Source organism: Mastigocladopsis repens PCC 10914 (assembly GCF_000315565.1).
Taxonomy (GTDB): Bacteria; Cyanobacteriota; Cyanobacteriia; order Cyanobacteriales; family Nostocaceae; genus Mastigocladopsis; species Mastigocladopsis repens.
Genome location: NZ_JH992901.1, coordinates 4,154,279 through 4,269,621, shown reverse-complemented (window position 1 = coordinate 4,269,621; position 115,343 = coordinate 4,154,279). Strand labels below are relative to the sequence as shown.

General features: G+C 43.2%; 98 protein-coding genes, 1 tRNA gene and 4 pseudogenes (1 of these 103 cut by a window edge). 52 read left to right on the top strand and 51 right to left on the bottom strand.

All coding sequences use genetic code 11. The annotated features are described in order from the left end of the window. Positions 1 to 353 precede the first annotated feature (353 nt). The 7 genes from MAS10914_RS0121030 to MAS10914_RS0120995 all read left to right on the top strand — a co-directional run bounded on the left by MAS10914_RS0121030 (position 354) and on the right by MAS10914_RS0120995 (position 8,243). The gene (locus MAS10914_RS0121030; protein ID WP_017317920.1) at positions 354 to 635 is read left to right on the top strand and encodes a 4a-hydroxytetrahydrobiopterin dehydratase; all 282 of its coding nucleotides are present in this window, start codon (positions 354 to 356) and stop codon (positions 633 to 635) included. Positions 636 to 1,031: 396 nt separating this feature from the next. Next, positions 1,032 to 2,837 (top strand): iron uptake porin, encoded by a 1,806-nt coding sequence (locus MAS10914_RS0121020; RefSeq protein WP_017317918.1) that lies wholly within the window; start codon positions 1,032 to 1,034, stop codon positions 2,835 to 2,837. A gap of 424 nt (positions 2,838 to 3,261) precedes the next feature. Further along, on the top strand, positions 3,262 to 3,699 hold the full coding sequence (locus MAS10914_RS0121015) for an RrF2 family transcriptional regulator (protein WP_017317917.1): 438 nt from the start codon (positions 3,262 to 3,264) through the stop codon (positions 3,697 to 3,699). Between the two features lie 40 nt (positions 3,700 to 3,739). Further along, complete coding sequence (gene cysK / locus MAS10914_RS0121010) at positions 3,740 to 4,702, top strand: cysteine synthase A (RefSeq protein WP_017317916.1); 963 nt, start codon at positions 3,740 to 3,742, stop codon at positions 4,700 to 4,702. A 15-nt stretch (positions 4,703 to 4,717) separates the two neighbouring features. Continuing rightward, a complete protein-coding gene (locus MAS10914_RS0121005) occupies positions 4,718 to 5,419 on the top strand; it encodes a J domain-containing protein (RefSeq protein ID WP_017317915.1) in 702 nt (233 codons plus the stop codon). A 125-nt stretch (positions 5,420 to 5,544) separates the two neighbouring features. After that, a complete protein-coding gene (locus MAS10914_RS0121000) occupies positions 5,545 to 6,417 on the top strand; it encodes a 6-pyruvoyl trahydropterin synthase family protein (RefSeq protein ID WP_017317914.1) in 873 nt (290 codons plus the stop codon). 839 nt (positions 6,418 to 7,256) lie between these two features. Further along, positions 7,257 to 8,243: a glycosyltransferase family 2 protein gene (locus MAS10914_RS0120995; protein WP_026082706.1), complete on the top strand. Its 987-nt coding sequence runs from the start codon at positions 7,257 to 7,259 to the stop codon at positions 8,241 to 8,243. Here MAS10914_RS0120995 and MAS10914_RS0120990 read toward each other — a convergent pair. From MAS10914_RS0120990 to MAS10914_RS0120975, 4 genes are all read right to left on the bottom strand, one after another. Next, complete coding sequence (locus MAS10914_RS0120990) at positions 8,240 to 9,211, bottom strand: PrsW family intramembrane metalloprotease (RefSeq protein WP_017317912.1); 972 nt, start codon at positions 9,209 to 9,211, stop codon at positions 8,240 to 8,242. The genes MAS10914_RS0120995 and MAS10914_RS0120990 overlap by 4 nt on opposite strands. A 25-nt stretch (positions 9,212 to 9,236) precedes the next feature. Further along, a complete protein-coding gene (locus MAS10914_RS0120985; protein WP_017317911.1) occupies positions 9,237 to 10,157 on the bottom strand; it encodes a class I SAM-dependent methyltransferase in 921 nt (306 codons plus the stop codon). A gap of 159 nt (positions 10,158 to 10,316) precedes the next feature. Further along, positions 10,317 to 10,772 (bottom strand): large conductance mechanosensitive channel protein MscL, encoded by a 456-nt coding sequence (gene mscL / locus MAS10914_RS0120980; protein ID WP_017317910.1) that lies wholly within the window; start codon positions 10,770 to 10,772, stop codon positions 10,317 to 10,319. Between the two features lie 359 nt (positions 10,773 to 11,131). Continuing rightward, positions 11,132 to 12,802 carry a DUF3352 domain-containing protein gene (locus MAS10914_RS0120975; RefSeq protein ID WP_017317909.1) on the bottom strand — a complete coding sequence of 557 codons (1,671 nt, stop codon included), beginning with the start codon at positions 12,800 to 12,802 and terminating at the stop codon, positions 11,132 to 11,134. Between the two features lie 437 nt (positions 12,803 to 13,239). On the opposite strand from MAS10914_RS0120975, the gene MAS10914_RS0120970 reads away from it, so the two are divergent. The 15 genes and pseudogenes from MAS10914_RS0120970 to glf all read left to right on the top strand — a co-directional run bounded on the left by MAS10914_RS0120970 (position 13,240) and on the right by glf (position 34,294). Next, on the top strand, positions 13,240 to 15,843 hold the full coding sequence (locus tag MAS10914_RS0120970) for a M1 family metallopeptidase (RefSeq protein WP_017317908.1): 2,604 nt from the start codon (positions 13,240 to 13,242) through the stop codon (positions 15,841 to 15,843). Between the two features lie 578 nt (positions 15,844 to 16,421). Next, positions 16,422 to 17,639: a glycosyltransferase gene (locus tag MAS10914_RS0120965; RefSeq protein WP_017317907.1), complete on the top strand. Its 1,218-nt coding sequence runs from the start codon at positions 16,422 to 16,424 to the stop codon at positions 17,637 to 17,639. A gap of 232 nt (positions 17,640 to 17,871) precedes the next feature. Beyond that, positions 17,872 to 19,062, top strand: a complete 1,191-nt coding sequence (locus MAS10914_RS0120960) for a glycosyltransferase family 4 protein (RefSeq protein ID WP_017317906.1) — start codon at positions 17,872 to 17,874, stop codon at positions 19,060 to 19,062. A gap of 85 nt (positions 19,063 to 19,147) precedes the next feature. Further along, a complete protein-coding gene (locus tag MAS10914_RS0120955; protein ID WP_017317905.1) occupies positions 19,148 to 21,328 on the top strand; it encodes a GumC family protein in 2,181 nt (726 codons plus the stop codon). Positions 21,329 to 21,336: 8 nt separating this feature from the next. Then, positions 21,337 to 22,806: an O-antigen ligase family protein gene (locus tag MAS10914_RS0120950; RefSeq protein ID WP_017317904.1), complete on the top strand. Its 1,470-nt coding sequence runs from the start codon at positions 21,337 to 21,339 to the stop codon at positions 22,804 to 22,806. A 112-nt stretch (positions 22,807 to 22,918) separates the two neighbouring features. Then, positions 22,919 to 23,479, top strand: coding sequence for a serine acetyltransferase (locus MAS10914_RS0120945; RefSeq protein WP_017317903.1), 561 nt, complete (start codon positions 22,919 to 22,921; stop codon positions 23,477 to 23,479). 108 nt (positions 23,480 to 23,587) lie between these two features. After that, positions 23,588 to 24,547, top strand: coding sequence for a glycosyltransferase family 2 protein (locus tag MAS10914_RS0120940; RefSeq protein WP_017317902.1), 960 nt, complete (start codon positions 23,588 to 23,590; stop codon positions 24,545 to 24,547). A 56-nt stretch (positions 24,548 to 24,603) separates the two neighbouring features. Beyond that, positions 24,604 to 24,807, top strand: a pseudogene (locus tag MAS10914_RS0120935) (glycosyltransferase family 2 protein); the annotation flags it as partial. Positions 24,808 to 24,937: 130 nt separating this feature from the next. Beyond that, positions 24,938 to 26,410 carry a glycosyltransferase family 4 protein gene (locus MAS10914_RS0120930; protein ID WP_017317900.1) on the top strand — a complete coding sequence of 491 codons (1,473 nt, stop codon included), beginning with the start codon at positions 24,938 to 24,940 and terminating at the stop codon, positions 26,408 to 26,410. A 51-nt stretch (positions 26,411 to 26,461) separates the two neighbouring features. Then, positions 26,462 to 27,418, top strand: a complete 957-nt coding sequence (locus MAS10914_RS0120925; protein WP_017317899.1) for a glycosyltransferase family 2 protein — start codon at positions 26,462 to 26,464, stop codon at positions 27,416 to 27,418. Between the two features lie 460 nt (positions 27,419 to 27,878). Then, positions 27,879 to 28,706 (top strand): ABC transporter permease, encoded by an 828-nt coding sequence (locus tag MAS10914_RS0120920; RefSeq protein WP_017317898.1) that lies wholly within the window; start codon positions 27,879 to 27,881, stop codon positions 28,704 to 28,706. 27 nt (positions 28,707 to 28,733) lie between these two features. Further along, the gene (locus tag MAS10914_RS0120915) at positions 28,734 to 30,026 is read left to right on the top strand and encodes an ABC transporter ATP-binding protein (RefSeq protein WP_017317897.1); all 1,293 of its coding nucleotides are present in this window, start codon (positions 28,734 to 28,736) and stop codon (positions 30,024 to 30,026) included. A gap of 92 nt (positions 30,027 to 30,118) precedes the next feature. Continuing rightward, complete coding sequence (locus MAS10914_RS0120910) at positions 30,119 to 31,060, top strand: glycosyltransferase family 2 protein (protein WP_017317896.1); 942 nt, start codon at positions 30,119 to 30,121, stop codon at positions 31,058 to 31,060. Positions 31,061 to 31,204: 144 nt separating this feature from the next. Next, positions 31,205 to 33,034 (top strand): glycosyltransferase, encoded by a 1,830-nt coding sequence (locus MAS10914_RS0120905; RefSeq protein WP_017317895.1) that lies wholly within the window; start codon positions 31,205 to 31,207, stop codon positions 33,032 to 33,034. A gap of 132 nt (positions 33,035 to 33,166) precedes the next feature. Then, positions 33,167 to 34,294, top strand: a complete 1,128-nt coding sequence (glf, locus tag MAS10914_RS0120900; RefSeq protein ID WP_017317894.1) for a UDP-galactopyranose mutase — start codon at positions 33,167 to 33,169, stop codon at positions 34,292 to 34,294. 168 nt (positions 34,295 to 34,462) lie between these two features. Here the strand turns inward: glf and MAS10914_RS36285 are convergent, their stop codons facing one another. After that, positions 34,463 to 34,585 (bottom strand): hypothetical protein, encoded by a 123-nt coding sequence (locus tag MAS10914_RS36285; protein ID WP_269635070.1) that lies wholly within the window; start codon positions 34,583 to 34,585, stop codon positions 34,463 to 34,465. Continuing rightward, entirely contained in the window at positions 34,575 to 35,681 is a 1,107-nt protein-coding gene (locus MAS10914_RS0120895) for a hypothetical protein (RefSeq protein ID WP_017317893.1), read from the bottom strand. Before MAS10914_RS0120895 ends, MAS10914_RS36285 begins: the two co-directional genes overlap by 11 nt. A 542-nt stretch (positions 35,682 to 36,223) precedes the next feature. On the opposite strand from MAS10914_RS0120895, the gene MAS10914_RS34490 reads away from it, so the two are divergent. Next, positions 36,224 to 36,388, top strand: coding sequence for a hypothetical protein (locus MAS10914_RS34490; RefSeq protein WP_017317892.1), 165 nt, complete (start codon positions 36,224 to 36,226; stop codon positions 36,386 to 36,388). 163 nt (positions 36,389 to 36,551) lie between these two features. Continuing rightward, a complete protein-coding gene (locus MAS10914_RS0120885; protein WP_017317891.1) occupies positions 36,552 to 37,358 on the top strand; it encodes a YdcF family protein in 807 nt (268 codons plus the stop codon). Positions 37,359 to 37,494: 136 nt separating this feature from the next. On the opposite strand, the gene MAS10914_RS35775 is transcribed toward MAS10914_RS0120885, so the two are convergent. Beyond that, positions 37,495 to 38,193: an SDR family NAD(P)-dependent oxidoreductase gene (locus tag MAS10914_RS35775; protein WP_017317890.1), complete on the bottom strand. Its 699-nt coding sequence runs from the start codon at positions 38,191 to 38,193 to the stop codon at positions 37,495 to 37,497. Between the two features lie 586 nt (positions 38,194 to 38,779). Between MAS10914_RS35775 and MAS10914_RS35770 the strand changes: the two genes are divergently transcribed. After that, the gene (locus MAS10914_RS35770; protein ID WP_071599843.1) at positions 38,780 to 39,025 is read left to right on the top strand and encodes a hypothetical protein; all 246 of its coding nucleotides are present in this window, start codon (positions 38,780 to 38,782) and stop codon (positions 39,023 to 39,025) included. Between the two features lie 11 nt (positions 39,026 to 39,036). Beyond that, positions 39,037 to 40,134, top strand: a complete 1,098-nt coding sequence (locus MAS10914_RS0120875) for a hypothetical protein (RefSeq protein WP_017317889.1) — start codon at positions 39,037 to 39,039, stop codon at positions 40,132 to 40,134. A gap of 294 nt (positions 40,135 to 40,428) precedes the next feature. Here the strand turns inward: MAS10914_RS0120875 and tnpC are convergent. The 4 genes and pseudogenes from tnpC to MAS10914_RS0120850 all read right to left on the bottom strand — a co-directional run. Continuing rightward, positions 40,429 to 41,548, bottom strand: a pseudogene (tnpC, locus tag MAS10914_RS31695) (IS66 family transposase); the annotation flags it as partial. A gap of 642 nt (positions 41,549 to 42,190) precedes the next feature. After that, entirely contained in the window at positions 42,191 to 42,529 is a 339-nt protein-coding gene (locus MAS10914_RS0120860; RefSeq protein WP_017317887.1) for a hypothetical protein, read from the bottom strand. 9 nt (positions 42,530 to 42,538) lie between these two features. Further along, positions 42,539 to 42,958, bottom strand: a complete 420-nt coding sequence (locus MAS10914_RS0120855; RefSeq protein WP_017317886.1) for a DUF6220 domain-containing protein — start codon at positions 42,956 to 42,958, stop codon at positions 42,539 to 42,541. A gap of 129 nt (positions 42,959 to 43,087) precedes the next feature. After that, positions 43,088 to 43,780 (bottom strand): DJ-1/PfpI family protein, encoded by a 693-nt coding sequence (locus tag MAS10914_RS0120850; RefSeq protein WP_017317885.1) that lies wholly within the window; start codon positions 43,778 to 43,780, stop codon positions 43,088 to 43,090. 99 nt (positions 43,781 to 43,879) lie between these two features. Between MAS10914_RS0120850 and MAS10914_RS0120845 the strand changes: the two genes are divergently transcribed. From MAS10914_RS0120845 to MAS10914_RS0120825, 4 genes are all read left to right on the top strand, one after another. Then, positions 43,880 to 44,698 (top strand): LuxR C-terminal-related transcriptional regulator, encoded by an 819-nt coding sequence (locus MAS10914_RS0120845; RefSeq protein WP_033366323.1) that lies wholly within the window; start codon positions 43,880 to 43,882, stop codon positions 44,696 to 44,698. A 185-nt stretch (positions 44,699 to 44,883) separates the two neighbouring features. Further along, a complete protein-coding gene (locus MAS10914_RS30715; protein ID WP_017317883.1) occupies positions 44,884 to 45,258 on the top strand; it encodes a response regulator transcription factor in 375 nt (124 codons plus the stop codon). A gap of 6 nt (positions 45,259 to 45,264) precedes the next feature. Then, positions 45,265 to 46,677: a sensor histidine kinase gene (locus tag MAS10914_RS0120835; protein ID WP_017317882.1), complete on the top strand. Its 1,413-nt coding sequence runs from the start codon at positions 45,265 to 45,267 to the stop codon at positions 46,675 to 46,677. A 361-nt stretch (positions 46,678 to 47,038) separates the two neighbouring features. Then, on the top strand, positions 47,039 to 48,148 hold the full coding sequence (locus MAS10914_RS0120825; protein WP_017317880.1) for an AI-2E family transporter: 1,110 nt from the start codon (positions 47,039 to 47,041) through the stop codon (positions 48,146 to 48,148). Between the two features lie 10 nt (positions 48,149 to 48,158). Here MAS10914_RS0120825 and MAS10914_RS0120820 read toward each other — a convergent pair whose 3' ends face one another. Beyond that, the gene (locus MAS10914_RS0120820) at positions 48,159 to 49,445 is read right to left on the bottom strand and encodes an HhoA/HhoB/HtrA family serine endopeptidase (protein ID WP_017317879.1); all 1,287 of its coding nucleotides are present in this window, start codon (positions 49,443 to 49,445) and stop codon (positions 48,159 to 48,161) included. A gap of 511 nt (positions 49,446 to 49,956) precedes the next feature. Here MAS10914_RS0120820 and MAS10914_RS30710 point away from each other — a divergent pair. Then, positions 49,957 to 50,883: pseudogene (locus tag MAS10914_RS30710) on the top strand (ABC transporter transmembrane domain-containing protein); the annotation flags it as partial. A gap of 137 nt (positions 50,884 to 51,020) precedes the next feature. On the opposite strand, the gene MAS10914_RS33055 reads toward MAS10914_RS30710, so the two are convergent. Both MAS10914_RS33055 and MAS10914_RS0120810 read right to left on the bottom strand, forming a co-directional pair. Further along, positions 51,021 to 51,545 (bottom strand): IS630 family transposase, encoded by a 525-nt coding sequence (locus MAS10914_RS33055; RefSeq protein WP_033364715.1) that lies wholly within the window; start codon positions 51,543 to 51,545, stop codon positions 51,021 to 51,023. Between the two features lie 47 nt (positions 51,546 to 51,592). Next, positions 51,593 to 52,093, bottom strand: coding sequence for a helix-turn-helix domain-containing protein (locus MAS10914_RS0120810; protein ID WP_017314015.1), 501 nt, complete (start codon positions 52,091 to 52,093; stop codon positions 51,593 to 51,595). A 110-nt stretch (positions 52,094 to 52,203) separates the two neighbouring features. On the opposite strand from MAS10914_RS0120810, the gene MAS10914_RS0120805 reads away from it, so the two are divergent. Continuing rightward, on the top strand, positions 52,204 to 52,443 hold the full coding sequence (locus tag MAS10914_RS0120805; RefSeq protein ID WP_017317877.1) for an aldo/keto reductase: 240 nt from the start codon (positions 52,204 to 52,206) through the stop codon (positions 52,441 to 52,443). A 107-nt stretch (positions 52,444 to 52,550) separates the two neighbouring features. Then, positions 52,551 to 54,101: a TonB family protein gene (locus MAS10914_RS0120795; RefSeq protein WP_017317875.1), complete on the top strand. Its 1,551-nt coding sequence runs from the start codon at positions 52,551 to 52,553 to the stop codon at positions 54,099 to 54,101. Here MAS10914_RS0120795 and MAS10914_RS0120790 read toward each other — a convergent pair. From MAS10914_RS0120790 to MAS10914_RS0120730, 13 genes are all read right to left on the bottom strand, one after another. Further along, positions 54,095 to 54,364, bottom strand: coding sequence for a hypothetical protein (locus MAS10914_RS0120790; RefSeq protein WP_026082704.1), 270 nt, complete (start codon positions 54,362 to 54,364; stop codon positions 54,095 to 54,097). The two genes, MAS10914_RS0120795 and MAS10914_RS0120790, sit on opposite strands and share 7 nt — an antisense overlap. Positions 54,365 to 54,448: 84 nt before the next feature. Beyond that, complete coding sequence (locus MAS10914_RS0120785) at positions 54,449 to 54,904, bottom strand: hypothetical protein (protein WP_017317874.1); 456 nt, start codon at positions 54,902 to 54,904, stop codon at positions 54,449 to 54,451. Between the two features lie 116 nt (positions 54,905 to 55,020). Further along, positions 55,021 to 55,680, bottom strand: a complete 660-nt coding sequence (locus MAS10914_RS0120780; protein WP_017317873.1) for a hypothetical protein — start codon at positions 55,678 to 55,680, stop codon at positions 55,021 to 55,023. Beyond that, complete coding sequence (locus MAS10914_RS0120775; protein WP_017317872.1) at positions 55,677 to 56,003, bottom strand: hypothetical protein; 327 nt, start codon at positions 56,001 to 56,003, stop codon at positions 55,677 to 55,679. Before MAS10914_RS0120775 ends, MAS10914_RS0120780 begins: the two co-directional genes overlap by 4 nt. A gap of 14 nt (positions 56,004 to 56,017) precedes the next feature. Then, a complete protein-coding gene (locus MAS10914_RS0120770; RefSeq protein WP_017317871.1) occupies positions 56,018 to 56,767 on the bottom strand; it encodes a hypothetical protein in 750 nt (249 codons plus the stop codon). Further along, entirely contained in the window at positions 56,764 to 57,186 is a 423-nt protein-coding gene (locus tag MAS10914_RS0120765) for a hypothetical protein (protein WP_017317870.1), read from the bottom strand. Before MAS10914_RS0120765 ends, MAS10914_RS0120770 begins: the two co-directional genes overlap by 4 nt. A gap of 25 nt (positions 57,187 to 57,211) precedes the next feature. Continuing rightward, a complete protein-coding gene (locus MAS10914_RS34485; protein WP_017317869.1) occupies positions 57,212 to 57,355 on the bottom strand; it encodes a hypothetical protein in 144 nt (47 codons plus the stop codon). After that, positions 57,352 to 58,026 (bottom strand): hypothetical protein, encoded by a 675-nt coding sequence (locus MAS10914_RS0120755; RefSeq protein WP_017317868.1) that lies wholly within the window; start codon positions 58,024 to 58,026, stop codon positions 57,352 to 57,354. Before MAS10914_RS0120755 ends, MAS10914_RS34485 begins: the two co-directional genes overlap by 4 nt. A gap of 30 nt (positions 58,027 to 58,056) precedes the next feature. Beyond that, entirely contained in the window at positions 58,057 to 58,386 is a 330-nt protein-coding gene (locus MAS10914_RS0120750; RefSeq protein WP_017317867.1) for a hypothetical protein, read from the bottom strand. A 96-nt stretch (positions 58,387 to 58,482) separates the two neighbouring features. Then, complete coding sequence (locus MAS10914_RS0120745; protein WP_017317866.1) at positions 58,483 to 59,361, bottom strand: hypothetical protein; 879 nt, start codon at positions 59,359 to 59,361, stop codon at positions 58,483 to 58,485. Positions 59,362 to 59,374: 13 nt separating this feature from the next. Continuing rightward, positions 59,375 to 60,043 carry a hypothetical protein gene (locus tag MAS10914_RS0120740; protein ID WP_156818205.1) on the bottom strand — a complete coding sequence of 223 codons (669 nt, stop codon included), beginning with the start codon at positions 60,041 to 60,043 and terminating at the stop codon, positions 59,375 to 59,377. Beyond that, positions 60,030 to 60,260: a hypothetical protein gene (locus MAS10914_RS0120735; protein WP_017317864.1), complete on the bottom strand. Its 231-nt coding sequence runs from the start codon at positions 60,258 to 60,260 to the stop codon at positions 60,030 to 60,032. The genes MAS10914_RS0120740 and MAS10914_RS0120735 overlap by 14 nt, the downstream gene beginning before the upstream one ends. 97 nt (positions 60,261 to 60,357) lie before the next feature. Then, positions 60,358 to 60,894 carry a lipase family protein gene (locus MAS10914_RS0120730; RefSeq protein ID WP_017317863.1) on the bottom strand — a complete coding sequence of 179 codons (537 nt, stop codon included), beginning with the start codon at positions 60,892 to 60,894 and terminating at the stop codon, positions 60,358 to 60,360. A 51-nt stretch (positions 60,895 to 60,945) separates the two neighbouring features. On the opposite strand from MAS10914_RS0120730, the gene MAS10914_RS0120725 reads away from it, so the two are divergent. Continuing rightward, the gene (locus MAS10914_RS0120725; protein WP_017317862.1) at positions 60,946 to 61,215 is read left to right on the top strand and encodes an FHA domain-containing protein; all 270 of its coding nucleotides are present in this window, start codon (positions 60,946 to 60,948) and stop codon (positions 61,213 to 61,215) included. Positions 61,216 to 61,288: 73 nt separating this feature from the next. Further along, positions 61,289 to 61,636, top strand: a complete 348-nt coding sequence (locus tag MAS10914_RS0120720; protein ID WP_017317861.1) for a hypothetical protein — start codon at positions 61,289 to 61,291, stop codon at positions 61,634 to 61,636. Between the two features lie 406 nt (positions 61,637 to 62,042). Here the strand turns inward: MAS10914_RS0120720 and MAS10914_RS30705 are convergent, their stop codons facing one another. From MAS10914_RS30705 to MAS10914_RS34480, 3 genes are all read right to left on the bottom strand, one after another. Then, complete coding sequence (locus tag MAS10914_RS30705; protein ID WP_017317860.1) at positions 62,043 to 62,246, bottom strand: hypothetical protein; 204 nt, start codon at positions 62,244 to 62,246, stop codon at positions 62,043 to 62,045. A gap of 555 nt (positions 62,247 to 62,801) precedes the next feature. Beyond that, complete coding sequence (locus MAS10914_RS0120710; RefSeq protein ID WP_017317859.1) at positions 62,802 to 63,026, bottom strand: hypothetical protein; 225 nt, start codon at positions 63,024 to 63,026, stop codon at positions 62,802 to 62,804. A gap of 84 nt (positions 63,027 to 63,110) precedes the next feature. Then, complete coding sequence (locus tag MAS10914_RS34480) at positions 63,111 to 63,266, bottom strand: hypothetical protein (protein WP_017317858.1); 156 nt, start codon at positions 63,264 to 63,266, stop codon at positions 63,111 to 63,113. A 9-nt stretch (positions 63,267 to 63,275) separates the two neighbouring features. Between MAS10914_RS34480 and MAS10914_RS0120700 the strand changes: the two genes are divergently transcribed. Beyond that, entirely contained in the window at positions 63,276 to 63,530 is a 255-nt protein-coding gene (locus MAS10914_RS0120700) for a hypothetical protein (RefSeq protein ID WP_017317857.1), read from the top strand. A 54-nt stretch (positions 63,531 to 63,584) separates the two neighbouring features. Here MAS10914_RS0120700 and MAS10914_RS35040 read toward each other — a convergent pair whose 3' ends face one another. Then, positions 63,585 to 63,983, bottom strand: a complete 399-nt coding sequence (locus MAS10914_RS35040; protein WP_017317856.1) for a dsRNA-binding motif domain-containing protein — start codon at positions 63,981 to 63,983, stop codon at positions 63,585 to 63,587. A gap of 290 nt (positions 63,984 to 64,273) precedes the next feature. Here MAS10914_RS35040 and MAS10914_RS0120685 point away from each other — a divergent pair, with 290 nt between their 5' ends. Continuing rightward, a complete protein-coding gene (locus MAS10914_RS0120685) occupies positions 64,274 to 65,341 on the top strand; it encodes a hypothetical protein (RefSeq protein WP_017317854.1) in 1,068 nt (355 codons plus the stop codon). 440 nt (positions 65,342 to 65,781) lie between these two features. Further along, positions 65,782 to 66,300, top strand: coding sequence for a DNA cytosine methyltransferase (locus MAS10914_RS36680; protein WP_071599842.1), 519 nt, complete (start codon positions 65,782 to 65,784; stop codon positions 66,298 to 66,300). 90 nt (positions 66,301 to 66,390) lie between these two features. Here MAS10914_RS36680 and MAS10914_RS0120675 read toward each other — a convergent pair. Then, positions 66,391 to 66,462: transfer RNA gene (locus MAS10914_RS0120675), tRNA-Cys, on the bottom strand. 551 nt (positions 66,463 to 67,013) lie between these two features. Here MAS10914_RS0120675 and cpdA point away from each other — a divergent pair. After that, positions 67,014 to 67,811, top strand: coding sequence for a 3',5'-cyclic-AMP phosphodiesterase (cpdA, locus tag MAS10914_RS0120670; RefSeq protein ID WP_017317852.1), 798 nt, complete (start codon positions 67,014 to 67,016; stop codon positions 67,809 to 67,811). A gap of 59 nt (positions 67,812 to 67,870) precedes the next feature. Here the strand turns inward: cpdA and MAS10914_RS0120665 are convergent, their stop codons facing one another. Continuing rightward, positions 67,871 to 68,461, bottom strand: coding sequence for a chromophore lyase CpcT/CpeT (locus tag MAS10914_RS0120665; RefSeq protein ID WP_017317851.1), 591 nt, complete (start codon positions 68,459 to 68,461; stop codon positions 67,871 to 67,873). Between the two features lie 225 nt (positions 68,462 to 68,686). On the opposite strand from MAS10914_RS0120665, the gene MAS10914_RS0120660 reads away from it, so the two are divergent. Then, a complete protein-coding gene (locus MAS10914_RS0120660; protein WP_026082702.1) occupies positions 68,687 to 69,907 on the top strand; it encodes a tetratricopeptide repeat protein in 1,221 nt (406 codons plus the stop codon). A 218-nt stretch (positions 69,908 to 70,125) separates the two neighbouring features. On the opposite strand, the gene MAS10914_RS0120655 is transcribed toward MAS10914_RS0120660, so the two are convergent. Beyond that, a complete protein-coding gene (locus tag MAS10914_RS0120655) occupies positions 70,126 to 71,394 on the bottom strand; it encodes a glycosyltransferase (RefSeq protein ID WP_017317849.1) in 1,269 nt (422 codons plus the stop codon). A 576-nt stretch (positions 71,395 to 71,970) separates the two neighbouring features. Here MAS10914_RS0120655 and MAS10914_RS0120650 point away from each other — a divergent pair. The 3 genes from MAS10914_RS0120650 to MAS10914_RS34470 all read left to right on the top strand — a co-directional run bounded on the left by MAS10914_RS0120650 (position 71,971) and on the right by MAS10914_RS34470 (position 74,701). Further along, positions 71,971 to 72,804, top strand: coding sequence for an SDR family NAD(P)-dependent oxidoreductase (locus tag MAS10914_RS0120650; protein WP_017317848.1), 834 nt, complete (start codon positions 71,971 to 71,973; stop codon positions 72,802 to 72,804). Positions 72,805 to 72,899: 95 nt separating this feature from the next. Further along, positions 72,900 to 74,459, top strand: a complete 1,560-nt coding sequence (locus MAS10914_RS0120645; RefSeq protein ID WP_017317847.1) for a GMC oxidoreductase — start codon at positions 72,900 to 72,902, stop codon at positions 74,457 to 74,459. Beyond that, a complete protein-coding gene (locus MAS10914_RS34470) occupies positions 74,438 to 74,701 on the top strand; it encodes a hypothetical protein (RefSeq protein WP_156818204.1) in 264 nt (87 codons plus the stop codon). The genes MAS10914_RS0120645 and MAS10914_RS34470 overlap by 22 nt, the downstream gene beginning before the upstream one ends. Here MAS10914_RS34470 and MAS10914_RS0120640 read toward each other — a convergent pair. The 5 genes from MAS10914_RS0120640 to MAS10914_RS0120620 form a co-directional block, all read right to left on the bottom strand. Continuing rightward, positions 74,694 to 75,953: a glycosyltransferase gene (locus tag MAS10914_RS0120640; protein ID WP_017317846.1), complete on the bottom strand. Its 1,260-nt coding sequence runs from the start codon at positions 75,951 to 75,953 to the stop codon at positions 74,694 to 74,696. The genes MAS10914_RS34470 and MAS10914_RS0120640 overlap by 8 nt on opposite strands. Before the next feature lie 350 nt (positions 75,954 to 76,303). Beyond that, a complete protein-coding gene (locus tag MAS10914_RS0120635; RefSeq protein WP_017317845.1) occupies positions 76,304 to 76,771 on the bottom strand; it encodes a DUF2141 domain-containing protein in 468 nt (155 codons plus the stop codon). Positions 76,772 to 76,886: 115 nt separating this feature from the next. Next, positions 76,887 to 77,891 (bottom strand): NAD-dependent epimerase/dehydratase family protein, encoded by a 1,005-nt coding sequence (locus MAS10914_RS0120630; protein ID WP_017317844.1) that lies wholly within the window; start codon positions 77,889 to 77,891, stop codon positions 76,887 to 76,889. A 100-nt stretch (positions 77,892 to 77,991) separates the two neighbouring features. Then, complete coding sequence (gene devC, locus MAS10914_RS0120625) at positions 77,992 to 79,170, bottom strand: ABC transporter permease DevC (RefSeq protein ID WP_017317843.1); 1,179 nt, start codon at positions 79,168 to 79,170, stop codon at positions 77,992 to 77,994. Positions 79,171 to 79,251: 81 nt separating this feature from the next. Beyond that, the gene (locus tag MAS10914_RS0120620) at positions 79,252 to 80,445 is read right to left on the bottom strand and encodes an ABC exporter membrane fusion protein (protein ID WP_017317842.1); all 1,194 of its coding nucleotides are present in this window, start codon (positions 80,443 to 80,445) and stop codon (positions 79,252 to 79,254) included. Positions 80,446 to 81,604: 1,159 nt separating this feature from the next. On the opposite strand from MAS10914_RS0120620, the gene MAS10914_RS0120610 reads away from it, so the two are divergent. The 9 genes from MAS10914_RS0120610 to MAS10914_RS35760 all read left to right on the top strand — a co-directional run bounded on the left by MAS10914_RS0120610 (position 81,605) and on the right by MAS10914_RS35760 (position 100,902). Next, positions 81,605 to 82,966, top strand: coding sequence for a ParB/RepB/Spo0J family partition protein (locus tag MAS10914_RS0120610; protein WP_017317840.1), 1,362 nt, complete (start codon positions 81,605 to 81,607; stop codon positions 82,964 to 82,966). Between the two features lie 943 nt (positions 82,967 to 83,909). Continuing rightward, positions 83,910 to 84,197 carry a hypothetical protein gene (locus tag MAS10914_RS0120600; protein WP_017317838.1) on the top strand — a complete coding sequence of 96 codons (288 nt, stop codon included), beginning with the start codon at positions 83,910 to 83,912 and terminating at the stop codon, positions 84,195 to 84,197. Between the two features lie 222 nt (positions 84,198 to 84,419). After that, on the top strand, positions 84,420 to 89,927 hold the full coding sequence (locus tag MAS10914_RS0120595) for a type I polyketide synthase (protein WP_017317837.1): 5,508 nt from the start codon (positions 84,420 to 84,422) through the stop codon (positions 89,925 to 89,927). 128 nt (positions 89,928 to 90,055) lie between these two features. Further along, entirely contained in the window at positions 90,056 to 90,580 is a 525-nt protein-coding gene (locus MAS10914_RS0120590) for a peptidase associated/transthyretin-like domain-containing protein (protein ID WP_017317836.1), read from the top strand. A 67-nt stretch (positions 90,581 to 90,647) separates the two neighbouring features. Then, positions 90,648 to 92,396 (top strand): SDR family NAD(P)-dependent oxidoreductase, encoded by a 1,749-nt coding sequence (locus MAS10914_RS0120585; protein ID WP_017317835.1) that lies wholly within the window; start codon positions 90,648 to 90,650, stop codon positions 92,394 to 92,396. 42 nt (positions 92,397 to 92,438) lie between these two features. Then, a complete protein-coding gene (locus tag MAS10914_RS0120580; RefSeq protein WP_017317834.1) occupies positions 92,439 to 97,277 on the top strand; it encodes a type I polyketide synthase in 4,839 nt (1,612 codons plus the stop codon). A 106-nt stretch (positions 97,278 to 97,383) separates the two neighbouring features. Further along, entirely contained in the window at positions 97,384 to 99,048 is a 1,665-nt protein-coding gene (locus tag MAS10914_RS0120575; RefSeq protein WP_017317833.1) for a PfaD family polyunsaturated fatty acid/polyketide biosynthesis protein, read from the top strand. 93 nt (positions 99,049 to 99,141) lie between these two features. Then, positions 99,142 to 100,665, top strand: a complete 1,524-nt coding sequence (locus MAS10914_RS0120570; protein WP_017317832.1) for a thioester reductase domain-containing protein — start codon at positions 99,142 to 99,144, stop codon at positions 100,663 to 100,665. 66 nt (positions 100,666 to 100,731) lie between these two features. Beyond that, positions 100,732 to 100,902, top strand: a complete 171-nt coding sequence (locus MAS10914_RS35760; RefSeq protein ID WP_232224205.1) for a hypothetical protein — start codon at positions 100,732 to 100,734, stop codon at positions 100,900 to 100,902. Between the two features lie 277 nt (positions 100,903 to 101,179). On the opposite strand, the gene hetI is transcribed toward MAS10914_RS35760, so the two are convergent. The 12 genes and pseudogenes from hetI to MAS10914_RS0120510 form a co-directional block, all read right to left on the bottom strand. Continuing rightward, positions 101,180 to 101,899, bottom strand: a complete 720-nt coding sequence (gene hetI, locus MAS10914_RS0120565) for a 4'-phosphopantetheinyl transferase HetI (RefSeq protein WP_017317831.1) — start codon at positions 101,897 to 101,899, stop codon at positions 101,180 to 101,182. An 808-nt stretch (positions 101,900 to 102,707) separates the two neighbouring features. Then, positions 102,708 to 103,475, bottom strand: a complete 768-nt coding sequence (locus MAS10914_RS0120560) for a phycobilisome rod-core linker polypeptide (protein ID WP_017317830.1) — start codon at positions 103,473 to 103,475, stop codon at positions 102,708 to 102,710. Between the two features lie 153 nt (positions 103,476 to 103,628). Further along, positions 103,629 to 104,372, bottom strand: a complete 744-nt coding sequence (locus MAS10914_RS0120555) for a phycobilisome rod-core linker polypeptide (RefSeq protein ID WP_026082700.1) — start codon at positions 104,370 to 104,372, stop codon at positions 103,629 to 103,631. Positions 104,373 to 104,498: 126 nt separating this feature from the next. Continuing rightward, positions 104,499 to 105,335, bottom strand: coding sequence for a phycobilisome rod-core linker polypeptide (locus MAS10914_RS0120550; protein ID WP_017317828.1), 837 nt, complete (start codon positions 105,333 to 105,335; stop codon positions 104,499 to 104,501). A gap of 102 nt (positions 105,336 to 105,437) precedes the next feature. Continuing rightward, complete coding sequence (locus tag MAS10914_RS0120545; RefSeq protein ID WP_017317827.1) at positions 105,438 to 106,043, bottom strand: HEAT repeat domain-containing protein; 606 nt, start codon at positions 106,041 to 106,043, stop codon at positions 105,438 to 105,440. A gap of 96 nt (positions 106,044 to 106,139) precedes the next feature. Further along, entirely contained in the window at positions 106,140 to 106,970 is an 831-nt protein-coding gene (locus MAS10914_RS0120540) for a HEAT repeat domain-containing protein (RefSeq protein ID WP_017317826.1), read from the bottom strand. An 11-nt stretch (positions 106,971 to 106,981) separates the two neighbouring features. Next, positions 106,982 to 107,257: a phycobilisome linker polypeptide gene (locus MAS10914_RS0120535; RefSeq protein ID WP_017317825.1), complete on the bottom strand. Its 276-nt coding sequence runs from the start codon at positions 107,255 to 107,257 to the stop codon at positions 106,982 to 106,984. A gap of 111 nt (positions 107,258 to 107,368) precedes the next feature. After that, positions 107,369 to 108,229, bottom strand: coding sequence for a phycobilisome linker polypeptide (locus MAS10914_RS0120530; RefSeq protein WP_017317824.1), 861 nt, complete (start codon positions 108,227 to 108,229; stop codon positions 107,369 to 107,371). A 157-nt stretch (positions 108,230 to 108,386) separates the two neighbouring features. After that, the gene (gene cpcA / locus MAS10914_RS0120525) at positions 108,387 to 108,875 is read right to left on the bottom strand and encodes a phycocyanin subunit alpha (RefSeq protein ID WP_017317823.1); all 489 of its coding nucleotides are present in this window, start codon (positions 108,873 to 108,875) and stop codon (positions 108,387 to 108,389) included. 77 nt (positions 108,876 to 108,952) lie between these two features. After that, a complete protein-coding gene (locus MAS10914_RS0120520) occupies positions 108,953 to 109,471 on the bottom strand; it encodes a phycocyanin subunit beta (protein ID WP_017317822.1) in 519 nt (172 codons plus the stop codon). A 711-nt stretch (positions 109,472 to 110,182) separates the two neighbouring features. Beyond that, a complete protein-coding gene (locus MAS10914_RS0120515) occupies positions 110,183 to 111,130 on the bottom strand; it encodes an RluA family pseudouridine synthase (RefSeq protein WP_026082699.1) in 948 nt (315 codons plus the stop codon). Positions 111,131 to 111,418: 288 nt separating this feature from the next. Continuing rightward, a pseudogene (locus tag MAS10914_RS0120510) lies at positions 111,419 to 115,343 on the bottom strand (non-ribosomal peptide synthetase) (its annotated part continues 191 nt past the right edge of the window); the annotation flags it as partial.

Sequence of the window (115,343 nt, the reverse complement as noted above, 5' to 3'; positions counted from 1 at the left end):
CTTTATGCTGATTCTAAATGTAGGAGTAGTTACTTAAAATCATTTGACAATTTCTTTACAACAGTAACAGTTAAAAATCTCCTAAAGACGAAGTAGTATCAGGCATTTATCCATTCGTTATGGAACACGCATATCATATGTGTGTCACTGGTCAAACTACCTTAAACAATTGAAAAAGTGAATTAATCCTGTTTACAAGTCAGGGGATTTCAAGAACTCTCAGGTGGGAATAGCAGCAGTTAGCCTTTGTCTTTCATAATGAAACGGGCACTGTGTAAGTGACTGGAGTCACAGGACTTTCTTAGTAAAGAAGGTGACAAACCAACAAAGAAATTCAGTTTTTGGGTGTTGATATGGCGCAACTACTTACTGAGGCAGAAATTCAAGAAAGGGCAAGCCTTTTGCCTGCTTGGACAGTGGAGGGGTCAAAGTTGCAATGTACCCGCAAGTGTAAAGACTTTGTCCAGGCTATTGAGTTTGTGAACAAGCTTGTTGAGCCTGCTGAGTCAGCAGGACATCATCCAGATATCGAAATTTCTTACAACAAAGTCAAAATTTCACTGACAACGCATGATGCAGGTGGTTTGACAAACAAAGACTTTGAGTTGGCAGGTGTCATTTCCCAAATCCACTAAGCCATTCTATCGCGTGGCTCTTTGTATAAAGAACTTGCATATTTTGTGCATGAGATTGTGAGTGGAGAACTGCCTTTGCAGAGGTTTTTGACCTCATGTTATCTTTGAGTTCATTTTTGCATACTGAGGTAACAGGTGTGACAGTTTATAAGGTGATTGCTCAAGTCTTGTCACCCAATTTTGATCAATTATAATTACGAATAAATACAGCTATGTTTTTGCATAAGTTAATTAGATGATTTCTTTACCTTAGCTTAACTCTTTGTTAGCTTGGCAAAAACTAAAATAGTGTAGAGGGCTAGTATGCCTAATCCACAAGTATCCATACAAACTGGCAAATTCGCGAATAGTTGTAGCAAAAAGTTATTTACATAAGGTGTGAGGAGAACAGGAAAGATGTCTAATCTCTTGTGGAAGACTTTGGTGGTAAGTCCAGCGGTTTTAGGAGCAACGTTGTTAGTTTCTACAACAGCGATGGCTGCTCAACAGACCACTACCCATGAAGTGGTGACGACGGAAGTCTCACAAATAAACAATAATCAACAAGCTTCTGCATCAGTATCAGCAACTTCAACTGCAACTGAAGTGACCTCCAAGCCAGAAATGTTGGCTCAAGTACAACAAACTGAAGTCAACGTTTTGCAGCAAGTGGACAGCTACGGCAACGAGGGGAAAAACAATTCTCAAGGCCAAGTGACGTCGGTTTCCCAGTTCTCCGATGTGCAGCCAACCGACTGGGCATTCCAAGCGTTGCAGTCCTTGGTTGAGCGCTACGGTTGTATTGCTGGTTATCCCAATGGTACTTACCGTGGTAACCGTGCTTTGACCCGTTATGAATTTGCTGCTGGTTTGAATGCGTGTTTAGATCGGGTTAATGAACTGATTGCTACAGCAACAGCTGACTTGGTCAGGAAAGAAGACCTGGCTACCTTGCAGCGCTTGCAAGAGGAATTTTCCGCAGAACTGGCAACCCTACGGGGTCGTGTGGATACATTGGAAGCACGGACAGCAGAATTAGAAGCTAACCAGTTCTCGACGACGACCAAACTCGTTGGTGAAGCAATCTTCGCCTTGAGTGATGCTTTTGGCGATACAGTAGGCGATGACAATAACACTGTCTTCCAAAACAGAGTACGTTTAGACTTGCAAACGAGCTTCACAGGTAGAGACGTTCTGCATACCCGTCTAGCGAGTGGTAACGCAAGAAGATTGAACACAGGTAGTGATGTAGATGTTGACGGCAACGGAACTATAGATACCTCAGAACAAAGTGCTGAAGGTTTTCAAACCTTTAACCTTTCAGGGGATACCAGCAATAGTAACGATATTGTTCTAGATTGGTTGGCTTACTACGTCCCCGTAGGACCCGCACAACTTTACGTTTCAGCATATGGCGGTATTCACAGCGATTATGCTGCCACTAATAATCCTTATTTTGAAGACTATGATGGTGGTAACGGTGCTTTATCCACCTTTGCTTCTGAAAACCCCATCTATCGTATCGGTGGTGGCGCAGGTGCAGCACTTAGCATTCCCTTTGGTCAAGGTGGCGGTCTCCTCAGACCCAGTTCGTTAACTGTGGGTTACTTGGCGTCTGAAGCGAATAATCCTAATTCAGGTTCAGGTATTTTCGATGGTAACTATGCTGCGTTAGGACAGTTGAACTTTAATCTTGGTCAACGGTTCGCATTAGCAGCTACCTACGTTCACGGATATCACGGTGCTGGTAGTGCTTTATTTGATGCCGGCGGATTCCAAGGCGCAAACACTGCTGTAGTAGGAACTTCACTGGCAAACTCTCTGAGCACCACAAATGCATCTTCTAGTAACTCCTACGGTATATCAGCAGCGTTGAGACCGAGTGACAAATTCTCCATTAGTGGCTTCGTTTCATATCATGACGTTACGGGCTTCGGTTCCAATGATGATTATGAAGCTTGGAGCTACGGACTTGGAGTTGCCTTACCTGACTTTGGAAAGAAAGGTAACGTCTTAGGTATTTTTGCAGGTGCTGAACCCTATGCTCGTGGTAGACAAGCGGGTTCTAACGAAACACCTTACCATTTTGAAGGCTTCTACAAGTATCAAGTGAGCGATAACATCTCCATTACCCCTGGTGTTATCTGGCTGACAGCTCCTGGTCAGAATAGCGACAACGATGATGCGTTTATTGGAACCCTAAGAACAACTTTCACCTTCTAGAGAGTTGACAATCCCTAGAAAATTTGCCTTTTAACAAATTGTTCCCCGCTATGTAGCGGGGAGCAATTTGTATTTTTGAGGTGTGCCGTCAAGCGGGGCGAGGTTTTCGTGCAGTCATTATCTGAACTTGATATAAGTCTAATTTAGATTTAAAAAACAAAAATGACAAACCCCAGTGGAGAACCGGAGCATAATAGAAAAGAGGACAAGAAAAGTAAAAATTAAGAAGAACGCGCTCCTGGCAGAATGTAGAACACAGAATATCCCCATGGATGAAAACTGAAAACAGTTAACAGTTCACTGTCTTTTATTATTCTGACTACTGAGTTCTGCGTTCTTTACTTTGGTCAAAAATTCTTTTGACTTTTTACTTTCTCCCTATGCCCTCTTTCCTAAACCTCTTACCTATGATTGAAAGCTGCCTGTGGAACTATCGTGTAAATCAGAATACGCAATTCTTGCTCTCTTAGAGCTAGCAATTCATTACCAAAGCGGGGAACCGCTGCAAATTCGACAGATTGCGGCACAACAAAATATACCCGACCGTTATCTGGAACAGCTGCTAGCTACCTTGAGGCGTGGCGGTATAGTCAAAAGCCTGCGTGGGTCAAAGGGTGGTTATTTGTTGGCACGAGAACCCTGGAAAATAAGCCTATTTGAGATTTTTAGTTGTTTAGAAGGCTTAGATGTGCGGATATGTGAGGAAGACATCAATCCTAAAACTGTAGACAGTGCTGTTGTGGAAGAAATCTGGCAAGAGGCAAGGCTGGCGGCAAATTCAGTTTTGCAAAAACACACTCTTGCGGATCTATGTGAAAAACGAGATTCTCGACGACAGTTGGACATAATGTACTACATTTAGTCTTTAGTTATTGGAAAAGACAAAGAACAAAGGACAAAGTATGCGTATAGCTCGTGATATTACAGAACTTGTTGGTCGTACACCTCTTGTGCAACTTAACCGCATCCCCCAAGCGGAGGGTTGTGTTGCACAAATTGTGGTGAAACTGGAAAGTATGAACCCGGCTGCATCAGTAAAAGACCGGATTGGTGTAAGCATGATTAACTCCGCCCACAAGGAAGGATTGATTGCTCCCGGTAAAACGATATTAGTGGAACCGACCTCTGGAAATACAGGAATTGCCCTAGCAATGGTAGCAGCAGCAAAGGGCTATCGATTAATTTTGACAATGCCTGAGACTATGAGCGCCGAAAGAAGGGCGATGTTGCGGGCGTATGGAGCAGAATTAGAACTCACGCCAGGAATTGAAGGCATGAGTGGGGCAATTCGGCGGGCGCAGGAAATCGTTGATACGACGCCAGATGCGTATATGTTACAACAGTTCCGCAACCCAGCTAATGCAAAAATCCACCGGGAGACCACAGCTGAAGAAATCTGGGAGGATACTGACGGACAGGTAGATATGATTGTTGCTGGGATCGGAACGGGTGGTACGATTACAGGTGTTGCTGAGGTCATGAAAGCACGCAAACCAAGTTTTAAGGCGATCGCAGTTGAACCAGCCAATAGCCCAGTTTTATCTGGAGGAAAACCCGGATCTCACAAAATTCAGGGAATTGGGGCAGGGTTCATTCCCCAAGTGCTGAATGTAAACTATATAGATGAAGTCATTAGTGTCAGCGATGAAGAAGCGATCGCCTACGGTCGGCGTTTAGCACGAGAAGAAGGGCTACTATCTGGCATTTCCAGTGGAGCTGCTTTGTGTGCTGCCGTTCGTGTCGCTCAACGCCCAGAAAACGAGGGGCGCTTGATAGTGATGATTCAGCCTAGTTTTGGAGAAAGGTATTTGAGTACACCGTTATTCCAAGACCTGGAGCCAAAGGTAGCAGTTAGCATCAGCTAACGATAAATTGGAATAATGGCGAATACTACTAACCACTACGAAACACTAAAAGTCAGTCCGAACGCCAGCCAAGCGGAGATTAAGCAAGCTTATCGTCGCTTGGTTAAAATCTTTCATCCTGATAGCAATCAGGACTCCTCACAGCCTGAGCAGATTATCCGCATTAATGCAGCATATGAGGTCTTGGGGGACGTTCAAAACCGTCGCAATTACGACCAAAAACTGCGTCAGCAATCTCAAAAAACGACCAGCGATAGGCAACAGCGGACAGCAGCAGCTCAACAGCGATACCAGGCGACACGACAAACACGAAGGTATGCAGATGAACAAATTGAGGAATGGCTGCACCAAGTTTATCAACCAGTGAATCGCCTGCTATTTAGCATTCTCACTTCCCTACAGGAGCAAATTGAGAAACTAGCTGCTGACCCCTTTGATGATGTCCTGTTAGAAGAATTTCAGGATTACTTAAACGCCTGTCGCGACGACCTCAAGCAAGCGCAAATGACTTTTCGTTCCCTACCAAATCCCCCTAGTTTAGCAAGAGTAGCAGCTCACCTCTACTATTGCCTCAATCAAATTGGCGATGGGTTAGATGAGTTGGAATATTTCCCCCTAAACTACGACGAGAGTTACTTGCACACTGGACAAGAAATGTTCCGCATTGCCACTCGTTTGCATTATGAGGCACAAGATTCTGTAGGCGCGTATGTGTAGTGGGTAGTGGGTAGTAGGTAGTTTTTCACAACTAACAACTAACAACTAACCACTAACACCAGAATTAGTTTATCCTGAAAGGAGTGAAAGTTTAAGAAATTTTAAGTATTGCTCCTAATTTACTCATGCAATGTATTGTTAATCGCCGCGCTCAGTTTTCAGCAAGTCATCGCTATTGGTTGCCAGAACTGAGTGAAGCAGAAAATATTGAAAAATTTGGTGCTTGCTCAAAATTTCCCGGACATGGACACAATTATGTCTTGTTCGTCTCCTTAATTGGGGAATTGGATGAATATGGCATGGTCTTGAACTTGTCCGACGTAAAACACGTCATCAAGCGCGAAGTGACCAGCCAGCTGGACTTTTCCTATCTCAACGATGTGTGGGCAGAGTTTCAACAAACTCTACCTACCACTGAGAACATTACACGGCTGATTTGGCAGCGGCTTGCACCCCAATTACCTTTAGTCCGTGTACAACTTTTTGAACATCCTGAACTTTGGGCTGATTATTTAGGAAACGGCATGGAAGCATACCTCACTGTCAGCACGCATTTTAGCGCCGCCCATCGGCTAGCTCATCCTCTTCTGGGTAGCGAAGAAAACTTCAAGATTTACGGTAAGTGCGCTCGTCCCAATGGTCACGGACACAACTATCATTTGGAAGTAACTGTGAAAGGGGAAATTGACCCGCGTACAGGGATGATTGTTGATTTAGGCGCTTTGAATCAAGTGATAGAAGATTATGTTGTCGAGCCATTCGACCATACTTTCTTAAACAAAGATATCCCGCACTTTGAACAAGTCGTTCCCACTGCTGAGAATATTGCACTTCACATTAGTAACTTACTGCGATCGCCCATCCAGGAATTGGGAGCCAAGCTATACAAAGTGAAATTAATCGAAAGTCCTAATAACTCTTGCGAAATCTACTGTACAGAGTCAGAGTCCAACTCAGTCAATCCAGCGCAGAATGAACCTATGTTAGTACGCGTGTAGCGCAATTGAATTGCAAACAGCTATCAATACTCGTTTAAAAAACTTTGAATGGGGCGGTCTAGTTTCACTGGTCGCCCCTTTTGGTATTTTCTAAAATAGAGTTTGATAAGATCAGCATTATGGTTTCAATCTCATACTCTTACCTACCAACACCCTTCATGAAGTAGTGATAATTCTTTTCAGAGACTATCCTATTTACGAGAAAACAAGACAGAAGAAAACAAGACAGAAATAAACATCAAATATAGCAAAAAAATTATTCTAGTAAGAATTTTTATAATTCTATAAAATATTCGCAAAAATTCAGGGCTTATCAACCTGGGTCTCATACTCCCAAAGTTTACAGATCTTTTCAGGGAAATAGACCACAGTATAAGGGCGTAAGCGCAAAGCGCACGCTTCGCTTACGCCCCTAAGTTCGATTATGGTTCAAATACATGAAAACTGCTGTAATGTCTGCATAGCTTACCGAGTTGCTTTCTCTATTATCAAAATGGTAGAAACAAAGATTGTTTTCTAAAGTAGAAAGACTGGCGAAACTTCCACCTGCCTTCCTATGTAGGTTATTTTTTTTTAAATTAATTAATGAAACTATCTTAACAATCTCTTCCTTAAGAGAGATAAAATCAAAGTATATTGAAATACAATAGAATTCAGAGTTTTAATAATTTCCCTAACATTGTAAAGTGCAGATTCTGGTTTTTATAGTTTTTCTGAACCCCTACAATACTATTAGTTAACATCGGAATTTGATTGACTTTAGTTTCATATTTAAGAATAATAATTGCGTCTACTAGCTCAATATAAGAATGACGGAAAAAAGTGAAGGAGTTGAGGGTATGCAATTGAAAAACGATCCAAATCAACCTCTCGTTAGCGTGATTATTCCCACTTATAATCGCTCTAACTATCTTAAAGAAGCCATAACAAGTGCTGTTAACCAAACTTATAAGAATATTGAGATTATTGTATCGGATGACGCTAGCTCCGATAATCCACAAGAAATCGTTGAATCTTTTCAAGATCCACGAATCCGGTTTCGACGCAATCCAAAAAACGTAGGAATATCCCTGAATGTTATAAGTGCATTTCAGCAAGCACGAGGTAAATATGTTGCGAGCCTGAACGATGATGACATTTGGAACAAAGACTTGTTAGAAAAGCTCGTTCCACAGCTTGATGCTAATCCAAATTTAGTTATAGCTTTTAGCGACCACTATATTATGGATTCCGATGGCAAGATTGATGATGCAGCTACTGAGGAAAATACACAGCGTTGGAAGCGAGACCAATTAACGCAAAGAGTTTACCAACCTTTTTATGAAATTGGCATAGTTCATCAAGCTGTCCCTTCTGCTGTGGCTACTGTTATCCGTAAGGATGCTATTGAATGGAATGATTTTCCGCCTCAAATGGGACCTTTTTGGGATCTTTACCTCACGTACCTAGCTTGTCGAAACGGAGGAGGAGCTTATTATTGTCCAGAAAGATTAGCTAGATACCGCGTACATTCACAATCAGAATCAATGATTAGTGGTAATGTAAACGACCAGGCAAAGATCCGGGCTGGGAAAGCAGGGATTTTTTGCTACCGCAAGTTTATGGAAGATGAGCGCCTGCAAGAGTTTAAGGGCTATTTCCAAGAGAAATGGTTACAGGCACATACCACTTTAGCTATTGGCTTAATGCGATCTGAACAAGTCAAAGAAGCGCGACCATACCTTTTGCATGTTTTAAGACAGCAAAAGTTCAACTTCAGAACAGTAGCAGCATTTGTACTCTCGTTGGCTCCCCGACCCTTGGCTCGTAAATTGCTCGCCAGTTAAAAATATCGACGCTGTGCTGAACGCCGCAATGAGCAATAGATAACCCATGCCAAAAGTCCAAAGCTCAGATTTAGCAATAAGCGGCTCAGTGTAAATGACATGACATCAGGGTAAAAAAACTGAGTTGGATTTAGGAAGCTCAGACTTGTGGCTAACACAAACAGTCCAAACATCGCATTTCCAGCAAGCAACAAGGCTAACAGCACCAAAGCACGTTGTCGAAAACGTTGCTTGGGTGTACTACCAGAGATGAGAGTCACCGGGAGTTTGCCTTGCAACCTTCGCAATAATTGCTCTAGTCGCCAAAGCATCCACAACAGAAACGGAAACAAAGCGTAACTGAGGAAACGCAGTGGTACTGGATAGCGTCCACTCATTGATAGAACATTCACTAGGGCATGACAAATGACAGCATTGAGCCAAGCCTTGGGAACAAGCTGCCGACATCGGTGTGAGTAAATGCTAAACCCAACGGATACTCCCAGGGCATACCCCCAAGGAGCAGAAAACATGGCGTGGACTGGCGTGCTGATGACTCGCTCAAAAGTTGATGCCGTGCCATGAAGAAGATAAATCCAATTTTCTTCGGCAGTGAATCCAAGAGCAACAGCTATACTGAAGAGAAAAATAGAAGTGGGGCGAAATCGATATCGGCGTTGGAGAAAGTAAAGTGGGCCAATGACTGCTACAAACTTGCAGCCTTCTTCGATTGGACCGACTTCTACAAGTTGCCGCAGAGCGACACCTGCAATAACACGCTGTATTCTCTGCCAGTCAACAAAATAATTGGCTACTGTTTCAAAAACCCATTCCAAGCTCAAAGCAAGAAAACCGGATATTGCTCCCAATATAAAGAAAAACAGTAGCCGCATCAAAGACGGGGTAGATGAGACGCGGTAATAGTAATAGACCAAAAGCAGCAGCGGTGGTATCGCTGCCCAAAATAATTCCGTGTAGGGAGGTAGCATGCTATCTATGTAGAGACGTAGTATACTACGTCTTTACATAAGCAATGACAGTGCGGTGACGGGGGCTATTAGGGGTGATGGTGGGAGTGTTGAAACCCGCCCCAAGGAGTGCTTGCTCAATATCCAAAGCGAAATATTCATCTAAATACGGTTCAGTACTTTTCAGCAGCGTTAAAATGTAAGGCGGCATTTTCTTATACATTTCAGATTTGGGATTCATGTCCATGATTGCCAAATGCCCACCCGGACGCAGCAGACGCCGCGCCTCTGCAAAAATCCGCCAAGTTGCCGATTGAGGCAGTTCGTGGCACATCAAGAAAATGGAGATTAAATCAAACGAGGCATTTGGTAGCCCTGTGGATTCAGCTGTGGCATGAATCCAGTTGATATTAGCATGGCGCTGCTGACTACGGTAGTGGGCAACAGCTAAGAAGTAGGGAGATAAGTCTAAGCCCGTGATTTTGGCATGGGGATAAACTTTTTGCAGGGCAAAGCTACTCATCCCCACACTGCACCCCAAGTCTAGGATGTCTTGCGGTTCGGTGGGAATTTGCTTTTTCAGGATGTCGTGGTAACTCTGGCGCAGTTTGGCATCGCCCTGTGCGCCAGCATTAGACCAAATGCTAGCATGAACCGTGTAGGCGGCTACTTCTGCTTCTAGAGCAGCTTCCCAGCAAAGATCACCTTTTTCGTAACCGTGGAATGAACGCAGGTAGTATTCTGGGTAGGAAAGCTTGGGATTTTGTACTTTAGCCAAGTCGCTTTGCCAATCACGCGCTTGTAGCGTCTGTACTTCTTGGAGCCAATTGACTCCAATTTTCTCAGCACGTTTAATCATCATTTGCCTAGCTTGATGCTTGGCTATATTGGCTAAAGGCTTGATTGCTAGTACCCTATTTACGAAACGTGAAGCTAATCTCGGAGCCTGTTTTACAGATGTGTTCATCAGCGAAGTTACCCAAACAAATCATCTAGCTTTGAAAGCAGGAAAAAGCCTGTTTATAAGAATCATAATCCCGCAGGTGAGCCGCGCTTTATCTTACGTTCTAAGTAAACAGTTTTTAATATTTTGTTTAAACAAAAAATGAGTATTTAATGTTACTACCTAAAGTTTATCGACTGTGGGTAATAACTGCGAAGTACAGGCACGGCAACGAGTTGCAGCAAGAGGTATTTTCTCAAAGCAGTAAGGACACTCTTTTTCTGTGGGTGCAGGTGGAGCCGTTTCTTCTTTGCGTTTGAATCTGGCGATCGCTCGAATAGCTAGATACAGAACAAAAGCAACAATCAGAAAATCAACTATGTTGCCAAAAAATGCACCAATGGCAATTTTACCCTTACCAAGAGGAATACCAAACCCCCGCCAATCTGTCCCAGCCAACGCTAACAAAGGATTCAGCAGAGGCATGATGACATCATTAGTAAATGAGGTGACAATTTTGCCGAAAGCAGCGCCAATAATCACGCCAATCGCTAAATCCATCACATTTCCCTTAAGAGCAAATTCCTGAAAATCCCGTAGAAATCCGGTTGCTCTCCTTGCGTGTCGTTCTACAGCCATAGTATTTAGTATTTCTTCTGTTGACGATTAAGGGTATCTTATTAGGAGCTTATACGTCCAATAAGTGTTGACAAAATTTGATTTTATAATTATTGGTAACAGCAAATTTTTTTTATACGTCGCTAAAAGCTTGAGGAACCCGGTTTCTTTAAAAAACTAGGTTCCTCAGGGTGATAACGGTCTTGTATTTACAGCAGGACTCAGAACTCAGGACTCAGGACTCAGGAGTAAAATTGGCTCTGTGTCTGGTTTTTAGACAAAGCGCGTTGTACTTCACCTACTTGCAATGTGCTGTAATAAAGTTCTTGAAGGGCGCAATTGAGGCTAGTTATCATTTGCCATTCCCCATGCCTTATCCCCTAATTTCCGTTTTTCGGCTTAAGTGCGAGCAACATCTCGACTTGGGTAGTCGTTTTGTCAGGGCTAGTAGCAGTTATACCCAAACCGCGAATGGAACTCATAATAGCACTTGCTTCAGGAGTAATAGACTGTTGTTGTGCGGAGGCAAGACGAGTGAACAGAGGTACGGATTTGTCCATATCTAAGTAAAAGTAGCCACCGTTGGGTCTTTGCAAGGTGCTAGTAACGGTTTTGAAACTATCGCTACCTTCTAAAGACTGACCTTTGCGGTCTGCAAGCGTTTCAGCTATGGAACCACCAATGGTGACAAATACAGAATCATTATCAAGCCAACCGTGTGCTAATAAAGCTCCTTGTTGAGGAATTTGCCATTCAGTGACTTCTTTACCACCGATATTTCTTTTGGCTACATTTACAGATTGTGCTTTAACCAGCTCATCGAGTTTGTTGAGGGTGGCTTCAGCGGTTTTGCGATCGCTTGTGTGGAAAACCAACGCTCCCCCAAAACCAACCGGCGCCAACACGCCTTGATTTGATGGAATGGCTGCAACACCGAATTCGCCATCCATCCACCCGAAAATCTCTTTATCCAGGTCAAGATTGACTAATTTCAGTTGCGATCGAGCTTGCTCAAGTGTGACCTTCAATTCGGGAAGATCTTTTGATTGTTCCACAAGCGCTGACCACCAACGACTGATCCCTTGTCCACTCATGAGGGCGATCGTATCAGCAGGGAATTGAGATACTACCTTAGCAGGCGTATTTTGATACTGGTATTTGATCAATTCCGGATCTAACTTGGCGACGGCTTTCATCCGCACACCCGCATCATCAACACCTACACCCGCTACCATAGATTTCATCTGCTTCAACTGCTTGAGGGTTTCTGGGGGGATCGGGGTTGAGCGTGGATTTGCAGCTATTAATTGCTGTACCATGCCCCCATAGTCAGGCACATAAATTTGTGCCAAGGTGTTGTCTACATTGACAGATGTTTTCAGTATGCTGTTTGCACCTTCTTTCACCGCAAAGGAAGGCTCTCCTTTATAAGTGTCAATTGCTTGTTCTACAGCTTGTTTTTCCGGAGCAACAACAACATAAGTATTATTCAAAACCGCAGTATAATTGGGTTCACTTTTACTTGTAGTTTCTATAATCTTTTCGCCTTTGTAGTTAGTTTCCTGTACCTTGACACCTTTTTGTGCCTTCAATTTGTTAGCAAAATTCAAGGCACTTATTTTGTCCTTGATACCTACTACCATCAAAATATTAGGTTCCTGTGCTGCAAGAGGTCTATTCTGTGCAGTATGTTGGGCTGGACTTGAAGGTAGCATGGCAATCATCACACCACCTACCCAAGGTTTTAAATCTTTTTCATAAGAAATATTGCTATCAGTTGACAGGCTTTTATTGAAGTCCTCTAAACCTTTGGCGACTATGTTTTGCACTTGGGGAGTGCCAAACTGCTCCAACTTTGCCCAAACTTTCGGATCAGTAGAAATATAAGTAGCTAATATTGCCTCATCTGGCACGACTTTAGCAGCACCCAAAGCGCTGGAGATATCTCCCGAAGGACCACCCTTAAAATACATATAAGCTGCTATACCTCCTGCCACAACTATGGCAGTGCCAACAGCTGGAATTAAAAATTTTGATTTACTTTCCGGCATTGTAAATATCCTCTTTCCCTCAACAAATTGTCCTAGAGGTTAGTAAAAATGTCATTGTGGAGTTTTCGGATGTACATTAATTTTTCGTTTTTTACTGATAAAATTATTATTTCCATACACTAGGGGTATGATAGCGCTCCAAATATAATTTCAAAGACGCCAAGAGCAAATCCGCAAATGATTGATATGTTCTTTAATCTGAAAAATATATTCCTTTTGATAGTAGCAAGTTATTCTAATTTAATAAAAAAATCTCAGGAGTATTATTACCAGATGTAGAACGCTCAAGGCGCAAGATGCCCTGTGTCACATGACAACAGTGTGCAAAATATTCAGGGTGTATTGTAGGTTGATGTGGGAAGTACACGCGATGAAGCTGTTTTTCCCTATGATATTCATGAAGAATTTTCAGGGTTACCAAGGTTAAGTAAACATCAATGTTGCAGTCTTACTTTGATACAGAAAATAATCGGTATAAAACTTTTGAGTTACCAGGGGCAAAACCGCACTACAATCCTGATCGTCCTGGACAAGTAGAGCATATTTTTCTAGGCCTCAGTCTGGATATACCTAACAAAAAATACCACGGTAGTTGTAGCATAACACTCACACCAATCCGCAACGGTATTGAGCGTTTGAATTTGGATGCTGTCAACCTAGACATTCAATCGGTGCAGATGGATGGAAAAGAGCAAACGTTTGACTACGACGGAGAACAGTTATCTATCCAACTTGATTCACCAACAGAAGTTGACAAGCGTATTGTCATTACAATTGCTTACTCGGTAGACAAACCACAACGCGGTATTTATTTTATCCAACCAGATAAACACTACCCTAATAAACCCTCCCAAGTCTGGACTCAGGGAGAAGACGAAGATTCTCGCTTCTGGTTCCCTTGCTTTGACTACCCAGGACAACTTTCTACTTCTGAAATTCGCATCCGAGTCCCTAAACACCTGATTGCAATTTCCAACGGCGAACTCATTGCTACAGAAGAACAAGGTAGCGACAAAATCTACCACTGGTCACAGAAGCAAGTTCATCCTACCTACTTGATGACCATAGCAGTAGGCGATTTTGCCGAAATTCGCGACGAATGGAACGGTATACCCGTCACATACTACGTTGAAAAAAGTCGCGAGAAAGATGCCAAACGCAGTATGGGCAAAACTCCTCGGATGATACAGTTTTTGAGTGAAAAATACGGCTTTTCATACCCTTACCCCAAATATGCACAAGTCTGTGTTGACGACTTCATCTTTGGAGGGATGGAAAACACCTCTGCTACACTGTTAACTGATAGATGTTTGCTGGATGAGAAAGCCGCATTAGATAACCGCAACACGGAAAGCTTAGTCGTCCACGAACTGGCGCACCAGTGGTTTGGGGATTTGGTGGTGATTAAGCACTGGTCTCATGCTTGGATTAAGGAAGGGATGGCTTCTTACTCTGAAGTCATGTGGACAGAACATGAATATGGTACACAAGAAGCGGCATACTATCTTTTACTGCAAGCTCGTAGTTATCAGACTGAAGATAGCGATCGCTACCGTCGTCCAATGGTCACGCACGTTTACCGGGAAGCCATTGAACTTTATGACCACCACATTTACGAGAAAGGGTCTTGTGTTTATCACATGATTCGCGCTCAATTGGGAGAAGACTTATTCTGGAAGGCAATTCAGACATTTGTGCAGGATAATGCCCATAAAACTGTGGAAACAGTCGATTTACTGCGGGCGATTGAAAAAGCAACTGGGCGCAATCTCTTGTTCCTCTTTGACCAATATGTCTATCGTGGTGGTCATCCAGATTTTAAAGTGGCTTACTCTTGGGACGGGGAGAGCAAGCTGGCTAAGGTAACAGTGACTCAAACCCAAGCAAGTGCAGTGAGTCCTAATAGCAGTGATTTATTTGACTTGAAAATTCCCATCGGTTTTGGGTACAAGCAGGGGGACGAACCAGTAAAACTCAAAACTTTCGCGGTGAGGGTACATGAACCCGAACAAAGCTTCTACTTCCCTGTTGATGAAAAACCTCAATTTATCAGCTTTGATGTGGGAAATCATTTCCTAAAAACGGTGTCTTTGGAATACCCACTACCAGAGTTGAAAGCGCAGTTGGAATTTGATCCCAACCCCATCTCCCGTATCTTTGCAGTGGAAGCTTTGGCGAAAAAAGGGAGTTTGGAGGCGATAAAAGTGCTGTCTGCTGCACTCAAGAATGATCCCTTCTGGGGTGTACGTGTTGAGGTGGCTAAACAACTAGCAGAAATCCATCTAGATCAAGTCTTTGATGAGTTAGTTGTTGGGTTAAAAGATAACAGTTCTTACGTGCGGCGTGCTGCGGTGGAAGCACTTGCAAAAATCAAGCAAAATGAAAGCTATAAGGCTTTGAAAAAACTGCTGGAGGTGGGCGATCCCAGCTATTATGTAGAAACCGCAGCGACTCGCGCCTTAGGTGCAATTGCTGCTGCAACAACAGATGAGAAACCTAAAGAAGAAAAGGTCATCAAGCTCCTAAAATCGGTATTGGAAGAAAAAGCAGGTTGGAATGAGGTGGTGCGGAGTGGTGCGATCGCAGGTTTAGCCGAACTGAAAACTTCAGAAGCCGCTCTCAATCTCGTGATGGAATACACCAAACTCGGTGTACCGCAACTCTTGCGTTTAGCAGCGATTCGCGCTCTGGGGAAGATTTCTATTGGTCAAACGAGTGCCAATGTGGAACGGGTTTTAGACCTTTTGACAGAAATTTCCAAGGACACGTTCTTTTTAACCCAATTGGCGGTAGTAACAGCTCTCGGACAAATGGAAACTCCCCGAGCAATTGGGATTTTGCAAGCCTTGGCAGACCAAACACCAGATGGACGCATACGCCGCTATGCCGAGGAAGAGATTTCCAAAGTGCAAAAAAACATTGGCTCTGAAGGTGCTATTCGTCAGTTACGCTCTGAACTTGACCAGATTAGACAACAAAACCAAGAACTCAGAAGCCGCTTAGAATATTTGGAAGCAAGATCCAATCCAAGTAGTACATAGATAACAAATACAACAGCGTTTTTATTTGCATACTCCCCTCGTTAGGGAGCATTGCTATGCTCTTGTGGCATCTTCACCTAAGTTGGACGTAGACATTATTGTTTACGTCCCATTTTTATTTTTTCAAAAATTAAGATATTGTAAAGTCTCTTTAGATTTTCTCTGTGTAAAAATGCAAATATATCATAGCTTGACTACTGAGAAGATAAAAAGTATACACAGAAATATAAAGTTAATGTAAAGATTATATTTGCTCAGTGAAAATTTGCTTCAGAGATACTAGGATTTGATATGTGTAATTAAACCTCTGTGTAGAAATCCCATAGAAGCTGTGTGCCTTTTTAAAAGGTGGAAATCCTTCTCCGTGTTTGTACAAAAGTTGTCAGAGGTTTCAACAGACATAAACCAATGCTGGCGATTTTTCAGCAGTTTATTCTCGGGAATATTTCTAACGGAGGAATGCATACACTCATAAAAATCTTTAATCTGTAGGAGGGCATTTTTAAAGTTTTTTTGAGTGTTTTTGCAAATTGAAAAACATTTGAGCGTTTGCACTTAAGTTGTGCAGGGTAGTCGCCATGCGTAAACCTGTTCTCACGATTTTTTACCAGTTCAATCCTTGGAATGCCACAATTGGAGGTATACAAACACTCATCAACACCTTTATCAAATACGCGCCAAGCGAGTTTCAGGTAAAACTCGTAGGAACAGGAGACGATCCAAAAAAGCCTGTTGGTGAATGGCAACAAGCAGAATTTGCAGGTAGAGAAATTAGTTTTCTACCTTTGTTTACCTTGCAAAATGACAATGTCAGAAGCTTGATACCAACAACACTCAAATATACAACTGCCCTTTTAGGGCGTTGCTTTGCTTCTGACTTTATGCACTTTCACAGAATAGAGCCAACAATAGCAGCCATGAATTGGCAGGGAGAAAAAACTCTATTTATTCACAATGATATAAGGACGCAAATACAAGCTGCGGGTAATAAAAAAGCGATTCTTTGGCGAAGATTTCCCGCTGCATATTTTGCAATGGAAAGTTTGTTAGTCCGCCAGTTTAGCCAAATTCTTTCTTGTAATACTGATGCAACACAGTTATATAAGCAGCGTTATCCTAGCTTGCAAGACCGTGTAGCATACATTAAAAATTCGTTTGATAACGAAATCTTTTACCCATTACGTGAAGAGGAACGAGAAGTCAAAAGAAAGGAACTGGCATCTCGGCTAGGACTGAATGAGGAAACACGTTTCGTTTTATTTGCTGGTCGGCTACATCCTCAAAAAGACCCTATCTTGCTGGTACGTGGGTTTGCTACTTTCAACGAGCCTAATATTCACCTAATTATAGCGGGTGATGGCGAGTTAGGAGCAGAAGTTAGTGCAGAAATTGCTAGCTTGGGGATTTCTCATAAAGTCACAATGCTTGGAGCCGTTCCTCAAGGGGAGCTTGCACAGATACATCGTGTCTGCAATGCTTTTGTTCTAAGCAGTGTCTATGAAGGTCTACCTTTGGTCGTTCTTGAGGCGCTGGCGAGTGGGACTCCTGTAGTTACAACTCAATGTGGTGAAACCCCAAAGTTACTGACTGCGGACAGTGGGGTTGTTTGTTCTGAACGAACGCCCGCGTGCATAGCAGATGCTTTACGCAAAGTGCTGCTGCATCCAGGAGATTATCCGAGTGAGTCTTGCGTGCGGACTGCAAAACCTTATGCAGCTCACACTGTGGTTCAACAAGTTTACAGCGAAATGTTGAATCGCTGGGAACAACGAACCAGCCTGGCTGACCGGGTGTGAGCGGAACTTGTGGTCAAACTAGATACAAAAAACCAAAACAAAAATAGACAAAACGAAAAACATAGTCATTGGAGAGAGGCAATGCTTTTTTAGACTCATAAAAATTGAAACAAAGAGAGGGAGCTTTTTTTGTTTCCACCTCCTGTCTCGATGTTTCAGTCTCTAAGTACAATACAGTTGGGTATACATCTATACATTTTTTCCAGGGCAAAACTAGCACAACTAAATTAGTATGAAAATTGCTGTAATTGGTGCAAAAGGTCTACCTCCCAAACAGGGTGGCATCGAGCATTACTGTGCAGAAGTGTATCCTCGCATGGTGAAACAAGGACATTGTGTTGATTTATTTGCCCGCTCCTCTTACACCGACTGTTCTTGGCACGACCGTTATGACTATGAGGGCGTCCAAGTTATTTCCCTACCCGGTTTGACTTTGAGAGGAGTGGATGCTTTTATTACCTCGGCACTAGGAGCAGTTGCAGCCAGTGCGACAAAATACGATATTATTCATTTCCACGCTCTTGGTCCGTCCTTATTTACCTGCTTACCAAGACTTGTCAACAGTGCAAAGATTGTCGTGACCTGTCAGGGGTTAGATTGGCAACGTGCCAAGTGGGGCAGTTTTTCAACTCGCGTCATTCAATTGGGGGAGAAAGCTGCAGTACGTTTCGCCCACGGACTTGTTGTTGTATCAGATGCGCTCCAAAGCTACTTTGGGCAAACTTATGGTAGGAACACGGTCTATATCCCCAATGCTCCAGCAAGCTATGGTGAGTCTGACCCCAGTTTTGGTTACGGGACTCAACTAGGTCTTCAGCAAGGGCGCTATATGTTGTTTCTGGGCAGACTGGTACCAGAAAAGCGTCCCGACTTGCTGGTTGACGCCTTTAGTGCAATGAGCGCACCTGGATGGAAACTCGTTTTGGCTGGCGGTGTGAGCGATACAAAATTATTCACCTCACAGCTATTAGAAAAGGTGGCAAATAATCGAAATATCGTATTTGCAGGCGAACTACGAGGACAACGTCTTTGGGAAATTGTCCGGGGAGCAGGGTTATTTGTCCTGCCTTCTGATGTAGAGGGACTACCTCTGGCAATGTTAGAGGCGATGCGGGAAGGTATACCAGTCATAGCAAGTGATATCCCACCTCACAAGCAATTAATTAGTGGAGGTCGGGGAAAGCTATTTGAAGCAGGAAACCTCACCTGTTGTATTCGCTCCCTAGAGTGGGCAATACATCACCCACAAGAACTAGTAGGTATGGCTGTGAATGCACAAAGGCACGTACAGTTGAACTATAGCTGGGATCACATCACTTCTGAAACCCTGAAACTGTATACAACACTTTTAACCTCGCCCGAGACAGTAGATATTTACGAACAAAGCCAGACTGGACTGGCTGAGGTTGTGGGCAAAAAATAGGTAGTCCTTTGTCATTAGTCATTTGTCATTCGTTCAAATTTAATGACAATGACTAATGACTAATGAAACAAGAGGGGTATATGTGATGGAAAAAGGAATATCAACTGTACTAGCAGTGCTAAAGCGGCGAAGTCTTCCCGCGTTCGCTGCGTTTGTTGGCGTCATTGGTGGAGCGATCGCATTCCTTGCAGTCACTCCAAGTAAGTATGAAGCATATGCGCGACTGATGCAGGACGACAAAAGGGTGAGCGTTTCAGAATTAGGTCGTGACCTCACTCAAGTGTCTTCCAACGCACCAGGAATTAGTCCCTTGGCTGATCAAGCAGAACTTGTCAAGTCGCAACGTGTTCTCGAACGAGCCGTTGCAATTGCATTTCCTCAGATCAAAGGGAATTTATCTCAAAGTCCCGTAACAACTACGGAACTCAGTCATAATTTGAAAGTCAAAATTGTCCCAGCCACTAATATTCTTGAGTTGAGTTATCAATCTCAAAATCCGCAACTCGCTGCCAAACTACTCAATGCCATTTCTCAGGCGATGGTTGAGGACAATATTGAAGCCATTAATTCTGAGGCTACCAAGGTAAAGAAATTTTTAGAGGAAAAACAGGTACCTGAGGCAGATAAACAACTCAGACAAGCCGAAGCCAGAGAAAACAGATACAGACAACTCAGCGGAATTGTCTCTCTTGAAGACCAAACAAAAAGCTTAGTGCAGAGTATAGCAACAGTAGAAGACCAAGAGCGGACTCTGTCTGCTCAACTTCAAGAGATAAAAGCGCGGGATGCATCCTTACGGCAAATCACTGACACACAGAACCTCAACAAAGCCTATTCATCCGTTCGCAGCGGACAAGATGACGAAATCAAGAAGTTGCGAGCCAAGTTATCAGAAGTAGAAAATGAGTTAATCGAAGCTCGTTTACGCTTTACAAATGAGCATCCCAATGTTGCCAACTTGACTGGAGAACGGAATGCCTTACGTGCTCTGTACTCAGAACAAGTTGCTCGCGTGTCCCCTAACAATCAAACCATCTCCGCCAACAATTTTGCAGGCGATCAGCTTAGTCAAGAACTGACGTCCAAATTTATCCTCAATAGAATTGAAGACTCCGCAGTTCAAAATAAGCTCAAACTTTTGCTGGCTAGGAAAGCTAACCTCCAAGCTCGCCTTGGACAATTGCCTATTACACAGCAAAATCTCACTGTATTGACCCGCAAAAGAGAAGAAGCCGCAGCGTCTCTGAAGTTCCTACAAAGCAAACTTGAGGAAGCGCGTTTGACAGAGGCACAAAAGGTCAGCAACATTCGCGTGATAGAAAATGCTGTACCACCATCATCACCTTCTGAGCCGAGACAGAAAGTCGTATTAGCACTTGCTTCTGTCTTTGGAACTATGTTAGCAGTCGGTGTTGTGTTGCTGCTGGAGGTGATGGATAATACACTACGCGATGCTTCCGAAGCTGAGGAACTGTTGCAGTTACCATTGCTAGGAGTCTTACCACGTCTACCTGCTAAGACACTTGTTCTTGAGCCAGCCAATCGATTTCTAGATAATATTAGCTTGGTTGAACCTTACCGTACCCTCTTCAAAACCTTGGAGTTTCGCAGCCTTGAACAATTGCGGCTCATTGTTGTGAGCAGTCCTATTTCTGGGGAGGGTAAATCCGTAGTTGCATCACACCTTGCCGCTGTTGCAGCGATGCTGTCTTGGCGGACGTTGATTATAGATGCAGATTTACGAAGACCCGTACAGCACACACTGTTTAACCTAGATCCCAGACCAGGGATTACCGATGTGCTAGAAGGAAATATATCCCTACTGGATGCCGTCCAGCCAACAGATATTGAGAACCTGGATGTCTTGACTTGTGGCGAACTGCACGGACGTCCCTCGCAATTGCTAGAGTCAATAGCTATGAAGTCTTTAATAGCAGAAGCTTCGGAAAATTATGATTTAGTCATCATAGATACAGCCCCATTAAGTGCTTGTGCTGATGCCTCAACATTAGCTCGCCAGAGCGACGGAGTGATGCTAGTGACACGTCCTGGCTTCACAGAGAAGGAAGTCCTCTCAAGAAGTGTATGGGAGTTAACACAAAATCGGATACCTATCCTGGGAGTTGTGGTGAATGGAATAACAAATCTAACGGAAAAGTATTACCGATATCCTGTTCATGGTTATCAGCCTCGGCTACCCAAGTCTCAAAAGCATTTGATTGGTGTAGGAGATAATGCCAAAAATTCTGTGAAGGGTTTGAGGTAGAGGTAACAATGTTGACCAAACAACGCTCAAGTCGTTCTTCTCGTTTGGGACTTTTGATTGGGTTAGCAGGTGTGGGGGTTGGTCTAGCAACAGGGTTTCTGATAGGAGGAACTAATCCCCTTTACTTGGGTTTAGCTTTGGGTGCAATACCATTTCTTTTCTACTTCTTTACCAAGTTTGAACAAGCAGTGATGGGGCTATTGATTCTGCGTGGCTCTCTTGATGCTTTTTCTGGTCAGCAAATACCAGCTGCGTTTGCGATCGCCTTAGATTTTCTAACTTTACTATATGTGACGGTGAAGTTACTAACGGGTCAACCTGTACGGGTGGATAACTTTTGGTGGTTCTTTGCTGGCTGGGTAATCTTACAGGGTTTATGGGTAATACTTCTACCGTTAGGAGGTGTAGGGCTAGATGCTTCGTTTTTGCCTGAGAGTATCCGCGAGTGGGTACGTTTATTTTCTTGGGCTATGGTCTACTTGCTGGTGATGCAGCTTAAGGATAAACTCTCTCCTGAGAAGGTCATCTCTGGACTGTTCTTGTCTTTGGTCATACCAATTACAGTAGCGTTGATGCAGATGTTTCTGCCTTCGCTGTTACCTCCCATGCTTTCGGTTGGTGGAGGTGATTTAGGTTCAATGGTCTCTGATGCTGGATCTCGCATCAGAGGAACTTTTGGTGTGGCAAATACCTTTGCAACCTTTGTGTTATTGTTTATCGGTCTCACTTGGTGGAAGGTCAAGTGGGTGCAGCATCGCTTGAGCTGGCTTGTGTTGCTAGGCTTACTCGCTTTTTTCTTTGTCAGTACTAAGTCCCTGTTTAGCTTGATCATGCTTGCCGTCTTTGTCGTGGTTTTGATTGCCCCTAAATTGAGCTTTCTCAATTTGATTGGTGGAATCTTTTTATTTATGCTGGTTATTGCCTTATTTGCCAGTACAGAATTTGGGCAACAACGCCTCTCTTCGATCGCTAACACACCGCTACTTAATCCAGATATTGACATATCACGGGCAATTCTTCTGTCATACGGAGACCACAATAGCTTTAACTGGCGACTTTCTCAATGGAATTTACTACTCAACCGCTGGCAACAATTCCCTGTTTTGGGTTACGGTCTGGGTTTGAGTATTCAAGCGGGTGGTAATGGATTTCTTCCTCATAATGACTACATTAGGGCTTTGATAGAAGGAGGAATTGTCGGTTTTGTGACTTATATCGCCTTTTTCGTAGCTCAGGCTGTGCATCTTGTTCAGTTAATGCGATCAGCACCCCGTAAGAGTCGCCAACGTGACTTGTGTTTGACTTTGTTAGCTATTCTAGCGTCTATTCCTGTAGGAATGATTACCGAAAACATCTGGAGTCACACGACTCTTTTCTTCTACTGGTGGACTTTATTTGCAGTAGTTGGTTGGAATTGGAACGAACAGCAAACTGAGGAAAAATTTGCCATGAAACAGCCACAATTCAAATCTGGATAAGCTTGTGATGCACTCTTTTGGTAATAAAGAATTTGCCCATTTTAAGGTTGATTTTGGCAAAGCAATTTGGTGGAATGAGTAAACATTTAATTTAGTTGAAACTACTACAAAAATGAATTATATCAATTACATATTCCAAGATTGGCAAATAAATCAAGACACAAGCTTGAAGTGTCGGCTCATATTATTAATGTTTAGAACAGCACAAATGCTTGAGCGTCTACCAACTCCCTTTTCTTTATTTTCTACTTTTTATCGTGTTGTTTATCAAATACTCGTAGATTGGATATTAGGTGTAGAATTGCCTGTGGATACACAAGTAGGAGCAAATCTTAAGCTACATCATGCTCGGACATTGGTGATCAACCATGAAACTGTAATTGGTAATAATTGTATTCTCAGGCACTCTACAACAATTGGTAATAAAAAACGACTAGATGGTTCAATCAGTGGCTCACCCAAAATTGGCAATAATGTAGACATTGGTGCCAATGTTGTGATTATTGGTGCAGTCACAATTGGTGATCATGCAATCATTGGAGCCGGTTCTGTTGTTATCAAAGATGTTCCTGAGTATTCTGTAGTTGCTGGTAACCCAGCAAGAGTGATTCGCCTATTAAATGCGCCTGATGTTAGCGAAAAAATAAATGATTCAAAAATGGCATCTGTATAAATTTACGTTAAAAAGGTTTATGCATACCTATTATAAGATAACTTTTCTAAAATCTCCTAATTTGTCTTGAGAATTTATAGTTACCAAAATCATCTAAAGGTTGAAAATATGCCTAAGGTTTCTGTTGTTATTCCAGCGTACAATTCAATGAAATATCTTCCAGAAACTCTGGAGAGCGTTTTGCTGCAAATCTTTACTGACTTTGAAGTATTAATTATTAATGATGGTAGTTCTGACAATATAGTGCAATGGGCTTCTGAGATAGTAGATCCGCGAGTGAAATTAATTTCTCAAAAGAACCAAGGCTTACCAAGTGCACGCAACACAGGTATTACCAAGGCTCAAGGTGAGTACATAGCATTCTTAGATGCTGACGACTTGTGGGAACCAACTAAATTATCCAAACAAGTACGTTGTTTGGATAATAATCCAGCAGTAGGATTGGTGCATACTTGGATGCTTTTAATAAATGAGCAGGGCAAATCGACAGGCAGAGTGATGGAATCTAATGCAGAAGGAGACGTATGGCAGCAACTGGTAGAGAAAAATGTCATAGCTTGTCCTTCAGTTATGGTTCGGCGTTGCTGTTTTGAAACTGTGGGAGTATTTGATCGAAATTTACGCTCTGTTGAAGATTGGGATATGTGGATTCGTATTGCTGCTCGTTATCCATTTGCAGTAATTAAAGAACCTTTGGCTTACTATCGGCAACTGTCAAGTAGTATGTCTAAAAATTGCCAAGTGATGGAACAAGCGTTTCATGTGGTTATTGAGAAAGCATTCCAGTCTGTACCTCAAGAGTTACTGTACTTGAAAAGCCGCAGCTATGGTTGTGCAAACCTTTGCTTAGCCTGGAAAGCTTTGCAAAGTATGAATAGAGATTATAAACTAGCACTTCATTATCGGCAGCAAGCCATTATCAATTATCCTAAACTACGTTACTCAATCGAGTACATTCGCCTGAGTTTGGCGACAAGAGCATTGCAATTGTTTGGCACTCATGGCTACAGCAAATTTTTAGAGCTAGCTTACGCTTTACGTCGGCGCATATTAAGTTTTGCCAAATGAATTTTATCTTTATCATCTTTTGAATAATAAAGGTAGCACTTGCCAGGATTACAAATATGCCAAAAGTTTCTGTTATTATTCCAGCCTACAACGCTATGTCTTATCTGCCAGAAACTATAGAAAGTGTTTTAAGGCAGGCTTTCACTGACTTTGAATTACTAATTATTAACGATGGTAGCTCAGATAATATTGTGCAATGGGTTTCTCAAGTCACAGACCCGCGAGTGAAATTAATTTCGCAAGAAAACCAGGGTACAGCTGTGGAGTGCGAACAATGTCTCGTTATTTAAAGCAACTCATATTAGCTTGTAAAAGCTAACATGAGTTGCTCTTGCGTGTCCATATCTTAACGGTAAAACTCCAGTTAATTAATGAAGTAGAGGTTAACCCATGCTGGACTACAAAAGCATCGAGCAGCGTGACGTAAATGAACAGGAGTTGCGAGTAGCAACTCACCAAGCACAGCCAGCGATCGCATTACTGCATTGCATGGATCTGATTGACGATTTTTTAGATCACATCAATATTTCCTTTGAGACTTATTGTCATGACTTTGTAGGTAGCTGGATGTTCGGCTACATCAAAGCCTTGAAACAGGTTGGTGTCAGGACGGTGCTGTTTTGTATTTCCGCCCGTTTTACGGAAGTTTCACGCTTTACCCATGTGCCTAGTGGTGCTACCATCTGCGTGTTGCCTGCTTCCAAAACCTATCTTGCTTACCGAGGCGTTCGACGTAAGGCACTCAGTCTTTACGGCGCAAGCGAGGGACAGACGTTCAAAGACATCCAAGACTCGAATGTCAGCCGTCGTTCCCTACTGACAAAATTTAAGAATCTCGCCCAGAGTGTAGGTGCTTACCTATCTACCCCACTGGGATTACTTGCCCAGGAAATACGGCGTGAGGGCTGTGAGGCTATTTTATGCCAAGAGTATGAGTACGCCCGCTTTGATGCTTGCGTGCTTTTAGGGCAGTTGATGCGTTTGCCCGTGTTCGCTACTTTTCAAGGGGGTGACAAGACGCACAGTTTTCTGGAATACCCCTTGCGACAACTAGCATTTCGGGGATGTACAGGTGCAATTATCTCTACGCAAAAAGAAATTGAGCGGGTTCGCGATCGCTACAAAGTTCCATCTGCTAAAATAGCCCAGATTTTCGATCCAATGGATACGAGGTCATGGTATCCTGTAGACCGTAATGAAGCACGGGCTGCACTTGGCATTCCAGTTGATGCTCGGGTGGTTGTGTGTCATGGACGCATAGATTTTCATCGTAAAGGCTTAGATATTTTGGTAGCGGCTTGGGATCAAATCTGCCGCGACAGACCAAACCAAGACCTGCGGCTACTACTTGTAGGAACAGGTCCCGACTCAGACAAACTCCGCGAGTGTATTGCAAAGATGCAGTTGCGGGGCGTGATGTGGCGAGACGAATTTGTGAACGATCGCGACGTGCTTCGACAGTACCTGTCGGCGGCTGACGTTTATACCCTTTCATCCCGACAAGAAGGCTTTCCCATCGCACCGCTTGAGGCAATGGCTTGCGGTTTGCCCGTTGTAGCTAGCGATGCTCCGGGTGTACCAGATATTCTAGAAGGAGGCGAGGTTTCTGGTGGGCTAGTTGTGCCACGGGAGGATGTAAACGCACTGACGCAAGCACTCGGTCGTGTTTTAGATGATGAAGCTTGGGGGCGTGAATTGGGCAAGCGTGCGCGTTGTCGGATAGAAGAGTACTTTGCGCCGGAGGTTATCGGCAAGCAACTGCGTAATTTTCTCTTAAGGAAGGTGCCGTTCAGCGAGAGTGAAACACCTGAAATGTTGCACGATACCATTTCATTTTCAGATGCTATGAAACGCAATTTTTGATAACAGTAAATTGTAAATTCTATAACCTGTTCACTTTTAGGGAGTTCAAATATGCCAAAAGTTTCAGTTGTTATTCCTGCCTACAATGCTATGGCTTTCTTGCCAGAAACTGTGGAAAATGTTCTCAAGCAAACTTTCACTGACTTTGAAGTGTTGATTGTTAACGATGGCAGTACGGATAACGTTGTAGAATGGGCTTCTCAGGTAACAGACCCGCGAGTGAAACTGATTACGCAAGAAAACCAGCGTGTGTCGGCTGCACGCAACACAGGCATTGCCAACGCTCAAGGGGAGTATGTAGCATTCCTGGATGCTGACGATTTGTGGGAACCAACTAAGCTAGAAAAGCAGGTACGTTGCCTAGATGAAAATCCAGAAGTCGGTTTGGTATATACTTGGACGCTTTTAGTTGATAAAGATAATAATTCCATAGGAAGAATATATGCTTCCGATGTTGAAGGCAAGGCATGGGATAAAATTCTGGAAAATGATCCAATTTCTAGTGGAAGCTCACCGATGGTGCGTCGTTCTTGCTTTGACACTGTCGGACTATTTGATCGCAATTTAGCTTATGCACCCGATCTAGATATGTGGGTTCGCATTGCTTTTCATTATCCGATTGCAGTCGTCAAAGAACCTCTACTCCTCTATCGGCAACTTCCTAACAGTTTCTCTAAAAACCGTCAAAAGATGATTGAGGAGCTTCGCCAGGTCATCGAAAAAACATTTCAGTGTGTTCCCCTAGAAATGCTGTATTTGAGAAATCGTTGTTATGCTAGCATTTTCCTTGGTTTAGCATGGCTATCCATAGATGACAGAGACTACAAAAAAGCGGCTGACTTCCGCGACCAAGCTATCCTACACCATGGGCAAGTACGCTTTTCTGAGAAATGTCTGCGGTTAAATTTAGCGATCGCAGCGATCCGTTGGTTTGGTCCTCAAGGCTACGATGGAGTGCGAAGCTTCAGCCGTTCCTTGCGCCTACGTATGTTAGGTCTCTCAACTTAACAAGCACAAACGGACAGTTTGATAGATTTTTCTTTTTTCTGTCCTCAAAGTAGCAAGATACTTTTTTTTAGTCATACTTTAGCTTGAGTCAAAAATATTCTGATTGTTTGTTAAGCTGTTCCGCATATAACCTTGCTGACTTTTAAAGGTCATCCTTTATCATTAGTCATGAATCATGTATTAATACAAAAAATAAATGACAGTTATTACTAAAAAATATGCAAGTTCTACGCGCCACTGTCTATCACAATAAAGTCCTACAACAGTGGTTCAGGAATCAATTTGCCCATCCATTTTTTGAAAAAAAATCACAATATCCTCCTAAAAGTTGATGTGTTTCTATGACAAAAGAAGTAAATAAATGAATAGCAACATCATGGTTTCTTCAGAGATTTCAGTTTGGCTGATTTTCAAAAAATAGCACTGTGTCTAATCAATAAAAATAAAAAATACAGGGAAGATGAACAGCGAAGAACTCGTCATTGCGGCAGGTCGAACTGAAAGCCAGTACTGGAAAGACCTATGGAGATACAGAGAGCTATTCTACTTTTTGGCATGGCGCGATATCTTGGTGCGCTATAAGCAAACTGTCATTGGAATGGCATGGGCATTGATTCGCCCCTTCTTAACGATGATCGTGTTCACCGTTGTATTTAGAGATGTCGCGGGGCTACCTTCAGAGGGTGATGCGCCTTACCCCATTATGGTTTTTGCCGGTCTGCTACCCTGGCAGTTTTTCTCTGGTGCGCTAACCGAATGCAGCAACAGTTTAGTTGTCAACGCCAACCTGCTTTCTAAGGTCTACTTTCCGCGTCTGATTGTGCCATCGAGTGCTGTCATTGTCAGCTTTGTAGACTTCATGATTTCTGGGATGATTTTGCTCGGGCTGATGGCATGGTACAACTTTATACCCGATTGGCGCATTTTGACATTGCCACTATTTATCCTGATTGCCTTTGCAGCGTCGATGGGTGTAGGATTGTGGCTAGCGTCTTTGACTGTCGAGTACCGGGATTTCCGCTACATCGTGACGTTTTTAGTGCAGTTTGGTCTGTACATTTCTCCCGTAGGTTTTAGCAGCAGTAAAATACCCGAACAGTGGCGGCTACTTTATTCACTCAACCCAATGGTAGGGGTCATCGACGGTTTCCGCTGGGCGATTTTGGGCGGCGAGTCGCAAATATATTTACCTGGGTTTGCACTGTCTCTAGTGACTGTGGTTCTACTCCTTGTGAGTGGTATTTGGTACTTCCGCAAAATGGAGCGTACTTTTGCTGACGTGATTTAAGCGTGGTTTAAGTAGGAGTTAGTGTAGATGTCAGATAGTGTCATTCGGGTTGAAAACTTAAGTAAGAAGTACGTTCTTGGACATCAGGAACAGAGCGCTCATAGTTACAAGACATTTCGTGGGGCAATGACAAATGTGGCAAAATCCCTTGCTACTGCCCTCAACCCCCGTACCAAAAAGGAAGCAGCTCTAAGCCGAGAGTTTTGGGCGCTTAATGATCTGTCGTTTGAGATTAAGCGAGGCGAAAGGGTTGGCATTGTTGGTCGCAATGGAGCTGGGAAATCAACACTGTTGAAAATTCTTAGTAGAATTACGGAACCAACAAAAGGAACTATCCGAATTAAGGGGCGAGTTGCCAGTTTATTGGAAGTTGGAACCGGTTTTCACCCAGAGTTAACAGGAAGAGAAAATATTTTTCTCAATGGTGCAATTCTGGGAATGAGCAAAATAGAGATTCAAAGCAAGTTTGATGAGATTGTTGCATTTGCGGAAATTGAAAAGTTTTTAGATACGCCTGTCAAGCGCTACTCTTCAGGGATGTATGTGCGGTTGGCGTTTGCAGTAGCTGCTCATCTAGAACCAGAAATTTTGATTGTGGATGAAGTGCTAGCAGTGGGAGATGCTCAGTTCCAAAAAAAATGCCTTGGCAAGATGCAAGAAGTCTCTAAAGACCAAGGTCGAACTGTTCTATTTGTGAGTCATAACATGGATGCGATCCAACGCTTATGCTCTCAATGTGTCATGCTGGAACGAGGTAGATTAATCGCCCAAAGTGATACAGACAGCATTGTTGTACGCTATCTGTCTAATAATTCGTTCAAAGCCCTGCCCAATCAATGGATTGATGTGTCACAAGCCAGCCGAATTGGTTCGAGAGAAGCTCGGTTTGTGAAGGTTCAATACAGCAGCCTTAACGAAGCTGCTGAGTTTCAACCCTATTCAAATGGACCACTCGAATTTGTAGTGGCTATTGAATCAGAATCAACCAGAAATGTTGGAAGCCTTGGTATTACACTTTGTGACCAATTTGGTAACAAGTTGGTTAATGCTGATTCTCTAGAACTTGGAGAAATTATCAAGCTCCAAAAGGGGCAAAATATAGTCACAGTCAGGATTGAAAAACTATATCTTAAACCTGGAAATTATACTATTGCATTATGGCTTGCAGACCCTTTAATCAATCATGTTTTTGATTATGTTGAAGCTGCATTTGAACTTGAAGTCATTAATTGGAAATCTGAAAGTCTTGGTATGAGACCGCAAGGTGATGGTGTGGTTTTATGTGATTTTCAGGTTTTACAAATGACAACGATTCATTGATGAAGCCTGAAGCAAGGTTGTTATAGACCAAAAATGTTCTGTTAAACACATTTTTTCTAGCTACTAGAAATCCTGGTAACCAAGAGAAATTTATGAAGCCTAGGGTATCTATCATTATTCCTGCTTATAACACCAGCAGGTATATCAAAAGAGCAATAGAATCTGCGTTAAGTCAAACCGAGCAGAATATTGAAGTGATTGTCGTGGATGATGCTTCCACTGACAATACAGTAGAAGTTGTTAATAGTTTTACCGACCCTCGCATTAAACTTTTGGTTAATGAAGTTAACAAAGGACCAAGCTATTCACGTAACCGTGCATTCAAAGAGGCGAAGGGTGAATGGCTTGCTTTATTAGACTCAGATGATTGGTATGCACCAAAAAGATTAGAAATGCTTTTGCAGGTAGCTGATAGGGAAAACGCCGATCTCATTGCTGACGATATGTATTTCATCGAAGAAGGCGCAGACTCTCCTTGGAGCATAACAGTATTTATAAAACATGGCATGCAATTAGACAAGCCCAAACAAATTGATCCTGTTTACTTTGTGGATCGCTACCTTAGTATAACAAAGCCCCTGATCAAGCTAAACTTTCTGGTTGAGCATAATCTTGAGTTTAATGAATCTTTGAGGTACGAAGAAGACTTTATTCTCTTCTTATTATGTCTAATAAATGGAGCAAGGTTTATTATCGTGCCAGAATCGTTTTATTTCTACCAAATCCGTCGTTCTTCTCTGATGAAGGAGTATCTTTTTTATGAGCAAGCCTGCAAAACAAATCTATATCTTTTACAGCAAGAGTTTACGCAAAAAAATCCTCAACTCAAGCAGACTCTATTTCAACGCCTCATAAAGATGAAGCAAAGTAGAGCCTACTATCGAGTCAGACAGTCACTGAAAGAAAGAGGATTTTTAACTGCATTGATTAAAATTGTCTTTAACCCTAATTTCTTTCCTGCTCTATGGGAAAGGCTACCTGGAATTTTAAAGTATAACCTTTTATATCGTTTTAATATCAATTTATCTAAATAAAGGAATTGCATCTAAAAAAAATATCAACTATTTCTACGTTTTTGTAAAATTTGTCAATCAATCTCAAATTTCAAGCATGAATAAACGACAGTCATAAAACTCCAAGATACTTACAAGAAAACACTTATAAAAGGAAGTAAACATATGCAAGTCGTCAGCCGAGTACAATTTCCTAAGACAGTTGAAGCTTCAGACTTATACTTCAAATTTGATGCAGGTACGTCCATAGATTCTCGTGTTAGTGACAGCCAAATTATTGTGTCTCAAGGTAGTACGATATCTTTAAACACCTACTTCAACTCAATTTACGAACAATTCTATACGAAATACACAAGTCTTAGCTCACTGTACTATCTACTTAAGCTTGAGGGCAATTTTGAAATTTTTGCTTATCGAGAAACAGAGGCGAATACAAAAGAACTGATCTTTAATCAGAAGCTTGAGCAATGCCAACCCTCAGATTACGTAAAAATATTATTGCCAGAACTCAAGCAAAGCCAAGAAGCTGGTCGAATTTATCTGGAAATAACTTGCCTGAGTGAAAAAGGTTTGTTTGCAGAAGGGTTAGTTGTCACCGAACAAGAAAAGCCTAGAGATGTGTCATTAGGTATCATCACTTGTACATTCAAAAAAGAAGCTTATGTAAAAAAGACAGTTAATACTATTTTGCAAGACAAGTTTTTGCAGGATAAAAAGTTTAAAGTTTTTGTAGTAGACAATGGGAAAACTCTAAATAATAGTGAATTTGAAGACTTTAGGGTTAGGCTAATTTCTAACCGAAATGTCGGTGGAAGTGGTGGTTTTACTAAAGGACTGATTGAGGCGTTGCAGGAAGGGGTTTATACGCACTTCTTGTTTATGGATGACGATATAGAGTTAGACAGTGAAGCTATTTACAGACTTTTTTCTTTATATGAGTACGCAAAGCAAGATTTTGCTGTAGCTGGCAGTATGTTGGATTTATACAAAAAACACATTTTGTATGAAGCAGGAGCAGTTTATAACAAATCCATCGGCGAAGAAGGAGAAATCAAGCAAGATAAATTTACAGGCTATCCTTTAAAGCATAATCTTGATTTACAAAACACCACCATACTTAACTCACTTTTGTTAGAAGACAATATAGATTATGGAGGATTTTGGTTTTTCGCCTTCTCCAAAGAAATAGTAGAAAAGATTGGTTTACCACTCCCCTTGTTTATCAAAATAGATGACATGGAATTTGGTTTAAGAATCAATGAACATTTTGATAATGCAATAGTGGCTTTTCCGTCTATAGCTGTGTGGCACGAACCTTTTTATGCTAAAAGACCTATTTGGGATTTTTACTATTATATTCGCAATCACTTAATAGCAAATGCAATTCATAGTTCATTGGAATATGTAAAGACAGTTAAAAACTTCACAGAGTGTATAATCTTTTATTTATTCATCTTTGATTACAACTCTGCCCAAATGGTAGTCAAAGGTTTTGAAGATTATATGCAAGGTCCCAATTTCATTACAAGCAACGATCCAGAGACTCTGCATTCCAAAATTTTTGAATCCAGTAGAAGTTATAAAAACCAAACTATACTGGCTAATCCCATTTCAAATAGTGAAGGTTATCAAATTACAAAAGCTGGAAAATTACAAAAGCTCCTCAGTTTGTTAACGCTTAATGGTCATTTACTGCCACAATTTCTAATTGCTGATGAAAGTGCGGTGATTCTATTTGGTGTTAAAGAACAAGAACGTGACTCCATTTGTAAAGGGTTAGGTAAAAAAAGAATTCTTTATGTCATAGAGGAAAATCCTAAGTCTTATCAGTACGAATTGGATCAAAAAGCTGGTCTTAATATTTTATTTACCTGGTTTAACTCTGTAATTAGAAGTTGTTTGAAATGGTCAAGTGTCAGTGCAGAGTGGAAAAAAGCAGTCAACGATTTCACTTCTATGCAATTTTGGCTCAATTACCTTGAGCCTCAGAAGTAATACTAATTCAGATCCCCTCAACGCCCGTTTTTAAGGCGGGCTAGAGGAAATCATGTGTACTCACCATTTGGGGAATTGGGATAAGAGCGATCGCAATATCCAAATTACATTAAACAAATAAGGAGAAGCTTTATGAAAGTAGATTGGCTAATTGTAGGGGCTGGATATTCTGCATGTGTTCTAGCTGAAAGGATTGCAAACGAACTGGCACAACGAGTACTTATTGTAGAACGGCGAGACCACATCGGCGGCAATGCGTATGATTACTATAACGAGCATGGCATTTTAGTACACAAGTACGGTCCTCATATCTTCCACACCAAATCCAAAAAAGTCTGGGATTACTTATCCCAATTCACTGAATGGCGACCTTATTACCATCATGTGCTTGGTGTGCTGGAAGGGAAAAAGGTTCCTATACCATTTAACCTAAATACACTCTACGCCCTCTTTCCTCCCCGCTACGCCGAAAAGCTAGAGGAGCAGCTTTTAGAGCACTTCGGCTTTGGAGTTAAAGTCCCAATTCTCAAGTTGCGTGAAAGTGCGAGTGGAGATTTAGAGTTTTTAGCTAACTATATCTATGACAACGTCTTCGTCCGTTATACAGCCAAGCAGTGGGAACTGAAACCAGAGGATCTAGACCGTGGGGTCACAGGGCGTGTTCCAGTCTACATTAGCCGAGATAATCGATACTTCCAAGATCCTTACCAAGCAATGCCAAAGCACGGCTATACCGAGATGTTCCGCCGGATGCTCGCTCACCCCAACATCAAGGTACTTTTGAACGCGGACTATCGTGAAGTCATTAACGATATCAAATTCAACCGAATGGTTTATACAGGTCCGATTGATACTTTCTTTGACTATATGTATGGTGAGCTACCTTATCGTAGTCTACGCTTTCAATTCGACACCTTGGATCAAGAACACTACCAAGAAGTAGGTACAGTTAACTACCCTAACGATTACGATATTACCCGTATTACCGAACAAAAGTATCTATCGGGGCAAACTTCACCCAAAACCACGTTGGTCATGGAGTATCCTCAAGCCTACGTACCAGGTAAAAACGACCCTTACTACCCCATCCCGCGTGAGGAAAACCGTGAGCGTTATGACCTCTACCTTAAAGAGGTTGAGAAGCTTAATGGTACAGTCATCTTTGCTGGAAGGCTTGCTGAATATAAGTACTACGACATGGATCAGGCAGCATTACGAGCCTTGAGCTTGTTCGAGAAAGAGGTAGCTAATTCTATGTAGGAATCGAAAATAACATCTAAAGAAGCAAGGTAGTAATCTTTTATAGCGGTTCTCGGTTGCGTGCAATACACAAATGTAGAGACGTTGCAATGCAACGTCTCTACACATCAGCTATCACCCTAGAATTATGCAACGCCAAGTTCTCGAATCAAACATGATTGTTTGTCATCAGAAATCTTCTACTGGCTTTTGTTGAGGTGTATTTGGCGCAAAACGTTCACAAGTTATGCGATCGCGATCGCAACTCTTATAAAGCCAGTTAGTGCTAGGTCGGTGTCGGTCAGTTTCCAATAGGTGGAGCAAGAGGCGCACGAGGAGTCCCTCCACCACCGACGCTGTCTCGTCCGTTGTTGTCTATAACCTTCACCGCAGCAATGATCTTGCTGAAGTCGCCTTGGAGCGCAGTATCATCGTTGAAGTAACGTCCAGTAACTGCCTCGTACTCCAGCTCGGCGCTCCGCTCAAGGCAGAGGTAGTTGTAGTCCCAGCCCGAATCGTCAACGACGTAAGCACCGTAGTCTTGCATCGCTGCCAAGATTTTTTTGCCCGCCTTGGTGGTCAGTCCCAGGCTCTCTGCTGTAACCTTGGGCGGAATTGCCAGCAACGAACCCATGACCAGCGCCGGGTTGGGTCCCTGGTATTGGTTTGCTGCACCACCATCAGCTAGACGGGCTGGCCAGCGGCGACCAGGGGTTGGCGATGAAGGATTGTAGTGCAGCCACTTGCCCCAGATAACAATCTTGAGTGCGTGACGGATAGGCTCGTCGTTCAACAACTCTCCTTTGCGAATACTACCGCCAATGCTCGACATCCCTGAGCCGCCATGTCCACCATCAATGCCATCGCCGTAGATGTCCTGCTCTCCGAACCAATTACCGTAAAGCGGACCGCCTTGCTTACACCGGGCGGTCACGTTGAACGACACCAAGGTTTTGCCATCCGGCATCAGGAATGCCGAGGAGTTGTTTGGAGTAAACCCTTGCCTTGCATCTGCAATGATCAGATCGTCAGGAACCTTCAGCGGCTGACCCGCTTCGGGATGCCACTGCGCCTGCTGCTGCGGCTGAGTGCCGGTGCAGCGATCTTTGTCCCAGCCACCAGGCATATAGGTTGCCACAACTGGGTCGCTCTCCTTGGTCGTGATGAACCAGTCAGTGTCAACTCCAACGCCCTTTGAGCCGATATAGGCATCAACGTATTTCGCGTTCGATCCAATCGGCATATTCCAAGGCGATGTGGTTGCAAACGGCCAAAGCAACTTGTCTCTTGTGGGGGTTTGGCTGGGGGCTGCTAGACAGCCGAGAAGTAGAGCAGCAATTACACCAGCTACAAATACAACTACGTGAGACAGCCGCTTGGGGCTTGCCAAAGGTTGAAAAATGCTCATGAAACAGCCACTCCGAATAAATTATCTCGTCACACAGTATGATCTTGCTGATTTTTATGTGACTTAATGAACTACGAGTTTGCTAATAATCTGTATCATTTTACTCAACATCTTCCTATTTAGTGTTTATTTGTAGTTTTGTAAAGATAATTTTATTTTTATATAAAAATTACAGACGGTAAAATAGGTGAAATCGCCTGAGGCACTATCCGAAACTGTTTAATTTTAATTGTTTTAGATGAAAATCAACCAATCTTGCTCACCTGCAAACAGCTTGTAATTTATTTACAATAATTAATATAATTTCAAATATCTTACTTGACAAAGTCCAGAATGTCAGGGTTATTGCTACTGCTTCCTTTTATCTCAATGATTGAGACTAAACAGAGGAACAGCCTGATTGGCTATTTTCAGATACTGAAATTAAGGCTGTTTGTAAAGTGAATGTTATAGCGAAGTTCTTGTGGGGTGGGCTGGACAACCCGCTCTAGAATAGGATGGACGAAATGCTCGTCCCACAAGAAAACTGAAAACTGCTAGGAATGTTGAAACCACATCGAAGTCGGTATTGGTTAAACGCAAATCCCAAAAACCCAGAAGAATTTAAACAACAGGTCAATCAAGTTTGTCATCTCTACGAAAAGGCACAACAATTATACTTGCGTGGTGTGCATATTATTAGCACGGATGAGATGACGGGAATTTAGGCTCTTGAACGAGCATATCCAATTAAATAAAATATGCACATGAAATGCCTAACAATTTATCAAGTTTGCTGAGTGGTAGAAGCGCTCGTAGCTAACAGTCAATTCGATGAAGGTTTAGCTAAGATGACGGAGAGTGCATATACAGTATAAAGGGTTAACTTCAATGCTCGATCAAGCTTTGTGCGATCGCCCAGTTAGCCAGTGGCTCGTTTTGAAGTCAATGCTCTCTAACTGGCTAATGACACCTATATTTGTTGTATTGCCACTCCTGATTTTAGTCTTTTTACCTTGGATGATTCCACGCCTGCGGTGGAAGCGTTTTTGGAGTGGTTTGGGAACTGTGCTACTTGTCATTTACTTTACTGCCACTTTTCCATTGACCATCGCTGTAGCAAAAAAAGGATTAGTTGCTTTTATTCCCCCCGATCCTGGTACAACTGTAGACGCAATTGTTGTATTGGGTCGGGGTGAACCATTTAGACATTCAAGGGTTAAAGTTGCGGCTGAACTTTGGAAAGCTCATCGCGCACCATTAATCTTTGCTAGTGGTGCAGGAGATGGCTCTGAAATAGTTGAACGACTAAAAGCAAAAGGTATTCCTGATGCTGCATTAGGCGAAGAACACTGTTCTCGAACTACTAAGGAAAACGCACTGTTCACCTCCTCAGTGCTACAACCACGAGGAATCAAGCAAATTCTACTAGTGACAGACCCTCCTCATATGCTGCGGTCATTACTGACTTTTAAGGGTATGGGGTTTGAAGTCATTTCACACACAAGTTCCATACCATCTGAATTAACTTCAAGTAGAAAAGCAATGCTCATGTTTTACGAGTACATGGGGTTAGTCAGCTATGGCTTGCGAGGGGAATTTCTTAAACAAAACTTGGCTCAACAGAAAAATCCACCGATAGCAAAAGTCAAGAATTCAGCCAAATTTAACCTGCAAAAACAGCATTCCCTGTTTTAACTCAATATGGTTCAGTTAACGATTTTTGGTGAGATTCGGTGATGTGTCCAGACGCGCTGTTTGAAGCGTCTGGACATTGCGCTCCTGATAACGGTTTTGGTCTTTCAGTAAGCGTATTGAGTTTTAACTAGTTGCTCTAAAAAATAAATAATGAGAAATATATAAAATACTGCTTTTTCGCATTTCTTCTAGTTGCTGCGGCGGAATTGTTTTCTTTAATGAATTGGTCAAGCTGCTCTAGTGTCAGGTATCCGGGGAGCGGGTAGCGTGAGGGAATAATTCGCTGAAAATCGGTGTAGTAGCGAATGAGTGTTGCAAAGTTTCTGGGGAATTTATCCTCTTCCACCCCGATAAACTCACCGCGCTTGCGGGCTTTCTTGAAGACCTCACGCCAGCGCTCAATAGTTGGCAAGCCGACAGCATCGACTCCGTCAGGAGGTAGAGATTTTTCCAAGAAGCTCTCGTAGGCTTCGCCCAAGCACAAACGCTTCACCCGAAAATCAGTCATACCCTTGATTGTCAGGCGGTCTTGGTTGGGGTCATGCAAGAGAGTGACGGCGGCATTGTTCACCCAAACATCTAGCCGACCAAACGTGTCAACAGCACGGCGTGCCAAAGCTTGGACAGCTTCTTCATTTGTGACATTAGTTGGCACTGCTATGGCTTGCCCACCGAGTCGATTGCACTCTGCTGCCACTTCTTGCAAAGCAGCTTCGCGCCGAGCCGCCAACAGTAAAGTTGCTCCTTGTTTTGCAAGTTCAAGTGCGGTGGCACGCCCAATTCCGCTCGACGCACCAGTGATAACGATGATAGAGTCGTTTATCGGTCGTGGCATTGCTTAGTCCTTTGGCTATTGCGATCTTTTAGCAAATGTCAACTTTTCTTGATGGAGTTTTCCATTCTCCAGCAACAGAGATGGCTATTGAAAAGACTTTTATTTTTTTGCTTATAGCCTCAATTAGCTTCCTCAAAAAGTGATATTTATTTAAAATCAACATATATTTTCCGTTTCTTTATTCAATGTAGTATTGAGTTCTACACTCTGTCCGAGTGGCTAAAAGAACTCTTCAAGTCAATCTTGCACCAAGGATGGTGCTATCCAAAAAGACAAATCTCTGTTTGGTTCACATTGGCAGAGTCACTCCTAAATGGTGTGCTAGAGTTACAAAACTGGCGCGATTCATGAGGGATATTATCGTAGTTGAAGGGTGTCTAGGGGTTTCTTCTTAACCCATTCCTCATCTCCAAAGGGGATAAAAGAGCCTTTCTGAGTTGACGACGTGGGAGTTTTGCCTCAGTCAAGCACAAAAGGCTATAACTGAGTGAATGATTGGCAAAAACATACTATCTGCGTCATGTTTAGGCAAATTCCTCTGCTGGAATAGCTAAATTGATAGGACAGAAATTCACAATTCCTGATTATGGCAAGCAAATTAGTCTCTGTTAGAGAATACACTGTTAGAGCACATAAACGGCTCATTCAAACGCGGGTTTTCAACTTTGTCTGTAAGGAATGCGGTATTCCTACGAAGCGCGAGACTTACGGACCTCGACCCTTGTATTGTGAAAAATGTCGTCCTCCTCAACCGTCTAAAAAATCGTTAATGAAGTCTAAAAAGGCTAAACCTAGACCAATGACCTACAAAAGTAAAACTGATTTAGATTGAATTGAAGCTGTATGACTATTAAGGGAAAATTAGAGCCACCACCGCAAACCTTGCTAGAGCCATTATTGGAATTACGAGACTACTATGCAGCTCTTGTTGAAGAGTATGAACGTTTATGGCAAACAGCGCGATCGCAACTTGTCCATGTAGAAGCTTTGTTATCTAACTGGTCTGCTGTAAATGAACGCGACAACCTAACGGCTATTGTCAAGACGTTATCTTTTACACCCACCCCTCTCCAACAAGACTCCTCACTACAGCAGCCGGATAGCATTGCCAATATTGGACAACAAGAAGCTATCGAGTCTGAGATCCAAAACAATGGCGAGCAACAGACACTTTTGGATGATGTTGGACAAGAAGCTATCGAGTCTGAACTCCAAGACGATGAGGAGCAAGAGATAGTTTTGGATGAAGAGTCATCGGACGCTGAAAATACAGTAGTTACAGCGTCTGCTCCATCTAAACAACAAGAAACACCAACAGAGAACAACGATAACTCTGTTCCTGCGGCGGACATTCCAATGTTGCCCTCGTACCAAGCTCTCACTCGAATGCAAGCGATTGATAAAATATTGCGAGAGCATATCGGGACTGTTTGTCATATAGACTTCATTGTGCGCTCACTTTTTGGGGATTTAGAGCCGAGTGTGTTCAAAGTCGTCAAGAGTCGGATTCAGTCGTCTCTCACACACGGCAAAGAAAAGAGTTACTGGGCAGCTGTTCCCGATGAGCCTGGTTGTTATACTTTGGATTTAAATTTGGTAACACCAGCCAATGGAAATGTTAAATCCCAGACTGTCAAACGTAAAAGGAAGAAACCCTTCTTGCTTCCCAAGGCAAGAAGGGTACCGATGCTACCTGAATTTGAGGGTAAGTTTTTGATTGATGCTATCTGCATACTGTTGCAAAGAAATTCAGGCAAAATTTTCAGTGTAGCAGAGGTCATCACAGGACTTTATGGAGAACTTGATGCTGAACAAATAAGAGAGATAAAAACTGCGGTGCATAATGAACTGTCTAGAGGTCATCGGATAGGAAGATTCTTTAGAGTTCCTGAAAAAATTGGTAGTTACAGTTGGGATTTAAAGAAAATCCAGACAAAATAGTACAGAATTCGTAGTTGATAATTCATCATGACTAATTCAATGAAAAATTACGAATTATCCTATGGTTGAAATTCAGTTATCAGTTATTCTTTTATCCTAAGAATGGGTAGAATAACACAACAGTTGCAAAGGCAAACGATACTTTTGCAGGGGAAGTGCTCCCACATTGATTCGTGGAAAAATTCAAAAATTCTTGTTGAAATCCACGGTTCTTCAGTCATGAAGATGAACTAATAACTGATAACTGAACACGGTGAAAACCCTGACGGGGTGACAAAGGGGCTAAAGAGGAGGAAATTGATTTGCCCAATGATTGTAAGTAAGGTTGTTCCGACTATCCTGAAACAAACGATAACTTTTAAAAGCTTCATCAATCAGATTGACGAAAGTTTCACCGATTGTTTGGTTGTTTAAACCGGCGAGTTTAATCAACCTCAAAAAATGACGACGTAAATGTGCCAAACATTACTGTTGGGCTTTAACGTTATAGCCGTTGTATACACGCTCCGTCATCGCTGCTGAGTACACCGTTATACTCAGTTCCTAAAATCGCTTCTAGTTCCGCACGCGAACGAGTATCAGTTGCTTGAAATAAGCAGAAATCCTTATTAGCTATGACCCACAACCATTCTTTTACACCTTTTACCGACCACGGTGTTTCATCTATATGCACGTTGGGTTGTGTTTGTTTTACCCAATTACTTAATTCCGAAATACTCTGTAAAGTCGCTTTTTCAATTCGTTCGTTGGTTGCAACCAAAGTTCCTATCCCGACTTCTACCTGCCCTAATTCCCAGAGCATTTCTTGCTGTTTTTCATACGGTAGATGTCCGTAATTATTTATCCATTCCAATAATGCTTGTAGTCTTACTCCCAAGTCTTGTCCTGGTACAATTTGTGATGACCAGTCCGCTGTTTGTAAATTTCCACACTGCTGACAACAGCATGTATGGCGATGATATTCGACGATTTCGATTGGACGTTCAACTAGTTGCGCTACTTGTTGTTTTTCGATTTTTATCGGTTCCCCCACAAACTCTGTGTGACCACAACAAGCACAAAATTCTGGACGCAAGATTTCAAAACGGTCTAGCCGACTAAATCCTTTACGAGTCCTTCCTTGGTGTCCTGGTTGCCCTCCTGGCTTTCGTTTCTCTTGATTTGTTTCTGGCTGATTCTCAGATTTCTTCTTCTCTGATTTTTTCAGGAGGTCACTTGATGGAGGTTTTGATGAAATTTTACTATCTAGGTCTTTACTGACACCAAGCCGCTCGATTTCTTGCTTGAGTTCTTTTATGTTAGCTTGCAACTTTTCGAGCGCCATCGCCTGCTCAATGATTATGTTCACCAGCTCTTCTTTCCGCAACTGGCACAGACTTTCTCGGTCTACTTGTTGAGGCAGGTTTCTGTTCATAATGGCGATACTTCACCTCGAGCGTCCCTTTTGTCAATACCCCCACCTGAATCCTTACTTCGCCCTAATGCCAGAACGATTTGTAATGAAATATGAAATTTGCTTTTGCGTTGTCCCCTTGCTATGTATTAGCAATCGGCTTTCAGTTACTACACGTTTTGGCTATGCTCGTGGAATACCGCATGACTCCGACACCGAATCGACTACTATGATCTATGCTTGCCTGCTTTCTAGAGTTGAATGAAGCCTATCCCTCTTCTGTCACTTTCCCTAGATAAAAAGATGTAACCCTTACCAGACAGGAGTTTTAGTCTAAAGCAATGATTGCATTCATCATATTAGAAAATAAAGCCACAAACCTAATCCCAGTCAGAGTTTTAAAAGTTGCCTTCGATTTTTGTTTTCGGAGAGTGACAGAAGAGGGCTATTTGTTAGGCAAATCCTTAGAAGTCATTTTAAATCAACATGAAGAACTGAAAATAATTACACTAGCATTTATGCTTAGAAATAGTCGCGTTTAGCGTTCCGATTGAGCGGCTGCTAGTAACCTTTGACGCAACACCGACTAACTTTGTCAGTCCGCTCCAATCGGATTGTTATGCTGTGTCCTTTTTACCTCAATGTTCCATAAAAAACATCAATTCAACTACGATCAAGAGTTGTTTGCTCAAGTTGCTTTAGAGAATGATCCCAAGACCTAGCGTCACTTGTAGCGATCGCCTCCAGATTCTCAATGCGTTGTTTAAGCTCCTCCAGGGTTTCTGATGGAAATAGAGTCTCATGTCGGCGATCTCGCAACTTTCTTAAAACCACAATCGTGCTAGTTGCCGCACCGAACACAATTGTTGCTGGCAAGAAGAGCACTTTCCGATCTTGTCCCTGACCACTAAGCAAGATAGAAATGAAGAGCATCACGGTTGCATATGCCCAGATTCTAGAAATAATTGTGACGCGAACGTCTCTTTGAGTTGAAATTGTCACAAGCCCCTCTTATGGTTCAGTTACAACATCTGACTTGTTAAACACGTCACGCGATACACGATGGACAAGGCTTGAAGAAACATAGAATAACGTGAATCCAATCAGCGGATGAAGCACCTCTAAGTGAAGTGGAGTCACCAGATGAATGCTGCAAAACTGGAGTCCAAGCAGCACGGGCAGACTCGCAGCGAGCGAGCGAACTTTGTCCGAGAATGGAAGGATCGACGACCCGCCCAGCAAGACTAACGACAATCCGCTGTACCCTCGCACCAGCCAAATATGCACCGTCCACCAAGCAGGATCGTCGAAGTAGGCAACCCCAACGGTTAATACCTGAGCTATCAGACAGAGATTAAAAACTATTGAAGTTGCATAAAAACCAATCTGCATCCACTGTGGGGAAGCACGATCTATTTCTGCGTTTGTCATTATGTCGGACTGCTTATATAACACTGGACAATTAAGTTAGGACAAGTTATTTTCACAAGAGCCGCGCCCAAGGCGCTCTATAAGGGCGGCTCTTGTGAAAGTAACGGGTTTCGGTCTAAGTACGTAGCGCTATACTGCTTTTGCGAGTTCTAAACCTTTTGCGATTTCTACACTTGACATCCTCTGCATAAATAGGATTGCCTTGTTGACCAACTCAGGTCCCGCTTTTTCGGGCGAACCGGCATCAAATGGTGGGGCAGGATCGTACTCAAGTAAGAGTTGAACAATTTTGGCGGTTTCCTCATCGTAAAGGATACTCGCGATGGTCAGACCAAAATCGATCCCGGCTGTCACACCTCCACCCGTGATGCGATTGCGATCGACAACGACACGCTCGGTTCCAACCTCAACGCCCAGATTTGCCATCAGTTGTTCGCGCATTCCCCAGTGCGTCGCTGCTCGATAACCCTGTAGCAGACCCGCTTTCGCCAGAAACTCCGACCCGCCACACACGGAGGTAATAAACTTGGCAGTGCTGCCTTGTTTTCGGAAAAATTCAAGTACCTCTGGATCGTCTACGACTGCCCGCTGTTCTAAGCCGCCGCCGACACAAATTACGTCCAAGGGCGGGCAATTTTCAAAGGTGGTATCAGGCAAAATCACCAATCCGTCATCGCATGTAATGGGGTCTAGCGTTTTCCAGATTCGATGAAGTTCGACACCGGGAAGCGCACTAAAAACTTGATGCGGTCCCACTATATCCAGTGAGGTCATGCCGGGATAAAAGACTAAACCAATGATGTGCTTTTGTGAGTCAGTCATGAATTCATCTCCTTGTGGTGATTGCAATTAAATCTATCCTTATACTAGGGATAGCAGCCCAGCGCGCCTAGTCCTCGATCGAGTACTCTTTTTGCCATGATGACAATGTCGTTGCAGCATTTATTTGAAGCCATCGATCAGGTGAAAGATGAATCCGATCTGCGATTCGGCGAAGCCGACGCTTTGCGAACGCACTTCGCACCAAAGCTTAGCGAGTATTTTGCCGCCAAGCGATCGGGAATCTTCTTTTTCGACCAGCTTTTCGGTGTTGGCGCAGCCTCTCCTTTGGAGAATCGCAAGCTGCAAACTATCCTGAATATTGCATTGTCGATCGAACGTAATCCTGTAGCCCGTTACATCGCCGAGCGTCATACTCCGGTTCACGAAGGATTAGTCACCTCGCCGAAAGCTTGGGCAATCCTTTGTCCCCGTCCCGACCATTGGCATGTGATGGCAGGACCAATTCTTGATCGCAATCAATTAGTGGGTGCGGTGGGCTGCACACGTGACAAGTCGATGCCTGCTTTTGACAGTCAAAATCTTGCGGATTTGAGTGCCGTCTGTTTACACTTATCGGTTTGGACGACCACCCTGCGATTGACGCAGAGCGCAACTGCGACAGAACAGTACTACCCGTTTCGCACTGATTCTCTTTCAGAGAGGCTACGCCAACGCTTAACGCCTCGTGAACGGCAAATTGCCGACTTAGTTGCGTTGGGGCGAGCCAATGCAGAAATCGGAAAAGAACTTTGGATTACTGAAAATTCTGTCAAGCAGGCATTGAAGCGCATGTTCCGTAAATTGAAGGTTTCGTCTCGTACAGAGATGATTGCACAGATTGCCGCGACACAACATCATTTTCCAGGTGCAAAGCTATCTTCATCTAACTTGATGGGAGTAAGCGAACCCGATGCCTAAAGGCAGGGGCTTTGGCCCATGTTCACTTTCTGGCATTGTAAGTCGATGGCAATTGCGTCAGTAACAGATGCTTCAGGAATATTCGCTCTTGTGACTCCCACGGAATGACAAATTTGTGTCCTGAGAAAGATGTGTGGAATGCTACATAATGCCAGGTTATTGAGTGAAGTCAGCCTTTATGAACAATGCCCCACGTCCTATTGGTAGATGATGAAGAGCCTTTGCGAGAAAGCCTTTGTTACACGTTGCAAAAAGAAGGTTACACTGTGACAACAGCAGCAGATGGTCACAGTGCTATTAAACAGTTCCACAAGCAAGTGCCAGATGTGATTCTGTTAGATTTAATGCTACCAGAGGTCGATGGTATGGAAGTTTGCTGGCGGATTCGGGCTTTCTCTGACGTGCCGATTGTGATGCTGACTGCTAAAGACCAAGACTCCGATAAAATTTGGGGGTTAGAAGCTGGTGCTGATGATTATGTGACGAAACCCTTCAACACGCGTGAACTTTTGGCACGCATCAAAGCAGTGCTGCGTCGTCGTGCTGAAAATCAATCATAAATAATAATGGGTTGGATACCGCAAATCAAGTGGAATTCCATTCACACCAAGTTACTAGCTACCTACCTACTGCTAACAACCTTGGGAACCTCTTTGATGGCAGGGTACATTCTGTGGTCGTTTCATGACTACTTCAAAAAAGCAAGGCAAGCAGATTTGGAGAACTGGAGTACTGCTATTGGTGAGAGTGTTGCTGACGCGCTAGAGGAAGACGACCGCAAACGAGTAGAGCTAGTGATGCAGCGCTATGGTGCTGCAGAAACCATCACAATACGAGTTTTTGATCCCAAAGGTCAACTCCTCGCCACATCTAACCCTCGGCAAGACCGACAAGTGACGAACTGGCTGGAAGTGCCTGGGGTAAGAGTAGCCCTGGGAAATCGGGAAGCAAAAGGTCTGGCAAAAGGTGTCTTATCCAACGATGACAGGCTGTTCATCGCCCGACCAATTGTGCGTAATGGTCAGTTGTTGGGTGCGTTGCGGATGTCTCTCACCCTAGAACAGTTTCAACGGCAGTTCTCCACCATCCTCTGGACTGTCTTAGGAACGCTAGTTTTCACGCTTTTACTTTGCGCTTTCATTAGTGAGTGGCTGGCGCGTAGCATATCCCGTCCGATTCAGACGATGAGGAACTTCGCTATCCGATTAGGGGGCGGGCATTTTGGCGATAAACTCCAGATTCGTCAAAGCAACGAACTAGATCAGTTAACAATGGAACTTAACCGCATGAGCGAACGCTTGGCTTCGCTTGATCAGGAACGAAGGGCGTTTTTGGCAAACGTGTCTCACGAACTCCGCACCCCAATCAGCAATGTTCTGGTGACAGTTGAAGCTCTTCGTAATGGGGCTGCTTGCGATCCAACGGTGCGCGATCGCTTTTTCCAAAATGTAGAAGATGAAACCAAACGACTGTCACGGTTAATTCATGACTTGCTCGATTTGGGAAGGTTAGAAGCTGGGGTGACACTCCTAGAAAAGCAAAATGTACAACTCAATAGCTTGATTATCCGTGCAGTCAGAGCCGTGGAATCGCGAATGCAAAATTCGCAAATTTCCGTGCAAGTGAACGTGGCTGACTTGCAAATAGAGGGCGACTCAGAACGACTTCTGCAAGCGTTGCTCAATGTTCTGGATAACGCCATTAAGCACTCAACCCCAAATTCCCAAATACATATCACCGGGTACAAAGAAGGTAAACAAGCTGTTGTGACGATCCGAGATCAAGGACCAGGAATCAAAGAAAGCGACCTTCCCCGGATTTTTGAGCAATTCTACACTGCTGATCGCTCACGCCAAGGTCGGGGAGTCGGGTTGGGTTTGGCTATAGCAAAGCGCATCATCGAGGCTCACGGAGGTAGCATCACTGCTACTAGTAAGTTTGGCGAAGGAGCTTCCTTCACTATTTGTTTACCACTTTAATAGTGAGGATATACTAACGAATTCATCTCCTGCCGCACCACATGCGTAGAAATTTTTTGATTAATATTTTGCTTTGATTGTTGAAATACTGAAAAGATAAACGTACCTACGAGGTATATAGCTAGGATTACTAAAACTAACACAACAGCATTGATTATTGTGTTGCTGGGACGGTTGTTTCTCATTTTTATTTAATTCCTAAGAGAAAGTTACTATATTTTTATCTCTCTAAAGATAGATATATCTCTTATCTTATAAAATCCCCCCTTTAGAGGCTTTTTTATAGATGAAGACAAAGATAGTTTAAAAAGATGAAAGTTCAGCAAAATCGCTGGAAATAGCAAAATTTGGAGGCAGAGTTGTGCGATTCGGTCAATGGATCGGCATATTTGCCCTTGTCACATCTATTTACATTTTGTGGCAAATTCGGCAAATCGTTTTAGTAGTATTTGCGGCTGTCGTTTTAGCAACAGTCTTAAATCAGGTTGTGCAATTTTTACAAAAATATCGCATCAAGCGAGGTATTGCTGTTGCCATCTCAGTTGTTCTTCTACTAACTATTGTAGTGGGATTTTTCGCATTAATTGCGCCGCAGATTGTTGACCAATTGCAACAATTTAGTGACTTTGCGCCTAAGACATTAGAACGAATGCGTTCGTGGAATAACTGGCTACAAAATGCGATTCCAGAGCAATGGTTAGAGGATATCCGTGGTCTGAGGACTCTAACTCAAGGCTTGCAATCTTGGTTAAGTCGGCTAGTTAACAACTTTTTTGCCTTGCTTAGTAGGTCACTGAATATTGTTGTTACCTTTTTACTGTTCTTTGTTCTAACTGTGATGCTATTATTAGACCCCTCGCCATATCGACGGGGGTTCACATTGCTATTTCCTGCCTTTTACCGTCAGCGAGTCGATGAAATTCTTTCTGAGTGTGAAACCTCTTTAGTAGGTTGGATAAAAGGCACACTGCTGACAATGTTCCTCATTGGTTGCTTGAGCTATGTTGGATTGTTAATTTTGGGGGTACGACTGCCGCTAGTCAATGCAGTTTTGGCAGGATTATTAGAGTTTATCCCTAATGTTGGTCCATCATTAAGTTTAATTCCACCCCTGCTGCTGGCATTAGTTGATGCACCTTGGAAAGCAGCAGCAGTGGTGGCGTTGTACTTTGGAATTCAACAGGTTGAAAGCCTGATTGTGGTTCCTTTGGTCATGAGGTCTCAGGTCTCTCTACTGCCAGCAGTGACCTTGTTAGCAGTGGTTGTTTTCGCCTCGTTTTTTGGATTTTTAGGACTATTCCTTGCTATTCCCTTAGTGATTGTGTTCCAAATCTGGATAAAAGAAGCTTTGGTCAAGGATGTCCTAAATAACTGGTGGGGAGATAAAAAAGACCATCACAAACAAGATGCAGAAATTGTGGACAACGGTACATCTAATGCAGCCGTTGAAGATAGTGAGGCTAAAACATAAGTCCTGAAAGCTACTCCGTAGTTGCTGGTCGCGGTCCAGGCTGTACTGTTAATTGCACAGTTTTGCCATTGCGTTGCAGTTGCATTTGCACATTTGCACCTACCCCGCTTTGTTCAATTAACTGCTGCACTGCATTCGCCGTGGTCACAGGTTGATTGTTAATTTCTTGGATGACATCTCCTGCAAGTAGTCCGGCTCTGTCAGCCGGAGAACCACGAAGAACGCGGGCAATAAGAATACCTCGCTCTGCCTGCAAACGGATGTTGCTGTTAGGAAGATTGTTAATCCGTTGCTTAACTTCAGGTGTGAGGGGTATCATCTGAATCCCTAGGTAGGGATGTTCAACTTTGCCCTGAGTAATTAATTGCTGGGCAATTCGTTGAGCTGTATCGATGGGAATAGCAAAGCCTATTCCTTGAGCGCCACGGATAATCGCTGTGTTGACCCCTATGACTTGACCGCGAGCATTTAGCAGTGGTCCGCCGGAGTTGCCAGGATTAATGGCTGCATCAGTTTGAATATAAGCAACGCGGCTATCTGATGAACTGATATCACTGATAGAACGATCAGTTGCACTAACAACGCCTACTGTTACGGTTTTTTCCAATCCCAATGGATTACCAATCGCGATCGCCCACTGTCCTGGCTGTACCTGCCCAGATTTTGCCAGTTCTACAGTTGGTAGGTTATTTGTTGGAACTTGCACAACCGCAATATCACTCACAGTGTCTTGTCCCAAGACTTTTCCTTGAACAGTGCGACCATCGGAAAACGAAACCGTCACCGTATCAGCATTGTTGACAACGTGAGCATTGGTAAGAATTTGACCATTAGAATTAATCACAAAACCAGAACCAACACCACGCACAACTCGCTCTTGAGCTTGCGGAACCTGTTGACCAAAGAATCGCTGATAAAACGGGTCATTAAATATCTCTGGTACTTCCCTTCTCACAGTTCTGGCAGTGTTAATTTGTACTACCGCAGGTTCTACCTTGTCTACGACTGCAACCACAAAATTGGTATCCTCAGGAGTTGGTACGAGAGGACGATTATTTGGAGTAGCTGACTCTTGGATTGCTTGAGCAGTATCAGTTTCTCGTGATGCCTGCGGGTTTCTGGACAAGTCTGTTGAGCAGCTACTCAAAAATGCCATTCCTACCCCAATAAGCGGTAGCAATAAGTAAGTTGCTGGTTTTGTTCCAGATAATTGGTCTAATATAGTACTTTTTCTAAAAAAAGCATCTATCTTTAGCCAGATATAGTTTTGTTTATTATTTAATCGTATTTTTTTCATTAGACTTTTAGTGTGTCTTAGATGTCACTGTTTAGCCGAAAAATTCTCTTTTTTATCTTTATACTTTCTGATGCTTCTTGTCATCTACCATAAGAAAGTTATTGAATAGTTGTTGAACATTATTTGGTATGGATAAATGTTCATAAATAGTTTCTTATTTTGAAATTAAGCTTTATTGTCCAACTTTTCATATAAATTTCAATTTCCCTTATTTTGAAAATAGAAATAAAATCTAAGCAATTATTACTTAATTAATAAAAATTAGAAAATTCAACGAAATGGCAATTTCTAGTTATTGCATTTTCTTCATTGATAGATAACACTTAAGCCTAATTAATAGGACAGCTATTTTATAGATGATAAACCTAACAAGATTGTTCCACGAAGTTTACCGCTGGCACAACAAACAGGTCTTGGCTCTACTATGGATATGCTCTCTTATTGAGGTCTTTTCAGAGACTATACTTTGGCGAGCGTGATACGTGATCAAACAGAGATAAGTTGCTATTCCATGAACAGACCGAACCACAAGCGACAATCCAACACAACACTGCTATTGCCTTTTTACCGCAGCCATGCCCCATTGAGAACGCTACTTCTGCTGTACTCCCATGACTGGGATAAATTAGCACTGTCAATGCTGTTTTATGTGATTAAACATAGTCCGGAGTGGATTCGACCGATTGTCATTGCCAACATTATCGATATAGTATCTCGCCCTCAAGAGCATTCCCTGACACAGCTATGGCTGAATGGCGTAATTTTAGCCGTGTCTATTGTACAAAATATTGCCACTCACTATTTGCACATCATGACCTTGAGTGCGGCAACGCGCCAAATGGAAACTAATGTGCGCGATTTATTGACACGCCAGTTGCAACAGCTTTCCATCGGATTTTACAAGCAACGTAGCATAGGGGTACTACAAGTTAAGTTGCTGCGGGATGTGGAAGAAATTCAGCAACTGACCAGCGCCATTTTTCAGTTTCTGCCTTCAGCGTTATTGACTATTCTGATTGCGATCATAATTACTGCCACGCGTGCCTGGAAGTTTTTGTTCTTCTTCGCTGCGACAGTACCAGCGGCAGTGATTTTAGTACAAGTCCTCAAAACTCCGATTCAACAGCGTAACCATATTTTTCGCCGACAAATGGAGGCTATGTCTTCTCACCTGATTGAGATGATTAAGCTCGTTCCGGTGACGCGGGCACATGGGATCGAAGAAACCGAAATTGAACGGACACAGCAGCGCCTTAACTCGCTAAAAAGGGCGGCAATGGGTTTAGATGGCATTAACGCCATTACTAATGCATCTAGCTGGGTCACATTACGCCTGTTTAGTGCAATCTGTCTAGTGACTTCTGCTTATATGGCTTACACTGGTCGGATGGGCATCACCTCAGGCGACGTGATTCTGTTGACAGGTTATTTTGATGCCCTCACCAGTTCCATCGTACAAATTCTGGCAGTGCTACCACAGATTGGTACAGGTTTTGAGTCGATTCGGTCGGTGGGTGAAATTTTGGAGTGTCCAGAGATAGAGCAGAATCAAGGCAAGCAACCAGTTATACCATTTCACGAAAAGCCTGATACAAATAAAGCATCAAGAATAAAATCCCAACCTGTAATAGAAGCAACGATTGATGTGTTTAATTGTTCCAATCGCTTCCAAATAAATTCTCTTAATTCATCTAAAGTTGAGAAGCTTTCCCAAGTTAAATGCCTTTTAACCTCCTCCCACAATCTTTCAATTGGATTAACTTGAGGTGTATGCGGAGGCTGAAATAACAAAACTATATTTTCTGGTAGTTTGAGATGCTGACTAAAATGAAACGCTCCATTATCTAACTGAAGAATATGTATATCTTGAGAATAAGTCTCTGAGAATTTTTCTAAAAAAATATTGAAACAAGCTGTATTTAAATGAGAGAATTCCCAAATAAAATGCTCTCCAGTTAATGGTTCTACTAATCCATATAAATAAAAATTATCCCGCTTCCATTGCATAATGCCGATGGGCTTGACTCCTTTTGTCGTAATTAATCTCCCAGGTTCAGTCTTCAACCCCACACGGGTTTCGTCTCCACACCAATATCTAATTTTTTTTTGTTTATCGACTGGTGCTATGATGTGTTTTTTAATTACTTCTAGGTATTGTGGCAGTTTTTTTTAAATTCCAATTCTGCTTCACTATCGTATTTGACACCTACGGCTCGCGGTACTTTTAGCTTCGCTTTCATTTGATAGCGCACTGTGTCGTGTACTACTTTATATGATGCTTCTATCCCTTCCACTGCTTTTAACCAAGTTCGTATTTCTTCATAACTTTTAAATCCCTGTGGCTGTTGAAGTTCTCTGTCTAGCTGCTCTCTTGCTTGTAAGTTAATCATTGGCGGTCTTCCTGGACTCTTTTTCGTTGACAATAAACCTTTTATTCCTGATTCGGTATAGTCCTTCAACCATCTTTGTACCGTTACCCTTGCTCTCCCTAGCACCACCGCTACATCCTGTATTGTTTTTACATGACCTATTTTCAGCAAATACAACGCTTGAATCCGTTCACGACTTGATACTATTTTTTGTTTTCTCAGCAGTTCCTGTAATTCTTCTGCTGACTCATATATTTCTACTTTGGTGACTCCAGCCATCTTTGCTCGTTGATATTTATTCCTTCTTTATCTGTATCATAGTTTTAGTGAATTGGTATCAGTCAATGGTAGACCAGAATACGTGCGTGCGCCGTGTGAAGCTAGCTTAAATGGCTGCCCAAAAACAATGCACTCCTGCCCAACTCGCGATCTTCTGGTTGCTAGCACAAGGAAACGATATCATTCCCATTCCGGATACCAAGCGACAAACTTACCTTGAGGAGAATATCGGCGCATGGGACGTGCAACTTAGTGTGGATGAATTAGCTCAAATTGATGCTATCATGCTACAAGGAATAGCCGCAGGTTCGCGCTATCCTACCTCATTAATGCAGATGGTTAATCTTTAATCTTGAAGATTTTCTTAAATAACAAGCCAAAGTGCTGATGTTTGCCAGCTACCACATCCACGTAGTTAAATAGACTCTTGAGGCTGCTGTCAAGAAGGCATAATAACATGGCTAAGTCTCATAGATTACAGCACGACGGGGGCAATCCTACTTGGCGCAGTGCCGCAAGAGGCGAGCGCCCTGAAACTCTAGTCCTTTGTCTGGTTACTTCTTTCCTCCTGCACTCTGTTCTATTTCTGGGAAGCAATTATTGGCTTCGAGCTTTTGCGCCCAAGCAGGAGGTTTCCGAAGCAATACCAATTGAGTATGTTGAAGTTCCTCCTGATGAGACAAAGACGCCCCCGGAAACTTCACGACGGGCTGCCAAAGATTCTGTTGCAGGTGGAAAATCCAAACCAGAAAGACCTATTTCTGCTGCTAAGTCAGCATATCCAACTGCACCCAAAGCCTCTACTGCTTCTGAACCTTCTGAGGTATTCCTCCCAGAAGGGACGCCGCAAAAAGCGGTATCACCAAATCTATCTCCTCAAAAACTGCAACCTAAACCTCCGGAAATTGCGGTTGCACCTACAACCAAACAACCAGAACCACCACCGCAAACAACAGTTACACCTACACCTAAACCACCAGAACCAGAACCTTCGCCAACAGCAGTTGCACCCGCTACCAAACCACTAGCACTGAAACTGCAACAAAGGACAGTTGCACCAACTAAACCACCAGAACCAGAACCTTCGCCAACAGCAGTTGCACCAACAACTACACCACTAGCACTGAAACTGCGACAAAGGACAGTTGCACCAACTAAACCACCAGAACCAGAACCTTCGCCAACAGCAGTTGCACCCGCTACCAAACCACTAGCACTGAAACCTCGGCAAACGGTCGTTCCCCGTACCCCCGCGCCGTCAGAACCAGAACCCTCGCCAACGATAGTTGCACCTACACCCAAACCACCAGAACCCGCACCCTCGGCCACAGCAGTTACACCCACAACTAAACCACCAGAACCCAAACCTCGGTCAACGGTGGTTACTCCCGCCACCACATCGCCAGCACTTAAACCCCGGCAAACGGCAGTTACACCCACAACTAAACCGCCAGCATCTTTAACTCGTCAGGGAAATAGAGATCAGCTTGCTGCAAAATCCTCTCCACGACAGTTGGAGACTAGGACTACTTCGCGAAAGCCATCTCAAGTTCAACCATCTCCAAAATCAGGTGGAGCAAGCAGTTTGGGCGGTCCACTTAGTTTATCTAATCGTGATTTGGGAAGCAATGAGCTGGCAGCCCTACCTAATTCCAACCGCCTCAATCGCTCTACAGAAGGCATTGATGCCCGTCAAGATGCAGACCTTGGTTCTTACCTGAAGCAACTACAGGAGCAAGTAAGGCAGCAGTGGATACCAGGACTCACTCAGTCTTCCCGGCGGACAGTGCTTCACTTTACTGTTAGCCGCTCAGGTCTGGTGAGCAATCTCCGAATCGCACAAACCTCTGGATTGACCGTTACTGATGAGGCGGCACTCAGCGCTGTCAAACGAGCAGCACCCTTTGTACCTTTGCCCACAGCGTATACAGAAAACTACATCAATATTCAATTCACATTTAATATCAACGTCTATGGGGAACTAGAGCTATGGAGAGGTGGTCAATAAGGCAAAAGGTGCAGATATATAGAGTTGGCTGTATCAAGATAGATATCGCCATCAGTTCCAGTGGTGTTGCTAGGTGCGCCGCTTCCACTAATTATTGTTTTGCCACTTGGTCCGTGTACGCCCTGGCTGCCTTGAGGTCCCTTGAGAGAAACAAAGGATGACCAAGCGCTGCCCATCTTAAGGACCATATAAATAAGTGTTGGAGTTGTCAATATAATAGTCGCCGTCTTTTCCCAGCGTGCTTGCAGGCGCGCCGCTGCCATTTAGTATGGTTCTGGCATCCCCCGCTACGCCCTCAACGGCACCACACGGACAATTACGGTCTTGCTCAACTAAATATATGAATTTCACAAATACCTCCTGCTTGCACGGACTTTTCCCTCAATCGCTGTGTCGGCTGGTCCTGGAGGCTGCGGTGTACGCACTGCTTCCAAGGTGTACTGCCATTGGTTATGTTGCCCTAGCAGTAGTTCTACTCCCAAATGCTGGGCAAGTAGCCCACACGCCTCATGATACGCCTTTTGCCGTCGTCGCATCGGTTCTGCGGCATACACGGTAGTATTTCGGTCTAAATCGCCAAGTGTGACAGTAGAGGAAGTGACAGCTGTGTTTTGGTCGTCAAGCCCCAACCGTTCCAGCGCATAGTCACAACGGTTGATGTCAGTCCGTATTAATTGATGGTGTAAGTGCGATCGCACATTGTTCATACGGTATTCAAGTACAGCGCGGCTGCTGGATGGTCCACCTTCCACATAGCCCAGGTGAAATCGAATTTTTTCCTTTTCATTCTCCAATAACCTCATAAAATAAAAGTGCTGAATTTGATTGAATAATAGTTATTTTAATAATGTTAATAATTGCGGTAACGTCGATATTTTTTATATTGCTTGCAATGGCTTTTGTGTGGGTAAAAACAGAATCATTTCTTGGCAATCATCTTGGCAGCAATCCCACCGCTTGTGACGGATGTGAGGATAACTCTGATAAATTTAGCAAGACGGGGGACGTTGTAAAGCCCTGCGGCGCTTGCGCTGGTCAAGCGAGATGCTGAAGATTGACTAGAAGTCAAATCCTCAAACACCAAGTTATACCAGTTGGCTTGGTCGTTACTTCCTTGAATTGTAAAAGCGCCAATAAATATACCAGATGTTGTTATTTGAATAACAGCTGTGTTGTAGACGTGTACATCTGTGCTGGGTATCGCCGCAGCATTTAATATATTTGCGTTTCCTTCTACACTAATGCCATCTACAAAGAGTGAAAATCTTTGTAGAAAATACTTAAAAAAAGCCAAAAAACTAACTGTGCCGGTATCGCTGTTACTAGGCGCGTCTGTAGTTAGTCCAAAACTACTAACCAATGCACCTGTGGGGGATAGAGTCACTGAGATGCTATTGCTTGGGGTGTTTACGCCCATTGGCAAATTAGGTATTTTATCCTTAATTTGCCCCAGTAATGCGTTAGCCGCACCATCTGGAGCAATAGTTACGGGTATGCTTTCTGCTGCACTTCTAATTCCTGTTGGGGGAATTTTGTTGATGATTTGCTGCAATATCTGCTCGTTACTTTGATAAGTCATACGATCCACCAATTCCCAAGTTGGTCTACCATCAAATCTACAGAATTCCCTCTTGCTGTTATTTGCAGAGTCGCACTTCCCTCTATCAGCTTATTGTTGTTAGTTGTGATAGTTACAGCATTTGCTGAACTATCAACTTTTTTAAACTTATACCAGCCTGCTATATTAGCTCCCAAGGTAAAAGTAATAGGATTATTTGTACAATCTCCAGCTAATACAAAATCATTAATTATTACGGTATAATTTGTAGATTTAGTAGCGAATGCTGGGGAAATGCTATTAATTTTTAATACCCTTCCTTGTGTAAAATTAAGGTTTTTCATGATTAATATATTTTCTAATAAGAATTAATTTCATTTTCCACGTCTTGATAGTTGCTTATAAGTCTTGGATAAATAATCAATTCTTGTATCATTCCTTCAAAAGGAATACTGGGCGGGAGTCCGGAACCTGCCCCAAGGTTTAAATTAATGTTATTTTCTGTAGCTTTACCGATAGCTGTTAATTCTGCTATAGCCTGCCCGTTTTTTCTAATCAAATTCTTGCCTCCCCCTCTTATTAATGAGAGTAAAGAAAGGTTTGGAAACTGTAGGGAGACAGATACTCTGCCTTGTCCATTAGTAGAATTTTCTATATCAAAATAAGTGACTGAATCCTCCCAAGGCGCGTGTAGTATTATTCTAGATATATTTGCATGTTGATTGCTTAAAAGTGCTGAGTTTTTTGTCTTGCTTCTAAAAACAATAAAGACAGATATAGCAGCATTAGTGCTAACCGTATCGACGAAGTCAGAAAGCATTATTTGGGAACTTGCTAAAACATGATTAACAAAAGAAATACTTGTAAAGTTATTTTCAGTTATCAAGGAAGGTTGATAAGTTGTGTCTGTTTGACTAAGGTCAATTTTTTTGTTGCCTTGGTCTTTCCAGCTAGAAATTAAATTATTTGGTGAATTTGCAAAATCTTCTCTATATCCGTCTCTTAATCGTCTGAAAGAGTAAGCTACTCCATCAGGATATCTATCCAGCAAACGATTATTGTGTCTAAAAATTCTAAACTTTAAATTGTTTCTTGCTAAGATTCTCATAAACTTGCAACCACGTTTACAGTAATAGTTGCAGTGCCAGAAATAAAATTGAAGCGAATTCTAGACAAAATGATTTCACTGACTGAAATCATGTAAGAACCATTAGTTGTAATCAGCACGTCCTCTTCATTTGGACTTAAATTAGCCCATCCTGTGCCAGTATTGGAACCTTCTATTCTGACAAATAAATTACCTGAAATTCCTGCAACGTCAAATTGATAATTAATGCGAGAGTAGGGAACCGTAAAAACATCTAATGCTGATGTCGCCCCTGGGGCTGATAAGGTTTCCTGAGGAAATTTCTTTGAATTAGCGCCAGATGTGCTTCCTGTCCCTCCAGAAATACCATTCTCGATTATATAGCGGAGCGCTTCCACTATGCCTGCGATAGAAGGGATAAAATTTGGCTTTTGCAGCATTAATTCCCTTCCTTCTTGCGCCTTGTCAATGGTGGCGTTGACGCTGTTGTTCTTTAATCTCAATCAGCATTCCCGTAGGAACAAATGAACCATCAATCAATTGTGTTGTACCGTTGGAGAAGGTGCGCGATATTACCACCTCCTTCCCCAAATAAGTGTATCTAGTCATAACTTGCTAAATTTTTCCACCTGTGCATCACTAATTGAGAAACTGCTGAGGTTAGGCGATCGCGTCTTGCGATAATACACAACGCGCACTGGAAGAAGTAGTCTGCCCTGAAGAGCATTCACTCGAATATTCCCACCCGCCACGCCAGCCGCACCAGGCGCTGTTGCACTATAAAGTCTTAACTCAATTGGCGCCGTCAGCTTCAACCCAGGAAGCGGGTCAAAAATAGAAATCGCCTCCCCATTGGGCACACCGTTGGGCAGAGTGCCGTTCGCCGCCGCACCGGACACAGCGCCTGGTGTTGTGTTTGAAGTCATGTCAGCGTTTGCTGCGGTTGCCAACTTGATGACATCGGTTGTCCCAACAGTAACAACGCCAGTTACAGGTTTGTTGTCCCTGACATCGCCCACTCTGGGAAGATAAAATGAGCAATGACTTAGATATACAGGGTCATTTGCACTTAAGGGTATTGGGTCTTTGGGGTTGGGGATGATGCAGGGACGGTCCTCGCGATCGCGCAGTACAATACTATTTCCCGTTGTGGTATCGACCTCGGCGTATCCTTCATATGTAAAGACGCGAAGCCCGTAAAAGTTCACGCACTGGGCAGTTGCGTAATCCGGGTGGAAGTAGGCGTTTGCTGGGACTAGAGTAGGTACTGAATCTGGCATATTAATTGTTGGTTTGTTGGCTATCAGTTATCAGTTACGCAAGCTGGAGGGTACATTTGTGCCTGGCACACCAGGACCTGTGAGTTCTCGGAGATACAAGCGGATATCGGTAGTTGATAGCGGTTCGTTGTTTTCTGTCCCTATCAACATTTTGGGGTCACGCGTATAGTTAGAAAGCGTTTTCCCTTTCCGACTCCACATGTTGGGGCGCTTGACAATAACTTCCTTGCCCCGATTCATCATGAAATCCCAGGCAAACATTGGTTGTATTGCTGCCCTTGCTACATAATTTGGCTTTCCTGCTCGCAGTATTGCCCCCATTTGGGCGGGGACGAACCCTTCCAAGAAATAACTAGCCACTTCCTCTCCCTAGTGTTAAGATGAGTCATTTGCGTTACATGGTATTAATAACTACTAAGGAGGATGGGCTAAACCCATCTTTTTTTATCTGTTGTATCAAAACTCTCCCAAATCAAAAACGTGCTGTGCCCAGAATTGACCAGGTGTCATAAGTATTGCTCTATCAAAATCAGCCATCTGTTGAGGAGTAATGGCTGGCAACCCGCTCCCCATGAGCGCATACTGTTGGGCAAACTCGTCCATTGAAGCGAAGCCTTGTTGTGGATTGTATGTATTGTAACCGTAGTTATCAGGGGTACCTGGAAGTGATGGGGCGAGTTGTTGCTGTGTTTGCTGTTCCATCAATCCCTGTTCTTGCAGTGCCTGTTGATAATTTTCCCAGAACTGCGATCGCACCTCAGTTGCAGAGTAAGTCACTTCTCTCTCATCTCGTCCATCTAACGCCTTACGCAATCGTCGTGATAAATCCTCTACGTATGCAATTTGGTTTGGGGGAAGCGGTGCAATCTGCACTTGTGAAATAAAATCCCCATTCTCACCATCCCCACCCCTATCAAACCCCCCAATCACCCGCTTAAGCCTACGTCCTTTTTGGTCAGAGTTGATAGGTTTGATGTGTTCTGAGTGCGTCCTAAAGCCTGAAGCCCAAGCAACACTGTCTTTGTTGGGGGCGAGATTGTCAAAGATTTGTTCTTCCCTCAAGGAAGTTATTAATATATTGCTGGCAAGTTCTTTGATGTTTGTCCTGACCCCCGACTCCAATACAGCCAAATCTTCAATCTCTTCTCTGAGGTCGTGATATTCGGGTTTGCCCATCTCCCCTTTGTTGTTGATGTTGAGGCATTCTACGCAGGGGATAAACCCTAGGGAGTTTTCAGCTGTTACATCGGGTATGGTGCGCGTTGTATCATCCCAGTCGGGCTTTACGGTGTAATCCCATCTTTCGTAAATCTTACTTGTTAAGCGAATTCTCACCCACGCATCACCATTATTGGCACTGGGAAGAATTCCCAGTGAGTTCTATCACCTCGAAGAAGTTATACTCCATCTTTTCTCGGATGGCTTCGTTTGCGATCGCGGCACTGCTCTTAATTAGGTCATCCCCAAATATGATATGGGCACGCATCCCGACGATTGAGCCAGTAATACCAGCAGCACTAAAGGTGGCATCAGAATCAAGTGTGTTTACCCCCGCCCAGTGCTTATCAATTTCCCAATCCGTGTCTGCCCAACGCTTACCAGGTCGGACGTGTGGGAAAATCTCTCTATATTTAGGGGACTCAATAATTCTCTTAACAATTCTACTTTGGCGTAGAGCAATCACCCGACTGTGACTGAGGTAGAGCATCTGCACACCAGGGTTATGTCCGATGATGTCAGCAGCTATGATTGCCGCCCATGTTGATTTTGCGCTTCCCCTTGGGGCAAGCAAATCTGTATTGTCACCTGCATAAAGATTAAGACATTCTGAAGATTTCCCTGTACGAAGATGAGGAAACCATTCCAGGTGGTGTGGCGCTGGTTTCTTGTTGGCGACATACTCACCAAGTAAACCGACATCAAGGCGCGATCGCAGGACAATTTCTGACGGTTCAACCGGGATAGGTTCGATGTGACGCATTCGCCAGCGATGACGAGTTGCTTTACGAATTGCCACGCTGCTTAGCTTTTAAATAATAGAAAAATCGTTTCCATAAAATCTTTTCCCTATCAGGTATTCTTACTATTCCCCATGCCTGAAGAATCAAAAGTAAGCCTTGACCGATAATGCGAAATGTTTCTTTTAATCTGAAAAAGAACCACCACCAAATCCAGATGAGAGGCTGTTCATCCGTCCTGACAACAACAACCGAGGATTGTATTTGTTCGCCCATAATTCTTTTATTGGAAATGGAAACACATCAGCCCCGAGAGTCATTAAGCCGATTTCAAAAGGTAAATACTTTGGGTAGTCCTCATTCCACTCTATTGTTAACCCTTCTTTGTCTCGAATGAAAGTAAAAGCAGGTGTTCTATGAAGGTACAGTTAAATGTTACCACTTCTCCTGCCCCAAACTCAGCGGCATACCTTTGAGCGATCGCACCCCCTAGGGAATGTCCGGTGACAGTTACGCTTGGATATTTGGCTGCAAGAGCACTCAATGCCTGTTTACTGCCCTCAAATTGCCCAAACCCAATGCCACGCGGGTCAACATCACTCAAGATGTCGCGTAAGTCACCACTCCCAAACTCCGTACCTCGAAAAGCAACAACAGGCTTGCCCTTGGGACTGACAAAAACTGTTACCGCCAAACCTGTCCTAGGGTCATTAAACTTTTCCGCCATGCGATAGCCACTAGGTAACGCCATAGTATCAGCGCTTGTTTCGTAACTTGCCTTTGCCAGCGCTTCTGCACCCAAGTGAGACACGGAAGCCTTGAAGGACTCAGTGGGAATTTTTCCCAGTCTTACTGCTTCTTGCTTGGATTGTCTAGGCGCTAAACCAGAAGACAGTACCTTTGCCGCCATCTTCCCCGCTTCTTGAGGAGATAAGCCGGAAAAACCGCCAATATAGCGAATGTGCTCCGTAACTCTTTCTTTTCCGCGATTTTAAATCAAGACAAGACAGAAGATAAATATTTCTATACGATTTGGGATGGCGTGCCTATGCGTTCAGCAAGCACTCATGGGGTATATGTTAATTACAAAAAAATATATAAAGCGCCTTTAAGCAATGGAGATATTATTACTTTTGGAAGTGCCAATCTTTATCCTCATCTAATATTTACTGAGGAATGTTTCAAGCTAGAACACAGCAAAGAAACTTGTGGTTTAGAGTATGCGGCGTAAGCTAGATAAGTTGTACAAAGAAAATGAAGTCACTTATCGTGGTGTGTTTCTACTTTCCTTGAGCTTATAACTCGTGGTCGTTTCCGTCCATCACTTATTAATAGAAGCGGATTTCAAGTTTCGCATTCCTAATGTTGTAGGCAGCCTTGATGCTATCACTTCAATCAGCTTAATTCTCGCTACATTGAGTGGTTGGTTCGCATTTCAACAGATACGAATGGCGGATACTTCAAACCGAGACGCTAAACAACACTCAATCAAAGAGGAAATCATAAGAGAAGTTAATGAAGGGAAGCAAGAAATTGATTGCGTTTCACAACGAGTCACTGATTTAGAAAAAGAATCTTATGCGCTGCGGCTTAATTTGCAAAATCATATCGATTGGGCGGTCCATCCAGAAGCGGCGAAAAAGTTCTTATGATTGTCGTAATAGAAAGTCACGCCACTGGCATCATCAGTCCCCGCGTTTACCCACCCTGCACACGCCGGGGTAGACACAGTTATAATTGCAGCAAACGACAACGACGCTGATAAAAATCCAATCCGCATAAAAGCCCTCGCTCTTTTATACCAGAGTGAGGGTTTTGCTTTATTGTTGGCATCGGAGCGATCGCTGAACTAGTGTGAAATTTTAGTTCACGACTCTATATACTTAGGAGGCTCCCGCCTACCAGAGCGTTCATGCATTTTTTGTGCTGTATCTAGGCGGTTGTTTCTTCCCCCGTCGCTCCTGCTGAATGTTGTTGACCGTCCGGTAGCATACGCCTAGCCGCTTGCCAATTTCCCTAGTACTCCAGTTGCGGCGCTCATCATCAAGTGGCAAAGTTTCAATATGCCCGATTTTGCGCCATTACAACCGTTTGGTTGATTTGATAATCTACTCCTAGAATAAAGTTTCGAGTTAACTGGTCTTTACCCTTTTGTTTTGATGAATAGCCTATCCACTGCCACGCATCATCAAAATCAACCGGGAATTCTTCTGTTGATTCAACGAAAGATTTAACTAACTCAAGAGACAATATTTCTGTCATACCCCTTCTAGTCACTTAAATTGTGCAACCTGCACTGATATCATCAATGCAGGTTGCACACCAAATAATTAACCCGTCTTAGTCGTCAAACCCACATATTGAGGGAGATAACAGCTGCTGTAACCCTTCAGGGTAGTTGCGTCACCAACTGATAAAAGGCTCTGACTGTTATCTTGAACCCCTCGCGATACAGGTAGGTGCGTTAGCTACCTAATTACAGCTAATCGCTTTTCTTTGTCTACCGCACGTTAGCGCAGTGTTAGCAAGGAACTGGCGTTAATCGTCAGATAATTCAAAACTTGCCTGGTGTTGGCGGGCTTTTCTGTTGGTTGAGTGCGATCAGCTTCGCTGCGCCCAAAGGGCGATCGCCGAAACAGTGATCGGTTTCTTTAGCCTATATCATTGTCTATGCTAAAGTCAAGGCATCGTATAGTCAGTGTATATGCTATTAAAAACCCTACTTCAACTCCGAAGTAGGGGGTTTCCTTTCTGAATCTACTGGGTCTAATGTCAAAATCCGCTCACGCCATTGCCTGAGAGAGCTATTTTCGTCCCTCAGGCGGCTGATTCCCCCAGCACAACTTGTTCTAATTTGAGTAATCTTTTCTTCATTTCTGCCATTTCATCACTTGGTGAGTTAGGCAATATGCCTAAATATTGTTTCATGTAATTTACTAGCAAATCTGTTGCAGTTGTTCCTTCTTCTTTGGCTTTACGAATAAAAGCCTTTTTGATTTCCTCGTCAACACGAATGTTTAACTGATTGCTATCGCGAACCATCAAGTAACCTCCTACCTTAGCTTTGAGGCTGCAAACTATGTGATGTATATACACTAGCCTATCTGTATTGATTTGCCTATATGCCTATATTTTGTCTAGAATATGCCTTGATAAAAGCTTGTCGCCTATATTTTTGTATAGGCGACAGGCAAAACAAAAGGCGATCGCCCTCATACCAGTGTGTGCGATCGCCTTCTGTAAATCCCAGACCAAAAGTCCGGTTTTATCCACTTCATCCATGGGGTCTCCATGGCATCCATACTTATCATGACACATCCAGCATATACAACAGAAGCCCTCAATACCAAATCACTGAGCGAACTAAAAGCCATCTACACCCAAATTGGCTGCACCCGCGCCTGTGGGGACAAACGCAAGAAGGCTGCTTGGGCAGTAGCTATCCTCCGATTCCAAGAGCAACAGATCGTCCAAGTTGAGGGAACCTGTGCCACCTGTCCCAAGTTCGATAGCGATCGCGGCGTGATACTACAGGAGAAGCTATGACCCCAGAGAACTTCCCAGTACAAGACGGAGAAAGTAACAACTGACACTTTCTACCTAGAAAATGTTAGTTTCCTCTTCCTTAATCTTTTTTAACATTTCCTCAAGTTCCCCCACTATGGCTTCTAAATGCTCATTTGCCGCTATCAACCTATTGATTTCCTGTTCATGACGGGCTATCTGGCTTTTGTTGCTGACCAATTGGTTACGGGCGATCGCAGTCAATTGAGCAATGAGCCTTTCTACTAGGGCTATTTTGGAAGCCAAGAAAACGGGGATACGCCCACGGGCAATGCGTTCAACAAACTCACTTCTGCTTAATCCGAATTTGGCTGCTTTTTCGTGTAGCAAAGATAACGCAGTTGGAGTTAGGCACAAACTCGTATATTCCTTGCTCTCGTCGTAGAAAGTTCTCTTCCCGTATTGCTCTGCGCTTCCTTCTAGTTTTCTTGGCATATCTCAGTATGCGCCTACGTGATTTGTTTAGTTGTCATTTTAGCTATTTTCCCTGTTGAGGAACTCACTATGCTTCATGTGATCATGAATACTGAAATGAAAAACCCTGTCAGTTGCTTGACAGGGAACACACAAAAAACGAACTTTATTATGAATGAAAATCGGGCATCTTACAAGACTTTAGTGTCAGAATATCTCGGTTTTGTTGAGGTATTTTTTAGCATTTTCGGATGTAATTGTAACACATCTGAAGCAATTTTCGCTCACTCTTACAAAGTGGAGAGTGAGTCATGAGTAAATCGCAGCATTGGAAAATCGACGAGAAAGAGATGCGATCGCTCTATAAGCAAAAGGTACTAACGACTGCCGCTTACGTCTTGGGAATCATCAAGTTGCATCGTTCGGCAGGATGGAAACTAAAGCTGACCCCAAATATTTTTTGTGCTGATTGGGGTATTCCAAAACGGTCTTTCTACAAAGCAATTTCTGATTTAAGACATTGTGGGTTACTCCATTGGGAGGCAAAAGGAGAAATAGTCGTTTGGTGGGGCACAGATATACCATCTGAGGAAGAATGCGATTTCTGCGATTTCAGCGTTTTGGATAACAGCCAGAAACAAGACACCGTAAGCGTTGTGCAACATCCTGCACAGACAGGCGCTGAAACCCAGACACAGCAAGCGTTCTGGAACCCTAACATATATTTAACAGATAATTTAACAGATTCTCTAACAAACTCTCCCCTTACCCCTCTCATTCAAGAAAAAGAGGAGAGAGAAAAAAAGCAAGGTTTTGGGTTTGAAATTCAAGAAAGTAATTCACAGCCCTTCGCTTCGTTGGAGGTCAAAACACAGACTCCAGGACTAACGAACACGCTTATCGTTGAGGCAAGTATTCCGGCGGCGCGGCTAAAGCAAGTTGCGCCCCACGTCTTGCCCACTTTGGATGGTTTGGAGGGAGCCGAGAACCCTCAAGCCTATTTGACGACTGCTGTTTCAGACGAAGCTAGAGACTTTTGGGCAAATTTTAAGCCCGTTCTGAAAACTCAGACAGAAAAATCTGTTTCCACTGAAGAGCAAGAGTTGGCGAGAGCCGCGATTGAAGCCTTAAAGTCCAAAAAACAAGAGCGTAATAAGGGGTTACATAGCGTCGTCGAAGAAATTGGCTCCCAGAATTTCAACGCCCTTTTTGAGGACATGAGGAGGTACTTGAACTGTGGTAGCGATGTGTTGCGACAAAAAGCAATTGATTGGGCGTGTGACCCGGTAAATGGGTGTGAACTCGTCAAGAAAAACGGCAAAGTAGTTGACATCAAAGAATTAGATTTTGTTTTCAAAAACAGGGTGCATTGGAGATAAGCCATGATAGCAATTTCAACTTTCACAGCAGGTACAGAAGTCCGCATCACAGGCGGCACACATAAAGGCAAGAAGGGGACAGTGACAGGCGATCGCCCTGAAAAGAAAACCCATCAAGGCAAGATAGCTGTGCGGCTTGGGGCAGCCGGGAATAAGAGCAGCAAGATAGCTTGGATTGAATCAAGTTGTTTGGGTGAGGTGACTGAGGCGCGGCAAGAAAAAGACTCAGAGGATGAGTTAGTAACCCAAAAACAAGATCAAGACTTTGAACTTACCCCAAGTAAGCAGCAATTACTTGCTTATTTAGCCAAACAGGATAAGCCTATCCACGCCATGAAAATTGCCAACGACCTAGATTGGTCTCTTTTCATCACTGAGCGCCGTTTAGGGGAATTGATAAGCCATGGCTACGTATCACAAAGCGAAGACGATTATAAAATATGCAACCAATTAGAACAATCGGACTCTTTGAAGGAATCGGCGGGTTCACTCGTGCATCAGAACTCGTTGGAGGGTTCCAATGGGTCGAATCAGTCGAAATTGATGGAGACGCCCAGCGGGTCTTGCGATCGCACTATTCCCATCCCATTCACTCAGATATCCGAGACTACCACCCCCAAAGGAGCGCAGCCGATTGCATCGTCGGCGGATTTCCCTGCACAAACACCTCATTCTTTTATGTAATTCCCATCGTTGCGCCCATTCTGGGTAGAGGGGGTAAACAAATCTTGCCCCCGTTTTTCCTTGGGTTACACGCACTACTGGGAAATCTTCTAAATCAAGTCGGAAAACTTCATGACTACGCAGTCCATAGCAAGCGATTGCCCAAGGGGCACTGCGCTCCGCGCAATCGCCTCTCCTTTCAATGGATACTCGTATTCTTGCTGCTTTTAACCTTTGGTTCGCCTGGGCTATCTTTTCGTCAATATCTGTCACTAGTTTTGTGTCTATTTAATTGACATATGCTGACGTATCTTGACACAAAATGACCTATGCTGACACCAGCAGACATCGCCCCAATAGTGCTTTACATCTTGCTTTTTCCTTAAAGGCGGCACCCGGATTTGAACCGGGGGATAAAGGTTTTGCAGACCTCTGCCTTACCACTTGGCTATGCCGCCGTACTTAGGTCTGGGAGTTCCAGCCTTAAATGAATTGACCTCAAAATAGCTGCTTGATAGCTAACTTGATTTAGAGGTATGCCTATTTTAACCTAATTACACATCTATAACAACATCGCCACAAAGCAACTTTGGTGCAGCCTCTGATTTTTGGGATTCCAGACGAGATCTCTTGCTCCACCAGCAGTAGCGTCATCTCATCATTACCTGTTTAGGACTACCCACTATATACATACAATAGTCTGAAGCAGTAATTCCACTTTTTTATATAAGTATATTATCTTACAAACTAATTTCTTAGTTTCTCTCTTCAGAGAGATGAAAAACTATATAAACTAAAAATTTAGTATAATATGTGAAATCAATTATGCGGTTATTACGTAAAAGTAGGGGAGGCAGTGATTATTGTTAGCGTACTACGCAGCCAATAACTTTCTTCAGTGTACGAGGATGTATTTGCTGCTTGCAAAACAGAATAACCTTGGTTACAATCTGTTATTTCCGTGGAAGGAGCATGAGATATTAAGACGCATATATTGCTACCAGCAAAAATGAATCAAGTTTTTCCTGTATCAATCGCGCAGGTGACAGATATGCATCTGTTTGCGAATGAGAATCATCATCTACTGGGAATGCCTACAACACACTCTTTCCAAGCAGTTCTAGAGCAGGTAAAAAAACTGCAAGCCGAACTGGATTTACTCCTGCTTACGGGAGACTTGTCTAGTGACGGTACGCCTGATTCCTATGAAACTTTACAGAATTTGCTGCGTCCCTTGCAAATACCAACTTATTGGATACCAGGGAATCATGATTGTGCGATCGCAATGGAGCAAGTCTTAAATCTGGGACTGGTTTCTCAGCGCAAGTCTTTTGAGCGTGGAGGCTGGAATTTTGTACTACTTGACTCCACTGTACCAGGGTGCGTGCATGGTCATCTATCGGCACCAACTTTATCTTGGTTGGATTCTCGGTTAGAAATGATAGGCAACAAGCCTACATTGATAGCTTTACACCATCCACCTTTTCAGGTAAAATCTCATTGGCTTGATACTACTAGCCTGCAAAATCCCAAGGAATTTTTTGCCATTGTTGAGCGCTATCCGCAAGTCAAGTTAGTTTTGTTCGGTCATATACATCAGGAATTTCACTGTCAACGTCAAGAAATTCACTACCTGGGGACTCCCTCGACGAGTATACAATTTGAGCCAGAAAGCTCAAAGTTTGCCCTAGACCGAAAACCACCTGGTTTTCGCCTGCTAAAACTCTACCCAAATGGTAGCTGGGAAACTTGGGTTGAAAGAGTTCCCTATTTTCACACACTCAATATGGCAGCAACAGGATATTAAATCAATGATGAATGATAAATTATGAATTAGGATTTTTCACAATTCATCATTCATAATTTTTAGACCTTTACTTCATCTGCAAAACTAGCCCAGCGGACAAAGTAAAATGGTCCAGCGACCGATCCCCAGATATGCTCATCGGTTTCTAGATCACGTCCGCGATCGCGACTAGTGAATTTGTGTTCATCAATCTCAAAATCACTATCGAGGTAGGTCTTTTGTCCTTTGCGAACCACAATGCAGCCTTTACCTGGTTCTACCCTGCCTTGAAAACTGTGACCTGTCCACTCTACAATCATGTTGCAGCCTGGTAGTTTTTCCAGCTCGTCAGCAGTTAGAGTTTTGAGGCGTTCAAGGTTACGAGATGCACCGTAAAACTTTTTTTCTTCCTTGATGGTGTAGTTCTCGATTTCGATGTGGTTCCCTGCGTTTACCAACTTCAAAACCCTAACGCGATAGGGGTCATTGAGCATATAATCATACGCTTGTTCAACAAACAAACTTACCCCTGATAAGACTTCCAAGGGTAGAGGACGCATACACACGCGAATGTGAGCAAAAAAAGGCGGGTTTTCAAAAGCTTGTTCTTGATTGCTGAAGTCAGACGCCATCCAGCGGGCTAAAGTTGCTATATCCGTAGAATTAGTCATTCTATCAAATTTAGATTCTGGATTTTGAATTGAGTTAACCGAGCTACCAGTACGTAGCCGGACAAAATAGAAATTGTATTATGGAATATTCTATAGCTTCTGGTTGCCTGTCTATTAGGAGAATTTTTTGCTAACTATCGTCAGATAGGTCATAGGTTCGTAGTTGCGCGCTTAAGCGCAACAGTTAAGCAACAATTTCTGATGCAACAAAAAGGTGAAATATCCATGCTACGGCGCTTAAGTGTTACCATGACAGCCACTGCTACATTCTGTCTCCTTTGCAGTTCCCTAACAATAGCAGCGAGCAAAAAGCCTCAACCGCCAGATAAATTTCCCCCTAATCCACTGGAGATTACAACACCCGATCCATTACTACCACGTTCGCCTAAAGATAAACAGCCCCTTACCCCCCAAGAGCGTCAAAAATTGGAGGCGGCGCTTGATGATCTCAATCAACAAGCGGCGGCGAAACTACAAGCAGGAGACAAGATAACAGCGTTCGACATTTGGAACCGCGAACTACGCTTGCGCCGCTTCTTAGGTTCATTAGCAGAGGTGCAAGCACTGTCGCGGGTGGGTACAGTAGCCTGGAATCAAAATGAGAGCCAACAAGTGCAATATATTACACAGCGATTGCAAGCCATTCAAAAAGAGGCTCAATCCCAAAAGACAACAGATTTACAACTTTTGCAGGCTCTAGGTCTAGCTTACCTAGAAGTGCGATCGCCTAAAGAAGCAGTAGAAGTTTATACCCAAGTTTTGGCAGCAGTACGACAGCGAAAAGATAGCGCAGCAGAAGTAGACACCCTGAAGACCATTGGAGAATTGCATCTGGGTTGGTTTGATTACGCATCAGCAGCTTCAACTTATGAGCAATTGCGAGCTTTCGCTTCCTCTAGGGGCGAGCGCCTTAACGAAATAGCATACCTGCAACAGCTAGCTTATATTTACGAGCAAACAAAACAACCAGAGCAATCACTCAAGATACGTAATCAACTAGCGGAAGTCTATCAGCAAGAAAACAACCTGATTCAGTTATCAACATTGAAGCAGGCTATTGGCTCAGACTACGAATCCTTGGCGCGGAAAAATCCCAGCTTACTACAAGAAGCTTTCAAAAACTATCAAGAAGCTTATACCACAGCTTGGCAATTAGAGCAATATGTTCGTGCTGGTGAAGCTTTGCAAAAGTTAATCGCGCTTTATCGTTCTCAAGGACAAGTGGAAGAGGCTTTGCAAGCAAGCCAAATTCTGTTGCAGGCACAGGAGCGAGCTGCCAATCTTTACGGTTTAATGAATGCTTATGACCAAATTGGGCAGATTCATTTGGAACGCAAAGACTATCCGCAAGCACGAGTCGCTTTTCAAAAAGGGTTGGAGATAGCTCAACAGTTGAACTATGATGAATTATACTTCAACGAGCAGATTCAAAAACTGTCAAAATAATGACCGAGAAAGAACTCAGAACTCAGAATGGATTTGGGGTTTGAAGTTAAGGTTTCTTAGTTCTGGTTCCTAGCTGCGTGGTGCTTGCCCCGCTCATTGATTTATAGAGAAAAAAGATTTTTTCGGTGTTAAATCCCCACTCATTTATCCGTGGGAATATTCTGTATTCTGCGTTCTTCTTCAGAATTTGTAGTTCCTCATTAGGATGGGAATTCAAATTACGAATTATGAATTACGAATTTGCTGTTGGGTGCTTTAACAAGCTCATAAAGTTTATCCTCAAACTTTTCCATACATACCGACCAATCAAATTCAAGTATGGAGAGGCGAGCTTGTTGAGACATTTCTTCTTTAAGCTGAGGATTTTCAAGAATTGCAATCACCTTGTTAGCGAAATCAGTTGGGTTATTGGGTTCAGCGAGGAAGCCATTCAAACCAGGCATAACCTGCTCCGCAGTTGAGGGTGCAACAGCAGCCACAACAGGGGTTCCAGAAGCCAGTGCTTCGTTATTTGCTGTGCAAAAGTTTTCAGTAACCGAAGCGTTCACAAAGACATCTGCACGAGCGTACCATCCTAAAAGTTCTGTTCCGTGGGACTCACCCCACACAGTCACACCGGATTTAAACTCTTCGGCACGCCCACGGATTTCCTCATCTTGGGGACCACTGCCAATGATGACCAAGTGGACATCAGGAATTTTGGCGGCAATTATTGGATATGCGTCTAGGAGTTGGTTGACATTCTTTTCTGCGGTAATGCGTCCGACAAAAAGGAGAGTCGGTCTGCCGTCGTTAGGAATAGGATTATAACAGATGTTTGCCGGATTAAATTTTTGGCAATCCACTCCTTGGTAAGGGAGATATTCGCTGCGTTGAGATTTCATTTGTTTGTACTTAGCAAGCTGTTCTCGAGAAGAAAAGAAATTGACATCATACACTTCAGTGAACTGCTTCACCAAAAAGGGAATGATAGGACGAAAAAGGTTAAAAAATTGATTTCCTAAGTAATATTGGATATAGGCAACGATATCAGTATGGAAGAGAGATACTATTGGAGTGCCTGTTCGTTTTGCGTATTCAATTCCAATGGGGCGACCGTAACCTTGCAAATAAAGCGAGTAAAACCCTCTCATTTGCGCCGCTTCTTCAACCACTATAATGTCGGGCTGAAACTTCAAAAGTAACTCAGTATCGCTCCAATGCCGATAGTGCAATGGTTGAGGAAGAGACTTATAAAATATCAGCGGCTGTGTTGGAAATTCATAGTCGGAAAAATTGGGGAAAGGCTTTAACTCATTCAGCCCTGGCATGGGACGATTGCTAACAGATTTGGGGTACTGGTCGTTGATTTCAGGGTGAATGAGAAAGACTTCATGCCCCTGTTGTAACAACCAACGAACCCGTTGGTGTACTGCTACGGAGACCCCCGTTAAGAACGGAGCATACAAGCTTGTAAAAATCGCAATGCGAAGAGGTTGCTTGTTCATAATTTATGTGCAGTATTGTCTATTTTCCCAAGCTAAAAGCTGATGTCTTCAAACAAAAGTAAATCTGTTGGCGCTGATACAGTTGAATTTAGGATTTAGGCATTGCTAAAAAATCCTAAAAAAGCAGAATATGTTTTCTGCCCTGTCTAACCCTACCTATTTCCGTTACTGATTGGTTTTGCTCATGGTCATAACTGATTCCTTGTAATTTTACATTTTATGGCAATATATAATTGATTCATCTGCAACCAAATTAGCAAAATTTAGCGGTTTTAAAGAACATATATTACTTCAGTAGTCCCCCAGGAGATCTTGGTATCCTTAAGGGTATATCTAGTCATCTTATTTAAGACAAATTAGAAACTATAAAAAAGTGTGAAATGTACCAAAAATATTGCTAACTTAGGTTAAATTAGCAATGATTTCTTGAACAAACGGGACTCATTTGATAGTATTCATCTATTTGTGTAAGGTTCGCCACAAACAGACAAGTAAACAAGCCACTACTTTGACAAAAAAAGTGAACTAAAACTAAACCTATTTATCAGGTACTCACTAAAATACAGGCGGGTGATTATGAAAACCATAGCAGGTAAGACAGTGGTCTTGACCGGTGCATCTGGTGGAATTGGAGTATTTATTGCCCGTGCTCTGGCAAGAGAACAGGCAACTGTAGTCGGAGTTTCTCGTTCCAAGGAAAGTTTAGAGAAAATATCTGCTGAGGTCGAAATTGCAGGTGGGAGAGGCATAAGTATTCCATTTGACATCAGCAAAGTGGAAGAATTATCAGTTCTAGTGCAGCAAATTCATGAGCTTGCAGGTCCAATTGATATTTTGATTAACAATGCTGCAATAGAAAAATATCGACCTTTCCAAAATTACACCTTAGAAGATATCCAATCAATATTAACGACCAATCTAGTTGCACCGATGGAATTATCCCGTTTGATACTGCCAAGCATGGTAGATCGCAATAGCGGTCACATCGTCAATATTTCATCTGGTTCCGGTAAAAAGGGAGCGCCTTACAACAGCATTTACTCAGCTAGTAAAGCGGGTATGATTATGTGGACAGATTCAATGCGGCAGGAATTAACTAATACCAATGTAGGGGTTTCTGTAGTCTGTCCTGGGTATACTTCAGCAGGAATGTTTGTCAATTTTGGCTTACCAGCACCAAGTTTAGCACGGGTTCACAGACCACTTGATGTGGCGATCGCTGTTATCCAAGCTATCAAGCAAAACCAAGGAGAAGTCTTACTTGATGGAGTTTTAACAAGGCTTCTGTTTTCAAACATACAACTTTTTCCTAACTTTGGAGATGCAATTTATCGCTGGATTGGTTTAACCAAACTGAACCGAACCTGTGCAGAAAATCAAATGCGTGATGAAAGTTCTGCACAAAATTAGGGACAAGGGAGATGAAGGGGGGGATAAGAAAGTTACATCCTCCTGATCCCTCCCATCTCTCCAAATCCATAACTCACTTAAAAAACAAGGCAAACATGGCTGATAGTCATTATGATGCCATCATTATTGGCACGGGTGCCGGTGGTGGAACTTTAGCTAATTTATTGGCAGCCAGTGGCAAGAAAATTTTAGTCCTAGAACGAGGAAGTTTTTTACCCAAAGAAAAAGCCAATTGGGATTCGGAGCAAGTTCATAAAAAAGAACGCTATCTGAATTCTGAGGTTTGGCACAAAAAAGATGGCAAACCATTGCGTCCCGCAACATACTATTATGTTGGCGGTAACACCAAATTTTATGGCGGTGCTTTATTCAGATTTCGTGAGCAGGACTTTGAAAAAATCATTCATAAAGACGGCATCTCTCACGAATGGCATTTGAAGTATCGGGATTTTGCCCCGTACTACGATAGGGCTGAAAAATTGTACGAAGTACATGGGAAGCGTGGTTTAGATCCTACTGAACCCCCAAGCAGTGAAGACTATCCCTTTCCACCAGTTAGTCACGAACCCTTTATTGAACAAATTCATGATGCTTTAAAAGAAAAAAGCTTTCATCCATTTTATTTACCACTTGGTATCAAGCTCAATGAAGCCAATCGTTTTTTAAGTACTTGTATTCGTTGTGATACTTGTGATGGGTTCCCGTGTTTTCTCAATGCCAAAGCTGACGCTGACATTAACGGTGTACGTCCAGCACTGGTCTATCCTAATTTAACTTTAATGACCAATGCAAAAGTACTGCGTTTGTATACAAGTGCATCTGGTCGTGAAGTGACTGGAGTTGAAGCAGAAATTTCAGGTAAGCGTCATATATTTTCTGGGGATATTGTTGTTGTCGCTTGTGGTGCAGTCAACTCGGCTGTATTGTTACTCAAATCAGCTAATGACCAACACCCAAATGGATTAGCTAATAGTTCTCATCTTGTAGGACGCAATTATATGGCGCATAAATTTGCAGTGGTCATGGCTTTGAGTGCAAAACAAAATCCTACAAGTTTTCAAAAGACACTTGCTATCAATGATTTTTATTGGGGAGAGAAAGATTTTCCCTACCCGATGGGAAGCATACAATTGTTAGGTAATCTTAACAAAGATAAAATTGCGGCTAACGGACCACCTTTCATGCCTAGCATTTTATCTGAAGCGGTGGCGAATCATTCTGTTGCTTGGCTGCTCATAACTGAGGACTTGCCAGACCCCAATAATCGTGTGCGTGTTGAGGGAGAGAAAATCTTTCTCGACTATACAAATAACAATGAAGAAGCATTGAATCGTTTAATTAAGCGCTGGAATCAAGTGTTGAAATCAATTGAGCACCGTCAGCGAAATGGGGCATTTTCACTCTATGCTAACCTCAAAATGTCCTTACAAGAAGTGACACATCAATGTGGTACTTGTCGTTTTGGTGAAGACCCCAAAACTTCTGTGCTTGACCTCAATTGCCGCACGCATGATGTTGATAATCTTTATGTTGTTGATAGTAGCTTTTTCCCGTCTAGTACTGCTATAAATCCATCACTAACAATTATGGCAAATGCTTTGCGCGTGGGAGACCATTTGCTTGAAAGATTAGGATGTCATCTGAAATCCGGTTAATCATTACACTTCTTGCACTCATTCGGGTTAAAAGATATTTGGAACCACAGATAGACAACGGACACTTGCTATCTCCTGCGGAGACGCTGCGCGAACAACGGGGGGAACCCTCCTCCGGATTCGCCAGTCGCCTACGGCGGGAAACCCGCCTGCAGCGCTGGACTCACCGCAACGCAGTGTCCTCCAGATGCACACCGATAATTTATCTGTGTCCATCTGTGTTTATCTGTGGTTTTATATAGAAACCTTTATATCACCAGGTTCATCTAATAACTGATAAGGGCGGTATTCAACTAGACGGATGCCCCAAGGACCTTTGATTTGATAGCTGACGCCGCGCCAGTTGACTCTTCGCATCCCTAGGGATAATAGCATCGCTAACCCATAAACCCACTGTGTCAAGGGAATCGCTATGAGCATTTTCATGACTGTTACAGCTGACAATTTTGTCACTGGTTCACCATGTTTGCGAATCACTTGCTGAACCCCTTGCTCCAATGCCAGCATCATCAAGAGTAATCCCAACGTATAACTGCTATAGCAGCTAAACGACAAAGCCACAACATTCCATTCTCCGGTCAACAACGCCGCCAGAAACAACACTATGACCAGAGTAGGCATCAGTATGCTTGAAATAGCATCACTCACTACAGCCAACCACAAAGGGTGATAAAGTCGACTACTAAGTAGTTGGCGCATCAACGAATATCTTAAGCTAGGTAATTCGCACTCTTCTCGATTGAGCATCATGAGAGAAGGCACAAACTTGACCTGCATTCCATATTTTTCCAAAACCTTACGGATCAAGGTATCTTCGTTGAAGGCTTGCCCCCACTTATCTAGCAGTTCTGTTTGCCGAAGTAGTTCTGTTTTCACAGCCAAAGTCCCACCCCAAGGAATCCGGAACAGGTACATCTGCACCACTGTAGATATGTTGCCTACATACCGCACCATAGACCCCCAATATCTCCCTGTCGGTACGTACCAACGATTACCAGTTGTCGCCCCGACTTTGGGATGGGCTAGAGGGCTGACTAATTCACGCAGCCAATTAGGATGAACAACCGTATCGGCATCTACTAGAGCAACGACCTTGTAGGAATCGTCCAATTCCGAGACAGCTTGCACTAGGGAGCTGCATTTGAGACTGCAATTGTAGCGCGGCATTCTTAAAGGGCTGATTTGGACGTTGCTTGCTCCTTGCTCCCGGATCGTATCAGTGGCAATTTTCCAAGCCGGATCTTCCTGACTATCAACGATCAGCTTTAAATTATACTGTGGGTAGTTCTGGTTCAACAGCGATCGCAAGCAATGAGTCAGAAACGGATCAGCTCCGCGTAAACAGAGAATAACCGCCGTTTTGGGCAACTGGTCGTCTGGTAATAAGTTTTTCTGGGATAAGCGCAGGGACAACAAAAAAACAACCGTTAAACACACCTGAATAGCCAACCAGCCCAGTAAAGACTTAGACAGAAATATACCGAATTCTTTCATGATTCAGGGTAGTCTTTTATTAAGTGAACAGTTATTAGTAAACAGTGAACACTTAACAGCGTTAACTGTTCACTAGTAACTGTTAAATAAAAAGTACTCAGAATTCAGAACTCAGTAATCAGAAATGTTGAAGCAGCTTAGGAAAGTCATGAATTGTAAAGTTCTGGTTCCAAGCTGCGGGGAAACACCACACGAACAAGTAGCGTGAACACGAAGCGTGGGGGAGGCTCTAAATTTAGTGGTCTACAATTGTGTCTGTGGTTTAAATCTCCCACTAATTACATTCTGTTCGCGCAGCGTGTCCGCAGGACATATTCTAAGTTCTGAATTCTGCATTCTTTTTTAATGTTTTATAGGTCGAGCGAATATTTCATGACTATGTTGATGGTTGTATTTTTTCTCAGCACAAAACTGGCGTCGCGAAACTTTGGTGTACCCGTTGTTATGGATACAGTTGGATTTTTGGAAATCCCAAAACCTTCTTTCGGAATACCTAAAAAGTCTTTATTGAGTTTGTGGTCTCCGTTTTGGTCGTCAACTACGGCGACAGCATAAGTTCCTGGCTTCAAGCCGTAGAAATGCTTTTTTACAGAACTTCCTGTGATCTGAGCGCAGCCACTTTGTACTTCACTGGTATTACTATCAGGAAATCCTTTTTCACTGGAGTATACTCTTAGGCAAACTTGACCTTTTTTGTGATGTAGCTCATTTACTACGACAGTAAGTGTTGCCGTAGGTTCTGCTTTCACTGTTCTAGCTAAACTGATGCTTGCTACGATAGCGAGAAAAAAAGTGCTGACTTGAAATATTCTAGGCATAATCTACGCAGTTCTCAACAAGTAATTTTTCCCTTTGTCTTGAGATTTAGAAAAAGCTGCAAAAAAAGCTTTTTCTACTTAACTAGGAGCAAAAGCAGCGTATGAAGCAACAACTCTATTGCATCAATTTTTGGATGTCGGTTTTTTGCAGCCATTCTTGTGTACGCCGCATCCCCTCTTCTAGATCAACTGTTGGTTGATAACTTAACTGCCTTTGTGCTTTGGCGATCGAATAAGCATAGGGGCGAGTCATAAAATCTACAGCTTCGGGCAAAATGTCGGCTTGTTTACGAAAAAGTTTTTGTCCTTGATAGCGTAGCTGGAGAAACAATTTCAGTTCATCTTTTGGTAAAGAAAAGGGTGCAGGGAATCCTGCTACGTCAGCTAAACGTGTAAAATACTCTTTCCAAGTCGTTTCTTGTCCATCAGTCACATTGAAAATTTCCCCGTATGTTTCTTTTTCGATGGCAAGAAATATGGCATCGATAAGGTTATCGATATACACATGGTTGATGACTCCCCGTCCATCATTAGCATAGGCAAATAATCTTTGCCGCATCATCACAAGCGGTCGAACTATCCAGGGAATACTCTCAGGTCCGTAAACATCTCCTGGTCTAATGATAGTGATGCCAAAATTGGGAGGGTCGTTCAGTGTTAAAAGTGCTTTTTCAGCTTCTATTTTTGTCTGACAGTAAGGATTTTTCTCATCACACAATGGTCCGTCTTCAGTGATGTGATTGCGATAGTTAAAACCATAGACCAAAACACTTGAGAGATGAATGAAAGTTTTCACACCAGCATTCTTAGCGGCTTGAGCCATATTGACAGTTCCGCGAACATTTATCTCACGAAATTGGTCGAGAGAACCGCCTTCTTTTGCTAGTTCAGCTGTATGTAAAACTATGTCTACTCCTTGACAAGCCATTTGGGCAACTGTTGGATCAGTGACAGTGCCATAAATCACCTTTGCGCCTAAGTTTTGCGCTTTTTTGCTCTTATCTGAAGTATCTTGCAATCCACAAACCTTTATCCCCTGCGCTACGGCTAGTTCTGTAGCACGCAAACCGATAAATCCGCCAATTCCAGTGATGAGGAGAGTTTTGTTTTTCAGGTTCATAGAAGATTGTAATGAAAAATTGAAGCTGGGTTATGTTTGTGAGCTATCTTGTGTCATGAGTTATTAGTCCTTTGTATTTATAAAGGATTAATCACTCATGCTAGAAAATGTCTGCTGGATCTGTAGAGCGGAGTTGGTTGATAGCCAATGCTCCTGAAATCATACACATTAATATTGTTGAGATTAAGACAATTATTCCATTGTGTAAAGACATCATTATTGGTAATTTAGTGACTTGCATGGCAAAATCATATAAACCTAAAGAAATAGCAAATCCTGGTATATAAGCCAAGATTGATAATATAAAAGCCTGTTGAAAAACAACATTAAATAAATAATTATTTGCATAGCCTATGGCTTTTAAAGTCGCATAAGCAACTAATTGATTGGAAATATTACTATAAAGAATTTGATAAACAATGACTATACCAACTACAGAAGCCATTGATAACATGAGATTGAGTATAAAACCAATTGGTGTTCTTTTCGACCAATATTGTTTTTCAAAATCAATAAATTCTTGACGGGTAAAAACTAGGACATCATTAGGTAAGCTGGCTTGTAAATTTCTCTGAACATTTTGCGGATTGATACCACGCTTAAGGGTTATCGCACCTATATCTATCATTTCTGCTGAACGGCTGTTTGAAAATATTCTGAGGAAAGTTGAGTCACTGACAATTAAATTACCGTCTACTCCAAATGAGGAACCTAAGCTAAATAAGCCACCAACTCTGACTCTATAACCAGCCAATGAGTTAAAAGGAAAAATTTCAATAACCTGGTCTGATTTTTCTTTTTCAAATTTTTGAGCAATATCCCCAAACTCTGGTCGAGAATTACGGTCAAAAAGCACGACATCAGGAATTTTAATTCTCTCTAAATTTTCCTCAATTTTTGGCATATTCATCACAGGCTTTCCCGGTTCAAACCCAATAACATATATTGAGTATTTTTGACCGTTAACAGGATTTTTAAATTTGGCAAATCCTATATACATATGGCTGACTGACTCGACCCCATTAAACCCTAAGGTTTGATACAAGCGAGTCCGGAAAAAGCTTTGATTTGCTGTTAATGCTTTATATTGAGAACTGACTAAAAATAAATCGCCTTGGAGATGCCGATGTACTTGGGTAGCGCTGGAATAAAGAGCATCTTGGAAACCAAGTTGCATAAACATCAGAATCACAATAAAAGCAATACCAGCCACAGCCACAAGAGAACGAACTTTGTGTCGGACGAGTTGCAGCCATGCTACAGGAGTTTTAACAGCCATGATTTCAGCCTGTTGAAATAGTGTGCAATGCGAATGTAAGTTTTGAGTCAGGGTCACCCCCTTCCAGGGGCGAAGCGAGTGTCAAATGTGAATGGCGACATCCACTTGTAAGTTGGTTAAACCTGCGACCCTTTGACTATCTGCTGGATCATTGATGCGGATTTTCACCTCAATGATTCTGCGGTCTGTGTCTGATGTTGGATTGACACTTAGGATGTTTTGTCTGTCAACTTGCAAACCAATCTCACTTACAGTTCCTTTGATTTTTCTAGGAAACGCGGTGCTGGTAATGGTAGCTTTTTGACCTACACGTACTTTGCCAATGTCAGTTTGATAAACTTCTGCCAGCACATACATTTGAGATGTTTTGCCTATCTCAACAATCCCTTCATTACTGCTTACTTCTCCCGTTTTGGCGTGAACTTTCAAAATTCTTCCATCTAGGGGAGATTTGAGGTAAGTTAAACTATGATCTGCTTTTGCTTCTTGGACAGCAGTGATAGCACTTTGAACTTCGGCTTCTGCCAACTTAACATCTACGACTCGCACCTCTTTAATACTCCCCAGTTTGGCTTTTGCCTCATTGAGCTGGTCGTTGGTGGTGTTGACGCTACTGTTGAGGTTAGCTTGGGCTTCTGTAAGCTGCTGTTGCACTGTCTGTTGTTGCAAACGCTTGCTATCTGCTGTGGAAGCTGAAATGGCACCTTCTTGATAGAGTTGCTGATATCGATCATTTTCAGTTTGAGCATTTTCTAACTCAGCCTCTAAACGGGCAATTGTCGCTTGCTGAGTTGCTACCTCTCCTTTTAATTGCGATTCTAAGCGAGCGATCGCCGCTTTTTGTGCCTCTATGTCTCCTGGTTTAGCTCCAGCTTTTACCTGCGCGAGTTCAGCTTGAGCAACTTGAACTTTGTCTAAAGCTTGTTGTAAAGCTGCCCTACTGCGAGCATGATTTTCAAGCAAAGCCAGGACTTGCCCAGCTTGAACCTCATCGCCTTCTTTGACCAGCATTTTTTCAACTCGGACTCCGCTTTGTGAGCTGGGAGCATACAACTTAGTCACTTCACCTTGAGGCTGTAGACGTCCCAAGGCAGTCACGGCAACTCTGGTTGGGACAGCCTTTGGGGCTTGTGCTGGCTGAGTTTGAACGTTAGACTTTCGTGAAGAATTGTAGAAAAATAGTAGCCCGGTAGCTGAAGCAACAAGAGCTGCTAACATAATCGACCACCGATACGAGGGTTTCGTGTATAACTGGCTTTCCTTTTCTGCTGCCATATTCTCATCTCAATTGTGTTGTTATGCCGAAGGGTAGCCTCAATGGCTATACCAGTTGACTACTGTGGAAGGTTGGAAATTCATCAACAGAACTTTTCCTATGCAAATCTGATATTCATGAGCGGAAAAGTCTTATCAGTTTTAGAAACTTTTGTAGGCAATTGCTTAGAACGAAGCCACCAAGGATAACTTGTCGGTGGTAAAACAGATTGTGTTACACAAAAATCTACTCATTTCTATCCCAATGTAAACATTGGATAAATTAGCTTAAAAGCATACAGATGCTATCAAAAAAACCTCAATCTCAAGCAAAACGAAGCGTCGTAAGAGATAATTTGCCAAAACTTGTATTCCATAGTCGCAAAAAAGTTTGAATTTGTCAATCAGTGACTCTGCATAAGTTTTATCCCAATTTTTTGTTGCCTAGTTTCAATCTTGAGAAAACGAAAAAATATTGTTGCAGAAACTACAAACAATTCAAGAGAAAACCAGTTTTTTAAATACATATCTTGCAGCTTGTCCTAACGACTAAAGTCATGATTTGTCAAACACAGCCCGCCTGCATGGGATTAATTTAGCTTGCGTAGGTAGCCTTTGCTCGTGTAGTCACTATGAACTGCAAAGCACCCTCACCATGAAAATCTTCCTTCCCTGCTCTCCCTGATTTTTTTAAGCCAGTCCTGGGTTTCTCATCTTTGAGCAATAAGGACCATTGAGGTGAGCAAAACTGTTATCATTGAACATGAAAACAAATAATCAGTTTTGTTTATAATTCAAAGACCAAAATAGGGAACTTTCTAATGGCGATTCACTTCCTTGATTCTAAGTCAGTGAGTGCCCAGAGCAATAAAAAGGATGAATGATCAAGGTTTAAGGGTGAAGTGAGAAGAAATATACAGATGAAATCTCCAAAAACAAAACGTGAAACCAATATATTGGTTCAACAGCTTTATCTTACGCTTTCGGAGGAAGCCGTGAAGTTCACTACTCACTTTATACTTTATACTTCATACTTTAAATGGCTTTTAGGACAGTGGCGAATTATAAAACATTCTCATCAGAATTATCATGAAACGTTTGTTTTTGATAGTACTGATGAAATAAACTAGCTATATCTTATCGTTGGTATTTTCGCTCTCCACACTCAAGAGCAGCAATTATGCCTATAAAATCAGTGCCCATAGACCAAATTAAAATTGGTCTTAACCGCCGTCCCATCAACGGCGACAAAGTTGAGGAGTTGAAAGAATCAATTCAGGCTAATGGTCTGTTGAACCCAATCACAGTAGACCGAAAGCTGAACTTGATTGCTGGGCTACACCGTCTTACAGCTTGTCAGTTACTTGGTTTAGAGAAAATTGAGTGTAATATTGTTGATTACGAAGATGCTGACCAAGCTCGTTTAGCGGAGATAGACGAGAATTTTATCCGTAATGAGTTAAAACCTCTAGAGCGAGCAGAACTGCTATTAGAGCGCCAGAAAATTCTGGATAGACTGGGACTCATGGCTAAAGCAGGAGATAACCAGCATACCCTCAAAGGTGGTGAAATCATTTCACCACCTCCCAAAACTAATTTAGAGTTTGCAAAAGCAATCGGATACAGCGAACGCAGCTTGCAGCACGATAAGCAAATTGCTAAAGATATTCACTTTGAAGTCAAACAGAAAATAAAAGGTACGGCGATCGCTGATATAAAAACGGAGCTGATCAGGATAGCCAGAACAGGAAGTAAAGAACGCGCCTTAGCAGAACAGGCTCAACAGGCTCTAGAGTTAGCTCAGGCGAAAGGAGACGAACAACAAGCCCAGCAGCAAGCTAAAATTGCGACGCAGTGGCGGCTTAGGCAACAAGAGTTACAGTTGCAAGCCTTCAAAATTGCTATGGCAAAGAGAGAGGCTAAGTTAGCCGCAAAGAAAGCCCAACCTCTCGTTGAGCAGCCTCAAGCCAGGAAATCAACAGTTGCTGCTCACAAGCCTGGGGTAAATGTTGGTGACGAATGGATGCTCAATCGACAGCACCTAGTTTATTGCGGGGATACTGCTGGTAAACAATTCGCGAACCTGCTTCCTAGTGATGCAGCTCTGGCTATTGCTACCCTTTCCTCAACCTGGAATCATGATTACTTAGTAGATGAAGCTCGGATTGTCGCTGTGCTGCGCTCCGAGGGCAATATTTATGACTTTTGTAGCCGCACTCGGATGCCATTTCAATACGAATTAGTACTTGGCAATTTGTATGTGGGTATTTTTTCGCGTCAATCAATATCCAAGCCACAAATACCAATTCATATAGAAGGAGTTGAGGGAATAGTAGCTTACTTATTAAATATGTATACAAATCAAAATAATTTTGTCATTGCTCCGTTTATGGGACACGGTGAAATTCTGATTGCTTGCGAAAGAATGGGACGTATATGTTTTATGGGGGATGAGAATCCGGAGTTAGTGAGTCGCGGGATTATGCGGTGGCAAGAGTGGAGTGGTAAGCAAGCAGAGAAAACAGGAGCCTCTGAAGTATAAAATACTAAAGTAGGTTGGTTTTCGGGAACTATAAACTAACCTACCATCCTACATAGATTAATTGTGTCCTCAATGCATCAAGATTTAAAAGTTTAAAGCTAATTTATTTGACTTTTAAGATGTTATCTATAATAAGGGCTGAAAATTCCAAGAATTACCATATTTTTATGAATAACCCACTGATACTTATTCTGTAATTGTATGCATTTGTAAAAGAGTAAGCGAATTTACAAAAAATGTACTTAGCTCTTACAGCGTTTTTCATATATTTGAACCACAATCTTTGGTAGGGGCGTAAGCCCGAAGCGCAGGCTCCTTCATGTGCGCAGCGTGCCCTTCGGGCATACAGCCGTTCGCCCTTACAGTGTGGTCTATTTACCCGAAAATTGCTGTAATCAAGGTCTAATTTACACCGCCATAAAAAACATTATTGGAGGCGAAATAATAGTAAACACCTATACTTTTTTATTTTTTAAAAAGTTTATATCTGCAATAATTCTACTTTTTTCTAAAATTGCTAAAAACGAACTATTCAATTTCCATCATTTATGCTAGTGTTTGTATTAATTATCATGTTTCAAGGTAGTAAGGCAAATTGTTTAGTTAATTGAGAGCGAAAAACTAAAAATAGTTTGCTTACTATAGCAATCCTAAGTCAGTTGTGAAATCATTCGTCTAAATCTCTCTTCCTTTCTTGTTCTCTCTTGCCTGAAGTGGTAGCCTGCGGCACGCCCAGCGCTGCCTCACCGCTGGGTGTCTACATTAACTACAGTTCATGTTCACAAATCAGATAGGACTGCTATATTACCAAGTGATAATTCAATTATTTGTTCAAATTTTTCCATGTCTTCGGGTAGAGAGGGGTGTTTTTTCGGTAACGGATTTGTCAAACTTTGTTTGTCAAACTCCATAGAATATATTATCTTGGACGTTGAAACTGGCCATGGCATTTATCAAGATACAGAACGTTGTCATTAACACCAGCTACGTTGCCGCAGTTAAACTAAATCATCAAACAAGCTCTGGAGAAAAAAGCGTTTCTGTCCTCATAGCTACTCCCAAGTTTCCATTGTTCCAAGAGGGAACAATTTGTCAGAATCCACAGGAATTATGCCATTCTGAATGGATTGAATTTACTGGTTCAGCAGCTAACGCACTGCAAGACTATTTTACGAGTTTCAACAATGTCATCGACCTGTTACCACAACATCAGGAGTCGAGCATTATATAGCATTTTTGGCAAAAATTGCTGTGTCATTGCCAAAATCCCTAGAAATGCTAAGAGCATGAACTCACCAGGGTGGTATCTCTTTATGTGGTGTTGATTTGAACAGAATCTTTTACTCTTTGCAGATAGGATAGCTGCTTCAAATAGGAAATAATCCTTCTTTGACTCGCCACACAAATCGCCGCAGCTAAATAAACCACGCTACTCACGATTACTCTAGGTCCTATGTCTGCTCATCCAATTGATACTGCCTTGGCGGAATTGTCAGCCCAGATAAACACTTTTGAGAAGGCTGTGTATAAGTTTATTGAGGAGAAAAAAATGATGTCTGATAAATCCTTGTCAGTTAACAAGATTAACAGAAAATTACAACATAATCCTGTAGCCATCATTGGTATGGCTTCTCTTTTTGCAAAATCTAGAAACTTAAAAGAATACTGGCAAAACATTATTAACAAAACAGACGGAATTACGGATGTTCCATCGACCCACTGGAATATAGAAGATTACTATGACTCCAATCCTAGAACACCAGAGGAAAAAACCTACTGCAAAAGAGGCGGGTTTATCCCTTCTGTTGATTTTAACCCGATGGAATTTGGGATTCCCCCCAGCATCTTGGAAGTAACAGATGTTGCACAACTATTGAGTTTGGTCATTGCAAAAGAAGCAATGGAAGATGCAGGCTATGACACATCCTGCGAGTTTAATCGTGAAACTGTTGGGGTTATTTTAGGTGTGGCGGGAAGCCAACTGGGATTACCACTTGCTGCTAGGTTGGAGTATCCCGTTTGGGAAAAGGTGCTTAAAAGCAGTGGTTTATCCGATGAGGATACGCAAAAAATTATCAAGAAAATCAAAAGCGCTTACGTCAACTGGGATGAGAATGCTTTCCCCGGCATGTTAGGTAACGTCGTTGCAGGCAGAATTGCCAACCGCTTAAATTTAGGCGGAATAAACTGCGTTGTCGATGCTGCTTGTGCCAGTTCATTAGCTGCTTTAAAAATGGCAATTAGTGAGCTCCTAGAGCATCGTTGCGACATGATGCTGACTGGTGGTGTTGATACTGACAACACCATCATGGCTTACATATGTTTCAGCAAAACGCCTGCTGTCTCTCCTAGCGACAACGTCAAACCCTTTGACGCCAAGTCTGATGGGATGATGCTAGGTGAAGGTATCGGTATGGTTGTACTCAAGCGCCTAGAAGACGCTGTACGGGACAACGACAAAATCTACGCTGTCATTAAAGGAATTGGCACCTCCAGCGATGGACGGTATAAAAGCATTTATGCACCCCGACAAGAAGGACAAGTCAAAGCCTTACAGCGTGCTTATGAAGATGCAGGCTTTGCACCTAAGAGTGTCGGTTTGATTGAAGCTCATGGCACAGGTACGATGGCTGGTGACCCCACCGAATTTGCCTCTATAAAAGAATTTTTTGGGGAACAAAACTCAAAAAGGCAGTACATTGCCCTTGGCAGTGTTAAATCCCAAATTGGACATACCAAAGCTGCTGCGGGTGCCGCAAGCTTAATCAAAACGGCTTTGGCTTTGCATCACAAGATACTACCACCCACAATTAACGTTACTCAACCCAACCCCAAATTCAACATTCAAAACTCGCCGTTTTACTTAAATACCGAAACTAGACCCTGGATTCGTGCCGAAGGGGAAGCGCCAAGACGTGCGGGTGTGAGTTCTTTTGGCTTTGGCGGTACAAACTATCACGTCGTTTTGGAAGAATACGAAGCCGAACAAGAGCGTGCTTACCGTATACACAATACTGCCAGTGAGGTGTTGCTGTTTGCTCAAACTCCTGCACAGTTATTAGCAAACTGTGAAGAAGTTTTAGGTAAATTGCAATCTGAGGACGGAAATAGAAATTATGTAGAACTTGTAGAGGCGTGCAAATCACAAGACATTCCTCTAGACGCCGCCAGAGTCGGATTTGTTGCAGATTCTCGCGCTGAGGCTTGCAAATTGCTGCAAACCAGTATTGAGTTACTGAAAAACAAAGCGACAGCCCCATCGTGGGAGCATCCCCACGGAATTTACTACCGCTCCTCTGGTCTTGAGTTGGCTGGAAAAGTCGTTGCTTTGTTTTCTGGCCAAGGTTCTCAATACTTGGATATGGGTCGGGAATTAGTGATGAATTTTCCCACCCTGCGGCGTCTGTTCGGCTACATGGATAGCCTTTTACTCAAAGATAATTTGCCACCGCTTTCAGAGATTGTGTTTCCCCATCCCGTGTTTGAGGAGATGGAAAAAAATGCCCAAATTGCAGCATTACAGCACACAGAATATGCTCAACCCGCAATTGGGATGTTGAGCGCAGGGCTATATAAAATATTGCAACAAGCTGGGTTTAAGGCAGATTTCGCCGCAGGGCACAGCTTTGGAGAACTCACAGCTTTATGGGCTGCGGGTGTTTTGAGTGAAGAAGATTACTGCTTTTTGGTAAAAGCTAGGGGTCAAGCAATGGCAGCTCCCCAAGACCCTGATTATGATGCTGGAGCAATGCTGGCTGTCAAAGAAGAAGTCGGCAAGGTAGAAGCAGTTCTCAAGCAATTCCCTCAGGTGACAATTGCTAATCTCAATTCACCTCGTCAAGTGGTGTTGGCAGGACCTGCAGCAGAAATAGCAAAAGTGCGGCAGGCTCTACAAGAACAAGGATATGCAGCCGTTTTGTTACCTGTGTCGGCAGCCTTCCATACACAGCTGATTGCTTTCGCTCAGAAAGCCTTTGCCCAAGCCATCAAGAGTGTCAGTTTCCAAAATCCGAAAATACCTGTTTACACGAATGTGACAGGAAAGCAGTATTCCAAGGAAGCAGCAGATATTCAAAGAATTCTGGAAACTCACCTCTCCAACGCGGTGCTGTTTAAGCAGGAAATTGAAAATATTTATGCCGCAGGCGGTTCTTGTTTTGTTGAATTTGGTCCAAGGAAAATTCTCACAGGTTTGGTGAAAGATATTTTGGGCAATCGCCCCCACTTAACTGTCGCTTTGAACCCCAGCACCTCAAAAGACAGCGATCGCTCCTTAAGAGAAGCCGTCGTGCAGTTACGCGTAGCTGGAAGTCCCTTGAAAAACCTCGACCCCTACCAGTTGCCACAAACTATTCCTGCAACCGAGAAAACCAAAGGGTTGAGAGTGCCTTTAAATGGCATTAACTACGTGTCAGAAAAAACAAAAATGGCATTTGAGCAAGCTTTGCAGGATGGGCACAAAGTGAAATTGTCTGCAAGCAAATCTGAGGATAACACTCCTACCGTCTCAGAGCTATCCCCAGCTACACTCACCACCATTACCGCCACTCCCACAGCAACGGTTGCAGAAACCAACGGACACACAAATAAATCCCTACTCCTTGCTAACCAAAAGATTGAGGACAACGGAACAAATGGAAGAGGACAAGGAGAATTTTTAAACACTCCCCTGTCTCTCTCATCTCTCTCCACTCCCCCTACTCCCGCCACTCCTTCACCTCAACCCATTCCACAGCAGAAAATGCAACCAAATTCAGATAAACCCGTGAATTATCAACAGGTTTTAGCAAGCTTAGAATACGTCCTGGCGCAATTCCAGCAAAATCAAAGCGAAAGTTTACAAGTTCACGGGCACTATCTCAACCATCAGATGGAATATGCTAAAACCTTTTTCCAACTGATGCAGCAGCAGAATTCTTTATTTGCCAACAGCAAATCTTCACAAGAAACTGCAGAGCTACTCCCAGTTCTCATGGAAAGCTTAGGGCGTAGTATGATGCAGTTTCAGGCTCAACAAAGTGAAACTTTACGCATCCACGAGCAATATCTTGAGGCTCAAGTAAAATACACCAAAAACTTTTTTCAACTCATACAGCAAGAGTACTCACAGATCATTGATGGTAAGCTGGCGATGACTCAACCTGTCGTGTCCTCCGAGATAACGACAGCTGCAAATCAAGAACACCAACGTCTCATTGCTTTAGATACAAAAACTACCACACAAGACAGCCCTGTTCCTCTCACTCATCAGATAGCAGCAACTGAGGCACAACCCGTAGTCAAAATGGATGCCCAGTTGCATACACTTGTAGAAATTGGCACTCAAACCCAGATAGACAAAGCAACAGATTTTGTAGGGGATACGGATGCTTTCTCTGTCAGTCCCACAAATAACTTATCCGTTGCTCCTCTCCCCATCTCTTCACCCATAGTCACCGAAACTGTAACACTCAAGACAGAAACCGCTCCCACAGATTCTTCTACAACCATCTCTAATGTCAGCGTGAATGTGGCTGATTTGGGTAAAAACCTGTTAGCAATCATCAGTGACAAAACAGGCTACCCAGTCGAGATGTTGGACATGAACATGGATATGGAGGCAGACTTAGGGATTGACTCTATTAAGCGTGTAGAAATTCTGGGGACAATGCAGGAAATGTACCCAGACTTGCCCAAACCAAATGTCGAAGAACTGGGAGAACTACGCACCATTGGTCAAATTGTCGAATGTCTACAATCTCATGCCTCTCCATCCGTTGCTGTGAAATCCATTGCTGTAGAAACGACTATTTCCACACAAGAGGACATAAGAATACCTGAGCAAGTGGAGACAGAAAATTCTTCCGTCTCCCCATCACCCCACCTCCCCATTTTCCCCACAACCTCATTCACTGAAAGTGTCACACTCAACACTGAAATAGAACCAGCAGATACAGATTTGCCAGACTTGGGTCAAACCTTGTTGGCAATCACCAGTGAAAAGACGGGGTACCCAGTAGAGATGCTGGATTTGAGCATGGATATGGAAGCGGACTTGGGGATTGACTCCATTAAGCGTGTAGAAATTTTGGGGACAATGCAAGAAATGTACCCCAACTTGCCCAAACCGAATGTGGAAGAACTGGGAGAACTACGCACCATTGGTCAAATAGTGGAGTATTTGCAAAAGTTAGCTGGTACAGAAAAAAAAAAGTCTCTGAACCAGTCTTCCAACCCATCGGGTAACTTAAACAACAATCCTCTGCGCCGTCAAGTCAAACTGAAAATTCTGCCTCAACCAGATTTTTTAGATTTCACCTTACCAGAGGGGCACGTCGGTATACTCACCGATGATGGCTCCCTCACCACTTCCACATTGGCTCAATCACTCACAGAGCAAGGCTGGAAAATCGTTGTTTTAAGTTTCCCGTCATCGCTCGTTCCACAACACTCTCCTTTACCCTCAGGGGTGAATCGCGTAAATCTCGCAGATTTAAGTGAGGAACATCTGCAACAACAATTAGCCGCCATCGCCACTCACTATGGTTCGATTGGTGCTTTCATCCATCTCAATCCGGTATTTGAGGTCATTCGTAACGGCAAAATCCCCTATCCAGAAGAGGAAAAGGCAATTGTCAAGTACGTCTTTCTCATGGCAAAACATCTGAAGAAATATCTGAATGAAGCCACAGATTATGGGCGCAGTTGTTTCTGCACGGTTGCTCGTCTCGATGGAGCCTTTGGGTTAGGACAAAATATTAACTTTGGTCCTATTAGTGCTGGTTTATTTGGATTAACTAAAACTCTCAACTGGGAATGGCAACAGGTGTTTTGCCGAGCAATTGACCTGAGTCCTCACATTGATGCCCAAGAGTCAGCAGGTCACATTTTTGCGGAGCTACACGACCCTGATCGTTATATTACCGAAATTGCCTACGGTTCACACGGACGAGTCACCCTGATTAGTACACCCGAAATTTAACAGGATGGGGAGATGGGGAAGCAGAGGGAGAAAAGGAAGTAGAGAAAGACAAATTCATCTCTTTATCTCCTCCCCTCCTCCACTCCTTCTCTCCCCCACTCCCTCCACATCCACGCTCACCTGAAACTATGCCCAATAATCAAGCAATTCATTATATTGGTCGGGTTCTTGATAAAGAGAAACAAGCTCCTATAAGTGGAGCTAAAGTCACAATTAATCTGCCTGGTTCTTCACTTGTCATACACAGTGACTTGGAAGGAATTTATAAATTTCAAGTCCCATTTGATAACAGCAGCGTTCTTGAAGGAGAAATAACGATAGAAGCCAAGGGCTACAAAACATATTATTCCTTTATTAGACTATTAGCTTATGAAAGAGACCTAGGTGATATTCGACTTGTTTATCCTCAATCTCAACATTATCAAGAAGCCGAAAATGATAGTAATCTACTACCAATTATAGCAGCTATCATGGTAGTATTAGCTTTAATTTTAGCGGCACTAACTTTACCTCCGCCTCAAGAAACGCCGCCTTTAGAAAACCCCGACAATCGCATAAACCTTCAACAACCATTTCACGTTTCCAGAAATACTATTTCTGAAGGTTTTCCTTCTTCAAGATTTTCTCAACACAAGTATGAAATAGCCTCTTAATTGAAAAATTAAAAGAGGTTAAAACATCAATTTTTCCTAACAAGAAGATAAGGTAAACGGAGAATTTATGACACTAACAACCAAGATTAGTCCCACATCGGTTTTTCTCGTTAGTGGTGGTGCAAAAGGCATTACAGCTAAGTGCGCCATCAAATTGGCACAGCAGCATCCTTGCAAATTTATCCTCATAGGTCGTTCAGAACTCCTAGACAGAGAACCAGATTGGTCTAAAGATTGTTTTGATGAACCAATGTTAAAAAAACGCATTATGGAATACCTTCTCTCACTTGGAGAGAAGCCCATACCCATGAATGTACAAAAGCTATACAACAAAATTATCTCCAGCCGAGAAATCAAACAGACTTTAGAAGCCATTCAACAAGCTGGAGGTCATGCCGAATATTTGAGTGCTGATGTCACTGATGGAGATAACCTAAAGCAGAAACTTGCTACCTTAGTTGAGCGGACTGGACCAATTACTGGTATCATACACGGCGCTGGTAATTTAGCTGATAAATTGATTGAAAAGAAAACAGAACAGGATTTCGAGAAGGTTTATACTGCCAAAGTTAAGGGGTTGGAAAATCTTCTATCTTGTATCAAACCTAATCAACTTGAGTATTTGGTTTTGTTTTCTTCCGTAACAGGTTTTTACGGTAATATTGGTCAGGCTGACTATGCGATCGCCAACGAAATTCTCAACAAATCAGCACATCTGGTCAAGCAACGCTACCCTCAATGTCATGTCGTGGCTATAAATTGGGGTGGCTGGGAGAGTGGTATGGTCACACCAGAATTGAAAAAAGAGTTTGCCCGACGGGGTATTGGCATTCTTCCCGTCGAAGTCGGGACGCAAATGCTCGTCAACGAACTACATCCTGCTTATCAGGGAACAGCACAAGTTGTCATTGGTAGCCCTCTAGTTCCGCCTCCCGCACCGCTCAATCCCGAACTGCGAACCTATCGCATCCGTCGCCAACTGTCACTCGAAGCCAATCCCTTTTTACTGGATCATGTGATTGCTGGTAAGCCAGTTTTGCCAGCGACTTGTGCAGTGTCCTGGATTGTGGATTCCTGTGCCCAACTTTATCCAGGCTATAGATTTTTCAGTTATAAAGATTTCAAAGTTCTCAAGGGAATTACTTTCAATGAACCTCTAGCAAGTGAATATATCCTAGATATACAAGAAATTGCTAAAACTGATACTCAAGAAATCATCTTTCAGGCGAAAATCTGGAGAAAAAATCCCGAAGGAAAAATCAATTATCATTTCAGCATTGCTGAGGTACAACTCGTTCGAGAACTGCTTGCTCCTCCCACTTATGAATTCTTGAATATCGCAGAAGATAACATCATTACTATAACTGGTAATGATTTCTATCAAACAGGAAAATCATCAATATTTCCCTTATTTCATGGAGCTTCTTTTCAGGAACTCAGAAGGGTGTTAAACATTAACCACGAAAAAATTACCACTGAATGCGTTTGGAATGAAATCACAGATAAACAACAAGGACAATTCCCAGTCAGGTCGGTCAACCCTTATGCAATTGACTTGAGTACTCATACCCTGTGGATTTGGATGCAGCATTTTCATCAAGCAATTTGCTTGCCTGCAGCGATCCAAAAATATGAGCAATTCACAAACATCCCATGCAATACGCCTTTTTACGTCTCTTGCGAAGTTAAAGCGAAGACAGCAAGCAGCATTATCGCCGATCTCATCATACACGACAGCCAAGGGCGAGTCTATTCACGTATGTTGGGAGCTAAGGGGGTTATTATACCGACCCAATCCGTCCTAGGAACCAAGTAGTAGAACAGAATTTTTCAATCATTCAGGATAAGGAAATAAGCCGTGGAAAAGATAGCAATCATCGGATTCTCATGCCTCTTTCCCGATGCCAAAAATCCTGAAGAATTTTGGCATAATCTTATTCAGCAGAAAGACTCAACATCATCAGTCACTGCTGTTGACATGGGAGTAGACCCGCAAGTTTTTTATGATCCTCTCAAAGGTAAACCAGAGAAAATCTATTCTTTGAAGGGAGCATTCATCCGTGACTTTCAGTTTGATGCCACTGGATATAAGTTGCCTGGAGAATTTTTGCACAGCTTAGATAATACCTTTAAATGGTCACTTGCTGTGGCGAAACAGGCATTGCAATATAGTGGGTATTTGGGAAATGAAACTGCTCTCGCCAAATGTGGAGTGATATTGGGCACTCTGTCCTGGCCGACCAAATTCTCCAATCAATTATTCGCTCCCATGTATCAGCAGGTACTAACACCTGCGGTTCGAGAGCTTTTACAGCGTGAAGAATTCGATTTGCCTGCTTTAAGAACATCTGTAGAAGCTTCAACCTACAATGCCATGATTTCTGGCTTGCCGGCTGCTATTATCGCCCAAGCCCTTTCTCTCTCCAATATTCATTTATGTATTGATGCAGCTTGTTCTTCACCATTGTATGCTACTAAGCTCGCATCTCATTATCTCTGGACGCACAAAGCAGATTTGATGTTAGCAGGGGGAATTAGCTGTTCCGACCCTCTGTTTTCGCGAATGTTGTTTTCAGGTATCCAAGGATATCCAGAAGACGGTGAGATTAGCCGTCCCTTAGATCAGTCTTCTAAAGGACTCATGACCGCTGATGGAGTTGGGATGGTCGTGCTGAAACGATATAGTGATGCCCTAAGAGATGGCGATCGCATTTATGCCACCATCAGCGGTACTGGACTCTCCAACGATGGTCGAGGGAAACACCTGCTCAGTCCAAGTTCTAAAGGACAAATTCTCGCTTTTGAGCGCGCTTACAAAGAAGCACAAATCAGTCCAAAAGACATTGATTACTTGGAGTGCCATGCGACTGGGACATTATTGGGAGATACCACCGAATTCAACTCAGTAGAAACTTTCTTTGGTCAATATCAAGCAGTTCCTCTGGTAGGTTCTGTCAAGGCTAACGTTGGTCACCTCCTTGTCGCTGCTGGTTCGGTTAGCTTGATTAAAGTACTTTTAAGTATGTCCAAGGGTGTCATACCACCGACAATCAATGTCACTGACCCCATAGGAACTGACAACAACGTCATTTCACCTGAACGAATTGTCAGAAGTCCCGCTAAGTGGTCTCAAAAAGCACCAGTCAAACGGGCAGCTCTGAGTGCTTTTGGTTTTGGGGGAAACAACGCACACATGATTTTGGAGCAAGGAGTAGAGGGAGTCGGGGGAGTAAGGGGAGCATCTTCTCCCCTTTCTTCCTCCACTTCCCTCTCTCAACCTGTGCCACCTGCCAAAATTGCCATTGTAGGCATGGATGCCTTTTTTGGCTCCTGCAATGGATTAGATGCTTTTGACCGTAGTATTTATGATGGAACTCAGCATTTTATTCCCTTACCCTCTAACAGATGGCAGGGCTTAGAAGACCAAGAAGACTTACTTAAGAACTATGGGTTACCAAACGGTAAAGCACCCGTAGGGGCATATATCCAAGATTTGGAAATTGATACCCTATCTTACAAAATTCCCCCGAATGAATTATCTAAGCTGAACCCGCAACAACTGTTACTTCTGAAAGTCGCTGATCGCGCCTTGAAAGATGCGGAAATTAAAGAAGGTGCAAATGTCGCAGTCATCATCGCCGCAGAGACGGAATTTTCTGTTCATCAGTTACAGCAGAGATGGAATTTGTCTTGGCAGATTAAAGAGGGTTTGATTGCTGGAGAAATTTCCTTAAGCGCTGACAAAATTGCTCAACTAGAAACCATTGTTAAAGATGCGCTTCACCATCCAGTGGAGATCGGCGAATATGTGAGTTACATCTCCAACATCATGGCGAGTCGAGTTTCTTCGTTGTGGGATTTCACAGGTCCGACATTCACCATCACTGCTGGAGAAAATTCCACGTTCAAGGCCCTGGAAATAGCACAAATGCTACTGAGTGCTGGGGAAGTAGATGCTGTCGTTGTGGGTGCTGTTGATTTAGCTGGTGGAATGGAAAGTGTGTTGTTGCGAAATCAATTAGGACAAATTAATACAGGAGTAAATACCTTAAGTTACGACCAAAAGGCGAATGGTTGGACGGTTGGCGAGGGTGCGGGAGCAGTCGTGCTAAAGCGCCACGACACAGCCAAAAAAGAGGGCGATTGCCCAAAGGGCAGTGGCAAAGCCAATCGCATTTATGCAACCATCGATGCCATCAGTTTCGGACAACAGTATTCTACATCCAATAACTTGGACAACCGTCTAACAACACCTGATGCAGCAGCCGTCAACTCTGTCTGCCGACAAGCTTTCGAGATGGCAGGTATTAAACCTACAGACATTGAATATTTAGAAGTTTGTGGTAGTGGCATTCCCCAAGAAGATGAAGCCGAAATCAAAGGTTTAGTCCAGGCTTATCCAGCGGATAAAAATGGTCTCAACTGTGCAATTGGCAGCGTCAAGGCAAATATCGGTCATACATATGTAGCGTCGGGAATTGCCAGCCTGATTAAAACGGCTCTTTGTCTCCATCACAGATACATTCCCGCAACCCCCAAATGGTCTGGAGTCAAAAACCAAGAGGTTTGGCAGGGTAGTCCTTTCTATGTCGCCCCAGAATCAAGACCTTGGTTTTTAAGCAAAGAAGCTAAAAAGCGAGCCGCTGCGATTAATAGCATGGGAATTGATGGCACTTATGCCCACGTTATCTTATCAGAAGAGCCTGATCACGAACAGCGCCACAGCAAGTATTTGGAGCAAACGCCTTATTATCTATTTCCCTTAGCAGGTCATAATCGCTCCAATTTACTAGACCAGATTAACGCTCTCAAAACAACCATCGAAAATTGTACTTCGTTAGCCGTTGCTGCAAGCCTTACTTTTGCTCTTTATAAAGAGCGTGTTGAGGCAAATTATGCCCTTGCAATTCTTGGACGGAACAAAAACGAATTAGTAAGAGAAATTGAAGCTGCGCTCAAAGGTGTGAATAATGCCTTTGAAAACGGGGAAGACTGGCAAACACCAACTGGCAGTTATTTCACAGCTAAACCACTGGGTAAAAAGGGTGGTGTAGCATATGTTTATCCTGCTGCGGTCAATTCCTATCTTGGCATTAGTCGCAATCTCTTCCGCTTATTCCCCAGAGTTCACGACGACTTAGCAATCAAAAGCGTTTTTAGTGTTGTCGCCGACATTGCGAAGCTCGTCTTTCCCAGAAGCTTGAATAAATTATCAACCAGGCAGCTGGAAAATCTCGAACAGCAATTCCTCAATGATTCCTTGGCAATCTTTGAAACTGATATAGGCATTGCCAGACTCCTGACGACAATTATCCGAGATGATTTTCAGGTGAAGCCAAAATATGTTTTTGGGTATAGCCTGGGCGAGACTAGCATGATGTTTGCGATGGGGGTCTGGAGCAACTTTAGCCAAGGGATTAACACCTTTCACGCATCTCCTTTGTTTGGAGACAGGATATCTGGACCGAAAAAAGCCGTACGCGAATTTTGGGGATTACCATCAGCACAACAATCGCCAGACGATGATTTCTGGAGTACATATCTTTTGATGGCGGCCCCATCCCAGGTTCAAGAGTGCCTCAAAAATGAAAATCGCGTCTATTTAACTCAGATAAATACACCAGAAGAAGTTTTAATCGCTGGTGATACAGCCGCCTGTCAGAGAGTGATTAAAACTTTGGGTTGCAACGCTTTCCGCGCTCCCTTCAACCATGCAATCCATTGTGAGACAATGCGGTCTGAGTACGACGAAATCGCTAGAGTCAATACCCTACCTTCACAAAATATACCGGGCATTGCTTTTTATTCCTCAGCTGAGTACAAACCCATCACACTTGATAGTGATGTCATCGCTCGTAGTCTTGCGAAAACCTTATGTCATCAGGTAGATTTTCCTCGATTAGTGAACCGAGTTTACGAGGATGGGGCAAGAATATTCGTCGAAGCAGGGTCTGGCAATGTTTGTTCTCGATGGATTGATAAAATCCTAGAAAACAAAGAACATATGACCGTATCTCTCAACAGAAGAGGTATAGATGACCATACTTCTATTATCAGAGCATTAGTAAAACTCTTCAGTCATGGTGTTTCTCTGGACTTATCACCTTTGTATAGTCAGACAACAGAAACATCCAGTCAACTTAAACCGACTGTGAGAACTGTCAATTTGGGTGGAAACAGAATTGTTCCCAAAATTTGGAGTGACGAAAACTGTAAACTTTTCCAAAACTTAGCTACAAAAAAACCTCTTCATCTTGTTAATAACCAGTCTGAGAACATTCCTCTCTCGAGAGATTCTGAACTCACAAATTCTCCTCAAAACTCAAGCAGTATCCACAATGGTGAAAGTTATTACCGCAACATCACCCTATCAAAGACTAATCAAGAGGAAGAAAAAGTGAAAAATGCCAACAATAACAGTTTTGAGTCCAGGGAAGAGATACAATCTTGGGAGTCAACTGTCACTCAGGAAATAATTTCTCAATCCATTCCGCACTTATCTACTGCTACTCAAAAATTTGGCTACGCAGTGACTCTAAACGAATTAAATCAGTCTCAGTACAAAAAGTTGAGCGCTAATAATTCAAGCATTAATAAAGCTCACGCTGATTTCTTAAAATCCAGACAAGAATTTAGCCAACAAATCAGCGAAATCATTCAATTACAATTGGCTTGTGCTGAAAATTTACTTAGTTAGTTGTTAGTTCTTAGTGGATAGTTGTTAGTTCTCAAAAACTTCCACTACCCACTACCCACTACCCACTACCACTCTCTCTTACTAACAATTCAAGGGAATCACTACCGTGAAAACTGAAGATACGGTATTAGGTAAATACAATAATGGTCTTCGCTTTTTTGGTAACTTATTCAATCACAATCAAGTGTGGAAAGGTTCTTTAGATTGTGTTGCATTTGAACAGTCAGCTATCAAAGATAAGTTACATAATTTACATAAACCGTGTTACATCGTAAGAGTAGCAGGGAAAATTGGCGTCACCAACGAAGGTTATTCTTGTCCTACTGAGAATGGGACAGGACAAGTAGAATTGTTGATGGCAGTTCCACCCATCTCAACACATAGTTTAGGAGACCCCAGTTTTCTTTCCTCTCATGGTGTGAAATATGCCTATGCTACGGGTGCAATGGCTGGCGGTATTGCATCTGTTGAGATGGTGATTGCACTCGGAAAAGAGAAAATTTTGAGTTCCTTTGGTGCTGGTGGTTTAAGTCCAGACCGTCTTGAAGCAGCTATTAACCGTATTCAACAAGCCTTACCTCAAGGTCCCTACGCTTCTAATCTGATTCACAGTCCGAATGAACCTGCTCTTGAACGTCGTGCTGTCGATTTATACCTCAAATATGGGGTGAAAACTGTAGAGGCTTCAGCATTTTTGGACTTGACTCCCAATATTGTCTATTATCGGGCGGCTGGATTAGGTGTAAATGCAGCCAATCAAATTGAAATCAAAAACAAAGTCATTGCCAAAATTTCTCGGCGAGAAGTCGCTAGCAAATTTCTCCAACCAGCACCACTAAAAATACTGAAAGAACTTGTTGCACAAGGACTCATCAGTGAGTTACAAGCAAATCTTGCAGCCCAGCTTCCCATTGCCGATGATATTACTGTGGAAGCTGATTCTGGCGGTCATACAGACAATCGTCCCTTAGTTTGTCTCCTGCCTTCTATTTTGGCATTAAAACATGAAATTCAGGAAAAATATCGTTACTCAACACCTATCAGAGTTGGAGTAGCTGGAGGAATTGGGACACCACAATCAGCTTTAGCCGGCTTTATGATGGGTGCTGCTTATGTGGTGACTGGTTCGATTAATCAGTCTTGTGTTGAAGCTGGAACTTGTGAATATACGAAGCGATTGCTAGCACAAGCAGAAATGGCTGACATGATGATGGCTCCAGCAGCTGATATGTTTGAAATGGGAGTGAAGCTTCAAGTTTTAAAAAGAGGAACTATGTTCCCTCTACGAGCTCAGAAACTGTATGAAATATACAGAAATTATAACTCGATTGAAGATATTCCTATTGAAGAAAGAGAAAAATTAGAGAAACAAGTTTTTCGTAACAGCCTTGCTCAGATATGGGAAGAAACTGCAACTTATTTATCCACAAGAAATCCTGAAAAACTCGGAAAAGCAATCAACAATCCCAAAATGAAAATGGCAGCAATTTTTCGCTGGTATTTAGGATTGTCCTCTCGCTGGTCTAGTTCTGGAGAAAAGGGTCGAGAAGTCGATTATCAAATTTGGTGCGGTCCAGTCATGGGTAGCTTTAATGACTGGGTTCGTGATTCTTATTTGGCTGACCCAAAAAGTCGCCGCGTGGTTGATGTTGCTGATCATATTATGACTGGAGCAGCATTTTTATACCGCATTCAAAGTTTGAAAATTCAAGGACTGCAAATCTCAGACGACTACTGTCAATATCGTCCAGTTTGTTCTACTAGCTTGTAAGAGCTAAAAATTCATGGGTTCAAAAAACCCGGTTTCTCAAAGAAACCGGGTTTCTCAGAAATCGCAGACTATGATGTTAGAGGTTTGTAAATAATGGCTTCAAAACAGTCTCATACGGCAGAAGAAATTCAAGCATTGCTAGTGTCTATTGTTGCTGATGGATTAAAAATCGCATCTGATGAAATCAATGTCCAAGAGCCTCTAGACAGCTACGGTTTGGACTCGGCTCAAGCTATGCTTTTAGTCACGAAAGCAGAAAAAATGCTGGGATTTGAAGTCTCTCCTACGTTGTTGTGGCACTATCCAAATATCGAAGCACTTTCACAGCGTTTAGCTGAAGAATCGCTCGTATTGGAGTCACAGATTGAAGACACGAGAGTTGCCTCTCGAGCAAATGTTTCTGCTTTCAAGACGCCGATGCTCGATTTAAGTGCTGAAGCTGTTCTAGACCAAAATATCCGTCCTGCATCTACACCATTTCAATTTACAAGTGAACTGAATAATGTCTTCCTAACTGGAGGAACAGGCTTTTTAGGCGCTTTTATCATCTATGAACTGCTACAGACGACAGATGCAGATATCTACTGCTTAGTACGTGCTGCTAATTCAAAGGAAGGCAAGCGAAAGCTGAAGCAAAACCTGCAACAATATTTACTTTGGGAAGAACAATTCAGCCCCAGAATTATTGCGATTCCTGGAGATTTATCTCAGCCATTCTTAGGTATTAGTACTGAAGGGTTTGAAATGCTGGCAGCTAATCTTGACGCTGTGTATCATAGTGCTGCCACGCTAAATTATGTTTATCCCTACTCAGCACTGAAGGCTGCTAATGTTCTAGGAACACAGGAAGTCATACGTTTGGCAAGTGCAATCAAAGTCAAACCCCTGCACTACGTTTCTAGTGTTGCTGTTTTTGAATCACCTGCTTATGCTGGCAAAGTTGTCAAAGAACAGGATGATTTTAACCATTGGGAGGGTATTTATCTCGGTTACTCTCAAACTAAGTGGGTTGCTGAAAAGTTAGTCAAGATTGCTCGTGACCGAGGACTTCCCGTGACTATCCACAGACCACCATTGATAGGAGGAGACAGTCAAACAGGTGTGTCTAACACGCATGACTTTATCTGCTTGATGATAAAGGGCTGTCTTGAGATGGGGTGTTTTCCAGATGTGGAGTACATAATGGATGCGTCTCCTGTAGACTATGTGAGCAAAGCGATTGTTTATCTATCAAGGCAGAAAGAATCGATGGGCAAAGCTTTCCACTTGCAACATCCCCAACCTGTTTCCTTGAAGGTGTTAGTTGAGTGGATGCGCTCTTTTGGTTTTCCAATTCAACTACTTCCTTACGACGAGTGGCAAACACAGTTAATGAAAAATGTAACTTCTGTGGAAAATCCTTTGTACGCGCTGCGACCTTTCTTGTTTGAGCGCTGGTCGCAAGAAGGACTGACCATTCCAGATTTATACCTGCAAGCCAGAAGACCTATTATCAGCTGTCAGCAGACACTTGAGTCACTTGCTGGAAGTTCTATCGTCTGTCCACCAATAGACTCTAAATTGTTTATGACATACTCCTCTTACTGGATTTCGAGCGGTTTTTTGAATGTTGCATAGAAAGCTAGGATTGACCTATAGCGGTTTGCAATTGGCTGAGGTACACAAAGAAATAATGAACCACAGATGGACTCTTGCGTGCGTTGCACAGAGAAGTTGCAAGGAGGGTTTCCCGACCCAGGCGACTGGTGTAAGTCCTGCGGACAGGCTACGCCAACGCCGTCAGGCGTGCCGCAGGCATACCCGGAGGGGGGTTCCCCCGAGTGTGCAAACTGCCGTACAGATGGACACAGATGAATTAGTACTTCACTCAGATGAGAAGCACTATAATTCATACGTGAGTTCCGCATTAGACCTCTGCCGTGTGTGAAAGTGTCCGCTTATGTAGAGACGTAGCATGCTACGTCTCTACATTCTGTTGGCTCATGAACACTAAAGCTAGCAACGGATCGTATAGCAGATGTAACGGATAGTTTATCTGTCAATTGCACAGATAGCTTATCCGCTACATCCGTTAGCAATCCGTTGCTAATACTGCCATCGTTTTGGGATGGCAATGTTGACTAGCTATATATCAATACTGCCAGCACTTGAGACGTAAGCCATAACCTTCCACCGCAACAGATGCAACAGAATTGTTATCAGGTACAAGCTCTAACAGGCTCCACTGTTGCTTTGTCTTTAGCCTTGCTGGTTGTCCTGGAGTCAGAGAAACCTCTATTTGCTCTAGCTGAGCAAGTCCTACTCCAGTTGCTTTTAAATATGCTTCTTTGCAAGTCCAGTAGCGGAAAAACACCTGTTGCATTTGATGGGGAGGAAGCCCACACATCACTGCATATTCCCCAGGTGAAAAGTATCGTTTCGCAAGGGCGAGAACGTCGGAAATTGGGCGGATGTACTCTAGGTCTACCCCCACGAGGCGATCGCAACTCACTGCACACAGAGCTAACCCTTGAGAATGAGTCAAGTTAAACCATAGTTTACTATCGGCAAATGTCTCAGCTAACACTGGTTTGCCAGAGGGTTCATAACAGAACTGCAACTGTTGCGCTTCTATACCCAAGTAGCGACCCAATATGGTTCGCAGGATACCCCGACCAGCAATAAAACGCTGCCGATGCTGTTCTTTATAGAACCGCTTTGCCCGACAAACTTCGTCGCTGGAGAGCGTTGCTGTCAAATGTTGCAACTGTGTTTCTGGTCTGTCAAGCTCAATTCGCCAGACATGAATTTCATCCTGCAACAAAGTTAAATCTGGCGATGCAGGCAGCCACAAATGATTATTAACAGTCATTGAGTCACGCAGTAATAGTCAGCTAATGCCTGAATTTAGATACCTAAATTTTGAGAGGACTGGTGGTAACAGCGGTGTCTTATCGCTGTAAACTATCATCCCCAAATCATTGTCCGGTAATTTACCACTCCCGCGACAAGATACAGAGGATGTATGGATTTATCCCGCCTTCCTCTCGTCTGGGTTTTCATCGGAAAACCCCAATCTCACACTCAAATCAAAGTCAAACAGTCTTGTCGCTTTTTCAAGAGATAGAAGAAAAAGTGCGTTGTCAAAATCGGTTTTGCTTTTTGACTTTCCCGTTATTATACAACTTTATGAGCTTCTCCCGATAGTCTTCTTGTAGACAATTCTTAACTATTCTCTGACTTCTTTGATTTCTTAGCTTTATCCAAAAGCGAGGCAATAGTTTTCTATTAAATGCTGCTGTGTTATACCAATTTCAAAAATTTTTGCAATTTTGCAACATATATAGTAGTTTGCAATTAGGTAAGGTACACCACCAAAGAAATAATGAACCACAGATATAGGCGTAAGCCGTGCCGTAGGCTACACCAATATTTATCTGTGTCCATCTGTGTCCATCTGTGGTTCAAAAATTCATAAATCGTATTTTTGCAAGAAGTCTAATTGAGTTGCGCTATGAATCCGCTGTAGAAGCGCAAATTTCCCTACACACATAATAAAAACGACTGGGTCTAGTCTCCACTCAAGGCAACACCCAGTTAACTAAAGAAAGTCAACCTGTATGTTACATCAACGCAGTAACCAGACCCAGTATGAAATTGAGGTAATTAGAGTTTAAATGTTAGCGTTTGCTACCACCACGACTTGGCACGAGGCTCAAATAATCGATATCAAAGGCGGAAATGCGTTGAGCGTAGCTGCCTTTGGTATTGATAGACTCTGCCATGTCGCGGTACTTGCGCGGATCGCCTTCTGCCAGTTGCCGTTCTTGGAACTTGCGGCTGTAGAATTTGTCCAGAGTAAAGCGCCAGTCGGTTGTAACGGTGCCAGCTGTTTCTTGGAAGTCTTCGCCGTAGCGAGGAGTGACCAAGTTGAAGGGGCGTCCTTCCATGCGCTTACGTTGGTAAGGTACAGTGTTATCCCCAAAAGCTTCGGTGTACTCGTCACTGTCGATGAGGGCATCAACTAAGCCACTAAAGCCTTTAGTGCCAATAACAATTGACCAAGCAATTTCTTCGTCCTTGTTGTAAGGCGCACGACCCAAAAAGCGCTTGAGGCAGATTTCTACCAAACGGTAGTTGTTATTCACCGAAACAACGACACGGTAGAAAGCCTCAGACTTGGCTAGACCACGGATGAAGTCGCGTACGGTAATCGAGCCATTTTTCAGCTGGGATTCTAGATTCTTTTGGCGGTTGAAACTGAGAATCTCATGCTCGCTGAAAACTTGGCGATATCCTGCCCAAATGATGTTTTGCATATCAGTGTAACTGCTGACATCTTCTAGACGGTAGATATACGGTGTATCTTCATTTTGGTCAGCCTTGCCAAAGCTCTTGACCCGCTGATTTTGGCTGCTTGGTTTGTATTGAAGTAGAGGCAGTGCCATGCTCTGTTCTTCCTCGTAAATTATCAACTATTTAAACAAAGAGCGAGAGGCTTGATTGCTCAACATCCTCATTCTTTTATTATTTTCCCGCATGATAGTTGTTAATTGTTAGTTATTTGTTCTACTAACCACTAACCACTAACCACTTACAAGTTACCTTACGGGAAAACTTGCAGTGGGGCTGATGGAAACGGGAATTCCTTGCGGCTTTGTTTCTCGTGTTGTGTTGGGAATTTGAATGTTTGCCGTGTTAACTGGTGTGTATTTCACGGGATTAATCTTGATGGAATTCGCCATTTCGACGAAGTTGTTGATATCACCCCACTTGTAGCGCTCGGTTTCTTGCTTATCGCGCCAGTAATTGCCATAGCGAGGCGTCACCAGGTTAAAGGGTCTGTCTTTAAAGCGACGACGTTGGTAAGGAACTGTATTCTCACCAAAATTAGTGAGATATTCCTCGCTGTCTAATAAAGCATCAACAAAACCGCCAAAGCCCAAGGTGGCAATTTTTATTGACCAAGCAATTTCTTCGTCTTTGTTGTACGGCGCACGACCCAAAAGTCGTTTGAGGCTAAGTTCTACAACGCGGTAGTTAGAGTTTGTCTCTACCACTAGGCGACGAAACGCTTCAGACTTTGCCAAACCCCGGATAAAGTCGCGCACAGTAATTGCTCGGTTTTTGAGCTGGGATTCTAAATTGGTCTGGCGGTAAAAACTCAAGATTTCGTGTTCGCTGACAACTTGGCGATATGCTGCCCAAATTAATTCTTGGATTTCGCTATTAGAAGGAGAGTCTTCTAGGCGGTAAATCCTGGGAGTATCTTCGTTACCTACTTCGTAACCAGCAACGCGCTGATTTTGCGAACTTGGTTTATATTGCAGTAGAGGTATTGACATAGTTAATTGTCCTTTGTCCTTTGTCCTTTGTCCTTTGTCCTTTGTCCTTTGTTCTTTGTCATTTGTCATTTGTCATTTGTCCTTGGCTTTTTTACTCATGACTCGTGACTAATGACTAATGACTCTTCAAGTGGTCTTGTTACCAGGAATGTAACGATAAGGCAAGGCAACTTTTGTGGGTTTTACTGTTGGGTGCGCTGCTGCATTACTGTACGTCTCAGGAAGCTCTACGGAGGAGATGTAATTTCTCGACCTATCGCTAGTACGCTGGTAATTCATCCCGCCTGGTGCGATACTAGCAGCCATTGCTAAGAAGGTATCAGGAATCGCTTGACGCACTCCCCTTTGTACGGATTGCCCTGAGACTGCAACTTGGTAGTAGGAACGACCTGCCAGGGATTGTACCATCTCGCGATTGCGCCAGTAATCGGCGTAGCGGGGATTGACTAAGTTAAAGGGTCGGTCTTTAAAGCGGCGGCGCTGGAAAGGCACAATATCATCGCCAAAGTTCTGGCGGTACTCTTCACTATCCACCAGTGCGTCGATAAAACCATGCAATCCCTTTGTGGCAATGACAATAGACCAGGAAATCTGCTCGTCTTTGCCATAGGTAGCACGTCCTAAAAATCGCTTGAAGCTGATGTCTACTAAGCGGTAGTTGGAATTGGTTTCTCCTACTAGTCCTCGATAAACGTCGGATTTGCCTAGTCCCCGGACAAAGTCCCGGACGTTAATTGCCTGATTTCGTAGTTGGGATTCTAGGAAGGGTTGGCGATAGCTATCTAAAATTAAATGTTCACTGAAGATTTGCCGATATCCTGCCCAAATGATGGCATCAACCTCATCATCTGAAGTCGCATCTGTCAACCGATAAATTGTGGGCGTGTCTTCGCCTGGGACTTCATAGCCTTCGACACGCTGATTTTGCGTAGTTGGTGTAAATTGGAGTAATGGTATTGACATCTTTACTTTTACCTTGTTTTATGGTATGTGTAGCAGACGCGAAGCCAGTCGCCGTGAGAGCGGGCTGACCCTCCTGCAGCGCTGACTCGCTATGGCGCGTTTCTAGATTTGAGCCAGTTGCACGCGAGCGCGGACTGCTTCTTCGGCATCAGTTGCCAGCATTTCCTCGAATCTAGCCTGGATTGGCTCTTGCAAATCAGGTATTTTCGCAAGCGCTTGCAAACCGACAATGGCAGCATAGCGAATCGACCAGTCTGTGTCTTGGGATATGGAAAGCAAAGTTTCCAATGCTCTTTTGTGAGCTATGTGGCGTTCTGGAATATCCAGCTGATGCCAGTATAAGTTTCCCAGCCCCTTGGTTGCTGCACGTCGGACACTAGGGGCAAAGTCAGTGGCTGCTGCTGCAAGTAATATATCTAAAGCGCGGGGGTCTCTAATCGCAGCCAGCGTCCTAATCGAGTAAGCGCGTGCGCCATAGTTATAATCATCGATCTGTGCTAACAACTGTGGCACTGCCACTTCTCCCAACTCTGTCAGTCCAGCAACTGCCGCCACTGCTGCCCCTGGATTGTTGTAACCGAACACGGTTATTAAGGTGGGAATTGCTGCTGGATCTTTCGCTGCTGCCAATTTTTGTACTGCCGCCACCATCAAGGCAGATGAGTCTGCCTCAGCAACGGCACGAATTAAATGTTGGGTATTAGTCATCTGTCAAGAGTTAGTTGTAGAGACGCGCTATGGTACGTCTTAGTTGTAGTGCCATGGCACGTCTGTACATTAGTCCTATTAACCACTAACCAATCACTACAACAGCGAATCCATCAAGTTCATGACCTTGATGGCGTTATCAGAAAGGGGAGATACATCTAACTCTTCTTTAAGTTGATGCTCTAGTATCCCTTTAAGGGCAAGAAGTTTAAAACTATTTTCAACCGTGGCGTTAGCGATCGCCTCCGCTGCTGCTACATAGCCTATGGCACCCAAATCCCCCAAAACAACGCGGCGCAATTTCAGATCGCTGCTATCCAACATTTTCACCAAACGCTCCCCGTATATTGGGTCTTGTGTCAGTTGGTACATTGCTCTGGCTGCGGCACACTGCACCCGTGGTGTTGGATGCTTCTGGAAAGGTTGAATTAGCGCAATAGCCTCAGTTGCACCAATTGCTCCTAAGGCTTCTATCACCGCTTCATATGGCTGGGTTAAGTGAGGTCGTCCCGGCACTTGCACAGCAGCTGCTACACCCCCATCTAGCAGTTGCACCAGTACTGAGACAGCAGCAGGGTCACGCAACATTTCCAGAGACTGGGCGGCTGCTTCCCGCACGTAAAAGTCGGGGCATTCCAAGCATTTGATTAAGCTTGGTACGGCTTTAGCGTCGCCTAATTTCCCTAGCGCTCTTGCGGCATTGCGTCGCAGAGGATAGCCTCCAAGTTCTGTTCTGTCGGCTTCATCTTCTAACGCTGCAATTAAGGCGTCTACAGCCTCTGGTGACTGGACGCGAAATTTGCCCAGCCACCAAGCGGCATAATAGCGGAGACTTGTATCTGGTGAGTTGAGATTGGCAATCGCTTGCTCTGGCGTCAACGGCGGTGCGTTTTCTGCGGAATATTCCTCCGCACCTGGCTCTTTCATTGCGCTTGTAGTTAGCCCTGGGCTTCGGATTCGCTATCAGGCTTGAGTGCTGATTCAGCGGTCAAAGGCTCTATTTTGACAATTCTACCGCCCATGCGGGTAATCCGCTGCATTTCTTCGTTCATCCGGTTGTATGGCACTGTGACATACACGCTACCGCTGCGACGGATGTCGTAGTTATTCTTGTCATTCTCTTCGTTTTGGCGCAAGCCCACGACTTCATAACGAAACATCCGGCTGCTAGCTGAAGAAAGTCCACCAGTACCAACTGTGGTTTGACCAAACATCCTTCCTATTTCTCCTTTAGTAACTTAATGATTGCTAAGGCGAGGAGTGGAGGAGTGGAGGAGGTAAAAGAACAATAACTTCCCCCTCTCCCCCTCTCTCCCCCTCTTCTTCTAGGCTGGGTTGATGCTGACAATCTTTCCGCCTTGGCGCTGAAGTTGCTGCAATTTTTCAGAAAGGCGCTCGTAAGGCACAAAGAAGGCGGTGCTGCTGCGGCGCACCTTGGGGTAGCCAGGACTGAGAAGTCCGGATACTTCGATGCGATAGACGCGATCGCCTACTCCCACTGCATTCCCCAAATTTTTCCGAGGAGCAACATCACTAGATGCACGGTAGCCCCAGTTTTCGTTACTTCCAGAAGGTCCTACGATGGAGGAAGCGCTGTTATTTGCCAGTTCGCGAGCCAAACGGGGATTTTTGCCTTCTACTTGAGAGCGATCGCTATTGGCATAACCCCGGTATAACCGGAACATTCGGTTAAAGCCTACAGTTTTTTGTCCTGTTTGAGTTTCAAAACCGCGATAGTAAGGTACGATGTTGTCGCCGAAGTTTGTCTGGTACTCTACAGAATCAATGTAGGAGTCTATTTCGGCATCATACCCTTTGTTTTGGTACAGATCTAAGTGGTAAACCACCTCAGACTCATCGTAGGGAGCACGGCCCAACAAATGCTTGTAGTTAAGTTCAATTAATCGGGTTTGAAAATTGTTGTAGAAAAACTTGTTCTTGTAGAGTTCTGACTTGGCAACGCTACGCACAAATTCCCGCACTGTCAGGTTACCATCACGCAGGAGCGATTCTGCACTTGTGAGGCGTTCTGATGCCATTAAATAGTCATTACCCAATAATTGCCGATACACGGCACGAATCACCGCTTCGACATCTTCTTTGGTTGGGTTGAGGCGCAGTTCAACTCGAGGTGCTTCGCTAAAGGCTGCTGTTCCCAGCCTGGATGCTGCTGCTGTAATCGCCATTTTTTTTCCCCTATTTTTTTGCACTTTTGCTGTTATTTACAGCGTGCTTTGATAAATATTTTTTATCTATCCCCAGATAAAACAATGCCCGGAGCTTGATTCAACTGCTAGGTGATTCCATCCAGCACTTGCATCCCTCTCCGGGCCTGAGCGCAATCTAGCTTAGAGCGTTGATAGCGTAATCAATGTAGGTGTTGGCTTCGTTAGCAGCTTGACCTGACAGACCGTGGTTACCTTTGATGTGCTTCAAAGCTTCTACGTACCAGCTGTTGGACAATTCAAAGGAGCGGTTGATTTCATCCAAACCAGCAATTAGGTACTCGTCCATTGGACCGGTGCCACCAGCAACTAAGCAGTAGGTTACCATCCGCAGGTAGTGACCTACGTCACGCGCGCACTTGGACTTACCACGAGAATCAGAAGCGTACTGAGGTCCCTGCATTTGGGTGGTGTAGGGGAACTTTTGGTACACTGCTTGAGCAGCACCATCAATGAGGCGCTGAGCGTTTTGGGTGAGGGCGCGAGCAGCTTCCATGCTTGCAGCAGCACGCTCAAAACGACCGTTAACTGCTTGGAGTTCGGTGTTGCCCAAAAAACGTCCTTGGGTATCAGCAGCTGCAATTGCCTCGGTAATTGGTGTTTTCATAGTGTAGAATCTCCTTGGTGTTTTGTAATTTTTTGCCAAGATCCCTATTTTTAGGTTCTGAGCTTTTCTTGTTTTTATTAAGCAACAGCAGAAGCAGCGCGATCAAAGTAGCTAGCTACTTCAGACATCAATTGGCTGCAATCGCCTTGAGTGATACCAGCTGGATCGTTAGCAATCTTAACTGCAGCTTCCTTCATCTTCTGAACGCCAGTTGCTACGGAAGAACCGGGAGTACCTAAAGCTTGGTAGGTTTCGCGCAAGCCGTTCAAGCAGCGGTCATCCAGGACGCTAGCGTCACCAGCTAGGATAGCGTAGGTAACATAGCGCAAGATGATTTCCATGTCGCGCAGACAAGCAGCCATGCGACGATTGGTGTAAGCGTTACCACCAGGAGCAATCAATTGGGGTTGCTCTTCAAACAAGCTGCGAGCAGCGTCGGTAACGATTTGGGAAGCATTGCTGGTGATGCGGTTGACGGTATCCAAGCGCTTGTTGCCGTCCTTCACCATGTTGGTGAGAGCATCGAGTTGCTCGCTGCTGAGGAACTCACCTCTGGAGTCAGCTTGAGAAACCACCTTGGCGAATGCGTCTAACATGGAATTTATTCTCCTAATTGCTTAGTTGAGTGCTGTCTTGATTAAAACTGGGATTGTTTTATCAAACTGGAATGGCTAACAACAGACTCTAAATAAAACTGTTTCTCAGCTTACCTCTCATTTCTCTGCTCTTTATGATGAACGAGAGATTATGAGAAAAATGGGGTGATTTTATGAGAAACTGGCAAACTTTGCAGATTGATTGCTTTGTTTAACTTTTGTCTGTTCTTTAACCCCTCCAGCTTATGTTTATACAACGCTATAGGGGCATTATCTGTTACAAATTATGAATAAATGAGATAGAGCAATAAGAAAACCCTCAAATCCTTTACATATAAGGGCTTTGCCTGAGAAAACGAAGTTTTTTTGGTAACAAAACTTTATATTCAGTTTACTCAAGGCGTGATTTTAACTTATTTATATTTTTTTAATTTTTCTGCAAACCTAGACAGGACTACATATTGTAGTTTGCCATCTCATCTATAGCCTCACTAAATCGTGTAAAGAATTCTTAACAAAAAAAAGCTAAATATAGCTTTTCGTTTCTGAAATTCTTTCCGACAGGTGGAGGTGGGGAGGTAGGCGGAGTAGAAGAACAATTATTATTCCCTTGTACTCTTGCGCCCTTGTACCGTTTGTCGTCCTCTTGTTGAACAGTGATTTTCCCGTTACGTAATAAAACTTAATAAAAATCTAAAAAACTTATTATTTTTATTTCTGGGGAGAGATGGTAAATCTCCGTCGGAGAACTTCTAGCAGAGTTGTGAACGTTTGGGGAGGGGGTGCTGTCACCTCAATCCACTCGCCGGACACTGGATGTTGTACCTTAAGTCGCCAAGCATGGAGTGCTTGACCTGGCAAATTGACTCCCACAGAACGACCGGAACTATAAACGGGGTCGCCGACAATAGGATGACCTATATGAGTGCTGTGGACGCGAATTTGATGAGTACGTCCGGTTTCTAACTGGAAGTGCATTAATGTATAGTTGCCTAAACGTTCTTTGACTTTCCAGTGCGTAACCGCAGGTCGTCCCCCCTGTTCTACTGGAACAACTGCCATTTTTTTGCGGTCAACTGGATGACGACCAATGGGAAAGTCGATAATACCGCTTTCGGTTTTAGGCGTAGGCGAACCGTAGACAACGCCAAGGTACTCTCGTCGTGCGGTTTTTGCTTTTAGTTGCGCTTGTAGATGTTGATGGGCGAGTTCTGTTTTAGCAATTGCGATCGCCCCTGTTGTATCTTTATCCAGTCGATGGACAATTCCCGGACGTTGAACACCCCCAATTCCTGGTAGGTTTGGACAGTGAGCCAAGATAGCATTGACCAAGGTACCGTCTTGATGACCTGGTGCAGGATGAACGACTAACCCAGCAGGTTTGTTGATAATTAGCAGGGAGTCATCTTCATAGAGGATATCGAGAGGAATATCTTCTGGTTGGAGTTCTAAAGGTTCGGCTTCTGGTATTCCTAAAAAGATGCGATCGCCTGCTTTGACAGTTGTCTTTTTAGATGTGCAGACTTTACTGTTAAGTTGGACGTTACCCTGTTCAATTAACTGCTGGATGCGGGAGCGGGATAAGTTTGGTAATTGTTGAGAAAGGTAGCGATCTAAACGGTCTCCTTCTTCTGAAACTTGTAAATTTATTTCGGTCACAGTTGTTCGTTGTGGTGATGATAGCGTTACTGATTGTAACGAACCGAACGAGGCAACAGAGGACTTCGGTGAGGTTGCTGCTTCATCCATGCGACGCTGATGAGTAAGCAAGTGGACAATGGCAAAGGTGCGGAGGTATTAACACCGCACCTTTGTCTAGAGAAACAAACTCTGCCGAGAGGAACACCGTTCTTTATCTTAAAATCTTAGAGGGAGAAAATGAAGAAGCTGTGGAGATTGTAAAACTTGGCGAGTAACTAAATAATTTGTTATCCCACAGATGCTGTTTTATAAAGTCTGTGCTTTTTCAATACAAGCTCTTAGCTGTTCAACGAGAACCTGAATGTGGGGTTTTCTAAGCATCGTTAGGTGATTGCCAGCAATTGTATGAATTTCCACTCCTCCAAAGGCTAGCTTACCCCAACCCCTACTTGGATCTTGCTCGGTAATTCTTGACTTAACGCTTGTTTTGAAGAGAGTAATTTGTTTAGGGTAGACTTGCGGAACGTAGTTGAGAGTTGCTTGGGTGTTGGCATAGAAAACACGAAGCATTGGGCGAATTGTTAACTCGCTCAAAATCCGTGACCTGGACTCCTGAGGCATAAAGTACGAAAATAGATTAGTTTCAATATCTCGAACCAACTTATTAACCAACTTATTAAAAATAGGAAAACGAGAAGTCAAACTATCAACTTGGTTCTTGTTAGAAGCGGCCATTAAATAAAAATAATCGAGGAAAAATGACCATATATATCGCGCTACTGTGGTGAAAAGAAACCTGAAACTATCGCCCACAGAAGGTGTATTGCCAGGAACTGGTGCTACAGTATCCAGCATAGCAAGTAGAGCCACTTCATCCCCAGCTTTTTGGAGTTGTTGAGCCATCTCAAAAGCAACCAAACCTCCAAAAGACCAACCTCCTAAAAAATAAGGACCGCTTGGTTGCACCCTACGCAATGCTTCAATGTAATAAGCAGCCATGTCTTCAATACGAGTGAATGGCGAAGTTTCTCCGTCAAGTCCCATAGGTTGTAGCCCGTAAAATGGTTGATTTGTCCCTAACTGATGAGCCAATTCATAATAAGGAAAGATAACACCAAAGATGGGATGGACACAGAAGAAAGGAGGATTTGAACCAGCAGGCTGAATTGCAACCAAGGGAGACCAAGGCAGAGAATCTTTTCCTGGAGATAGAGAATTCGCTAAACTTTCAATTGTTGGATTTAAAAATAAGGAAGAGAGCGGCAACTCACGCTCAAACTGCTTGTGTATTTGCTCTACAAGCCGCACAGCTAGCAGTGAATTTCCTCCCAAATCGAAGAAGTTGTCGTGAATACTTATATGTTCAAGAGACGTTGCATGCAACGTCTCTACCCAGATTTTTGCAAGTGTTAACTCGATTGGGGTACGAGGAGCAACAAAGGCTTTATCTATTGAGCGGCTAGTCGGATTATCGAATGCTCTTAGCGCACGGCGATCCACTTTACCATTAGGTGTTAGTGGCAGAGAATCTACCACTACAAAAATTGAAGGCACCATGTATGCTGGCAATTTTTCTTTTAAAAATTCGCGTAGTTCAATGGTTGTTGGTACCTGCTTCGAGTTGGGAACAATATAAGCCACCAAGTGCTTATCACCAGATACATTCTCTTTAGCAATGACCACCGTTTCTTGCACGCTTTGATGCTGTTTCAGCACCGTTTCAATCTCTCCCAACTCGATGCGGAAACCGCGAATTTTGACCTGATTATCGATGCGACCTAAAAATTCAATATTGCCCTCTGGTCGATAACGAGCTAAATCGCCCGTCTTGTATAGTCGCGCTCCCTTTTTATCACTAAAAGGATTGGGAATAAACTTTTCAGCAGTTAATTCAGGACGGTTAAGATAGCCTTGCGCCAGTCCATCACCACCAATGTATAATTCTCCAGGAATTCCAATTGGCAAAGGTTGTAAATGCTTATCTAATATATAAATTTGAGTGTTAGCAATAGGGCGACCAATGGACGGTTTTTCAGCAGTAGCGCTAATTTCTGCAACGGTTGACCAAACAGTGGCTTCAGTCGGTCCGTAAGCGTTAAAAAACTGACGACCAGATCCCCAACGTTTTATAATATTTTCGGAACAGGATTCGCCTGCACAAATAATAGTTTGCAGTGCGGGCAGAGATTCTGCAGGTAGGACTGCCAACACTGCAGGCGGAAGGGTAACGTGAGTAATAGCTTTTTCGCGCAATAGTTGGAGCAAAGCTTGTCCGGGTAAAAGGGATTCTTTGTTTGCTAAATAAAGAGTTGCTCCTGTTCGCAGTGCCATGACAATCTCAAAAATTGAGGCATCGAAACTCAATGATGCGAATTGCAGAATGCGGTGACTCGGTTGCAAGTTGAAAACCTCAATCTGAGCTTCTGCCAAGTTGGATAGTCCTCGGTGCTGGAGCAAAACGCCTTTAGGCTTTCCTGTTGAACCAGACGTGTAGATGACATAAGCTAGGTTGTCAGATGTTACGCAGCTGGTTGGGTTTTCCTCGCTTTGTTGTGCAATAGTCTCCCAATCTTTATCTATGCAAATTACAGATACCGAAGCCTTCCCCAATCGCTCAACGAATTGCTGCTGAGTTAGCAAGACAGTTACTTTCGCGTCTTCCAGCATGAAGTTAAGACGCTCTTCAGGATAGGTGGGATCTAAAGGCAAGTATGCTCCACCTGCCTTAAGGATTCCCAACAGTCCGATGATCATCTCAAAAGAACGCTCTACGCAGATGCCAACTAAAACGTCCGGAACAACCCCCAGTTGTTGCAGGTGGTGTGCTAGTTGGTTAGCTCTGATATTGAGTTCGTGGTAGGTTAAAGACTCGATATGTCGCGTCTCTACATCCTCAAAGACTACTGCGATCGCATTGGGAATTTGTTCTAAAAGTGCTTCAAACAACTGATGAAAACACTTGTTCTGTGGGTAGTCTCTGCTAGTATTATTCCAATCAATCAATAACTGCTGCTGTTCTCGCGCAGTCAGCAAAGGCAAATCTCTTAGGCGCTGTTCTGGATCGGCGACAATGCTTTCTAGTAGCGTTTGGAAGTGTCCCAGCATTCGAGTAATAGTGCTGTCATCAAATAAATCTGTGCTGTACACGACTTGTCCTTTCAGGCTTTCCAAGTCTTGCCACAGGTGGAACTCCAAATCGAGCTTTGCGGTTTGGCTGTCGAACTCGAACAGCGACAGCGTGACCCCAGGTAGCTCTAATGCTTGGATGGGAGTGTTTTGCAGGCTAAATACGACCTGAAACAGTGGATGGCGACTTAAATCCCGCTCTGGGTGCAGTTCCTCCACCAGCTTTTCAAAGGGTAAATCCTGATAGGCATAAGCTCCCAAAGCTACCTCTTTCACTCGATTCAACAGTTCCCGAAATGTGGGGTTGCCTGATAAATCAGTACGCAGCACCAAGCTATTGACAAAAAAACCAATTAACCCTTCTATCTCGCTGCGGTTGCGATTGGCGATCGCTGAACCTACTGCAATGTCCTCTTGCTGGGTATAACGATAGAGCAACGTCTGGAAAGCTGCCAGCAGGGTCATGAACAACGTAACGCCTTCTTTTTGACTCAGTGCTTCCAGTGCCTGAGTTAAAGATTGCGGTAGTTCTAGAAATTTTTTCGCTCCCCTATATGTTGGCACTGGTGGTCTTGTTCGGTCGGTGGGGAGATTCAGCACCGAGATGCCGTCCAATTGCTTTTGCCAGTAAGCTAACTGCGTTTCCAGCTCTTCTCCCACAAGCCACTCACGCTGCCATTGGGCGAAATCGGCATACTGGATAGGCAGTTCCGGCAGAGATGTAGAGACGTTGCATGCAACGTCTCTACAAGCTGTGTATAATGCCCCCAGTTCTCGAATGAGCACTCCAATTGACCAACCATCGGCAACTATGTGATGTAGATTCAGCAACAGCACATATTCTGCTTCATCTAGTTGTAGCAGCGTCACTCGCAGTAATGGACCAGTGGTTAGATTGAAAGGACGTTGAGCCTCTTCGATTGCAATTTGCCGTGCTTGTGTTTCGCGTTCTTTGCTCTGGAGATTGCATAAGTCTATTACACGAAGGGGTATGGTTAAAGTGGGAGCTATTGCCTGCACTGGTTGCCCTTCTACCAACACAAAAGTCGTGCGTAAGGTTTCGTGACGGCGTACAATTTCGTTGAATGTCTGCTCTAAAGCAGTT

Excerpts from the sequence above, each read along its gene's own strand:
- MAS10914_RS0121030 (WP_017317920.1), top strand. The coding sequence starts at position 354 with ATGGCGCAACTACTTACTGAGGCAGAAATTCAAGAAAGGGCAAGCCTT.
- MAS10914_RS0121020 (WP_017317918.1), top strand. The coding sequence starts at position 1,032 with ATGTCTAATCTCTTGTGGAAGACTTTGGTGGTAAGTCCAGCGGTTTTA.
- cysK (WP_017317916.1), top strand. The coding sequence starts at position 3,740 with ATGCGTATAGCTCGTGATATTACAGAACTTGTTGGTCGTACACCTCTT.
- MAS10914_RS0121005 (WP_017317915.1), top strand. The coding sequence starts at position 4,718 with ATGGCGAATACTACTAACCACTACGAAACACTAAAAGTCAGTCCGAAC.
- MAS10914_RS0121000 (WP_017317914.1), top strand. The coding sequence starts at position 5,545 with ATGCAATGTATTGTTAATCGCCGCGCTCAGTTTTCAGCAAGTCATCGC.
- MAS10914_RS0120995 (WP_026082706.1), top strand. The coding sequence starts at position 7,257 with ATGCAATTGAAAAACGATCCAAATCAACCTCTCGTTAGCGTGATTATT.
- MAS10914_RS0120990 (WP_017317912.1), bottom strand. The coding sequence starts at position 9,211 with ATGCTACCTCCCTACACGGAATTATTTTGGGCAGCGATACCACCGCTG.
- MAS10914_RS0120985 (WP_017317911.1), bottom strand. The coding sequence starts at position 10,157 with ATGAACACATCTGTAAAACAGGCTCCGAGATTAGCTTCACGTTTCGTA.
- mscL (WP_017317910.1), bottom strand. The coding sequence starts at position 10,772 with ATGGCTGTAGAACGACACGCAAGGAGAGCAACCGGATTTCTACGGGAT.
- MAS10914_RS0120975 (WP_017317909.1), bottom strand. The coding sequence starts at position 12,802 with ATGCCGGAAAGTAAATCAAAATTTTTAATTCCAGCTGTTGGCACTGCC.
- MAS10914_RS0120970 (WP_017317908.1), top strand. The coding sequence starts at position 13,240 with ATGTTGCAGTCTTACTTTGATACAGAAAATAATCGGTATAAAACTTTT.
- MAS10914_RS0120965 (WP_017317907.1), top strand. The coding sequence starts at position 16,422 with ATGCGTAAACCTGTTCTCACGATTTTTTACCAGTTCAATCCTTGGAAT.
- MAS10914_RS0120960 (WP_017317906.1), top strand. The coding sequence starts at position 17,872 with ATGAAAATTGCTGTAATTGGTGCAAAAGGTCTACCTCCCAAACAGGGT.
- MAS10914_RS0120955 (WP_017317905.1), top strand. The coding sequence starts at position 19,148 with ATGGAAAAAGGAATATCAACTGTACTAGCAGTGCTAAAGCGGCGAAGT.
- MAS10914_RS0120950 (WP_017317904.1), top strand. The coding sequence starts at position 21,337 with ATGTTGACCAAACAACGCTCAAGTCGTTCTTCTCGTTTGGGACTTTTG.
- MAS10914_RS0120945 (WP_017317903.1), top strand. The coding sequence starts at position 22,919 with ATGAATTATATCAATTACATATTCCAAGATTGGCAAATAAATCAAGAC.
- MAS10914_RS0120940 (WP_017317902.1), top strand. The coding sequence starts at position 23,588 with ATGCCTAAGGTTTCTGTTGTTATTCCAGCGTACAATTCAATGAAATAT.
- MAS10914_RS0120930 (WP_017317900.1), top strand. The coding sequence starts at position 24,938 with ATGCTGGACTACAAAAGCATCGAGCAGCGTGACGTAAATGAACAGGAG.
- MAS10914_RS0120925 (WP_017317899.1), top strand. The coding sequence starts at position 26,462 with ATGCCAAAAGTTTCAGTTGTTATTCCTGCCTACAATGCTATGGCTTTC.
- MAS10914_RS0120920 (WP_017317898.1), top strand. The coding sequence starts at position 27,879 with ATGAACAGCGAAGAACTCGTCATTGCGGCAGGTCGAACTGAAAGCCAG.
- MAS10914_RS0120915 (WP_017317897.1), top strand. The coding sequence starts at position 28,734 with ATGTCAGATAGTGTCATTCGGGTTGAAAACTTAAGTAAGAAGTACGTT.
- MAS10914_RS0120910 (WP_017317896.1), top strand. The coding sequence starts at position 30,119 with ATGAAGCCTAGGGTATCTATCATTATTCCTGCTTATAACACCAGCAGG.
- MAS10914_RS0120905 (WP_017317895.1), top strand. The coding sequence starts at position 31,205 with ATGCAAGTCGTCAGCCGAGTACAATTTCCTAAGACAGTTGAAGCTTCA.
- glf (WP_017317894.1), top strand. The coding sequence starts at position 33,167 with ATGAAAGTAGATTGGCTAATTGTAGGGGCTGGATATTCTGCATGTGTT.
- MAS10914_RS0120895 (WP_017317893.1), bottom strand. The coding sequence starts at position 35,681 with ATGAGCATTTTTCAACCTTTGGCAAGCCCCAAGCGGCTGTCTCACGTA.
- MAS10914_RS34490 (WP_017317892.1), top strand. The coding sequence starts at position 36,224 with ATGTTGAAACCACATCGAAGTCGGTATTGGTTAAACGCAAATCCCAAA.
- MAS10914_RS0120885 (WP_017317891.1), top strand. The coding sequence starts at position 36,552 with ATGCTCGATCAAGCTTTGTGCGATCGCCCAGTTAGCCAGTGGCTCGTT.
- MAS10914_RS35775 (WP_017317890.1), bottom strand. The coding sequence starts at position 38,193 with ATGCCACGACCGATAAACGACTCTATCATCGTTATCACTGGTGCGTCG.
- MAS10914_RS35770 (WP_071599843.1), top strand. The coding sequence starts at position 38,780 with ATGGCAAGCAAATTAGTCTCTGTTAGAGAATACACTGTTAGAGCACAT.
- MAS10914_RS0120875 (WP_017317889.1), top strand. The coding sequence starts at position 39,037 with ATGACTATTAAGGGAAAATTAGAGCCACCACCGCAAACCTTGCTAGAG.
- MAS10914_RS0120855 (WP_017317886.1), bottom strand. The coding sequence starts at position 42,958 with ATGACAAACGCAGAAATAGATCGTGCTTCCCCACAGTGGATGCAGATT.
- MAS10914_RS0120850 (WP_017317885.1), bottom strand. The coding sequence starts at position 43,780 with ATGACTGACTCACAAAAGCACATCATTGGTTTAGTCTTTTATCCCGGC.
- MAS10914_RS0120845 (WP_033366323.1), top strand. The coding sequence starts at position 43,880 with ATGACAATGTCGTTGCAGCATTTATTTGAAGCCATCGATCAGGTGAAA.
- MAS10914_RS30715 (WP_017317883.1), top strand. The coding sequence starts at position 44,884 with ATGCCCCACGTCCTATTGGTAGATGATGAAGAGCCTTTGCGAGAAAGC.
- MAS10914_RS0120835 (WP_017317882.1), top strand. The coding sequence starts at position 45,265 with ATGGGTTGGATACCGCAAATCAAGTGGAATTCCATTCACACCAAGTTA.
- MAS10914_RS0120820 (WP_017317879.1), bottom strand. The coding sequence starts at position 49,445 with ATGAAAAAAATACGATTAAATAATAAACAAAACTATATCTGGCTAAAG.
- MAS10914_RS0120810 (WP_017314015.1), bottom strand. The coding sequence starts at position 52,093 with ATGGCTGGAGTCACCAAAGTAGAAATATATGAGTCAGCAGAAGAATTA.
- MAS10914_RS0120805 (WP_017317877.1), top strand. The coding sequence starts at position 52,204 with ATGGCTGCCCAAAAACAATGCACTCCTGCCCAACTCGCGATCTTCTGG.
- MAS10914_RS0120795 (WP_017317875.1), top strand. The coding sequence starts at position 52,551 with ATGGCTAAGTCTCATAGATTACAGCACGACGGGGGCAATCCTACTTGG.
- MAS10914_RS0120790 (WP_026082704.1), bottom strand. The coding sequence starts at position 54,364 with ATGGCAGCGGCGCGCCTGCAAGCACGCTGGGAAAAGACGGCGACTATT.
- MAS10914_RS0120785 (WP_017317874.1), bottom strand. The coding sequence starts at position 54,904 with ATGAGGTTATTGGAGAATGAAAAGGAAAAAATTCGATTTCACCTGGGC.
- MAS10914_RS0120780 (WP_017317873.1), bottom strand. The coding sequence starts at position 55,680 with ATGACTTATCAAAGTAACGAGCAGATATTGCAGCAAATCATCAACAAA.
- MAS10914_RS0120775 (WP_017317872.1), bottom strand. The coding sequence starts at position 56,003 with ATGAAAAACCTTAATTTTACACAAGGAAGGGTATTAAAAATTAATAGC.
- MAS10914_RS0120770 (WP_017317871.1), bottom strand. The coding sequence starts at position 56,767 with ATGAGAATCTTAGCAAGAAACAATTTAAAGTTTAGAATTTTTAGACAC.
- MAS10914_RS0120765 (WP_017317870.1), bottom strand. The coding sequence starts at position 57,186 with ATGCTGCAAAAGCCAAATTTTATCCCTTCTATCGCAGGCATAGTGGAA.
- MAS10914_RS34485 (WP_017317869.1), bottom strand. The coding sequence starts at position 57,355 with ATGACTAGATACACTTATTTGGGGAAGGAGGTGGTAATATCGCGCACC.
- MAS10914_RS0120755 (WP_017317868.1), bottom strand. The coding sequence starts at position 58,026 with ATGCCAGATTCAGTACCTACTCTAGTCCCAGCAAACGCCTACTTCCAC.
- MAS10914_RS0120735 (WP_017317864.1), bottom strand. The coding sequence starts at position 60,260 with ATGGGCGAACAAATACAATCCTCGGTTGTTGTTGTCAGGACGGATGAA.
- MAS10914_RS0120730 (WP_017317863.1), bottom strand. The coding sequence starts at position 60,894 with ATGGCGGCAAAGGTACTGTCTTCTGGTTTAGCGCCTAGACAATCCAAG.
- MAS10914_RS30705 (WP_017317860.1), bottom strand. The coding sequence starts at position 62,246 with ATGACAGAAATATTGTCTCTTGAGTTAGTTAAATCTTTCGTTGAATCA.
- MAS10914_RS0120710 (WP_017317859.1), bottom strand. The coding sequence starts at position 63,026 with ATGGTTCGCGATAGCAATCAGTTAAACATTCGTGTTGACGAGGAAATC.
- MAS10914_RS34480 (WP_017317858.1), bottom strand. The coding sequence starts at position 63,266 with ATGGATGAAGTGGATAAAACCGGACTTTTGGTCTGGGATTTACAGAAG.
- MAS10914_RS0120700 (WP_017317857.1), top strand. The coding sequence starts at position 63,276 with ATGGCATCCATACTTATCATGACACATCCAGCATATACAACAGAAGCC.
- MAS10914_RS35040 (WP_017317856.1), bottom strand. The coding sequence starts at position 63,983 with ATGCCAAGAAAACTAGAAGGAAGCGCAGAGCAATACGGGAAGAGAACT.
- MAS10914_RS0120685 (WP_017317854.1), top strand. The coding sequence starts at position 64,274 with ATGAGTAAATCGCAGCATTGGAAAATCGACGAGAAAGAGATGCGATCG.
- MAS10914_RS36680 (WP_071599842.1), top strand. The coding sequence starts at position 65,782 with ATGCAACCAATTAGAACAATCGGACTCTTTGAAGGAATCGGCGGGTTC.
- cpdA (WP_017317852.1), top strand. The coding sequence starts at position 67,014 with ATGAATCAAGTTTTTCCTGTATCAATCGCGCAGGTGACAGATATGCAT.
- MAS10914_RS0120665 (WP_017317851.1), bottom strand. The coding sequence starts at position 68,461 with ATGACTAATTCTACGGATATAGCAACTTTAGCCCGCTGGATGGCGTCT.
- MAS10914_RS0120660 (WP_026082702.1), top strand. The coding sequence starts at position 68,687 with ATGCTACGGCGCTTAAGTGTTACCATGACAGCCACTGCTACATTCTGT.
- MAS10914_RS0120655 (WP_017317849.1), bottom strand. The coding sequence starts at position 71,394 with ATGAACAAGCAACCTCTTCGCATTGCGATTTTTACAAGCTTGTATGCT.
- MAS10914_RS0120650 (WP_017317848.1), top strand. The coding sequence starts at position 71,971 with ATGAAAACCATAGCAGGTAAGACAGTGGTCTTGACCGGTGCATCTGGT.
- MAS10914_RS0120645 (WP_017317847.1), top strand. The coding sequence starts at position 72,900 with ATGGCTGATAGTCATTATGATGCCATCATTATTGGCACGGGTGCCGGT.
- MAS10914_RS34470 (WP_156818204.1), top strand. The coding sequence starts at position 74,438 with ATGTCATCTGAAATCCGGTTAATCATTACACTTCTTGCACTCATTCGG.
- MAS10914_RS0120640 (WP_017317846.1), bottom strand. The coding sequence starts at position 75,953 with ATGAAAGAATTCGGTATATTTCTGTCTAAGTCTTTACTGGGCTGGTTG.
- MAS10914_RS0120635 (WP_017317845.1), bottom strand. The coding sequence starts at position 76,771 with ATGCCTAGAATATTTCAAGTCAGCACTTTTTTTCTCGCTATCGTAGCA.
- MAS10914_RS0120630 (WP_017317844.1), bottom strand. The coding sequence starts at position 77,891 with ATGAACCTGAAAAACAAAACTCTCCTCATCACTGGAATTGGCGGATTT.
- devC (WP_017317843.1), bottom strand. The coding sequence starts at position 79,170 with ATGGCTGTTAAAACTCCTGTAGCATGGCTGCAACTCGTCCGACACAAA.
- MAS10914_RS0120620 (WP_017317842.1), bottom strand. The coding sequence starts at position 80,445 with ATGGCAGCAGAAAAGGAAAGCCAGTTATACACGAAACCCTCGTATCGG.
- MAS10914_RS0120610 (WP_017317840.1), top strand. The coding sequence starts at position 81,605 with ATGCCTATAAAATCAGTGCCCATAGACCAAATTAAAATTGGTCTTAAC.
- MAS10914_RS0120600 (WP_017317838.1), top strand. The coding sequence starts at position 83,910 with ATGGCATTTATCAAGATACAGAACGTTGTCATTAACACCAGCTACGTT.
- MAS10914_RS0120595 (WP_017317837.1), top strand. The coding sequence starts at position 84,420 with ATGTCTGCTCATCCAATTGATACTGCCTTGGCGGAATTGTCAGCCCAG.
- MAS10914_RS0120590 (WP_017317836.1), top strand. The coding sequence starts at position 90,056 with ATGCCCAATAATCAAGCAATTCATTATATTGGTCGGGTTCTTGATAAA.
- MAS10914_RS0120585 (WP_017317835.1), top strand. The coding sequence starts at position 90,648 with ATGACACTAACAACCAAGATTAGTCCCACATCGGTTTTTCTCGTTAGT.
- MAS10914_RS0120570 (WP_017317832.1), top strand. The coding sequence starts at position 99,142 with ATGGCTTCAAAACAGTCTCATACGGCAGAAGAAATTCAAGCATTGCTA.
- MAS10914_RS35760 (WP_232224205.1), top strand. The coding sequence starts at position 100,732 with ATGGACTCTTGCGTGCGTTGCACAGAGAAGTTGCAAGGAGGGTTTCCC.
- hetI (WP_017317831.1), bottom strand. The coding sequence starts at position 101,899 with ATGACTGTTAATAATCATTTGTGGCTGCCTGCATCGCCAGATTTAACT.
- MAS10914_RS0120560 (WP_017317830.1), bottom strand. The coding sequence starts at position 103,475 with ATGGCACTGCCTCTACTTCAATACAAACCAAGCAGCCAAAATCAGCGG.
- MAS10914_RS0120555 (WP_026082700.1), bottom strand. The coding sequence starts at position 104,372 with ATGTCAATACCTCTACTGCAATATAAACCAAGTTCGCAAAATCAGCGC.
- MAS10914_RS0120550 (WP_017317828.1), bottom strand. The coding sequence starts at position 105,335 with ATGTCAATACCATTACTCCAATTTACACCAACTACGCAAAATCAGCGT.
- MAS10914_RS0120545 (WP_017317827.1), bottom strand. The coding sequence starts at position 106,043 with ATGACTAATACCCAACATTTAATTCGTGCCGTTGCTGAGGCAGACTCA.
- MAS10914_RS0120540 (WP_017317826.1), bottom strand. The coding sequence starts at position 106,970 with ATGAAAGAGCCAGGTGCGGAGGAATATTCCGCAGAAAACGCACCGCCG.
- MAS10914_RS0120535 (WP_017317825.1), bottom strand. The coding sequence starts at position 107,257 with ATGTTTGGTCAAACCACAGTTGGTACTGGTGGACTTTCTTCAGCTAGC.
- MAS10914_RS0120530 (WP_017317824.1), bottom strand. The coding sequence starts at position 108,229 with ATGGCGATTACAGCAGCAGCATCCAGGCTGGGAACAGCAGCCTTTAGC.
- cpcA (WP_017317823.1), bottom strand. The coding sequence starts at position 108,875 with ATGAAAACACCAATTACCGAGGCAATTGCAGCTGCTGATACCCAAGGA.
- MAS10914_RS0120520 (WP_017317822.1), bottom strand. The coding sequence starts at position 109,471 with ATGTTAGACGCATTCGCCAAGGTGGTTTCTCAAGCTGACTCCAGAGGT.